The organism is Pseudomonas sp. PDM27 (assembly GCF_019219205.1).
Classification (GTDB): Bacteria; Pseudomonadota; Gammaproteobacteria; order Pseudomonadales; family Pseudomonadaceae; genus Aquipseudomonas; species Aquipseudomonas laurylsulfatiphila.
Genome location: NZ_JAHUWF010000017.1, coordinates 57,672 through 166,466, shown reverse-complemented (window position 1 = coordinate 166,466; position 108,795 = coordinate 57,672). Strand labels below are relative to the sequence as shown.

Annotated in this window: 98 protein-coding genes and 1 pseudogene (1 of these 99 cut by a window edge); 46 read left to right on the top strand and 53 right to left on the bottom strand. The window is 61.0% G+C overall.

The features are described from left to right. Positions 1–269: 269 nt before the first annotated feature. Positions 270–989: a FadR/GntR family transcriptional regulator gene (locus KW838_RS27505; protein WP_156385876.1), complete on the top strand. Its 720-nt coding sequence runs from the start codon at positions 270–272 to the stop codon at positions 987–989. Between the two features lie 147 nt (positions 990–1,136). Here the strand turns inward: KW838_RS27505 and KW838_RS27500 are convergent, their stop codons facing one another. After that, entirely contained in the window at positions 1,137–3,521 is a 2,385-nt protein-coding gene (locus KW838_RS27500; RefSeq protein WP_102700610.1) for an RND family transporter, read from the bottom strand. A gap of 28 nt (positions 3,522–3,549) precedes the next feature. Next, positions 3,550–4,602, bottom strand: coding sequence for a YCF48-related protein (locus tag KW838_RS27495; protein ID WP_104447336.1), 1,053 nt, complete (start codon positions 4,600–4,602; stop codon positions 3,550–3,552). A gap of 374 nt (positions 4,603–4,976) precedes the next feature. Here KW838_RS27495 and KW838_RS27490 point away from each other — a divergent pair, with 374 nt between their 5' ends. Continuing rightward, positions 4,977–7,178 (top strand): hypothetical protein, encoded by a 2,202-nt coding sequence (locus KW838_RS27490; RefSeq protein ID WP_218504158.1) that lies wholly within the window; start codon positions 4,977–4,979, stop codon positions 7,176–7,178. Then, positions 7,179–7,310, top strand: coding sequence for a hypothetical protein (locus KW838_RS29665; protein ID WP_256358984.1), 132 nt, complete (start codon positions 7,179–7,181; stop codon positions 7,308–7,310). Between the two features lie 41 nt (positions 7,311–7,351). On the opposite strand, the gene pepN is transcribed toward KW838_RS29665, so the two are convergent. Genes pepN through KW838_RS27460 form a run of 6 tightly spaced genes read right to left on the bottom strand, consistent with a single transcriptional unit; the run spans position 7,352 to position 13,868 of the window. Continuing rightward, entirely contained in the window at positions 7,352–10,009 is a 2,658-nt protein-coding gene (gene pepN / locus KW838_RS27485) for an aminopeptidase N (RefSeq protein WP_218504157.1), read from the bottom strand. Positions 10,010–10,019: 10 nt separating this feature from the next. Beyond that, positions 10,020–10,850, bottom strand: a complete 831-nt coding sequence (locus KW838_RS27480) for a DUF2797 domain-containing protein (RefSeq protein ID WP_218504156.1) — start codon at positions 10,848–10,850, stop codon at positions 10,020–10,022. Next, positions 10,847–11,107, bottom strand: a complete 261-nt coding sequence (locus KW838_RS27475; protein WP_007979148.1) for a YeaC family protein — start codon at positions 11,105–11,107, stop codon at positions 10,847–10,849. The genes KW838_RS27480 and KW838_RS27475 overlap by 4 nt, the downstream gene beginning before the upstream one ends. Positions 11,108–11,140: 33 nt before the next feature. Further along, entirely contained in the window at positions 11,141–12,010 is an 870-nt protein-coding gene (locus tag KW838_RS27470; protein ID WP_218504155.1) for a rhomboid family intramembrane serine protease, read from the bottom strand. Then, positions 12,007–12,981 (bottom strand): metallophosphoesterase, encoded by a 975-nt coding sequence (locus KW838_RS27465; RefSeq protein ID WP_371317897.1) that lies wholly within the window; start codon positions 12,979–12,981, stop codon positions 12,007–12,009. The genes KW838_RS27470 and KW838_RS27465 overlap by 4 nt, the downstream gene beginning before the upstream one ends. After that, positions 12,978–13,868: an NAD(+) kinase gene (locus KW838_RS27460; RefSeq protein ID WP_007979142.1), complete on the bottom strand. Its 891-nt coding sequence runs from the start codon at positions 13,866–13,868 to the stop codon at positions 12,978–12,980. Before KW838_RS27460 ends, KW838_RS27465 begins: the two co-directional genes overlap by 4 nt. Before the next feature lie 117 nt (positions 13,869–13,985). On the opposite strand from KW838_RS27460, the gene KW838_RS27455 reads away from it, so the two are divergent. Next, positions 13,986–14,936, top strand: a complete 951-nt coding sequence (locus tag KW838_RS27455; RefSeq protein ID WP_218504153.1) for a DUF1853 family protein — start codon at positions 13,986–13,988, stop codon at positions 14,934–14,936. Between the two features lie 160 nt (positions 14,937–15,096). Here the strand turns inward: KW838_RS27455 and KW838_RS27450 are convergent, their stop codons facing one another. Continuing rightward, complete coding sequence (locus KW838_RS27450; RefSeq protein WP_218504152.1) at positions 15,097–16,200, bottom strand: DUF2855 family protein; 1,104 nt, start codon at positions 16,198–16,200, stop codon at positions 15,097–15,099. Positions 16,201–16,254: 54 nt separating this feature from the next. Between KW838_RS27450 and KW838_RS27445 the strand changes: the two genes are divergently transcribed. Further along, entirely contained in the window at positions 16,255–16,920 is a 666-nt protein-coding gene (locus KW838_RS27445; protein ID WP_218504151.1) for a TetR/AcrR family transcriptional regulator, read from the top strand. Between the two features lie 17 nt (positions 16,921–16,937). Here the strand turns inward: KW838_RS27445 and KW838_RS27440 are convergent, their stop codons facing one another. Next, the gene (locus tag KW838_RS27440; protein ID WP_218504150.1) at positions 16,938–17,498 is read right to left on the bottom strand and encodes an NADPH-dependent FMN reductase; all 561 of its coding nucleotides are present in this window, start codon (positions 17,496–17,498) and stop codon (positions 16,938–16,940) included. A 175-nt stretch (positions 17,499–17,673) separates the two neighbouring features. Between KW838_RS27440 and KW838_RS27435 the strand changes: the two genes are divergently transcribed. Both KW838_RS27435 and KW838_RS27430 read left to right on the top strand, forming a co-directional pair. Then, positions 17,674–17,901 (top strand): hypothetical protein, encoded by a 228-nt coding sequence (locus tag KW838_RS27435; RefSeq protein WP_102673602.1) that lies wholly within the window; start codon positions 17,674–17,676, stop codon positions 17,899–17,901. An 88-nt stretch (positions 17,902–17,989) separates the two neighbouring features. Beyond that, complete coding sequence (locus KW838_RS27430) at positions 17,990–18,883, top strand: LysR family transcriptional regulator (protein ID WP_218504149.1); 894 nt, start codon at positions 17,990–17,992, stop codon at positions 18,881–18,883. Here the strand turns inward: KW838_RS27430 and KW838_RS27425 are convergent. From KW838_RS27425 to KW838_RS27405, 5 genes are all read right to left on the bottom strand, one after another. Next, complete coding sequence (locus tag KW838_RS27425) at positions 18,849–19,463, bottom strand: GNAT family N-acetyltransferase (protein ID WP_102700599.1); 615 nt, start codon at positions 19,461–19,463, stop codon at positions 18,849–18,851. The genes KW838_RS27430 and KW838_RS27425 overlap by 35 nt on opposite strands. A 14-nt stretch (positions 19,464–19,477) precedes the next feature. Then, on the bottom strand, positions 19,478–21,733 hold the full coding sequence (locus tag KW838_RS27420; RefSeq protein ID WP_090455012.1) for an arginine/lysine/ornithine decarboxylase: 2,256 nt from the start codon (positions 21,731–21,733) through the stop codon (positions 19,478–19,480). A 183-nt stretch (positions 21,734–21,916) separates the two neighbouring features. After that, positions 21,917–22,678 (bottom strand): DNA polymerase III subunit epsilon, encoded by a 762-nt coding sequence (dnaQ, locus tag KW838_RS27415; RefSeq protein WP_116579241.1) that lies wholly within the window; start codon positions 22,676–22,678, stop codon positions 21,917–21,919. A 153-nt stretch (positions 22,679–22,831) separates the two neighbouring features. After that, a complete protein-coding gene (gene rnhA, locus KW838_RS27410; protein ID WP_007996378.1) occupies positions 22,832–23,284 on the bottom strand; it encodes a ribonuclease HI in 453 nt (150 codons plus the stop codon). Between the two features lie 92 nt (positions 23,285–23,376). Continuing rightward, positions 23,377–24,135, bottom strand: a complete 759-nt coding sequence (locus KW838_RS27405; protein ID WP_007979122.1) for a class I SAM-dependent methyltransferase — start codon at positions 24,133–24,135, stop codon at positions 23,377–23,379. A gap of 65 nt (positions 24,136–24,200) precedes the next feature. Between KW838_RS27405 and gloB the strand changes: the two genes are divergently transcribed. From gloB to fabI, 8 genes are all read left to right on the top strand, one after another. After that, on the top strand, positions 24,201–24,968 hold the full coding sequence (gene gloB, locus KW838_RS27400) for a hydroxyacylglutathione hydrolase (protein ID WP_218504148.1): 768 nt from the start codon (positions 24,201–24,203) through the stop codon (positions 24,966–24,968). Between the two features lie 99 nt (positions 24,969–25,067). After that, entirely contained in the window at positions 25,068–26,498 is a 1,431-nt protein-coding gene (locus tag KW838_RS27395; RefSeq protein ID WP_102700595.1) for a transglycosylase SLT domain-containing protein, read from the top strand. 277 nt (positions 26,499–26,775) lie between these two features. Continuing rightward, positions 26,776–28,596, top strand: coding sequence for an extracellular solute-binding protein (locus tag KW838_RS27390; RefSeq protein ID WP_371317896.1), 1,821 nt, complete (start codon positions 26,776–26,778; stop codon positions 28,594–28,596). Beyond that, a complete protein-coding gene (locus KW838_RS27385; protein ID WP_218504146.1) occupies positions 28,593–30,434 on the top strand; it encodes an extracellular solute-binding protein in 1,842 nt (613 codons plus the stop codon). The genes KW838_RS27390 and KW838_RS27385 overlap by 4 nt, the downstream gene beginning before the upstream one ends. A 4-nt stretch (positions 30,435–30,438) precedes the next feature. Further along, a complete protein-coding gene (locus KW838_RS27380) occupies positions 30,439–31,512 on the top strand; it encodes a microcin C ABC transporter permease YejB (RefSeq protein ID WP_007979116.1) in 1,074 nt (357 codons plus the stop codon). 1 nt (position 31,513) lies between these two features. Continuing rightward, entirely contained in the window at positions 31,514–32,533 is a 1,020-nt protein-coding gene (locus KW838_RS27375; protein WP_102700592.1) for an ABC transporter permease, read from the top strand. 1 nt (position 32,534) lies between these two features. Continuing rightward, entirely contained in the window at positions 32,535–34,145 is a 1,611-nt protein-coding gene (locus KW838_RS27370; protein WP_102700591.1) for an ABC transporter ATP-binding protein, read from the top strand. A 19-nt stretch (positions 34,146–34,164) separates the two neighbouring features. Beyond that, positions 34,165–34,959: an enoyl-ACP reductase FabI gene (gene fabI / locus KW838_RS27365; RefSeq protein WP_007979113.1), complete on the top strand. Its 795-nt coding sequence runs from the start codon at positions 34,165–34,167 to the stop codon at positions 34,957–34,959. 179 nt (positions 34,960–35,138) lie between these two features. Here fabI and KW838_RS27360 read toward each other — a convergent pair whose 3' ends face one another. Continuing rightward, positions 35,139–35,993: a LysR family transcriptional regulator gene (locus KW838_RS27360; RefSeq protein WP_218504145.1), complete on the bottom strand. Its 855-nt coding sequence runs from the start codon at positions 35,991–35,993 to the stop codon at positions 35,139–35,141. A gap of 113 nt (positions 35,994–36,106) precedes the next feature. Here KW838_RS27360 and KW838_RS27355 point away from each other — a divergent pair, with 113 nt between their 5' ends. Further along, positions 36,107–36,532 carry a VOC family protein gene (locus KW838_RS27355; protein WP_015095381.1) on the top strand — a complete coding sequence of 142 codons (426 nt, stop codon included), beginning with the start codon at positions 36,107–36,109 and terminating at the stop codon, positions 36,530–36,532. A gap of 538 nt (positions 36,533–37,070) precedes the next feature. On the opposite strand, the gene KW838_RS27350 is transcribed toward KW838_RS27355, so the two are convergent. The 6 genes from KW838_RS27350 to KW838_RS27325 all read right to left on the bottom strand — a co-directional run bounded on the left by KW838_RS27350 (position 37,071) and on the right by KW838_RS27325 (position 42,516). Next, a complete protein-coding gene (locus KW838_RS27350; RefSeq protein WP_218504144.1) occupies positions 37,071–37,652 on the bottom strand; it encodes a GGDEF domain-containing protein in 582 nt (193 codons plus the stop codon). Between the two features lie 74 nt (positions 37,653–37,726). Continuing rightward, on the bottom strand, positions 37,727–38,308 hold the full coding sequence (locus KW838_RS27345) for a hypothetical protein (RefSeq protein WP_102700587.1): 582 nt from the start codon (positions 38,306–38,308) through the stop codon (positions 37,727–37,729). A gap of 1 nt (position 38,309) precedes the next feature. Further along, entirely contained in the window at positions 38,310–40,478 is a 2,169-nt protein-coding gene (locus KW838_RS27340; protein WP_218504143.1) for a xanthine dehydrogenase family protein molybdopterin-binding subunit, read from the bottom strand. Positions 40,479–40,485: 7 nt separating this feature from the next. Continuing rightward, entirely contained in the window at positions 40,486–40,941 is a 456-nt protein-coding gene (locus KW838_RS27335; RefSeq protein ID WP_007976259.1) for a (2Fe-2S)-binding protein, read from the bottom strand. A 172-nt stretch (positions 40,942–41,113) separates the two neighbouring features. Beyond that, positions 41,114–42,268, bottom strand: coding sequence for an NnrS family protein (locus KW838_RS27330; RefSeq protein ID WP_218504142.1), 1,155 nt, complete (start codon positions 42,266–42,268; stop codon positions 41,114–41,116). Continuing rightward, a complete protein-coding gene (locus tag KW838_RS27325; protein WP_218504141.1) occupies positions 42,268–42,516 on the bottom strand; it encodes a transmembrane sensor/regulator PpyR in 249 nt (82 codons plus the stop codon). The genes KW838_RS27330 and KW838_RS27325 overlap by 1 nt, the downstream gene beginning before the upstream one ends. Positions 42,517–42,808: 292 nt before the next feature. On the opposite strand from KW838_RS27325, the gene KW838_RS27320 reads away from it, so the two are divergent. The 5 genes from KW838_RS27320 to KW838_RS27300 all read left to right on the top strand — a co-directional run bounded on the left by KW838_RS27320 (position 42,809) and on the right by KW838_RS27300 (position 48,376). Further along, positions 42,809–43,333 carry a sigma-70 family RNA polymerase sigma factor gene (locus tag KW838_RS27320; protein WP_041474885.1) on the top strand — a complete coding sequence of 175 codons (525 nt, stop codon included), beginning with the start codon at positions 42,809–42,811 and terminating at the stop codon, positions 43,331–43,333. Beyond that, positions 43,330–44,313, top strand: coding sequence for a FecR domain-containing protein (locus tag KW838_RS27315; RefSeq protein WP_218504140.1), 984 nt, complete (start codon positions 43,330–43,332; stop codon positions 44,311–44,313). Before KW838_RS27320 ends, KW838_RS27315 begins: the two co-directional genes overlap by 4 nt. A 99-nt stretch (positions 44,314–44,412) precedes the next feature. Then, positions 44,413–46,902 carry a TonB-dependent siderophore receptor gene (locus tag KW838_RS27310; RefSeq protein WP_218504139.1) on the top strand — a complete coding sequence of 830 codons (2,490 nt, stop codon included), beginning with the start codon at positions 44,413–44,415 and terminating at the stop codon, positions 46,900–46,902. A gap of 103 nt (positions 46,903–47,005) precedes the next feature. Beyond that, entirely contained in the window at positions 47,006–47,509 is a 504-nt protein-coding gene (locus tag KW838_RS27305; protein WP_218504138.1) for a VOC family protein, read from the top strand. Positions 47,510–47,542: 33 nt separating this feature from the next. Beyond that, the gene (locus KW838_RS27300; protein WP_218504137.1) at positions 47,543–48,376 is read left to right on the top strand and encodes an AraC family transcriptional regulator; all 834 of its coding nucleotides are present in this window, start codon (positions 47,543–47,545) and stop codon (positions 48,374–48,376) included. Positions 48,377–48,626: 250 nt separating this feature from the next. Here KW838_RS27300 and KW838_RS27295 read toward each other — a convergent pair whose 3' ends face one another. Further along, positions 48,627–49,214: a LysE family translocator gene (locus tag KW838_RS27295; RefSeq protein ID WP_218504136.1), complete on the bottom strand. Its 588-nt coding sequence runs from the start codon at positions 49,212–49,214 to the stop codon at positions 48,627–48,629. An 86-nt stretch (positions 49,215–49,300) separates the two neighbouring features. After that, positions 49,301–50,632, bottom strand: coding sequence for a PLP-dependent aminotransferase family protein (locus KW838_RS27290; RefSeq protein ID WP_218504135.1), 1,332 nt, complete (start codon positions 50,630–50,632; stop codon positions 49,301–49,303). Positions 50,633–50,721: 89 nt separating this feature from the next. On the opposite strand from KW838_RS27290, the gene KW838_RS27285 reads away from it, so the two are divergent. The 6 genes from KW838_RS27285 to KW838_RS27260 all read left to right on the top strand — a co-directional run bounded on the left by KW838_RS27285 (position 50,722) and on the right by KW838_RS27260 (position 55,942). Then, on the top strand, positions 50,722–51,618 hold the full coding sequence (locus tag KW838_RS27285; RefSeq protein ID WP_218504134.1) for a DMT family transporter: 897 nt from the start codon (positions 50,722–50,724) through the stop codon (positions 51,616–51,618). A gap of 91 nt (positions 51,619–51,709) precedes the next feature. Then, a complete protein-coding gene (locus KW838_RS27280; RefSeq protein WP_218504133.1) occupies positions 51,710–52,330 on the top strand; it encodes a LysE family translocator in 621 nt (206 codons plus the stop codon). A 33-nt stretch (positions 52,331–52,363) separates the two neighbouring features. After that, on the top strand, positions 52,364–53,320 hold the full coding sequence (locus KW838_RS27275; protein WP_371317895.1) for a Dyp-type peroxidase: 957 nt from the start codon (positions 52,364–52,366) through the stop codon (positions 53,318–53,320). 69 nt (positions 53,321–53,389) lie between these two features. Then, positions 53,390–54,472 (top strand): bifunctional transcriptional activator/DNA repair enzyme AdaA, encoded by a 1,083-nt coding sequence (locus tag KW838_RS27270; RefSeq protein ID WP_218504131.1) that lies wholly within the window; start codon positions 53,390–53,392, stop codon positions 54,470–54,472. A gap of 35 nt (positions 54,473–54,507) precedes the next feature. Further along, positions 54,508–55,320 (top strand): isocitrate lyase/phosphoenolpyruvate mutase family protein, encoded by an 813-nt coding sequence (locus KW838_RS27265; protein ID WP_218504130.1) that lies wholly within the window; start codon positions 54,508–54,510, stop codon positions 55,318–55,320. A 4-nt stretch (positions 55,321–55,324) separates the two neighbouring features. Continuing rightward, the gene (locus tag KW838_RS27260) at positions 55,325–55,942 is read left to right on the top strand and encodes a DNA-3-methyladenine glycosylase (protein ID WP_218504129.1); all 618 of its coding nucleotides are present in this window, start codon (positions 55,325–55,327) and stop codon (positions 55,940–55,942) included. 131 nt (positions 55,943–56,073) lie between these two features. Here KW838_RS27260 and KW838_RS27255 read toward each other — a convergent pair whose 3' ends face one another. From KW838_RS27255 to KW838_RS27245, 3 genes are all read right to left on the bottom strand, one after another. After that, positions 56,074–57,171, bottom strand: coding sequence for an extracellular solute-binding protein (locus tag KW838_RS27255; RefSeq protein WP_218504128.1), 1,098 nt, complete (start codon positions 57,169–57,171; stop codon positions 56,074–56,076). Between the two features lie 2 nt (positions 57,172–57,173). Beyond that, positions 57,174–58,298 carry an agmatine deiminase gene (aguA, locus tag KW838_RS27250; protein WP_102700571.1) on the bottom strand — a complete coding sequence of 375 codons (1,125 nt, stop codon included), beginning with the start codon at positions 58,296–58,298 and terminating at the stop codon, positions 57,174–57,176. A 100-nt stretch (positions 58,299–58,398) separates the two neighbouring features. Beyond that, positions 58,399–59,283, bottom strand: a complete 885-nt coding sequence (locus tag KW838_RS27245) for a LysR substrate-binding domain-containing protein (RefSeq protein ID WP_102700570.1) — start codon at positions 59,281–59,283, stop codon at positions 58,399–58,401. A 341-nt stretch (positions 59,284–59,624) separates the two neighbouring features. Here KW838_RS27245 and KW838_RS27240 point away from each other — a divergent pair, with 341 nt between their 5' ends. Then, complete coding sequence (locus KW838_RS27240) at positions 59,625–60,113, top strand: GFA family protein (protein ID WP_218504127.1); 489 nt, start codon at positions 59,625–59,627, stop codon at positions 60,111–60,113. Positions 60,114–60,221: 108 nt separating this feature from the next. Next, on the top strand, positions 60,222–62,465 hold the full coding sequence (locus KW838_RS27235; RefSeq protein ID WP_218504126.1) for a TonB-dependent siderophore receptor: 2,244 nt from the start codon (positions 60,222–60,224) through the stop codon (positions 62,463–62,465). A 245-nt stretch (positions 62,466–62,710) separates the two neighbouring features. Here KW838_RS27235 and KW838_RS27230 read toward each other — a convergent pair whose 3' ends face one another. Further along, positions 62,711–63,319, bottom strand: a complete 609-nt coding sequence (locus KW838_RS27230; RefSeq protein ID WP_102700567.1) for a tRNA-(ms[2]io[6]A)-hydroxylase — start codon at positions 63,317–63,319, stop codon at positions 62,711–62,713. 163 nt (positions 63,320–63,482) lie between these two features. Between KW838_RS27230 and KW838_RS27225 the strand changes: the two genes are divergently transcribed. Then, positions 63,483–64,346 carry a universal stress protein gene (locus KW838_RS27225; protein ID WP_102700566.1) on the top strand — a complete coding sequence of 288 codons (864 nt, stop codon included), beginning with the start codon at positions 63,483–63,485 and terminating at the stop codon, positions 64,344–64,346. A gap of 83 nt (positions 64,347–64,429) precedes the next feature. On the opposite strand, the gene KW838_RS27220 is transcribed toward KW838_RS27225, so the two are convergent. Continuing rightward, entirely contained in the window at positions 64,430–64,900 is a 471-nt protein-coding gene (locus KW838_RS27220) for a DUF1289 domain-containing protein (RefSeq protein WP_218504125.1), read from the bottom strand. A gap of 454 nt (positions 64,901–65,354) precedes the next feature. Here KW838_RS27220 and acnB point away from each other — a divergent pair, with 454 nt between their 5' ends. Continuing rightward, positions 65,355–67,955, top strand: coding sequence for a bifunctional aconitate hydratase 2/2-methylisocitrate dehydratase (gene acnB / locus KW838_RS27215; protein WP_218474586.1), 2,601 nt, complete (start codon positions 65,355–65,357; stop codon positions 67,953–67,955). A gap of 172 nt (positions 67,956–68,127) precedes the next feature. On the opposite strand, the gene KW838_RS27210 is transcribed toward acnB, so the two are convergent. Beyond that, entirely contained in the window at positions 68,128–68,280 is a 153-nt protein-coding gene (locus KW838_RS27210; protein WP_173900820.1) for a hypothetical protein, read from the bottom strand. 94 nt (positions 68,281–68,374) lie between these two features. After that, positions 68,375–69,655, bottom strand: a complete 1,281-nt coding sequence (locus KW838_RS27205) for a serine/threonine transporter (RefSeq protein WP_102700564.1) — start codon at positions 69,653–69,655, stop codon at positions 68,375–68,377. A 363-nt stretch (positions 69,656–70,018) separates the two neighbouring features. Here KW838_RS27205 and KW838_RS27200 point away from each other — a divergent pair, with 363 nt between their 5' ends. From KW838_RS27200 to KW838_RS27180, 5 genes are all read left to right on the top strand, one after another. Continuing rightward, entirely contained in the window at positions 70,019–70,402 is a 384-nt protein-coding gene (locus tag KW838_RS27200) for a tautomerase family protein (protein WP_102700563.1), read from the top strand. 29 nt (positions 70,403–70,431) lie between these two features. Beyond that, a complete protein-coding gene (locus tag KW838_RS27195) occupies positions 70,432–71,019 on the top strand; it encodes a TetR/AcrR family transcriptional regulator (protein WP_218504124.1) in 588 nt (195 codons plus the stop codon). A gap of 312 nt (positions 71,020–71,331) precedes the next feature. Further along, on the top strand, positions 71,332–72,297 hold the full coding sequence (locus tag KW838_RS27190) for a 2-hydroxyacid dehydrogenase (protein ID WP_218504123.1): 966 nt from the start codon (positions 71,332–71,334) through the stop codon (positions 72,295–72,297). A gap of 144 nt (positions 72,298–72,441) precedes the next feature. After that, complete coding sequence (locus tag KW838_RS27185) at positions 72,442–73,509, top strand: phosphotransferase family protein (RefSeq protein ID WP_102700560.1); 1,068 nt, start codon at positions 72,442–72,444, stop codon at positions 73,507–73,509. A gap of 136 nt (positions 73,510–73,645) precedes the next feature. Further along, the gene (locus KW838_RS27180) at positions 73,646–74,413 is read left to right on the top strand and encodes an SDR family oxidoreductase (protein ID WP_007976320.1); all 768 of its coding nucleotides are present in this window, start codon (positions 73,646–73,648) and stop codon (positions 74,411–74,413) included. Between the two features lie 241 nt (positions 74,414–74,654). Here the strand turns inward: KW838_RS27180 and KW838_RS27175 are convergent, their stop codons facing one another. Next, entirely contained in the window at positions 74,655–75,641 is a 987-nt protein-coding gene (locus KW838_RS27175; RefSeq protein WP_218504122.1) for a hypothetical protein, read from the bottom strand. 145 nt (positions 75,642–75,786) lie between these two features. On the opposite strand from KW838_RS27175, the pseudogene KW838_RS30020 reads away from it, so the two are divergent. Then, positions 75,787–76,046 (top strand): annotated as a pseudogene (locus tag KW838_RS30020) (SDR family NAD(P)-dependent oxidoreductase); the annotation flags it as partial. Between the two features lie 122 nt (positions 76,047–76,168). On the opposite strand, the gene KW838_RS27165 reads toward KW838_RS30020, so the two are convergent. From KW838_RS27165 to KW838_RS27135, 7 genes are all read right to left on the bottom strand, one after another. Then, a complete protein-coding gene (locus KW838_RS27165; RefSeq protein WP_218504121.1) occupies positions 76,169–77,164 on the bottom strand; it encodes a hypothetical protein in 996 nt (331 codons plus the stop codon). A gap of 248 nt (positions 77,165–77,412) precedes the next feature. After that, positions 77,413–78,426 carry an Ig-like domain-containing protein gene (locus KW838_RS27160; RefSeq protein WP_218504120.1) on the bottom strand — a complete coding sequence of 338 codons (1,014 nt, stop codon included), beginning with the start codon at positions 78,424–78,426 and terminating at the stop codon, positions 77,413–77,415. A 139-nt stretch (positions 78,427–78,565) separates the two neighbouring features. Beyond that, positions 78,566–78,727: a TRIC cation channel family protein gene (locus KW838_RS27155; RefSeq protein WP_371317894.1), complete on the bottom strand. Its 162-nt coding sequence runs from the start codon at positions 78,725–78,727 to the stop codon at positions 78,566–78,568. A 412-nt stretch (positions 78,728–79,139) separates the two neighbouring features. After that, a complete protein-coding gene (locus KW838_RS27150; RefSeq protein ID WP_102702458.1) occupies positions 79,140–79,391 on the bottom strand; it encodes a DUF1652 domain-containing protein in 252 nt (83 codons plus the stop codon). A 178-nt stretch (positions 79,392–79,569) separates the two neighbouring features. Beyond that, positions 79,570–81,066, bottom strand: a complete 1,497-nt coding sequence (locus KW838_RS27145) for a helix-turn-helix transcriptional regulator (protein WP_218504119.1) — start codon at positions 81,064–81,066, stop codon at positions 79,570–79,572. Positions 81,067–81,245: 179 nt separating this feature from the next. Then, complete coding sequence (locus KW838_RS27140) at positions 81,246–82,529, bottom strand: Zn-dependent hydrolase (RefSeq protein ID WP_218504118.1); 1,284 nt, start codon at positions 82,527–82,529, stop codon at positions 81,246–81,248. 151 nt (positions 82,530–82,680) lie between these two features. Then, positions 82,681–84,165, bottom strand: coding sequence for an NCS1 family nucleobase:cation symporter-1 (locus tag KW838_RS27135; protein ID WP_102702461.1), 1,485 nt, complete (start codon positions 84,163–84,165; stop codon positions 82,681–82,683). Positions 84,166–84,708: 543 nt separating this feature from the next. On the opposite strand from KW838_RS27135, the gene hydA reads away from it, so the two are divergent. From hydA to preA, 3 genes are all read left to right on the top strand, one after another. Continuing rightward, positions 84,709–86,148, top strand: a complete 1,440-nt coding sequence (hydA, locus tag KW838_RS27130) for a dihydropyrimidinase (RefSeq protein ID WP_218504117.1) — start codon at positions 84,709–84,711, stop codon at positions 86,146–86,148. A gap of 164 nt (positions 86,149–86,312) precedes the next feature. Next, on the top strand, positions 86,313–87,680 hold the full coding sequence (locus KW838_RS27125) for an NAD(P)-dependent oxidoreductase (RefSeq protein ID WP_218504116.1): 1,368 nt from the start codon (positions 86,313–86,315) through the stop codon (positions 87,678–87,680). Next, the gene (gene preA, locus KW838_RS27120; protein WP_116582825.1) at positions 87,681–88,955 is read left to right on the top strand and encodes an NAD-dependent dihydropyrimidine dehydrogenase subunit PreA; all 1,275 of its coding nucleotides are present in this window, start codon (positions 87,681–87,683) and stop codon (positions 88,953–88,955) included. A gap of 124 nt (positions 88,956–89,079) precedes the next feature. On the opposite strand, the gene KW838_RS27115 is transcribed toward preA, so the two are convergent. Continuing rightward, positions 89,080–89,700, bottom strand: a complete 621-nt coding sequence (locus KW838_RS27115; protein ID WP_102702465.1) for a TetR/AcrR family transcriptional regulator — start codon at positions 89,698–89,700, stop codon at positions 89,080–89,082. A 135-nt stretch (positions 89,701–89,835) separates the two neighbouring features. On the opposite strand from KW838_RS27115, the gene copC reads away from it, so the two are divergent. The 6 genes from copC (at position 89,836) to KW838_RS27085 (ending at position 95,546) form a co-directional block, all read left to right on the top strand. Next, positions 89,836–90,201: a copper homeostasis periplasmic binding protein CopC gene (copC, locus tag KW838_RS27110; protein WP_102702466.1), complete on the top strand. Its 366-nt coding sequence runs from the start codon at positions 89,836–89,838 to the stop codon at positions 90,199–90,201. 3 nt (positions 90,202–90,204) lie between these two features. Beyond that, positions 90,205–91,062: a copper homeostasis membrane protein CopD gene (gene copD / locus KW838_RS27105; RefSeq protein WP_218504115.1), complete on the top strand. Its 858-nt coding sequence runs from the start codon at positions 90,205–90,207 to the stop codon at positions 91,060–91,062. 245 nt (positions 91,063–91,307) lie between these two features. Beyond that, positions 91,308–92,603: an OprD family porin gene (locus tag KW838_RS27100; RefSeq protein ID WP_218504114.1), complete on the top strand. Its 1,296-nt coding sequence runs from the start codon at positions 91,308–91,310 to the stop codon at positions 92,601–92,603. 259 nt (positions 92,604–92,862) lie between these two features. Then, complete coding sequence (locus tag KW838_RS27095; RefSeq protein WP_218504113.1) at positions 92,863–93,687, top strand: NAD(P)-dependent oxidoreductase; 825 nt, start codon at positions 92,863–92,865, stop codon at positions 93,685–93,687. A gap of 52 nt (positions 93,688–93,739) precedes the next feature. Then, on the top strand, positions 93,740–94,627 hold the full coding sequence (locus KW838_RS27090; RefSeq protein ID WP_218504112.1) for an SMP-30/gluconolactonase/LRE family protein: 888 nt from the start codon (positions 93,740–93,742) through the stop codon (positions 94,625–94,627). A gap of 34 nt (positions 94,628–94,661) precedes the next feature. Further along, positions 94,662–95,546 (top strand): aldose 1-epimerase, encoded by an 885-nt coding sequence (locus KW838_RS27085; RefSeq protein WP_218504111.1) that lies wholly within the window; start codon positions 94,662–94,664, stop codon positions 95,544–95,546. On the opposite strand, the gene KW838_RS27080 is transcribed toward KW838_RS27085, so the two are convergent. The 13 genes from KW838_RS27080 to pedF all read right to left on the bottom strand — a co-directional run. Continuing rightward, positions 95,522–97,258 carry a NahK/ErcS family hybrid sensor histidine kinase/response regulator gene (locus tag KW838_RS27080; RefSeq protein WP_218504110.1) on the bottom strand — a complete coding sequence of 579 codons (1,737 nt, stop codon included), beginning with the start codon at positions 97,256–97,258 and terminating at the stop codon, positions 95,522–95,524. The genes KW838_RS27085 and KW838_RS27080 overlap by 25 nt on opposite strands. Beyond that, the gene (ercA, locus tag KW838_RS27075; protein ID WP_007972176.1) at positions 97,242–98,405 is read right to left on the bottom strand and encodes an alcohol dehydrogenase-like regulatory protein ErcA; all 1,164 of its coding nucleotides are present in this window, start codon (positions 98,403–98,405) and stop codon (positions 97,242–97,244) included. Before ercA ends, KW838_RS27080 begins: the two co-directional genes overlap by 17 nt. A gap of 236 nt (positions 98,406–98,641) precedes the next feature. Then, entirely contained in the window at positions 98,642–99,784 is a 1,143-nt protein-coding gene (gene pqqE, locus KW838_RS27070) for a pyrroloquinoline quinone biosynthesis protein PqqE (RefSeq protein WP_218504109.1), read from the bottom strand. After that, positions 99,762–100,034: a pyrroloquinoline quinone biosynthesis peptide chaperone PqqD gene (gene pqqD / locus KW838_RS27065; RefSeq protein WP_218504108.1), complete on the bottom strand. Its 273-nt coding sequence runs from the start codon at positions 100,032–100,034 to the stop codon at positions 99,762–99,764. Before pqqD ends, pqqE begins: the two co-directional genes overlap by 23 nt. Beyond that, on the bottom strand, positions 100,031–100,783 hold the full coding sequence (gene pqqC, locus KW838_RS27060; protein WP_218504107.1) for a pyrroloquinoline-quinone synthase PqqC: 753 nt from the start codon (positions 100,781–100,783) through the stop codon (positions 100,031–100,033). The genes pqqD and pqqC overlap by 4 nt, the downstream gene beginning before the upstream one ends. Positions 100,784–100,906: 123 nt before the next feature. Further along, positions 100,907–101,821, bottom strand: coding sequence for a pyrroloquinoline quinone biosynthesis protein PqqB (pqqB, locus tag KW838_RS27055; protein WP_218504106.1), 915 nt, complete (start codon positions 101,819–101,821; stop codon positions 100,907–100,909). Positions 101,822–101,876: 55 nt separating this feature from the next. Beyond that, a complete protein-coding gene (gene pqqA / locus KW838_RS27050; RefSeq protein WP_003253598.1) occupies positions 101,877–101,948 on the bottom strand; it encodes a pyrroloquinoline quinone precursor peptide PqqA in 72 nt (23 codons plus the stop codon). A 244-nt stretch (positions 101,949–102,192) separates the two neighbouring features. Beyond that, positions 102,193–103,713: an aldehyde dehydrogenase family protein gene (locus KW838_RS27045; RefSeq protein WP_102701836.1), complete on the bottom strand. Its 1,521-nt coding sequence runs from the start codon at positions 103,711–103,713 to the stop codon at positions 102,193–102,195. Positions 103,714–103,943: 230 nt separating this feature from the next. Next, on the bottom strand, positions 103,944–105,719 hold the full coding sequence (locus KW838_RS27040) for a PQQ-dependent methanol/ethanol family dehydrogenase (RefSeq protein ID WP_102701835.1): 1,776 nt from the start codon (positions 105,717–105,719) through the stop codon (positions 103,944–103,946). Positions 105,720–105,994: 275 nt separating this feature from the next. Then, the gene (locus KW838_RS27035) at positions 105,995–106,930 is read right to left on the bottom strand and encodes a quinoprotein relay system zinc metallohydrolase 1 (protein ID WP_218504105.1); all 936 of its coding nucleotides are present in this window, start codon (positions 106,928–106,930) and stop codon (positions 105,995–105,997) included. A gap of 16 nt (positions 106,931–106,946) precedes the next feature. Then, on the bottom strand, positions 106,947–107,708 hold the full coding sequence (locus KW838_RS27030; protein ID WP_102701833.1) for a quinoprotein dehydrogenase-associated SoxYZ-like carrier: 762 nt from the start codon (positions 107,706–107,708) through the stop codon (positions 106,947–106,949). 10 nt (positions 107,709–107,718) lie between these two features. Next, positions 107,719–108,594: an ABC transporter substrate-binding protein gene (locus KW838_RS27025; protein WP_218504104.1), complete on the bottom strand. Its 876-nt coding sequence runs from the start codon at positions 108,592–108,594 to the stop codon at positions 107,719–107,721. Positions 108,595–108,597: 3 nt separating this feature from the next. Beyond that, a protein-coding gene (gene pedF / locus KW838_RS27020; RefSeq protein ID WP_102701831.1) for a cytochrome c-550 PedF crosses the window boundary here: on the bottom strand, positions 108,598–108,795 show its end. It continues 264 nt past the right edge of the window; only the last 198 of its 462 coding nucleotides appear in the window; the start codon falls outside the window, past its right edge; its stop codon occupies positions 108,598–108,600.

The following is a 108,795-nucleotide window of genomic DNA, read 5'->3' as shown; positions in this document are numbered from 1 at the left end:
ATTTGTGCAGTTACCTTTTAGGGCGTTTGAAAAGCGGTGAAAACCGCCTTTCAAACCCACAAAAACGTAAAGGATGTCCCCGGTTTCGTTTGTAAAGGATGTATCCGTTTCTACATCGCGAAAGCGGAGTGTCAGCCTACGCATATGTTGCCTGACCCACTGCTTTCGCGAGCAAGCCCGCTCCCACATTTGATCTACGCCCGCCTCAAGTTCGTGCCGCGCCTGCTATCATGCGCGACACCTATTCGCACAGGACCGCGTCGCTCCCCATGGATTACCGCAAACCCTCCGACCGCAAAAGCATGCACTCGCGCATCGTCCAGGAACTGGGCATGCAGATCGTCTCGGGACGTTTCCTGCCGGACGACAAACTGCCCGCCGAAGCGCTGTTGTGCGAAGAATATGCGGTCAGCCGGCCGGTGCTGCGCGAAGCCACCCGAGTATTGGTTGCCAAGGGCCTGGTGTATTCCCGCCCGCGCGTGGGGACCGTGGTCAAGCCGCGCAAGGACTGGCACATGCTCGATCCGGACGTGCTGCACTGGTTGATGCAGAGCAGTCCGCAGAACCAGTTTTTCGACCTGCTGACCAGTGTACGCAGCATCATCGAACCGGCCGCTGCCGCCCTCGCCGCGCAATTCGCCACCGAGGCGGACATCGCGTCCATCGGTGAGGCCTACCAGCGCATGGAAGCCGCGCCGACACCGGAGGCGTTGTTGCAGCCGGACCTGGACTTCCACAGCCGCATCGCCGACGCCACGCACAACGACTTGCTGGCCAACCTGTGCAACATGCTCTCGGTGGCCATCGCCGAAGCCTTGAAGCATTCGAACCAGCGACCGAACCTGCATGAACTGGCGCTGCCGCGGCACAAGGCGATTCTCACCGCCATCGAGAACCGTGATGCTCTGGGCGCCCGGCATGCAACGCTGGTGCAGCTGGATGATGCGCGTAGTGCGCTGAATGTGGTGCTGGGTAGCGATCCGTCGTAGAGCAACGTCAAAAGATCGCAGCCTGCGGCAGCTCCTACAGGTGTACACCATTCCCCTGTAGGAGCTGCCGAAGGCTGCGATCTTTTGATCTTCAACGCACACAAAAAAGCCGCAACCAAGGTTGCGGCTTTTTCATTTCAACATGGATCAGTGAGCAAACAACGAATTACCCTTCTGCCCCGCCAGTTTCTCCGGCTTGATCAGGAACCGCGCCAGTGCCGGCAACAGCCACAGCGCGCCGAACATGTTCCACAGCAGCATGAAGGTCAGCATCAGACCCATGTCGGCCTGGAACTTGATGGCCGAGAAGATCCAGGTGCACACGCCGATCGCCAGGCACAGACCAGTGAACAGCACGGCCTTGCCGGTGGACTTCAGCGTCTGGTAGTACGCCTCTTGCAGCGGCAGGCCGGCACGCAGGAAGCTTTCCAGGCGGCTGTAGATGTAGATGCCGTAGTCCACGCCAATCCCCACCCCGAGCGCCACGACCGGCAGGGTCGCCACTTTCACGCCGATGCCCATGAAGGCCATCAGCGCGTTGCCGAGTACCGAGGTCAGCACCAGCGGCAGCACGATGCACAAGGTCGCCGCCCACGAGCGGAAGGTGATCATGCACATGACCGCCACGCAGATGTACACCAGGATCAGGATGGTCAGCTCGGACTTCTTGATCACCTCGTTGGTGGCCGCCTCGATCCCGGCGTTACCGGCAGCGAGGATGAACTCCAGGCCGTCCTTGTTGTTTTCCTTGGCGAACTCCTGCACCGCATGCACCGCGCGATCCAGGGTCTCGGCCTTGTGATCGTTGAGGAACACCAGCACCGGCGCCAGGGAGCAGCTGTTGTTGTACAGGCCGTCGGCGCGGGCAATGGAGTTGTTCAGCACATCAGGGTTACGCGACAGGGTTTCCCATTTCAGGTTGCCTTCGTTCATGCCCTTGATCATTTGCTTGGATACGGTCACCAGGGAAATCGCCGACTGCACGCCCTCGGTGTTCTGCATCTTCCACATCAGCTCGTCGATCGGCGCCATGGCTTCGTAGCGCGAGCAACCTTCGGACTTGGTCTTGACCATCACCACCAGCACGTCGGAACTGGTGGAGTAGTTGTTGATGATGAAGTTGTTGTCCTTGTTGTAGCGCGAGTCCGGACGCAGCTCCGGGGCACCCTGGTCGAGGTCGCCGATTTTCAGGTTCTGGCTGTACCACAGGCCGCCGCCGAAGGCGATCAGCGCCAGCAGAATGGAAACCGGCGCGACTTTGGCGCTGGCGAAATTCGCCAGCAGGCGCCAGAACGGATGTTCGCGGGTGGCGTCTTTCTTGCTGCGGGCCACGGCACGCTTGCTGATGCCGACATAGGAAATCGCCACCGGCAACAGGATCAGGTTGGTGAACACGATCACCGCCACACCGATGGATGCGCCGATGGCCAGCTCGCGGATCACGCCGATATCGATGATCAGCAGCGTGATGAAACCCACGGCATCGGCGAGGATCGCGATCATCCCCGGCAGGAACAATTGACGGAAGGTGCGACGCGCCGCCGTCAGGGCGTTTTCCGCTTCACTCGATTGCAGGGCGATCCCGTTGATCTTCTGCACGCCGTGGGAAATACCGATGGCGAAGATCAGGAACGGCACCAGCATCGAATAGGGGTCGAGCCCGAAGCCGAAGAAGTGCATCAGGCCCAGCTGCCAGATCACGGCCACCAGCGTCGTGCTCAACACGGCGACGGTACTGCGCAGGCAGTTGGTGAACCACAGCAGGAGGATCAGGGTGATGACGAAGGCGATGCCGAAGAACATCACGACCATCACCAGGCCATCGATCAGGTCACCGACCTTCTTGGCGAAACCGACGATGTGGATCTTCACATTCGGGTTCTGCGCTTCGAACTTGGTGCGGATCTTGTCCTCAAGCTCGTGGGAGAACTTGCGGTAGTCCAGCGCCAGCAGCTTGCCCTGGTCCTGTGGGTCCGGGTAGGACTCCAGCAACGGAATGTCGACGATGCTCGATTTGAAATCGTTGGACACCAGGCGCCCGACCTGACCGGACTTGAGCACGTTGTTGCGCAGCAGATCAAGGCTGGCCTGGGAGCCGTTGTAGCTCTGCGGGATCACTTCCCCGCCGGCGAAGCCCTCTTCCGTCACTTCGGTCCAGCGAATGCTGGGACTCCACAGCGATTTCAGACCGGAACGGTCGACACCGGAGATGTAGAACACCTCGTCGTTGATCTGACGCAGGGTCTCCATGTACTCCTTGGAGAAGATGTCACCATCGGTGGCTTCCACCGAGATCCGCACGGTGTTGCCCAGGTTCGCCAGATCGTTGCGGTGCTCCATCATCTTCTGGATGAAGGGATGCTCCAGCGGGATCATCTTTTCGAAGCTGGTGGACGGACGGATCAGCGTCGCCTGCCAGAACAGGAAAATACTGACCAGCAGGCAGATCGTGATCACTGCCGGACGGTTGTTGAAGATCAGGCGCTCGAGGAACGTCGCCTTGTCCTGGTGATGTGTACTCAAGGAAGTCATAGCTCCGCCTTCTTATTATTAACCCGGCTCATTTGCCCGACTCGGTGCCGTTAGGCGAGGTGACGCGAACGCCGCCCTGCCCGGCCAGAACCAGATTGCCATTGCCTGCCGCCGTCACTGCCGAAACCGAAATACGGTCCGGACGGTTGACCACCTTGAAGGTTTCGCCATTGTCACTGCTGCGAATCACCGAACCGCCGTTGCCGACGATCACGATCGAACCATCGTCGAGCAGCGTGCCGCCGGACAGCCCGAACTCCAGGTCGCCGCGCTCAGCCTTGAGCTCGACTTGCTCCCAGGTGCTGCCGAAATCCGTGGAGCGGTAAAGGTTGCCGCGCAGTCCGTAGGCCAGCAGCGTATTGGCCTGCGCCGTGCCGATCACGCCAAACAGCGAACCTTCATACGGACCTTCGAGTTTCTCCCAGGTCTGGCCCCAATCAGCGGAGCGGAACATGCTGCCCTGTTCGCCAACGATGAACAGCCCGGCGTCCTTGACCGCGGCGATCGCGTTCAGGTGGTACTGGTCTTCGTTGTCCAGGCGGTCGCTGGCGTCTTCCCAATGCTTGCCACCGTCGGTGGTTTCCATCAGCGAGCCATAAGCGCCCACGGCAAAGCCGCTGTCGACGTCCTTGAACCAGACATCGAGCAGCGGCGATTCACGATTCAGGTCTTCGAATTGCTTGGTCCAGGTCGCGCCGCCGTCCTCGCTGGCGAGGATCTGCGCGTCATGGCCGACGGCCCAGCCGTGCTTGTCATCGACAAAGAACACCGACGTCAGCAGGGCCCGGGTCGGCACCTTGGCCTGGGTCCAGGTCGCGCCCTGGTCATCGGAATACAGGATGTGCCCACGATCCCCGACCGCCACCAGGCGCTTGCCGGCGTGGACGACATCGAGCATCAGGGTTTTGGCAGCCTTGGCCGATTCAATGGAATAAACAACATCGGATGCTGGCGCCGCCGCGGCCAACACAGGTGCCGACAGCATGGCAGAGCCCAACAGCGAGAGCGCTGTAGCCAGCAACGCTAATTTGCGCAGTGCCGGCGGGCGGCAGATACCCACACCCATGACAGGCTCACTCATAGACCTTCTCCCATTATTATTGTTAGGTCGTTCAACCTTTCTGGGCGCCGCAAGGGTGCGTGCCTGGACCGGCTGTTTCAGAGCATAGTCCTGAAACCCGCCATCCAGAGCCCCTTCGGAAGCTGGCCTATCCTATCGGTGTTTTTTCATGTCTGACAATCGACGCCACGTTATGTTTTGTTAACCGAGGGGGATGCGGCCCGGGTGACTGGTCGGGTATTGCCGAGGGTGATCGAGTTGTCCATGGACGGTCTATGTCGGTGTTTGGCTGATTCATGCAATCCAGCGAATTGTATCGATGAGCGTTTTTTGTCAGAAACCGACTTGCCACTTGCCTATGGTGGCGCGCATTGACTCCCCATGGACGGCAAGAAATGTTTTCATCCCCAAACGGTACAATCGGCGCAAGCGGCCCCTCATCCAGTCGCCGTCCTGTAAACGACAACCCTCCAAAAGACCAAACACCCCTTGCAACAGCGGTGAAACTCGTTACCCAGGGACCATCGGTATTAGTGTCGCCCGTGCAACCACTCAAGACGGGGCTGCCGGAAAATCTGGATGGCAAGAGCCCCAGATCGATTGCCAACGGCGACAAGCAAACAGCTGGCAGACATAGAACTGCTGCCTTGCGTACAAAAAAAGCCGAAAGATCTGCTGCGCTGGAGACCAAAAAACAACAGTACAACTCCCATGTCCCGACGCAAAAGGCAGCGTTCGCCAAAGTCGTTGCTGCCAGAAAAAATTTTGAGTTGAAAATGGAAAAACTTGTTTGCGCTTTCAATAGCCTGGAGGTCGCATCGCCTGCGGGCAAGGACCAGGCAGCACGGGAATATGAGGTGGAGCATAAAGATACCCGAGTAGCCCAAGTCGTATTCGAAGTCGCCATGCGCAGGTGGATATTGTGCATGGACAATGCCAAGCCGGTGCGACAGGAGTGGATTAATGCCCTGAATCATGTTCGAGAAATTGACACTGACACCGCTCACGAAAACGATCTGCGGAAAACATTGATCGATGCAGCCGCTGACCAGATGTTGCGCATGAGCTTGCTGTGCAAACAGGGTCGCGACCTGCAAGTTACCTCCCGAGGTGAAAGCGCGGACAAGCTGTTATCCCGGGCGAAGATCGAAATGGACCGTGGCGAATACGCTGCTTACGAAGAATTTATGGGCCAGCAGAAAAAAGAAATAGACAATTTAAAAGAGTTGTTAGTGGGGACGATCCAACTAGAAACGATGCTTGAAGAAATACCTCGGCTGACGAAGTCCCACGCCCATGATGAAATTCTGTGGATGGTGTCAAGTATGCCTGACTCCAGCAGTGTGAAGTTAGACATGCTGCATCGCTACAAAAACTTGATACCCAAACACCACAGCCCGATCGCTGATCTGACCGAGTTTAACTTCCTCAAGCAAATAGTTGGAAACGAACTGCATTCTGCGGTCGGGGCGCACATTGAGATGCGCAACAATCGGGACAACCCACCGGAAAACAAAATCTCGACGTACGAAAATGCGCTCAAACAGTATGAAACCTATACCCACGCCATTCGTTCACTCAAGGAAATGGGCTCAACTCAAATCCGCATGGAATATCAGGCCCCCTTTCAACAATGTCTCGAAGAGGCTCGCGTCATTGCCGAAAAAGATCTGGCCGCTGCGATCCGAGAGATCGAAGAAGTCATGGTATTGCCCCGGTCGTCACTGCCGTTGAAACACAAGCCGGAAGAAGCACGCAAATTAAAATTGCACAATAAAGGCACTTTGACCAAGAAAACTGAAGTTCGAAATTCCAAAGTGGAACACGAAGCCATCAAAACTCGTGCCCCTCAATCTGGCGAAATCATCAATATCCGGCAAGAGAGTCCACCGATACGTGACTACGCCGTAATTGAGCAAACACTAACTGCCGCGCCAAAACCGGTCAATCGGTCTACGACAACCATTATCGAGGCAGGTAACAAACTGCTAGTCGAGCGCACAAAACGCGAAGCAATGATTCAACGCGAAATTGGACAGCTGAAAGACCCTTCGCTGTGCGAAGAAAAGCGTCCTGCGGAATGGAACACCTTGCTGGAGCAGCTCGCCGAACAACTGGATTCAATCATTGACGAACTTGTTCTCGTCAAAAGCGAAGACCCGAAAACATCGGCAGTCATCGAAGCGTTTCGTACTGAAGCAAAAGATTTGAAGTCTGCAGGTCTGAAGCACCGCAATGCTGGATACAAAAGGCAAGCGCCGACGGCGGAGAAGGTTCTAGCCTTGTGGCATTGTGCTGAGCTGAGTATCGAACCGCTGAAAAACCGCCAAGCCACTAACGCAAGGGACTTTCTCACAGAATTTGCCATCAGGGATAAACACTCCGGCGAAGTCCTGTGGTATGCGCACTTTCACTATGCCAACGACGCCGATCCAGACTTGTCCTATACCGCTGCCCACTTGAAACGTGCGGGTCAACGTTTCATGGGGCTCAAGGCACAGCTCAAACAGGCGCGGGAAGACGCGGAAGTGGTGCGCATCTGGCGAAGCAAGGTGCCTACCGAAATAGCCAGGAAACTATTCTTTAAAACCGCTTGAATGTTTTCAAAACAGCGCTTCGAAACCAATGCCACGGCACTGGCCAAGGCACAAAACCCTGACCAGAAAATCGCCATCCATCGCGGCCACATCAACAAGGAGCTGGCCACGAAGTTTTTCTCCCTGCGCTAACCTGCACGCCGCGCAGTGCCTGGCACTGCGCGGCATCAGGATCAAGCCAGGCTTTTGCTGACCACCTCAAACACATCACTGGACAACTGCCCCGAAGCCCGAATCCGCTCCAGCTCTCCCTTCATCAAAGCCTGACGAGCACCGTCATACTTGCGCCAGCGAGTCAAAGGCGCCAACTGACGCGAAGCAATCTGCGGATTGAACCCGTTCAGCTCAATCACCAGATCCGCCAGGAAGCGATACCCGGAACCATCCGCCGCATGGAAGTTGATCAGGTTCTGCCCGGCAAACGCGCCGATCAACGCCCGCACCTTGTTCGGGTTCTTGATGTTGAACGCCGGGTGCTGCATCAACGCCTTGACCCGTGCCAGTCCGCCCGGCAACACGCTGCCGGCCTGGACACTGAACCACTGGTCCATGACCAGCGGGTTGTCCTTGAAGTGCTCGGCGAAGCTGGCCAGGGCCTTGGCCTTCTCGGCTTCGAACGGCGAGTTGACCAACACCGCCAGCGCGGTCAGGCGCTCGGTCATGTTGTCGCACGCGTCGAACTGCTCCAGCGTCGCCACCAGAACCTCCGGCTTGCCGCTGAGCATCAGGTACGACAGCGCGATGTTCTGCAAGGCGCGACGGGCGAAATGTTCCGCCTCGGCCACGTACGGTGTTTGCTTGGAAAGCTCGCGGTTGGCCTGGTAACGCAGCCACAAGCCCTCGAACAACGCGTTAGCCAGTTGCTTGCGGGCAAACTCGCGGGCAGTGTGAATCGCTTCGACATCCGCCACTTCACTGATTTCGGTCAGGTACGCTTCGCTTGGCAGCGAGAGCATTTCGGCGACCATGGCCTGATCCAGCGACGCGTCCGAGAGCACCGTGCGCAGCGCCGACACCAGACGCTGATCCAGCACCAGGGCTTCGCCCTTCTGCTGCTGGGCGATCAATTCCTGCAGCACCTGCACCGACAGTTGCTGGCCGGCATCCCAGCGGTTGAAGCCGTCGCTGTCGTGCTGCATCAGGAACATCAACTGGTCGCGGTTGTACGGGAAGCTGAGTTTCACCGGTGCCGAGAAACCACGCAGCAGCGAAGGCAGCGGCTGTTCGGCGATGTCGACGAAGGTGAAGGTCTGTTCGGCTTCGGTCACCGAGATCACTCGGGAAGTGCCTTGGGCCGACGCCTCACCGGCAAGACGCAGGGCAATCTCGCCACCCTGGCTATCGAGCAGCCCCAGCTCGACCGGGATCACGAACGGCAGTTTTTCAACCTTGTCCGGGGTTTGCGGGCAGCTCTGGCGGAAGGTCAGGCTGTAGGTTTTCGCCGCGGCATCAAAGGACTCGCTCACCGCCAGACGCGGTGTACCGGCCTGGCTGTACCAGCGCTTGAACTGGGTCAGGTTGACGCCATTGGCATCTTCCATGGCCTTGATGAAGTCATCGCAGGTCACGGCCTGGCCGTCGTGGCGTTCGAAGTACAGGTCGCTGCCTTTGCGGAAGCCTTCGGCGCCGAGCAGGGTGTGGATCATGCCGACCACTTCCGAGCCCTTTTCGTACACGGTCAGGGTGTAGAAGTTGGAAATCTCGATGAAGCTGTCCGGGCGCACGGCGTGAGCCATGGGGCCGGCGTCTTCGGCGAACTGGTGGGTGCGCAGGTACGCCACGTCCTGGATGCGCTTGACCGTGGCCGAGTTCATGTCCGAGGAGAACCCGGCATCGCGGAACACGGTGAAGCCTTCCTTGAGCGACAGCTGGAACCAGTCGCGGCAGGTCACGCGGTTGCCCGACCAGTTGTGGAAGTATTCGTGGGCGACGATCGCCTCGACCCGCTGGTGCGCGGCGTCGGTGGCGGTGTCGGCCTTGGCCAGCACGGCGCTGGAATTGAAGATGTTGAGGCCCTTGTTCTCCATGGCGCCCATGTTGAAGTCATTCACGGCAACGATCATGAAGATGTCCAGGTCGTACTCGCGACCATAGACCTCTTCGTCCCAACGCATGGATTTCTTCAGGCTGTTCATTGCGTGCTGGCACTTGTCGATGTTTTCCGGCTCGACGTAAATGCGCAGCGCCACGTTGCGCTCGCTCATGGTGGTGAAGCTGTCTTCGACGCACCACAGGTCACCGGCCACCAGCGCGAACAGGTACGCCGGTTTCTTGAACGGGTCTTCCCAGGTCGCCCAGTGCCGGCCGTCTTCGCCGGGGCCGGAAGCGATCGGGTTGCCGTTGGACAGCAACACCGGATAGCTGTGCTGCTCGGCGACGACCGTGGTGGTGAATGTGCTCATCACGTCCGGGCGGTCGAGGTAATAGGTGATCTTGCGGAAGCCTTCGGCCTCGCACTGGGTGCAGAACATCGTGCCGGACTTGTACAGGCCTTCCAGCGCGGTGTTGGTTTCCGGATGGATCCTGACGCTGGTATCGACCGTGAAGGTCGCGCTGGTCGGGTGCAGGGTCAGGTGATTCTCGGTCAGCTGATACTGTGCCTCGGAAAGCTCCTGGTCGGCCAGGGTGACCGACAGCAGTTCCAGCTGCTGGCCGTCCAGCACCAGCGGCGGCAGCCCCGGGCCACGCTCGGGGTTACGGCGCATCACCAGTTGCGCATGGACCAGGCTGTGGTCCTCGTACAACTCGAAGGTCAGGTGTGTTTCGTCGATCAGGTACTCGGGCGCCTGATAGTCCTTGAGGTAGATCATCTTCGGTTGTTCGGTGCGCATGCTGGAGTCCTTACTGATGCACGGCGAGCTGGTAAGCCGTGTATTTACGAATGTTGATCACGCCGGTGTCGAAGATCAGGTATTGGCCCTTGACCCCCATCAGCGTGCCTTCGGCAATCGGGTTCTTGTCCAGGTTGAAGCTGACAATCTTCGCCGGGTATTGCTCGACCGGGTAGCGGATTTCCAGCGGTTCGACGCCGGTAACCGTCTGGATCGCCTGCAAGCCGAATCGTTCCTGCAACCCTTGCAAGCCTTCGGCGCAGCTGTCGAACAGTTGATCGCGAACCTCGGCCAGGTTCACCGCCGCCGCATCGCCCTTGAGTAAAGCACGCCAGTTGGTCTTGTCCGCCACCTGGCTGCGAAACAGATCCTCGACGAAACCCGACTGCTGCCGGGTCGATACGCGCACGATCGGCAAGGCCTGGCTCGCCCCCTGGTCGAGCCAGCGGGTCGGCAACTGGGTGGCACGGGTAATCCCGACTTTCACCCCCGACGAGTTGGCCAGGTACACCACGTGATCGGTCATGCAGAACGTCTCGCCCCACTCCGGCTCCCGGCAGGTGCCGGCGTCGAAGTGGCAGCGCTCCGGGCTCATGATGCACAGGTCGCACTGGGCCAGCTTGGTCATGCACGGGTAGCAGTAACCCTGGCTGAAGCTGGTCTTGGTCTTGCGTCCGCAATGGGTGCAGTGGATCGCCCCCAGGTATTCCAGACGCACCCTGGTGCCGATCAACGGATTGACCGGAACCTCGGTGTCGCCCAGACGGAAAGCGTATTGCACGTTCGGCCCGTCAAGGCGTGCCGACATTTTGCTGATTGCACCGCGGCCAATCTCGATCAATGGATGGCATCCGACTTGAACAGGATGTTCGGCACTTCGATCGACTTCGAGGCGCATTCCTGCGGCCCCATGTAGCCGGTACGCTGGTCCTCGGGCAGGTTCTGGATTTCCCAGGCGATCATCGCCTGCAGCGACAGTTCGCGTTGTTCGGCGGTGAGCTTGCCACCGTCGGACCATTTGCCGATTTCCACGGCCAGTTTCAGGCTCTCGTAGATATCGGGGGTGATGTTCTGGATCATTTCGTTAAAAGAGGACATTGGGTCTCCGTCTCTTTATTGCATGTTCTTGAATTAGGCGGCCAGTTTACGGCGGTTATACAAACCGCCCAACAAACCGGTGAAGCATCCGATGAGTAACCCGCTGACGTGGGCCGCGTTGGCGATTTCGCCGAAGCCGATCATCGAGACCAGCCCGGACAGGCACAGCAGCAACCACACCAGCATCATCACCAGCACGCCGCGCGGCAGGCGATAGGCCGGGTTCGGCGCCAGCAACTGGAAGATCCAGCAATGCCCGAGCAGGCCGTACAGTACGCCGGACAATCCGCCGAACAAGGTCGGCCCGCTGAAGGCGTACTGGGCGTAGTTGGACACCAGACTGAACAGCAGGGTCAGGCCGATCAGGTTGATGCTGCCCTGGCGCGACTCGATGCGCCGCCCCAGCTCCCAGTACCACATGCCGTTCATCGCCAGGTGCAGGATGCCGAAGTGGATCAGCATCGGCGTGAACAGGCGCCACCACTGCCCCGCCGCCAGGCTGTCGGCCAGCGGTGTGAAGTGGATGTATTCGCCGACTACGCGAAATTCGAGGAAGGTCAGCCAGCGCATGGTTTCCAGGTTGTCACCGAGCAAGGTGATCGCACCGACGACGAGGCTCAGCAGCAATACCAATGCAGTGGCCCTGGCGTATTTCAGCTGTTCGACAAAGCCCGGGCGCTTGATGGTCTGCGCCACCGGTATGTCCAGTTGCTGGTCGGGATCGCCCGCCGGAAACCGTTCGTACAGTGCGCGCACGTCTTCACTGATGTTGTCCGGCACCCACAGCACTTGCTCGCCCGCTTCTTCGCTGACCCGATGGGGCACTTGCATGCGCTTGAGCAGGGTGACGAACCCGCTCAAGTCCACCGCCAGGGGCAGACGCAATACCGCTACAGCACTCATTGCAGCACCTCCGGCCGCTCGACATCGACCCAGACGAATTTATCCGGATCGAGGCGGGTTTCCTGATCCAGTCGATAGGCAACCAGTTTGCCGTAGAGCACTGCGCTGTAATCCAGGCAGGCCAGGTTCGGGCGGATCGGTGCCGGCTTGCCGCTGCGCCAGTAATGGCCGACGAACAACAACGGCTCATCGATGCCATAGCGCAGCAGGCTGTTCTTTTCAGTGGACGTCAGCGGCGTCCGCGCCACGGGCTCAGGCAGCGCGTCCGGCTGGAACACGATGTCGCCGTAGGTTTTCGGATCGTCTTCCCAGAACTTGGTGCGGAAGAACGAACGCACCAGGCCGTCGCCGCTGGTCATGGTCAGGCCATGGGGCAAGCGCATGTCGGTGCCGCGCAACAGGCGATCGAACACGGTGCAGGCAAACGAACCCGACTCCGCCGATGCCTGGAGAAAATGCTCGTCGACGCAACCGTTGGGGAACAACGCCCGCAGCGGCTCGATCAGCCCGGCATCCCAGCAGGCGTGGACCACGCGAAAACGCCCGGCATCGACGAACAGCGGCAGCTCATAGAACCATTGCTGGAAGTCGTGCCAGTCAGCCGGATGGCCTTCGAACTGGGTCAGGGTTTCGTGCAGCAGGCGGGCATGGCGCGGCGTGTGCTCGCGCACGAACTGCTTGCCGCTGCCGGGCAGCGCCGGTGTGCTCCAGCCCAGCGCATTGAACTCATGGTTGCCCATGATGCACAACGCCTGACCGGCCTCGACCATGTCGTGGACGATGTGCAGCGCCTCGCGAATCCGCGGGCCGCGGTCGATGATATCGCCGACGAACACCGCCATGCGCGACGCGTGCCGCCAGACGCCACCCTGTTTGTGATAGCCGAGTCGGTCGAGCAAGTGCTCCAGGGTCAGGGCGCAACCGTGCACGTCACCGATCAGGTCGTAGCTACGCGCGGGATCGAGCATCAGTCGCCTCCACCCCCCAGCTTGCTGCCCCAGCCGAGCTTGGTCCGGCAGACTTCGTAGTAGTTGTGGTCGAGCGGGTGAATCAGCCGCAGTTTCTGGGCTTTTTTGCTGACGGTAATGGTGTCGCCGGGCGCGCAGGTGAAGTGGTTCTGCCCGTCGCACGAGACTTGCGGGTAAATCTGCATATCCTTGGACACGACGATTTTCAGCTCGCTGTTGCCATCGACCACGATCGGTCTACCCGACAAGGTATGGGGGTACATCGGCACAATAACAATAGCGTCGAGCTTGGGGTGCATGATCGGCCCGCCGGCAGACAACGCGTAGGCGGTGGAACCGGTCGGCGTGGCGACGATCAGGCCGTCGGCCTTCTGGCTGCAGACGAACTGGCCGTCGATGTACAGCTCGAATTCGATCATTCGCGTGGATTTGCCGGGGTGTAGCACGACGTCGTTCAGGGCATCGCCCTGGCCGATCGCCTCACCGTGGCGGCGGACCTCGGCCTGCAGCAGGAAGCGGTTTTCCACCAGATAGTGGCCATCCAGCACTTCGGCGACCTTGGCCTCGAGCTCGTCGGGACGGATGTCGGTGAGGAACCCCAGGCTGCCCCGGTTGATGCCGAGCACCGGAATATTGTGTTTGGCCAGCGCCCGGGCAGCGCCGAGCAGGCTGCCGTCACCACCGACCACGATGACCATGTCGCAGACTTCGCCGAGCATCTTGCGCGACGAGGTTTGCAGGCCGTGCCCTGGCAGCACTTCGGCGATGGTGTCTTCGAGGATCACGTGCAGGTGACGATCGAGCAGAAACCGTTTCAGTCGGCGGACGGTATCCAGCACCTGGGAACTGCCCAGGCGACCGATGATGCCGATATTGCGAAATTGCTCCATGGGGCTCCTGCGGGGATCTGTGTGGCGGCGAAAACCACGATTATGGGCGAAAGCGGCCCGTAGACAAAATCCTTTCAGCTTCAAGGGTGTGCCCGTGTTTCGGGCTATGCTCGCAAGATGATGCTATTTCCGGATCTGCTCCACCTGCCCCATCAGTTACGCCATCCCGAAGTGCGTGACCTGGCGTGGGTCATCCTCGCCCCGCCCATGCTGGACGATACCCCGTGGCCGCAACGTCACCCGTTGGCCGGCAGCGACTGGGTGCAGGCACCGGACCGACTGGAGCAGTGGCTGCGGCAGCTGGATCGGGACAGTTATGGCTTGCTGCACTGGCTGGCCCAGGCCCGGACCCGCCGCCTGGGTCTGTACTACGAACGCCTCTGGCAATTTGCCGTGCAGCACGCGCCGGGCATTGAGCTGATTGCCGCCAACATGCCGATTCGCCGCGAAGGGCACACCCTGGGTGAACTGGACATGCTGCTGCGTGACCGCGACGGCGTGCATCACCTGGAACTGGCGATCAAGCTCTACCTCGGCCCGCAATCGGGCGACGGGCACGACACCGCCCAGTGGCTGGGCCCGGGCTGCCACGATCGGCTCGACCGCAAACTGGCGCACCTGAGCCAGCATCAGTTACCGATTTCCGCACGCCCCGAGAGCCGTGAAGTACTGGCGGCGCTGGATATCCAGGCCTTCAGCGCCCATTTGTGGCTGGGGGGTTATTTGCTCTACCCCTGGCCCGGACAGGCCGCCCCGCCGTCGGGTGCCCATCCGCAGCATTTGCGCGGTCGCTGGCTGCATCAAAAGGATTGGCCGGCGTTGGTTGCCCAGAGCGCGCCCGGTCGCTGGCAACCCCTGCCCCGCCATGCCTGGCTGGCACCGGCGCACTATTCGGCGGAGCACACCTGGACCCCTGAACAGATGCGGGCATGGCTCAAGGACCTGGACCCGCTGGCGCCGGCACAACTGCTGGTACGCCTGACGGAAAATGCCAATGGCGACTGGGAAGAGGCCGAGCGATTGTTTCTGGTGGCGGATCTTTGGCCGAATGTGCCGGGACAGGGTTGAGTTTTTGTATTGCCTGTGCCGGCCCCTTCGCGGGCAAGCCCGCTCCCACAGGGATTCTCAGCGGATACAAAATCTGTATTCGACCGAGATCAAATGTGGGAGCGGGCTTGCTCGCGAAGAAGTCACCACGGTCTATCCGGGATGCACGAAGACTGCCCGCCTACAACCGAATCACATGCCCCTCGACAGGTGGGACCTGGCCATGGAACAAGCGGAAAATGACGCTTTGCGCTGCCTCATAACCTCGACTTTCAATCACCTTCAACAACGGTTTCTCACTTTCCGTCACCTGCCGAATAAACCGCAGCAACCCCTCGCCGATATGCTGGCTGACCCCTTCCGGCCCCCATTCGGCATTGCGCTTGCGGATCTGGATCGGTGCAAAAAAGAACACCGGTTGTGGCCCTTCGATAGCCGTCAACCGTGCCTCATCGGTACTTTGCGCAGAGCCGGCGAAGCAGCTGTAGACCAGTTGTCCGGCACAGTGCTGGTGCACCTGATCCCGCAACGGGAGGTCACCCGAAAAATCCACATACAGCGCAGGACGATCATTCCCAAGACTCGTCAGCTCTTCATAGGACACTACCCGCTCGTAACAACCGAGGGTTTCGACAAAAGCTTTGTTGGCGGCCGAGGTCAGGGCAATCCGCTCCAGTTGCGGATGACTCTCCAGGCAGACCGCCGTGCCGTAGGCGGTTTTACTCGACGCACTGGAAAACACCAGCCGGGTTGCGCCAAAGAACTGGTTGTCCTGGAGGAAGTCCGCCAGCATTGAAGAGGTCAGGAACAGTGGCTTGAGCAGGATCTGCAGGTTCTCGGTTTCAGGGCTGTAGTACGCATCCCAACCGCAGCGCGTGTATTGGTTGTACGCCGAGGTCAGCCCCAAGCGATGCCCGACCCCGTCGTAGAAGCCTCGTTCGGTGACCCGTTCCGGGCGCATCCACAGGTGGCTGGCCAGCGGAAAGTAACCGTAGAAGCGCTCGCCCACCTCGATGCCGACCACGGTCGAAACAATGACATCCGCGAACCCCCAGGCCGGAATGTGGCCCCAGCCCTCCTCGCCTGCAGGAAAGAAACCCCAGTAGTTCATTGAATTGCCATACGCCGCGTACGTAATGTTGTTGGTGGTCAGTGCGCAACGATCAATCTTCAGGATCACCTCGCCGGCAGCCGGAACCAGGCTACGTCGCTCCTGCGCTATGCGGCTCTGGTCCAGGGCATTTTTACGGGTAATCAGGCGTGTTACCGTGGTGAAATCCTGCATGTTCGGTCTCCTGCTGCGACAAGGTGGCGGGTCACACAAGGGTAATGACTGCCGATGAAGAGTGGGTTCGGAAACACCAGGGGCGGCTCGCCCACCCTCAATTCCCGCGCCAAACCGCTGAAACGACCGAGTCAGGCTCGGGCGATCCTCACCGTCGAGGCGATTTACGAGGCTTTTGTTCGGATTTGGCAGCGCAACGGCTGGTCAAGACTGACCACCCGGGATGTGGCACTGGAAGCCGGGGTGGCGGTTGGCACGCTGTATGACTATTTCCCGAGCAAAAAAGCCCTGCTGTCGGGTTACATCCGGCATCGCCTGGATGTACTGCTGGCCCAACTGGATCAAGACGTCATCCAGGCAAACGACCTGGACTGGCTGGCGCGCATCAAGCGACTGATACGCCTGACCTGCGACCCTGACGATCCCCGACAACCCCTGTTCAACCATGCCGTGTCGCTCATCGAGCATCAGATCGCCGAACCCAAGCATCACCGAAGGGTGTACGAAGAACTGTCGCAAAAATGGCGGGAAGCCTTCGCGGCCTGCGGCGATATACCGATGCAGCCGTCAGCGCCGACCATAGAAGCCTGGGTCATCATGGCCTGGGGCGGTCGTCGCTACTGCGTCACGGCACAACCGGCGGCGGAACAAACCGCCGCCTGGCTGTCGGAAATGGAAGCTCTGGTTTGCAGCCGATTGGCCAACGGGTCGCAGGACTGAGCGCTGGCAAACGAGCATCAGACTTTTTTGTGCTGTTCGACCCATTGCCCATAGGCATTGATGAAACTTTGCAGAAACGGCTTGACCGACTCGGACAATTTGCCCGCCTCGTCGAACGCCGAACCGGCGTTCCCGAGATAGGCCTCCGGTTGCTGCATCAGCGGCACATTGAGAAACACCATGGATTGACGCAGGTTGTGATTGGCACCAAACCCGCCGACGGCCCCCGGCGAAACGCTGATAACCGCGCCCGGCTTGCCGCTCCAGGCACTTTTCCCGTAGGGGCGCGAGCCCACGTCAATCGCATTTTTCAACGGCGCCGGCACCGAGCGGTTGTATTCCGGGGTCACGAACAGCACCGCGTCGGATGTACTCACCTGTTGCCGGAAAGTGCTGTAGGCTGCCGGCGGTGAAGCACCATCGATATCTTCGTTGTAGAGCGGCAGATCGCCAATTTCGACGATGTTCAACTTCAGATTGGCCGGTGCCAGTTCAGCCAGGGCCCGTGCGACCTTGCGGTTGATCGATTCCTTTCTCAAGCTGCCGACCACGACGGCGACCGAATAGACGTTGCTCATGGGAATGTCTCGACTGTCCGATAGGAAGAGCTTGTAGTTATAGATGACGATTCAAGCAGCGGGCGACTGAAAACGCCGTCCCTGACTATTTTTTTCCTGTAGGAAAACTTACCTCACCCAGACACGGTCTACAGAGCCGCAAATTGAGTGATTTATCTCCAGAGGTTCTAAGCAGATGGCAGCAGTACTCGTCGGTCAGTTCCATGCAAGAGACGCGCAAGGCCGTATTTATTCGGTGCACGAGTTCCAGGAATCCACCCCGGCGGTAGACGGTTCCGGGCCTGTCACTACCTATAAGCTGGCCATTGGCGACCGTGTCAACAAGGTCGACGACAATGAATTCATGCTGGTGCAAACCGGCGTGACCATTACCCGCGAACCGCAAACCGTCAGCGCTTCATAACCCGTCGTTATGAGCAGAAGTCATATGCGCGGACTTGGGGTAGGATTCAGCCACTGACTCCTCCACCTGCTGAACATGGACTTCACGCATGCGCTTACGCCATATCGAAGTGATCCAGGCGCTCCTGCAGACCGGTCACCTGGGCACCGCCGCCGAATGGCTGCAGTTGCCAGTGGCCGAAGTCGAGCGCTTGCTGCGCGACGCCGAGGATCAGTTGGGGTTCATGCTGTTCGCCAGCGTTCGCGGACGATTGCAGGCCACCCGCGAAGCGCAGCAACTGCAGGTGGAAATCGCCCGGGTCTACGACGCGCTCGAACCGGTGCAGCGTCTGGCCAACAGCCTCAGGCAATACCTGGCGCCGCCGCTGCGCATCATCTGCACCCCGCCCCTGGCCAACCAATTGTTGCCACACAGTATCGCGGCCCTGCGCCGACGCCTGCCCGACGCGCCTTGCACACTGCTGAGCCAGCCGACCCGCGACATCGTCAGAAGCCTGCTGCTGCGTGAAAGCGATCTGGGCCTGAGCCTGCACGACCCCGATCACGCCGACCTCGATTGCCAGGTGATTGCCCAGGGCAAACTTCAGTTGCTCGCCCCCCATGGCTGGCTGCAACCGAAACAGAAATACATTTCACTGCAGGACCTGGCCGGCCAATCGATGATCGGCCTGGAGGGGCACGACCCGCTGAGCCCGGCACTGGAAAACAAACTGCACGGCTTGCGCCCGGCCCCGGTGATCCAGACCCGGGTGCAGACGCACCAGATGATGCGCAGCATGGTCGAGGCCGGCGAAGGCCTGGCCATCGTCGACCCCTTCACCGCCCTCGGTGCCAAAGCCTCGGGACTGGACAGCTGCCCGCTGGCACCCGCCATCCCGGTCAGCCTCTACGCCCTCTCCCTGAAAAACGCCGAACCCTCTCCGGCGGTTCAGACCCTGTTGGCCATCGTCACGGAACAAGCCGCGGCGATGCTGACGAACTGAGCGGGTTTTCCAGCGGGTTTTCGAACAGTCGATACCAGAACAGCGCCACTTCGGCGGTGTTCGGATCGATGCCGCGATAGCGCAGGTGATCGATCCCGCCGATCACGTAACCGCAGCGTTCATAGAGCCGGCAAGCCCCCAGGTTGTTGTTCTGGGTTTCGAGCATGATGCCCGGGAGTTTCTTCTTGCGACTCCAGAATTGCGCCACATCCAGCAGGGCCTTGGCCACGCCGTGCCGTCGGGCCGGTGCATGCACCGCCAGTTCGTCGATATGGGCAAAACCGTTCCAGTTGGTACTGACCACCAGGTGCCCCACGGGCTGGTCATCCAGGTAGGCCATGAAAATCGCGCTGTCGGCGGCATCGCGAAAGCTGCTGAACTCCTCCGGGTCGATGCCGTAGCACTTGCGATAAGGCGTGATCGGCGTCACCGGCCACTGTGCGACCGGTTTGCCGATTTCGGCGGCACCATAGGCCGCGACTTCAAAACTGAAATCACTGCCCCAGATGTAGGCGGCAAAACCTTCATCGGCAACCCGTACCGACAACCCTGGATAATTCGGATTTATAACCGGCTGCATACTGGGAAAGGTCCTCACTCCTTGATGCAATCGACGGTGTAGCACCGCCCACTGCCCTGATCTTCATGTTGCAATCCGTGCACATCAGCAACGAACCCCGGGAAACTGCTATCGAACGTGCGGGCAAACGCCAGGTAATCGATGATCGAGCGGGTCGACTCGGTAAAGCGCTCACCCGGCATGATCAACGGAATGCCGGGTGGATACGGCACCAGCATCACCGCGGCGATCCGTCCGTCCAGCGCATCGATCGACACCGCCTCGACTTCTCCGCGCACCAATTGATCATAGGCGTCCGCCGGCTTCATAGCGACTTCCGGCAGTACCGTGTACATGCGCTTGAGGTGCCTGGCGGTGGCATTGCTGCGATAACAGGCATGCAACTGATCGCACAGATCACGCAGGCCCATGCCCTGATACCGCGCGACGTTTTCCTGCGCCACGCAAGGCAGGCAACTGGCCAGACTGACGTTGGCGTCATAGCTGCGCTTGAACTCCAGCAATTCAGTGAGCAGCGTGCTCCACTTGCCCTTGGTGATACCCATGGAGAACAACACCAGGAACGAATACAGCCCGGTCTTCTCAACCACCAGGCCACGCTCCCAAAGGAACTTGCTGACCACCGCCGCCGGAATCCCGCGTTCGCTGAGGGCGCCACCGGCCGTCAGCCCCGGCATCACCAGCGTGACCTTGATCGGGTCGAGCAGCACATAGTCATCGGTCACGCCGCCAAAGCCGTGCCAGTCGGCATCGGGCTGCAGCAACCAGTCCTCGGTGACGACCCGCTCGATGCCTTCCGCCGACGGCGGTTGCCAGATCGAAAACCACCAGTCATCAGCGGCAATATGCTGGCGCAAGTTAGCCAGCGCCCGGCGAAAGCTCAGGGCTTCGTCGAACATTTCCTGCAGCAGCGAACGCCCGGCCGGCCCTTCCATCATGGCCGAAGCCACATCCAGCGAGGCGATGATGCCGTACTGCGGCGAGGTCGAGATGTGCATCATGAACGCTTCGTTGAAGCGATCCCGGTCCAGTTGCCGAGCGCCGCCATCGCGCACGTGAATCATCGATGCCTGACTGAAGGCCGCCAGCAACTTGTGGGTGGAGTGGGTGGTGAACACCAACGGACTGTCTTCATCGCGGGACGTGCCCATGCCGTAGCGCCCGGCAAAAAACTCATGGAACGCCGCATAGGCGTACCAGGCCTCGTCGAAGTGCAACACCTCGACGCTGTTGCCCAGTTGCTGCCTGATCAGCTCGGCGTTGTAGCAGAGGCCGTCATAGGTCGAATTGGTCACTACGGCGAGCTTGACCTTCGGTGAGCGCCCCTTGGTCAGCGGACTGGCGTCGATCTTGGCCTGGATCGATTCGCGGCTGAACTCGCTCAGGGGAATCGGGCCGATGATCCCCAGCTCATTACGCTCCGGGCACAAGTACAGCGGGATCGCGCCAGTCATGATGATCGAGTGCAGCACCGACTTGTGGCAATTGCGATCCACCAGCACCAGGTCATCGCGAGCGACCACTGAATGCCAGACAATCTTGTTGGCCGTGGATGTGCCATTGATCACGAAAAAGGTGTGATCGGCACCAAAGTTGCGGGCTGCGCGGGCCTCGGCTTCAGCCAGGGGGCCGGTGTGATCGAGCAAGGAACCGAGCTCCGGCACCGATACCGAAAGATCCGAGCGCAGGGTGTTTTCCCCGAAAAACTGGTGAAACGCCTGCCCGACCGGACTCTTGTGATACGCCACCCCTCCGCCGTGACCGGGGGTGTGCCACGAGTAATTGGAATCCGCGGTGTGCTGCACCAGGGCCTTGAAGAACGGCGGCAACAGGCCATCCAGGTATTTGCGCGCGGCGCGGGCCACCTGCCGGGCAAGAAAGGGCACGGTGTCTTCAAACAGGTAAAGAATGCCGCGCAACTGGTTGAGCTCGGCCATGGCATCGGCGGGCGCGTTTTCCAGGGTCACTTTTTCGCCCAGGGCGAAGATCGGCAGATCCGGCGCACGCACTCGCGCCAGACCGATCAGTTCGGCCATGTTTTGCAGCAAATGCGAATGGGTGCTGGCGTCCTCAGACGCTATCAACATGCAGGACAGGCCATGGTAGGTCGACGCCACCAGTCGTCCTTCGGTGTAGTCCACCGCCGAAACGACGCTGAACCCTTCCTGCTCCAGCTCCCGGGCAATCCCCCGCACGCGGTCGCCGGCGACGCTGTCGGCCTTGATGTCGCGATGGACAATCAGGACCGGGAATTTCAAATCTTTATACATGAGGCTCAGTGTCCTGAGGCGGCAGACCAGAGCCTGCCAATCACCTCAGGGTAGAGTGTTGCAGCGCAAGTGGCGAGCGGTGCGGTTATTCGAAGATCAAAAGATCGCAGCCTTCGGCAGCTCCTACAGGGAACGCGTTTCTCTGCAGGAACTGCCGAAGGCTGCGATCTTTTTTCAACGCCCCTACGCCTGCTGCGCTTCAGCCTCTGCCAACTGCACCCACAACGCCGGGGCACCAGCGGATTTGCCGATGATTTCCAGGCGCGCCGCGTGGCGGGCCAGGTCGTCTTCGCTGGCGCGGATGATGCGCGTCGGCTGGCGATCCGCCGGCAAACGACGGATCTCGGTGGCCGAATTGTCCGCCCCTTCACCGGAGCCATTGCCATCGGAGGCGTTACCGGCCAGGGACAGGCTGGTCTGCCCGCCGGTCATGGTCAGGTAGACGTCGGCGAGAATCTCGGAGTCGAGCAACGCGCCGTGCAGTTCACGGCCGGAGTTGTCGACGCCATAACGTTTGCACAAGGCGTCGAGGCTGTTGCGCTGCCCCGGGTGACGCTCCCGGGCCATCATCAGGGTGTCGAGGATCGAGCAGTGCTGCGTGATGTCCGCGCGGTCCTGCTGCCCCATCAGGGCGAATTCGTTGTTGATGAAGCCAACGTCGAACGCCGCGTTATGGATGATCAGCTGCGCGCCCTTGATGAACTCGAAGAACTCTTCGGCCACCTCGGCAAAACGCGGCTTGCCCACGAGGAATTCGTTGGTGATGCCGTGAACGCCGATGGCGCCCTCGTCACTTTCGCGATCGGGCTGCAGGTACACGTGAAAGTGCCGGCCCGTCAGGCGTCGGCCGATCAACTCGACACAACCGATTTCAATAATCCGGTGGCCGTCGGTCACCGGCATGCCGGTGGTTTCGGTGTCGAGTACAACGGATCTGGTGGCCATCAGTGCTCAGCTCTCAATCGGTATTCGGGCAAAAGCCGCGATATTAACACGGTCCCTGTAGGAGCTGCCGAAGGCTGCGATCTTTTGCTTTTGATCTTGAAAGTCAAAGTCAAAAGATCGCAGCCTTCGGCAGCTCCTACAGAGACATCGCGATCAGTCCTGCTTGTACCCGCGCACTTCATCGACGCCACGGTTGGCCAACTGGTCGGCGCGTTCGTTGCCGTGATGGCCAATATGCCCGCGCACCCATTTCCAGGTGACCTTGTGGCGGTTGACCTGCTCGTCGAGCAATTTCCACAGGTCGGCGTTTTTCACCGGCTCCTTCGCCGCGGTTTTCCAGCCGCGCTTCTTCCAGTTGTCCATCCACTCGTTGATGCCTTTCATCACGTACTGGGAGTCGGTCACCAGCAGCACCTCACAGGGACGCTTGAGCTCTTCCAGGCCACGGATCGCGCCCATCAGCTCCATACGGTTGTTGGTGGTATTGGCTTCGCCGCCCCAGAGTTCCTTTTCAACGCCCTTGCACACCAGCAGTGCGCCCCAGCCGCCAGGGCCAGGGTTGCCCTTGCAGGCGCCGTCGGTGAACAGTTCTACGCTATCGCTCATGCCAATCTATCCAGAAAATGCGCTGGCCCGCCGATCGCAGATCGACGACGCCCGAAGCCGGGACAGGCCCGGCCGCAAATGAAAAGTGTGTATTACGGTTCGATGTTGCGACGGTTGACCTTGGCCATCGGCAAAGGAATCAACTTGCCCATCGGCTCGCGCCGCTCCTGACGGACCGGTCGCAGGCCCACCACGATCTTGCGCGCCACCAATAAATAGAAGCCACCGCCCGACAGTTGCCAGTCACCGGCCTTGCGCTCCCAACCGGCCAGGCGGGCCTGCCACGCCGGTGACGCAAGCGGCGGACGATAGCACCCGAAGCGGCGTTTCTCCAGCGCGAAGCCCAGCAGGTTCAGCCAGTCCGCGACCCGTGACGGCGAAATGCAGCGCGCCTTGCGCAGCCCATCCTGGGCAAACACATGCCGCAGGCCCCAACTGCTCCAGGGATTGATGCCGATGATCAGCAAATGCCCACCGGGTCGCACGCTGCTTGCCGCCTCGCGCAGCAAACCGTGGGGCGACAGACAGAAATCCAGGCCATGTTGCAGCACCACCACATCGGCGGCGTGCTCGCTGAGCGGCCAGGCCTGCTCCTCACAGACAATCTCGACCCCCGGCAACGGCGCGCCAAGGCGTACGTTGCGCTGCACCTGCGGCGCTGACGGCGGGGTCTGGGCCGAGGGGCCGTAATGCACCAGATAGCCACCAAAGAACCGCCCGAGCTCGTCTTCGAGCATGCGCCGCTCTTCGTCCAGCAGGAATTGCCCGATCGGACCTTCCAGCCACTCGCGGGCGGCGCTGATCAACGCCAGCCAGTCAGGATCAGCCTGTGCGAACGCTTTATCAGTCATTGCATTCTCCAACGCGCCAGGAAGTTCTAAGATGCGCCATTGATTTCCGTTTGGCGAATCCGACGATGATACAGATCACTGCCCTGCCCGCCTTCACCGACAACTACATCTGGCTGTTACAAGACCACGGCAGCAAACGCTGCGCGGTGGTCGACCCGGGTGATGCCGCCCCGGTACACGCCTGGCTCACGGCAAATCCGGGCTGGGTACTGAGTGATATTTTGATCACTCACCACCATCATGACCACGTCGGCGGGGTCGAACAGCTGAAAAAAGCGACGGACGCGAAAGTCTATGGTCCGGCCAGCGAAACGATCCCGGCCCGGGAGGTTGCGCTCAAGGATAACGACCGTATCAGCGTGCTGGGGCTGGACTTCGATATCTTCGCGGTCCCCGGCCACACCCTGGGGCATATCGCCTATTACCATCACGGTTTGCTGTTCTGCGGCGACACCCTGTTTGCCGCCGGCTGCGGGCGGTTGTTCGAAGGCACGCCACAGCAAATGTACAGCTCGCTGACACGCCTCGCTGCGCTGCCGGAAGACACGCTGGTCTACTGCACCCACGAATACACCCTGAGCAATCTGAAGTTTGCCGCCGCCGTCGAACCGAACAATCCGGACACGGCCGAACGCCTGGCCAAAGTCACCCGCCAACGGGAATCCGGGATCATGACGCTGCCGTCGACACTGGCGCTGGAAAAGCTCACAAACCCGTTTTTGCGCGCCACTGAAACATCCGTTAAAGAAAAAGCGGACGAACGGACCGGCATCGATAACTCGGCGCCCGATATGGTTTTTGCTGCGCTGCGAGCGTGGAAAGACACGTTCTAAAGGGGTCCCCCAAGGCTGTAACAATTCTGAAAGGTTGACCGCGCAGGGTGCGCTTTCTAGAATCGCCCGACATTTTTGCCCGGAACTTACTTCCAGCCAATGTCGTCACCTATTCGCAAAGCCATCAGTTCCGACGCATTGACCCGCCTGGCTCAAGCCATTGCGGTGGCTGTGTCCGCCACCCTGGCGGGCTGTTCCAGCCATGCGCCGCAGACCGATGCGGCGCACACGCAGAACATCGCCGCGCGCGCCAAGCAGAAGCCGATCTGGCTCAGCGAAAAGCCCAGCCCGCAAATTCCACAGGACGTCTGGGAGCGTATGCGCCAGGGCTTCCAGTTGCAGGACGGGCTGGGTGTCAACCCGCGCATCGAGCAGCAGCGCCTGTGGTTCGCCAGCAATCCGTCTTTCCTCGAAAACGCCGGCGAACGTGGCAGCCTCTACATTCACTACATCGTCGAACGCCTTGAAGAGCGCAACATGCCGCTGGAACTGGCCCTGCTGCCAGTGATTGAAAGTGCCTACAACCCGATGGCCTACTCCCGGGCCAACGCGGTGGGTCTTTGGCAGTTCATCCCGTCCACCGGGCGTTACTTCAACCTGCGCCAGACCCGTTTCTATGATGGCCGCCGCGACATCACCGCGTCGACCACCGCCGCGCTGGATTACCTGACCCGCCTGCACGACATGTTCAACGGCGACTGGATGCTGGCCCTGGCGGCCTACAACGCCGGTGAAGGCACCGTCAGCCGGGCCATCGAGCGCAACGAGCGTCTCGGCCTGCCGACCGACTACTGGAACCTGCCGCTGCCCTCCGAAACCCAGGCCTACGTGCCGAAGCTGCTGGCGCTGTCGCAAGTGGTGATGGCGCCGGAAGCCTACGGCGTGAACCTCAACCCGATCGCCAACCAACCCTATTTCCAGGTCGTCGAAATCAATCAGCGCATGGACCTGTCCAAGGTCGCTGAAGTCGCCAACATCGACGAAGACGAACTGTTCCAGCTCAACCCGGCCTTCAAGCAGCGCACCACCATCGACGGCCCGCAGCACCTGCTGGTGCCGACCTCCAAGGCGCAACTGCTGACCAGCAGCCTGCAGACCATGCGCCCTGAAGAGCTGATCAGCAAGAAATCGCTCAAGCCGGTCTTCGAGGGCGCCGACGACACCCAGGTCGCCAGTGCCAGGCGGTCCTACCGGGTCAAACGGGGTGACAACCTCGGCTCCATCGCCAAGGCCAACAACGTTGACGTGAAGGACCTGCAACGCTGGAACAAATTGACCGGCAAGAATCTCAAGCCCGGCCAGACCCTGGTCATGCAGGACAACAGCAAACGCAGCTCCGGGCGCGTCAACACCGTGATTGCCGCCAACTCCAAAAAGCAGCAGACCAAGTACAAGGTCCAGCGAGGCGATTCGCTGGCCCTCGTGGCCAAGCGCTTCAACGTCGAGATGCAGCACCTCAAGCGCTGGAATCCTCGTGTCGGCCAGGCGCTGAAGCCCGGCCAGATGTTGACGGTGGCCAATCCGCATTAAAAAGAGCCCCTGATTTCAGGGGCTTTTTTATGCCTGCTCAGTTTTTGTGGGCAGTGCAAGAACCTGTGGGAGCGAGCTTGCTCGCGATGACGGTGTATCAGTTTGCATTGATGGCGACTGACACGCCGCCATCGCGAGCAAGCTCGCTCCCACAGGGATTGTCGCCCGACCGATATTGCGCATTAATCCCCCGTCTTTTTCCTGTCCATACAAGCTGTTACTGTACGGTCCACAAAGCCCAAGCCGCCTGGATCGGATCTCCTATTTGAAGCGTCCCCTGCCCCTGCTCCTGATCAGCCTGGCCTTGAGCTCCACCGCAAGCGCGACGATCAGCGAAAGCCATGGTTATGCGCAGTTCGGCACGCTCAAGTACCCGGCCCGATTTACCCATTTCGACTGGGTCAACCCGCAAGCGCCCAAAGGCGGTACGTTGCGGGTGATGGCGTTTGGCACCTTCGATACGCTCAACCCGTACACCTTCAAGGGCACCAGCCCGGTCACCACGCCGAACTTCCTGCAATACGGCATCAACGAACTCAACGAACCGCTGATGGTCGGCACCGGGCAGTACGCGCCGTCGGGTGACGAGCCCGCGTCCAGCTATGGCCTGATCGCCCAGTCGGTGGAGTACAGCGAGGACCGCAGTTGGGTGGTGTTCAACCTGCGTCCTGAAGCACGCTTCCATGACGGTACGCCGATTACCGCCTTCGACGTTGCGTTCTCCTATCGCACGCTGCTCAAGGAAGGGCATCCGCTGTACCGCACCAACCTTCAGGAGGTGCTGCGGGTCGACATCCTCAACCCGCAGCGCATCCGTTTCGTGTTCAAGCGCGCCGGCAATCCGCTGCTGATCCTGCGCCTGGGCGAAATGCCGGTGCTGCCACAGCACTACTGGAAGGGCCGTGACTTCAAGGCCACCACGTTCGAACCGCCGCTGGGCAGCGGGCCGTATCGCATCACGGCGGTCACGCCAGGACGCCAGATCGTCTTCGAACGGGTCAAGGATTACTGGGGCAAGGACCTGTCGGTCAATCGCGGCAAGTACAACGTCGACCGCATGGAAGTCGAGTTCTACCGCGACAGCGACGTCGCGTTCGAGGCGTTCAAGGCCGGTGAATTCGACATCTATATCGAACATCAGGCGAAGAACTGGGACACCGGCTACAACTTTCCCGCCCTACGCCGCGGTGACGTGATCAAGGCACAGATCCCCCACCAGATCCCGACCCAGACCCAGGGCCTGTTCATGAACGGCCGCCGGGCGACTTTCTCGGACGCCAGGGTCCGTGAAGCGCTGGGGCTGATGTTCAACTTTGAATGGACCAACCGCGCGCTATTCAGCGGTGCCTACAAGCGCGCCATGAGCTATTACCCCAACAGCGAGTTCTCGGCCAGCGGCTTGCCGGTCGGACATGAATGGCTGTTGCTCAAGCCCTACCGTGAACAGCTGCCGGCCAGGCTCTTTACCGAGCCGTTCAGCCTGCCGCAGACCGATGGCCGCGGCATCCCCCGGGAGACCTTGCGCAAAGCCCTCGGCCTGCTCGCCGAAGCCGGCTGGAAGCTCAATGGCCAGCACCTGCAAAACGCCGCAGGCCAACCCTTGCGCCTGGAGCTGTTGCTGGTCAACCCGAACCTGGAACGCATCCTCCAACCCTATGTCGAGAACCTCGCCAGCATCGGCATCGATGCGCGGCTGCGCACGGTCGATCGCGCGCAATACAAGCAGCGCCTCGACCAGTTCGATTTCGACATGATCCTGATGACCCTCAACCAGACCCTCAGCCCGGGCCTGGAACAATGGCAGTACTTTCACTCCAGCCAGGCCGGGGTCAAGGGCAGCAAGAACTACGCCGGCATTACCAACCCGGTGGTCGACCATCTGCTCGAACAGTTGCTGGCCGCCCAGACCAGAGACCAGCAAGTCGCCGCCGGCAAGGCCCTTGACCGCGTGCTGCTGTGGCAGCACTACATCGTTCCCAACTGGTACCTCAATTATCACCGTCTGGCGTACCGCAACCGGCTCGCCTTTGTCACCACGCCGCCCTACACCCTGGGCCTGAATGCGTGGTGGCTGAAATCTTCGGAGAAAGATCAATGAACCCCATCCGCACCCTGCTCCTGCAGGCCAGCGGCCTGTTGTTCGCCGGGCTGGCCTGCGCCGCCCCGCAACACGCCGTGACCCTGTACAACGAGCCGCCGAAATACCCGGCCGACTTCAAGTACTTCGACTACGTCAATCCCGACGCGCCCAAGGGCGGGATCTTCCGCCAGGCCGGGTTCGGTGGCTTCGACAGCCTCAACCCGTTCATCAGCAAAGGCGTGCCGGCGGATGATATCGGCATCATCTACGACACCCTGGCCAAGCAAGGCCTGGACGAGCCGTTCACCGAGTACGGCCTGATCGCCCGGCTGATCGAGAAAGCCCCGGACAACGGCTGGGTGCGCTTCTACCTGCGCCCCGAAGCTCGCTTCCATGACGGTCATCCGGTACGCGCCGAAGACGTGGTGTTCAGCTTCCAGATGCTGACCAAGGACGGCGCACCGATGTACCGCGGCTACTACAACGACGTGGCCGAAGTGATCGCCGAAGACCCGCTGACCGTGCTGTTCAAGTTCAAGCACACCAACAACCGCGAGCTGCCGCTGATCCTCGGCCAGTTGCCGGTGCTGCCCAAGCATTGGTGGGCCGACCGCGACTTCAACAAGGGCAACCTGGAGATCCCGTTGGGCAGCGGCCCGTACAAGGTCGGCGAAGTGAAGGCTGGGCGCTCGGTGCGCTACGAGCGGGTCAAGGATTACTGGGGCAAGGACCTGCCGGTCAATCGCGGTTTCTATAACTTCGACGTGATGACCACCGATTACTACCGCGACAACACCGTGGCCCTGGAAGCCCTCAAGGCCGGGCAGTTCGACTACTGGCTGGAAATGACCGCGAAGAACTGGGCCAATGCCTACAACATCCCGGCGGTCACCGAAGGCCGACTGGTCAAGGAGCAGATTCCCAACGGCAACCCGACCGGCATGCAAGGCTTCGTGTTCAATATGCGCCGCCCGGTGTTCCAGGATGTGCGCGTACGCCAGGCCTTGTCACTGTTGCTGGATTTCGAATGGACCAACAAGCAACTGTTCAACGGGGCCTATGTGCGTACCCGCAGTTACTTCGAGAACTCGGAAATGGCCGCCACCGGCCTGCCTGACGCCGAGCAGGTGGCGATCCTCGAGCCGTTCCGCGCCAAGCTGCCACCGCAAGTGTTCAGCGAAGCCTTCCAGAACCCGAGCACCGACGGCAGCGGCATGATCCGCGCCCAGCAACGGCAAGCCTATCAACTGCTGCAGGAAGCCGGCTGGCGCATCGTCGAAGACAAAATGGTCGACGCCACCGGCAAGCCGGTGGTCATCGAGTTCCTGTTGGCCCAGACCGAATTCGAACGGGTGCTGCTGCCGTTCAAGCGCAACCTCAGCGACCTGGGTATCGACCTGGTGATCCGCCGGGTCGACGTCTCGCAGTACATCAACCGCGTGCGCTCCCGGGACTTCGACATGATCGTCGGCAGCTTCCCGCAGTCCAACTCACCGGGTAACGAACAGCGGGAATTCTGGATGTCGGCCGCCGCCGACAAACCCGGCAGCCGCAATTCCATGGGGCTCAAAGATCCGGTGGTCGATCAACTGGTCGAGCGACTGATCAACGCCGATTCGCGCAAAAGCCTGGTCGCCCATGCCCGCGCGCTGGACCGCGTTCTGCAATGGGGCTATTACGTAATACCCAACTGGCACATCAAGACCTGGCGCGTGGCGTACTGGAACCACCTCGGCCACCCGAAGGTCTCGCCCAAATACGACATCGGCACGGCCACCTGGTGGGTCAAGCCCGACATCAAGCCGGCGATAGAAGTCGAAACCATACTGCAGGCCGATCCTGCGGGCACGGAGTAATCAGATGCTGGCGTACATTTTTCGTCGACTGTTGCTGATCATTCCGACCCTGTTCGGCATCCTGCTGATCAACTTCGTGATCATCCAGGCCGCCCCGGGCGGGCCGGTGGAGCAGATGATCGCCAAGCTCGAAGGCTTCGAAGGCGCCACCAGCCGCATCGCCGGCGGCGGTGCCGAAGTCTCGGTGGCAGGTTCCGCCTATCGCGGCGCCCAGGGCCTGGACCCGGCGCTGATCAAGGAAATCGAGCACATGTACGGCTTCGACAAATCCGCGCCGGAACGCTTGTGGATCATGGTCAAGAACTATGCGTCGCTGGATTTCGGCGACAGCTTCTTTCGCGACGCCAAGGTCATCGACCTGATCAAGGAAAAGATGCCGGTGTCGATCTCCCTCGGGCTGTGGAGCACCCTGATCATGTACCTGGTGTCGATCCCGCTGGGGATCGCCAAGGCCACGCGACACGGCAGCCATTTCGACGTCTGGACCAGTTCGGCGATCATCGTCGGCTACGCGATCCCGGCGTTCCTGTTCGCCATCCTGTTGATCGTGGTATTCGCCGGTGGCAGTTATCTGGACTGGTTCCCGTTGCGCGGGCTGACCTCGAACAATTTCGATGAACTGAGCATGGGCGGCAAGATCCTCGACTACTTCTGGCACCTGGCGCTGCCGGTGACCGCGCTGGTGATCGGCAACTTCGCGACCATGACCCTGCTGACCAAAAACAGCTTCCTCGACGAAATCAACAAGCAGTACGTGATCACCGCCAGGGCCAAGGGCCTGACCAACCACCGCGTGCTGTACGGCCACGTGTTCCGCAACGCCATGTTGCTGGTGATCGCCGGTTTCCCTTCAGCCTTCATCGGTATCTTCTTCACCGGCTCGCTGCTGGTGGAGGTGATCTTCTCCCTCGACGGCCTGGGCCTGATGAGTTTCGAAGCGGCGATCAACCGCGATTACCCGGTGGTGTTCGGCACGCTGTTCATCTTCACGTTGCTGGGACTGGTGGTGAAACTGATCGGCGACCTCACCTACACCTTTGTCGATCCGCGTATCGACTTCGAAAGCCGGGAGCATTGAGATGAACCTGTCCCCTCTCAATCGCCGACGCTTCGAACTGTTCAAGGCCAACAAGCGTGGCTGGTGGTCGCTGTGGCTGTTCCTGATCCTGTTCGGCGCCAGCCTGGGCGCCGAGCTGATCGCCAACGACAAGCCGCTGGCGGTGCATTACGACGACAACTGGTACTTCCCGGCGCTCAAGCGCTACCCGGAAACCACCTTCGGCGGCGAATTCCCGCTGGAAGCCAACTACAAGAGCCCGTACATCCGCGAACTGCTCAAGGCCAAGGACGCCTGGGTGCTGTGGGCGCCGATTCCCTACAGCTACCAGAGCATCAACTACGACCTGAAAGTCCCGGCCCCGGCCCCGCCCTCGACGGACAACCTGCTGGGCACCGACGACCAGGGCCGCGACGTGCTGGCCAGGGTGATCTACGGTTTCCGCATTTCGGTGCTGTTCGCCCTGACCCTGACCCTGTTCAGTTCGATCATCGGTGTGATCGCCGGGGCCTTGCAGGGTTTCTACGGCGGCTGGGTGGATCTGGCCGGGCAGCGCTTCCTGGAGATCTGGTCCGGGCTGCCGGTGCTGTACCTGCTGATCATCCTCGCCAGTTTCGTGCAGCCCAACTTCTGGTGGTTGCTGGGGATCATGCTGCTGTTCTCGTGGATGAGCCTGGTGGACGTGGTGCGCGCCGAATTCCTGCGCGGGCGCAACCTGGAATATGTGCGCGCCGCCCGTGCCCTGGGCATGCAGAACGGCGCGATCATGTTCCGCCATATCCTGCCCAACGCGATGGTCTCGACCATGACCTTCATGCCGTTCATCCTCACCGGCGCCATCGGCACATTGACCGCCCTGGACTTCCTCGGTTTCGGTCTACCAGCGGGCAGTCCGTCGCTGGGTGAACTGGTGGCCCAGGGCAAATCCAACCTGCAGGCGCCCTGGCTGGGCATCAGCGCCTTTGCGGTGCTGGCCCTGATGTTGAGCCTGCTGGTGTTCATCGGCGAATCCGCTCGCGATGCCTTCGACCCGAGGAAGTGAAATGAATCAGGACAATCTGATCGAAGTGCGCAACCTGTCCGTCGAGTTTGTCGTCGGCAATCGTTGTCAGCGGGCCGTCGAAGGCGTGAGCTTCGACATCAAGCGCGGCGAAACCCTGGCCCTGGTCGGCGAGAGCGGTTCCGGTAAATCGGTGACCGCACATTCGATCCTGCGCCTGTTGCCCTACCCGCTCGCCCGCCATCCCTCCGGCACCATCGAATATTCCGGGCAGAACCTGCTGGACCTGAAGGAAAAAACCATCCGCCACATTCGTGGCAACCGGATTGCGATGATCTTCCAGGAGCCGATGACCTCGCTCAACCCTCTGCACTCGATCGAAAAGCAGATCAACGAGGTGCTGGGCATCCACAAGGGCCTGACTGGCAAGGTCGCGACCAAACGCACCCTGGAGTTGCTGGAGATGGTCGGCATCCCCGAGCCACACAAGCGCCTCAAGGCCCTGCCCCACGAATTGTCCGGCGGCCAGCGTCAGCGGGTGATGATCGCCATGGCCCTGGCCAACGAACCGGAACTGCTGATCGCCGACGAGCCGACCACCGCGCTGGACGTGACCGTTCAGCTGAAAATCCTCGAATTGCTCAAGCAATTGCAGGCGCGACTGGGCATGGCGCTGCTGCTGATCAGCCACGATTTGAACCTTGTGCGAAGAATTGCGCATCGCGTATGTGTCATGCAGCAAGGTTGCATCGTCGAACAGGCATCGTGCGAAGAATTGTTCCGCGCGCCGCAGCATCCGTACACTCGGGAACTGCTGGCAGCGGAGCCCGGCGGCAAGCCTGCAAGCAACGTGATCGGCCCGCCCTTGCTGGCGGTCGAGGACCTGAAAGTCTGGTTTCCGATCAAGAAAGGCTTGCTCAAGCGCACGGTGGATTACGTCAAGGCGGTCGACGGCATCAACTTCAGCCTGCCCCAGGGCCAGACCCTGGGGATAGTCGGAGAAAGCGGTTCCGGGAAGTCGACCCTGGGCCTGGCGATTTTGCGGCTGATCGCCAGCAAAGGCGCCATTCGCTTTGAAGGCCAGCCGCTGGACAGCCTGACGCAGCAACAGGTCCGGCCGCTGCGGCGGCAGATGCAAGTGGTGTTTCAGGACCCGTACGGCAGCCTGAGCCCGCGGATGTGCGTGAACGACATCGTTGGCGAAGGCCTGCGGATCCACAAGATGGGCACCGAGGCGGAACAGGAACAAGCGATCATTGCAGCACTCAAGGAGGTAGGCCTGGATCCGGACACCCGGCACCGCTACCCCCACGAATTTTCCGGCGGGCAACGGCAGAGAATCGCCATTGCCCGGGCATTGGTGTTAAAACCGGCGTTGATTTTGCTGGACGAGCCGACTTCGGCCCTCGACCGCACGGTACAACGCCAGGTAGTGGAGCTTTTGCGTTCGCTGCAAACCAAGTACAACCTGACGTATCTGTTTATCAGCCATGACCTGGCTGTGGTGAAAGCGCTGAGCCACCAGTTGATGGTGGTCAAGCATGGCCAAGTGGTCGAACAGGGAGACGCGCAAAGCATTTTTGCCGCCCCCCAACATCCGTATACACAGCAGTTGCTGGAAGCCGCTTTTTTGGCTCCAGCCACTGCGCAATAACCTGAAAGAGGAGCAACACATGGGTTTTCTCGCCGGTAAGCGCGTACTGATCGTCGGTGTCGCCAGCAAGCTGTCCATCGCATCCGGCATTGCTGCCGCCATGCATCGCGAGGGCGCTGAGCTTGCCTTCACTTATCAGAACGACAAACTCAAGGGTCGTGTCGAAGAGTTCGCACAAAGCTGGGGTTCGAACCCTGAGCTGTGCTTCCCGTGCGACGTAGCCAGCGATGAAGAAATCGCCAAGGTCTTCGTTGAGCTGGGCAAGAAGTGGGACGGCCTGGACTGCATCGTGCACTCCGTCGGCTTCGCCCCGGGCGACCAACTGGACGGCGACTTCACCGAAGCCACCACCCGTGAAGGTTTCCGCATCGCTCACGACATCAGCGCCTACAGCTTCGTGGCCCTGGCCAAGGCCGGCCGCGAAATGATGAAAGGCCGCAACGGCAGCCTGCTGACCCTGTCGTACCTGGGCGCCGAGCGCACCATGCCGAACTACAACGTGATGGGCATGGCCAAGGCTTCCCTGGAAGCCGGCGTACGTTACCTGGCAGGCTCCCTGGGCCCGGACGGTACCCGCGTCAACTGCGTTTCGGCCGGCCCGATCCGCACCCTCGCCGCTTCCGGCATCAAGAACTTCCGCAAGATGCTGGCCGCCAACGAAGCGCAAACCCCGCTGCGCCGCAACGTCACCATCGAAGAAGTCGGCAACGCCGGCGCCTTCCTGTGCTCGGACCTGGCGTCCGGCATCAGCGGTGAAATCATGTACGTGGACGGTGGCTTCAACACCACGGCCATGGGCAGCCTCGAAGAGTAATCTTCGGTCAGCCAAGAAAAACCCGCCTCTATTGGCGGGTTTTTTATGCCTGTGATTTCCCCGGCCGATGCAGCCCCCCCTGTGGGAGCGAGCCTGCTCGCGAAGAGGCAATCACATTCAACATATCTTCTGGCTGATACACCGCTTTCGCGAGCAGGCTCGCTCCCACAAGGTCTGTGCTATGCCAGACATTTTGCGAACAACTGCTGAATCGGCTGCATTCGCTGGCTGTACCGCTGCAACAACACAATCTCCCGATAGAACGTCAACTCGCCCAAGGGGATGACTCGCACACCTGCCCCATGCTCAAGCCACAACCCCGCCTGCGGCAACAACGAAATCCCCAACCCACACTCGACCATTTTGACAATCGCCTCCAGTTCATCCAGCTCCAGTGCCCCGTGCACCTCGATCTGCTGTTCGCGCAAGAACCGCGTCACCAGTCGCCCGCCAAACGAATTGCGGTCGTAGCGCACATGCGGGTGCTCGGCGAGCAGTTGCAACGGATCATCGCCGTCCAGGTCCGCCGGTACGATCAGCACGAACGGCTCCCGGCGTATCACCTGCGCGGACAACTCCTTGGGCAACTCGAATGGCGGTTTGATCAGGATCGCCAGGTCCACTTCCCCGGTGTCCACCTGACTCAGCAGGTTCAGTGACACACCGGGCACCAGCCTGGGCTCCAGCAAGGGCGCCTGCTGGCGCAATCGCAGCAGCGCCTGAGGCAGCAGCCCGGTCTGGACGGTCGCCACCGCGCCGATTTTCAACTCGCCACGGTACTCGCTGACATCGTCACTGACCGCCATGCGGTTGAAGGTTTCGAGCATTTCCCTGGCCATCGGCAACGCACGCTGCCCCGCCGCATTGAGCAGCGCCTGGCGGCCGGTGCGGTCGAACAGACGAATGCCCAGGGCCTGCTCCAGGTTGCGAATCTGCGCGCTCACGGCCGACTGCGTCAGGCCGATGTGCATACCGGCCGCGGCAAACGTGCCGTGACGCGCCACAGTGACAAAGGTTTTGAGTTCTCGCAGCATGGCGGCCTCGATTGATCGAAATAATTTGAGCTCGACGCAAAAATTATCGTCTTTCAATCAAAAAGCACAGGACTAAACTCTACACACGCCCACCCACCACCGAGGTTCGCCCGATGCAACTCTCCCCTTTTCACCTGGCCATTCCGGTCTACGACTTGCCCGCCGCCCGGCACTTTTATGGCGCGGTGTTTGGCCTGGAAGAGGGTCGGTCGAGCGACCATTGGGTCGATTTCAATTTTTTCGGCCATCAACTGGTGATTCACCTGGCACCGAAAAACCCTTCGCAAGAAGCAGCCCACACCAATGCCGTCGATGGCCACGATGTGCCGGTGCCGCATTTTGGCGTGGTGCTCGGGATGGCGGAGTGGGAAGCGCTGGCCGAGCGGCTGAAGTCGCTGGGAACTCGCTTCGTGATTGAGCCGGGGATTCGCTTTCAGGGGCTGGTGGGCGAGCAGGCGACGATGTTTCTGTTCGATCCTTGCGGGAATGCGCTGGAATTCAAGGCGTTCAAGGATATTGGGCAGTTGTTTGCCAAGTAAGGATATGCGGTGCCTGTCAGGCCGCCTTCGCGGGCAAGCCAGTTCCAGCATTTGATTTTTGACACAGTTGAAAGGGCGGAAGATCAAGATCAAAAGATCGCAGCCTTCGGCAGCTCCTACAGGAGGAATGCGTTTAGCCGAAGAGCAGGTTCGCCCCCACAGTAGGTCCGCGTACACAAACGCTCTTCACCACTCATCAGGCCGAGCGTTAGCTCGCCTGCAGCTCTTGATCCACCCGCCCCCTCGGCAGGCTGAGCGGAGGTGTTCATCCGGGGATGGGCGCGCAGCGCCGTTCGACGCAGTCGAACTCATTGCATGTAGGTCGAAGCGAAGCCGACCGGAGGGCAATGCCCCCGGATGAATACCGCAGCGAAGGTACCCCGAGCCTAAGCGAGGGGCCGTACGTAAGGGGCGAGCGTTTTTTGCTTCCTTTTTTAGGCGCTTGTAAAAAAGGGAGTCGCCGTAAGGGCGAAACCATAAGCCGCCGTTACCGAAGAAACGGATATGTACACAGTCAACCCGCCAATAAATCACCGCCCTAACAGCTCATCAACCTTTCAGCCTCCCCCAGCAACTCCTCGATCGAACCATGAACAACCGGGTCATATTCGACCTGCACAACACTGAAGTGAATGTCATAACTGCGATGCGCCGCAGCGTTGCGCTCGTCGAGTATCTCATTGAGTCGGGCCTTGATCGCCGCAATCTCAACGCTGCCAGACCCGGTCAGCAGCGCCACGAAGCGGTCGCCTTCGAGCCGGCCGACCACATCGTTTTCACGAAAGCCGATACGCAGGACATCGGCGAAGGTCTTGAGCGCATCGTCACCTTTGGCCCGGCCATACAGATAGCTGATGCGTTTGAACTCATCGAGGGAGAAGTACAGCAGCGTCGCTGGCGTCTCCAGCGTCCGGCAAGCCTCCAGCCCGAGTCGGGCCAGCGCGGTGAAGCCATGGCGATTGGACAGCAGCGTCAGCTCATCCATGCTTGCCATTTGCACACCCGCCAACTCTCGTTCGGCCTGGCGCGCCATTTCACGCAGCCGCTCCCGTTCTTGCTGTGGCGTGAGCAACGGGCTCGCGGAACGGCCCGATTTGCCCGTTTTGCCTGAGATCAACATCGTTCACTCCCATTGCAGGTATGCACTTTAGAGTCGCCCATACCCGCATTGACTCCCTGCAAGCGTGCCGTTGGTCAGCTTCCCGCCACCGGGCACGGCCCTCCTGCGTCGGCCCAACGTTTGAATTGGCTGACGAAGATGTCGTGCGGTACCGGCACCGGCGCGCGATTGCCGCCCGGGTTCCAGCCCCACAGCACCAGCTTGTCGTCGCTGACGTGCTTGATCAGCGCGGCGAAATCCCGGTCGCCGTTGCTGGCGCGATCCTTGATCATCGTGCACAGCCGGTCGGCCGGCAGGCCGATCCAGGCCATCCGCTGCGCTGCCGGCGGCAGACTCCAGTGTGGCGCCCCGGGCGGCGCATGAGGACCATAACTGGCCGGTGGATTGCTTTGCGCATGGCAGGTTGCACAGGGCAATCCGGCCGAGCCCTTGCCGTCCATGCCACGCACGACATTCATCGCATGGGGCACGCCGGCATCGAATTGCAGCGGCGAATCCCCGGGAATGTGGCAGTTCTGGCAACGCGGGCTCTGGAAGACTTTCTGCACGGTGTCGAACGCCTGCAAGGCCTCGCGGTCATCGGCGAACACGTGCGATGCATAGGCGATGAGACAGACCAGGATCACCGCCCCAAGCAACCAGTGATGACGTTTCATCTCACACCCCCGACAGCTGCAAGGGCAGCTCGCGCAGGCGCTGCCCGGTCAGGGCAAACACCGCGTTGGCCACCGCCGGCGCCGTGGGTGGCACACCGGTTTCGCCGATACCGCCAGGTTTATCGCTGCTGGGCACGATATGCACTTCGACCACCGGCATTTCGTTGAGCCGCAGCACCTGATAGTCGTGATAGTTGGACTGCACCACCTGCCCGTCCTTGAGTGTCAGCTTGCTGTGCAAGGCGAAGCTCAGGCCAAAGGTGATGCACGACTCCATCTGCGCGGCGATGCTCTGCGGGTTGACCGCAATGCCGCAGTCCACCGCGCACACCACCCGGTGCACACGGATGGCGAGATTGTCCTGGGACACCTCGGCCACCTGGGCCACGTAGCTGCCGAAGGATTCATGCACCGCCACACCCAGGGCATGGCCATCGGGCAGCGGCGCCTTCCAGTTGGCCTTCTCCACCGCCAGGTTCAACACACCGAGGTGGCGCGGATGGTCCTTGAGCAAGGTGCGCCGGTACTCCACCGGATCCTTGCCGGCCGCCGTGGCCAGTTCATCGATCAGCGACTCCATGACAAACGCGGTGTGGGTGTGTCCCACCGAACGCAGCCACAACACGCTGATGCCGGTTTGTGGCGAGTGCAGTTCGATCTGGTGATTGGCCAGCCCTCCGATGTAGGGGCTGTCGGCCACGCCTTCGACCGAGGTCTTGTCGATCCCGTCCTTGACCATGCTCGCTTCAAGCGAGGTCCCGGCCATGATCGACTGCCCGACCATCACATGCTTCCAGGCCAGCGGCAGACCGTCAGTGCCCAGCCCGATACGCGCATGGTGCAGGAACGCCGAACGGTAATAGCCGCCGCGGATATCGTCCTCCCGCGCCCACACGGTTTTCACCGGCATACCGGCGGCCTTGGCGACATGCACCGCTTCGCTGACGAAGTCCGAGGTCGGATTGGCCCGGCGCCCGAAGCCGCCGCCGAGAAACTCGGTATGGATCTCGACCTGTTCGGGTTTGAGCCCGGTGATTTGCCCAGCGACCATCTGGTCCAGGGTCTGGAACTGGGTGCCGGTCCAGATTTCGCACTTGTCCTTGCTGATGCTCACGGTGCAGTTGAGCGGTTCCATCGGCGCATGGGCCAGGTAAGGCACACTGTATTCGGCGTCGATGGTCCTGGCCGCTTTCGCCAGCGCAGCCTGGGTATCGCCCGCCTTACCAGCGTTCAGGCCAGGGGTGGCGGCGAGTTTGCGGAAGCTTTCCAGCAGCGCCTGGCTATTGAGCCCCGCGTTCGGCCCCGGGTTCCACTCGACTTTCAGCGCATCGCGGCCCAGCTTCGCCGCCCAGTAATGATCGGCAATCACCGCAATCCCCGTCGGCACTTGCACCACTTTGTGCACGCCGGGAATCGCCAGCGCCTCGGCGCCTTCAAAGGATTTGACGCTGCCGCCGAAGGTGGGCGAACGGGCGACCATCGCCGTCATCAGCCCCTCGAACTGCACGTCCATGCCGAATTTCGCCCGGCCGGTGATTTTCTCCGGTGTGTCCAGACGCTGGGTGGGTTTACCGATCAGCCGCCAGTCTTTCGCGTCCTTTAGCTTGATCGAGGCCGGGTCCGGCGGTGGCAGCTGTCCGGCGTCATCGGCCAACTCGCCGTAGGTGGCGCGATGCTCACCGGCAACCACCACGCCCGACTCTGTATGAATCTGCGAAGGAGCGACGTTGAAACGCTTGGCCGCGGCATCGATCAACATCAAGCGCGCCGCCGCGCCGGCCTGACGATAGCGATCGAATTCCATCCAGGTCGAGGTCGAGCCGCCGGTGATCTGCATCCCGCCAAACCCGGGCATGCCGTAGTCGGCGGCCGATGCCGGGGAATGCTCGACGCGGATCTTCGACCAGTCGGCGTCCAGTTCCTCGGCAATCAGCATGGTCAGGCCGGTCCAGATGCCCTGGCCCATTTCCGAATGGCCGAGCAACACGGTGACGCTGTTGTCATTGCCAATGCGCAGGAAAGCGTTGGGCGCAAACACGTTGCCCTGATTCTCCGCGCCCATGGCGAACCGGTGGGCGCCGGGCATGACAAACGCCACCACCAGCCCGCCGCCCAGCACAGCACTGCCCTTGAGAAAACCCCGGCGCGATAACGCGTTGATGCTGTTCATGGCCACCTCAACCCAGCTCGGCGGCGCGCTTGACCGCTGCGCGAATCCGCGGGTAAGTGCCGCAGCGGCAGATGTTGCCGGACAGCGCCTGATCGATGTCGCTGTCGGTCGGCTTGGGAATTTTCGCCAGCAGCGCCGCCGCCGACATGATCTGCCCGGACTGGCAGTAACCGCACTGGACCACGTCGAGCTCCGCCCAGGCCTGTTGCACCGGATGCGAGCCGTCCGCCGACAGGCCCTCGATGGTGAGAATCTTTTGTCCATGGGCGACGGCGGTGGCCGGTGTGATGCAGGCGCGTAGCGGCGCGCCGTCGACGTGCACCGTGCAGGCTCCGCATTGGGCCATGCCGCAACCGAACTTGGTGCCGGTGAGGTGGGCGACATCGCGCAAGACCCAGAGCAACGGCATGTCGGCGGGGACATCCAGCTCCTGATCCTGGCCATTGATGTTCAGGGTGAGCATGGCGCGGTTCCTCAGACTCACGGTGATCTGAAGGGGCGTCGCTGCAGCTTTGTACAACCTGCGCGCGCCTCGGGTTATCCCTTCAGCTAAGCGCAGATTTGCCGCCAGACCTTGGCGCATCGACCACCGGTCATGCAAAGGCCGCCTCGATGGGCGGCCCTGGAACCCTTCGCTAGAGCCTTGGCCCCAATAGAATCCCGGTGTAGCGCCAGACAAACACCGCAAAAGCGCTACACCACAGCAACGCCGACAGCGCCAATCCGAGACTGGAAAAAGGCACCAGCCCTACCCGGCACGCCCCCGCCAGCAACACCAGGACAAACCCCGCCACGACCGCCCCGGACGGCTGCAGCAATCGCCCGGTATGCCCCAGGCTGACCCGCGCGATCATCGCCAGAATCAACCCACCGATACCGCCGACGGCCAGCGCGTGGGTGGCCAGGCTTTGTTGCGCCAGCCAGCCCAGGTGCCACAGTGCCATGGCCAGTGTCGCCACGGCGAGCCAGGCGTAAGCCAGGTACAGCGACCACAGCAGCGGCACGCGCCACAGGCCGCGGTCATGCCAGCGCCACAGGCGCAGCAGGTGCAAACCGCTGATCGACGCAAACAGCAGTGCCAGCCACACACGGGGGACGTCATTCAAACCGGCGGCAAAGGACAGCGCCGCCAGCATCGCGCTGACCAGCAGCACCTTGCCCGGCAACGGATGGGCCGCAACCGTTGCCGGGCGGTTCAAACCGCGCTGGATAAAGAACGGAATCACCCGCCCGCCAATCACACTCATCAGCGCACCGACCAGCCACAGGGCGGCCAGCACGCCATGCCGTTGCAGGTTGCCGTCATCAACGGCAAACCCCAGCAGCGTCAACGCCTGACACCCGGCCAGCAGCGACACCATCAACAGAATCGGATAATTCTCGCGTTTGCCCGCAGCCAACAGGTCGCGCCCCAACGCCCACGCCAGCAGCGGCAGAAAAGGCACCTGCAAGGCCAGAAGCAAGGATGCAGGCATCGGCAGGCACCAGGCCAGTCGCGCCAGCAGCCACACCAGCAGCAGGCCGATCAACGGCCAGCCCTTGAGCCCCGGTCGACCTGTCCAGTTCGGCACCGCAGTCAGGAGGAACCCGGCGATGATGGCCGCGGCAAATCCGAAGGGCATTTCATGTCGATGCCAGGCCAGCATGCCGCCCACGGGTTGCGCCTGGGGTAAACGGCCGTACAGCCACATTGCCCAGACCGCCACGGCAAGGGTGGCGAAACCGGCCCCGGCCAGAAAGAACGGCCGAAAACCAACACTGAAAAGCGCTGTGGCGCCAAGTTTACGCATCAAGCCACCACCTGGACCAAGCCTCGGCTCAGGCGATATTGGGAAAGCAGGCGCATGACATAACCGATTTTCAACAGGGTCGGGCCGAGAATGGTCATGGCGTGCAGGCTGACCAGCACGACGATCGGAAGCTGACCGTCGTAGAGATAGGCGCCGTAGATGCCGGCCAGCAGCATCGCCAGACCAGCGCCGAGCACACGGCTCGACAGTTGAAGAACGTTCTGAGGGTTGCTGAAGAAGTCGGACATTTTGCGTACTCCTGAAGGCGTTCAGTTGTACATGGCCTGCTTCATATTTCGTGCCAATGAGGTAACTCCCGGTAAATCAATGACCTCAGGGGGTCGCAGTCAATTTGACTCATAGCATCAGTAGTCCTTTTGACCCACACAGGCGTCATAAAGACTGCAAATCCATTCAAATCCGGATCGAACCCTGTAAAAGCAAACCAATATCATTTGCACAGTCATAGGCCTTTTGCTTTAATCGCGATCAATTCTTATTTACACAAGCATGCGGATCGCCCATGGACATGTGCTCACGATGACGGTTGCCGACTCCTCCTGCGTCCAGAACCTCTACGCCAGCCACCACCACTGGCTGCACGAGTTGCTGCGCCGACGCTTGAACAATGCGTTCGATGCCGCCGACCTGGCCCATGACACCTTCATTCGGGTGCTCAAGCGTCCGCAGGTGTTTGACGGGGAAACCCACGAACGCTCCTATCTGGCGACCATCGCCCGAGGCCTGTGCATTGACCACTGGCGTCGTCGCCAGCTCGAACAGGCCTGGCTCGAGACCCTGGCCGCGCAGCCCCAGGCCGTCCAGCCTTCGCCGGAGCAGCGGGCGATCATCGTCGAAACCCTGTACGAAGTGGATGCCATGCTGCAGCGCTTGCCCCAGCGGGTGCGCGATGCGTTCGTTCTGGCGCAGGTGCATGGGCTGCCCTACCGAAACATTGCCGAAGAAATCGGCGTGAGCGAGCGCATGGTGAAAAAGTACCTGGCCCAGGCGCTGATGCATTGCGCAATGCTCGAAGCCGAACTCGACGGCCTGCTGATTCAATGACCCGCGCCGCCACCCACGCCATCAGCCACGCCAGCCTCGAACAGGCGGCCAGCTGGTACGTGCAACTCAACGACCAGCACGCCAGCGAGCAGGAACGCGAGCATTGGCAAGCCTGGCTGGCGCAAAGCGGCGAGCATCAGGCCGCGTGGCACTATGTCGAGCGTGTGAGCCAGCGCTTTGCCGCGCTGCAGGACACTCATCAACAAGCGGCCGGCCACGTGTTACGCAACAGCGGCCGCGCTTCCATCAGCCGCCGCCAGACGGTCAAGAGCCTGCTGGTGCTGGTGTCGGGCAGTTGGCTCGGCTGGAGCGCATGGCGGCAAAGCGCCCTGCCGCTGACCCTGACCCGATGGACCGCCGACCTCTCCACCGGCACCGGCGAAACCCGGGAAGCCCGGCTCAGCGATGGCAGCCGGATCTGGCTCAACGCCCTCAGTGCACTGGATGTACGTTTCGACACCGCACAACGGTTATTGCTGTTGCAGGCCGGAGAGGTGTTGATCGACACCGCCAGCGACACGAGCCGCCCGCTGCGGGTGCAAACCGTCGAGGGCCGCCTGCGCGCGCTGGGCACGCGTTTCAGCGTGCGCCAGGAAGACCGGCAAACGCTGTTGAATGTCTACGAAGGCGCCGTTGAAGTCCGCACCACCCAGGGTCAGGTGCAGGTGGTCAAGGCCGGACAGCAGTTGTGTTTTACACAAGACCACACGCCGACACCGACCGCGGCGTCGGCCGGCCGCGAAGCCTGGCGCCGCGGCCTGTTGCTGGCGGACAACCTGCCGCTGGGGCAGTTGCTCGAAGAACTGAGCCGCTATCGCCCCGGGCATCTGGGATGTGACCCGGCGGTGGCCGGACTGCCGGTGATGGGTGCGTTCCCGCTCAAAGACACCGACCAGGCCTTGCGCCTGCTGGAAGCGGCATTGCCGGTCCGGGTGCAGAAGCCGCTGGAGTGGTGGGTCAACCTAGGCCCGAAAACCTGATGAGGTTTTTTTCCGGCGCGTCGGTTCCCTTTTGCCTTTTTCGCTCGGTTAATCCTTCAAGCACTACGAATGCAGATTGATCCGAATTCCGGGAACACCATGCCGCGCGCCACCCTTACTCGCCAGCGCTTCGCCTTGCATCCGCTGGTGCTGGCGCTGGCGGTGCTCCTGCCGGGTCTGGACGTGTCCCGCAGTCAAGCCGCCCCTCTGGTCGATAGCGAACAACCCGGCAGCCAGACACGCCATTACGCAATCGCCGGCGGAGCGCTGGTGAGCGTTCTCAACCGCTTTGCCGAACAGGCCGGGATTTTCCTCGCCGGACACAATGAACTCGCTGCCGGCAAACGCAGCCCTGGCCTCAACGGTGTCTACAGTCAGCAGCAAGCGTTGCAGCGACTGCTGCAAGGCAGCGGCCTGCAAGCGCAACGCCAGGGGAACGGCGGGTATGTGCTGCACGCCGCCCCCGTGGCACAAGATGCGCTGGAACTGGGGGCGACCAACATTTCCGGGCAGGCACCCGGGACGACCAGCGAAGACTCTCATTCCTACACCGTCGGCTCGACGTCTTCTGCCACCGGCCTGCCGCTGTCCCTGCGCGAGACGCCGCAATCGGTCACGGTCATCACCCGCCAACTCATGGACGACCAGGGCGCCACCAGCATCGTCGACGCCCTGCGCCGCGCGCCCGGCATCAGCGTGCAAAACTACGACAGCGAGCGCTGGGAGTTTTCCAGCCGTGGCCTGCCGATCACCAACTTCCAGTACGACGGCGTCAATACCGACTACGACGGTGTCTACGACTACGGCACCACCAGCACCGACATGGCCCCCTATGACCGCGTCGAAATCATCAAGGGCGCGACCGGCCTGATGACCGGCGCGGGTGATCCCTCGGCGACCGTCAACCTGATTCGCAAGCGCCCGACCCCGGCATTCAAAGCCTCAGTCAGCGGCACCGTCGGCTCCTGGGACACCTATCGCAGCGAAGGCGATATCTCCGGACCGCTGAGCGCCAGCGCCAATGTCCGCGGGCGCCTGGTCGGGGTCTATCAGGAGCGCAGCGCCTACATCGATCACTACCGCAACACCAGGGACATCGCCTACGGCATTGTCGAAGCCGACTTGACCCCGGACACCCTCGTCACCCTCGGTATCGACCAGCAAGACACCCGTTCCCGGGGCGCCAGCTGGACCGGTTTCCCGATGTACTACAACGACGGCTCGCGCACTGATTTCTCCCGTTCCTTCAACCCGGCCACCGACTGGAGCCGTCGCGATTTCACCAACCAGACGCTGTTCGCCAACGTGCAGCAACAACTGGCCAACGACTGGACACTCAAGGTCAGTTACGACCGCAAGCACCGCCAGCACGACACCTTCCTCGCCTCCGCCAGTGGCGGCAACCCGGACCCGGTCAGCGGTGACGGCATGTTCATGTACATGGGCAAGTTCAAGGGCGACCAGGTGCAGGACAACGTCGACGTCAACCTGAGCGGTCCGTTCACCCTGGCAGGTCGCGAGCACGAACTGATCGCCGGGTTCATGTCGATGAACACGCGCCAGGACATCCCGGTGTACGGTTCGGTGTACCCGCAGGTGGACGGCAGCATCTTCGATTGGCGCGGCGAGTTTGCCAAACCCGAGATCCCGCGGGTGGGCACCGACGACATCGTCCAGCGCCAGACCGGCACCTACCTGGCCGCCCGGCTCAAACCCGTCGACGACCTGGCGCTGATCCTCGGCGCGCGCGTCAGCAACTTCAGCGGACACGACGACCTGGACTACAGCGACCCGAACAGCGCCGACCTGCGCGACAGCTATCGCCAGAGCGGTGTCGTCACGCCTTACGCCGGGCTTGTCTATGATCTCGACGACACCTGGTCGGTGTACACCAGCTACACCAGCATCTATCAGCCGCAAATGAGCAAGGACGCCAACCGCCAACTGCTCGATCCGGTACAGGGCAAAAGTCTTGAAGCGGGCATCAAGGCCGAATACTTTGACGGGCGCCTGAACGCCAGCTTCGCCCTGTACCGCATCGAACAGGACAACATCGCCGAACATGTCAGCGGCGTTGATGCCGAGTCGGTGTATCGCGCCGTCCAGGGCGCCACCACCCAAGGCTTCGAGTTCGAACTGGCTGGCGAGTTGCGCGACGGCTGGAACCTGTCGGCCGGCTACACCTACAACCACACCCGCGATGCCCAGGGTGATTACGTCTACGGTTCGGTGCTGCAAACCACGGCACCGGAACAGCTGGTGCGGGTTTTCACCACCTACCGCCTGCCAGGCGCGTGGGACGGGCTCACCGTCGGCGCCGGCGTGAACTGGCAAAGCGAATTCTTCGGCAAGGTGTTCCGTCCCGACCCCACCGATACGGTGAACTTCGGTCAGTACACGACGATCACCCAACCGGGCTACGCCCTGGTGGACGCGATGGCGCGCTATCACTTCAACGAGCACCTGAGCACTACGCTGAACGTGAAGAACCTGTTCGATAAAACCTACTACACCGGGCTGGGCAACTTCGGCACCGGGTTTTATGGCGAACCGCGCACCGTGCAACTGACCACCCGCTGGGCTTTCTGATCGCGCCCTGAAACGGCTGTTTGGCGATCTACGGTACTGCCGACCCCACTCAGGCTGGCTACGCTGTATTCCTGCATGCATAACCTGCCGAGGAGTGCCCGCCATGCAACGCGTACAAAAACTCACGCCCTGCCTGTGGTTCGACGATCAGGCCGAAGCAGCGGCGAAATTCTATTGTTCGATCTTCGACCATTCGAAAATCACCGCCGTCACCCATTACGGCCACGCCGGTTTCGAGTTCCACGGCCGGCCCGAAGGCTCGGTCATGACCGTCAGCTTCGAGCTCGACGGCCAGAGTTTCACCGGCCTCAACGGCGGCCCCCTGTTCAAGTTCACTGAGGCGGTTTCGTTTCAGGTCAATTGCCTGAGCCAGGAAGAAGTCGACCATTACTGGGGCAACCTGTCGGCCGGTGGCGCGCCCGAGGCCCAGCAATGTGGCTGGCTCAGGGACAAGTTCGGGCTGTCGTGGCAGATCGTCCCCGTCGCGATGATGGACATGATCAAAGACCCCGACACGAAAAAATCCCAACGGGCCATGCAGGCGATGATGCAAATGAAAAAACTCGATATCGCCACACTGCAACGAGCCTTTGACGGCGAGAGCTAATACACTCGGGCGCTGACCTGCCGAGGAGTGAGCATGAAGCACGCCGTTGCCAAGAACGCCGACAAGGCCCCGCGCTTCTGGCGCGATGATGCCCTGCCCTTCATCGAAGCCCGCGCCATCGCCGACGGGCGCGAGGTCTGCTACACCCGGCACGCCCACGAACACTTTTCCATCGGGGCGATCACCGCCGGGCGCAGTACCTATCTCCATGAGCAGTCAGCCTTCGAGGTCAGCGCCGGCACGGTAGTGCTGATGAACCCCGGCGACGTCCACGCCTGCAACCCGATCGAAGACCAACCCTGGTCGTACCTGATGCTGTACGTCGATACGCCGTGGCTGACCGATTTGCAGCACCAGCTCGGGTTCAGTGATGACGCGGCGTTTCGCCGTTTTTCAGCGACCCATACGCGCGATGCCAACCTGTTTGCCGGCCTTGCGCAGTTGTATGAAGTGTTGGTCGATCCGCAGCAGGATGTCCTGCGCAAGCACAGCGTGGCCGTGGAGTTTTTCACTGACGTGCAGCTACGACTCAACCCGGTCGATCAGCCGCTGCGCGAACCCAATTTCAAGCTCGAGCGTGCCGCCGATTACATCCGCGAACACTGCACGCAAACCCTCAGTCTCGAAGACATTTGCGAGGCGGCGCAATTGTCGCCGTCCTACCTGATCCGCGCCTTCAAACAGCATTACGGCATGACGCCCCACGCGTTCCTGGTGAACCGGCGCATCCAGTTCGCCCGGGATCAATTGCGCAGCGGCAAGCTGATCGCGGACGTGGCACTGGAAGCGGGGTTCGCCGATCAGGCGCATTTTCAACGGGCGTTCAAACAGCATCTGGCGGCGACACCGGGGCAGTATCGGGGGTGAGCCCTGTGGCATTACCTGAATCTGTGGCCTGATTGAATCTGCGGCCCAGTTGAATTTATGGCTTGGTTAAATCTGTGGCGAGGGGGCTTGCCCCCGTTGGGCTGCGAAGCGGCCCCCGGCGTTCTTCCAGTCATACTCTGCATGCAGGTTTTACGACGGCTTCGCCGCCGAACGGGGGCAAGCCCCCTCGCCACAACAGGCCCCTTTTTCACGACAAGCTACCTCGCCACAAAAGCTGTAGTGACTGCAGTTACGGCAGCAACAGGTACACCGCGCTCACCACCAGCAGCAACGCCATGACCCGATTGAACAACCGCATCCCCACCGGGTTGTTCAGGAAGCCGCGCAAAAACGTCCCGGCATAGGCCCAGCAACCCACCGACACAAAACAGATCACCAGATAAATCGCGGCAAACTGCCAGACCAGGCGTGCCTCGCCATCGGCGACAAACGCGCCCATGCCGGCCACGCAGGCCAGCCAGGCCTTGGGGTTGAGCCATTGCATGATCGCGCCATACAGCATTGACGGAGCCTTTGCCGACTCACTGGCTTGCACCTGCCCATTGTCGGCCGCCAGCTTGAAGGCCATGTACAACAGAAAGGCCACGCCGGCCCATTGCACCCCCTGGGTCAACGCCGGCCACCGTTGCAACAGCTCATGCAGGCCCAGCCCCATCAGCACCAACAGCAGGACAAACCCCAGCGTGGCCCCGGCCACGTGACGCTGGCTGGCCCGGAAACCAAACCGCGCGCCGGCGCTCAACGCCACAATATTGACCGGCCCCGGCGTAATGGACGCGACCAGCGCAAACGCCGCCATGGACATCATCAGATTCATTGCACACCTTCTTCCATCGAGTTGAACAAGGCCCTCAAGGTAAAGAGCCAAGCGATTCGCGTATTGAACAAAACTGCCCTGCAGCGCTATGAGTAATAACCGACGACGCTTTTCACCTTGGTCAGGGCAATGCGCAGCGAGTCCATGTCCACCGAGCCCAACGCCAGGCGTATCGCGTGGGGCACATGGGCTGAAATCGCAAAGGGCTCGGCCGGCGACACCGACACTTGCTCGCGCATCAGCGCCATGGCGATCTGGTCGGCCCGGGCGTCTTCCGCCAACGGCAACCAGATGAAGTAGGAATTCGGGTGACTGACAGTCCTGAGTCCCGCCAGCACCTCCCGGGCCAGGGCTTGCCTGGCTCGGGCGTCCGCACGTTTTTGCGCCTCCAGCTGGACGACGGTGCCATCGTCGAGCCAGGCCGTGGCAATGGCGGTCATCACGCCGGGGGTGTTCCAGGTGGTCGCCATGATGGTGCGTTCGAAGGCGGCGATCCATTGCACGGGTGCCGCAATAAAGCCGACGCGCAAGCCGGTGGCGATATTCTTCGACAGACCGGACACGTACACCGTTCTTTCCGGCGCCAGCTCGGCCAGCGGCGGCGGCACGTTTTCGGCCAGGAACGCGTAGGCGGCGTCCTCGATGATCGTCAGGTCATGCTGGCGCGCTATCGCCACCAGTTGCTCGCGTTGATCGGCGTCCATCACCCAGCCCAGCGGGTTATGCAAGGTCGGCATCGAATAAACGGCGCGCACCGATCGGCTGCGGCAGAGTTTTGCCAGGGCCGGCAGATCAGGCCCGGTATCGGTGACCGGAATGGGCAAGACTTCCAGATGCAGGGTTTCGGCCAGCGTCTTGAAACCGGGGTAGGTCAGCGCATCAGCGGCGATGACATCGCCGGGCTTGAGCAGCGTCATCAGCGTCACCGCCAGGCCATGCTGGGCACCGCTGACGATCAACACCTGCTCGGCCGACACGTTCAGCCCGCGCTCGACCAGATGACGGGCGACCGAAGCCCGCTCATGCAGGCGCCCCGCGTGGGGCTGATAGCGCAGGAGCGCCTCCAGGTCACCGGACAACGCCAGTTGACGCAAGGCATGGCGCAGCAGCTCGGCCTGGCCGGGCAATGACGGGTAGTTGAAGTTCAGGTCAAGCATCCCCGCCGCCACCACGTGCTGCGAAATGCCCTGCCCCGGCGGCAGCGAAGTCTCCCTGACAAAGGTCCCGCGACCTGTTTCGCCACTGACCAGGCCCATGCCCTCCAGCTCGGCATAGACCCGGCTGGCGGTGACCAGCGCCAGGCCGTGCTCGGTTGCCAGTTGCCGGTGCGTCGGCAGGCGCGTGCCCGGCGGCAAACACCCGGAACGGATGTCGGCGGCAAAGGCATCCACCAGCGTTTTATAACGGGATCGAGGCATGTCGAGATGTATCCATGACAATTTTTTGATTGTATCGATACTCGCTCATACGATGGGTTTCGTGCAATCAGACAATGAGCGTGAGCCAAATGGAACGGACTTCGAACCTGCAACACCGGACGCTGGAAAACAACACCAGCGGCTGGATCAACGGACTGATCGGCGTGGTGATCTTCAGCGGCTCGCTGCCGGCGACCAGGGTGGCGGTGCTGGAATTCGATCCGGTGTTCCTGACGGTTGCGCGGGCGACCATCGCTGCGATCCTGGCGCTTTGCCTGCTGGGGTTATTCAAGGAAAAACGCCCGGCGCGCCAGCAACTGGTCCCGCTGATCATAGTCGCCCTTGGCGTGGTCATCGGTTTCCCCCTGCTGACGGCCCTGGCGCTGCAATACGTGACGTCCGCACACTCCATCGTCTTCGTCGGCCTGTTGCCCCTGGCGACGGCAGTGTTTGGCGTGCTGCGCGGTGGCGAACGACCACGGGCGGCGTTCTGGATTTTCTCGGTGCTGGGCAGCCTGTTGGTGGTCGGCTTTGCCCTGTCCCAGGGACTGAGCGCCTCCCCGCAAGGCGACATCCTGATGCTGCTGGCGATCCTTGCCTGTGGCCTGGGCTATGCCGAAGGCGCGAAGCTGTCGCGCACCCTCGGTGGCTGGCAGGTGATTTCCTGGGCGCTGGTGCTGTCGCTGCCGGTCGTGGCGCTGCTCAGCTGGATGCGCATGCCGGTTTCGTTCAGCGGCATCAGCACCCCAGCCTGGTTCAGCCTGGCGTACGTCTCGCTGTTCAGCATGCTGATCGGTTTCGTGTTCTGGTATCGCGGCCTGGCCCAAGGAGGCATCGCCGCGGTTGGACAATTGCAGCTGCTGCAGCCGTTTTTCGGGTTGACCCTGGCGGCGACCCTGCTGCATGAACAGGTCAGCCTCGGCATGCTGGGCGTGACCGTCGCGGTGATCCTGTGCGTCGCCGGGGCGAAAAAATTCGCCAAATGAGCCCTGATACGGTGGTTTACGCCCATCACTGTATGGGTCTGACCACCGCCGGGCTGTGATAAAAATAGCGCTCTTGCTACAGGAGCCGACCATGGACCTCGCCACCCTCACCCTGTTTCTGCCGGCCTGCTTTGCCCTCAACATGGCACCCGGCCCCAACAACCTGCTGTCGGTCAGCAATTCGACCCGCTATGGCTACCGCACCGCGTGCGTGGCCGGCATCGGCCGGTTGCTGGCGTTCGCCGGGATGATTGCCCTGGCCTCGGCGGGGTTGGCGGTGGTGCTGCAAACCTCCGAGCTGTTGTTCTACGCCATCAAGATCCTGGGTGCGGCGTATCTGTTCTACCTCGCCTGGCAACTGTGGCGTGCCGATCCCGGTGTCGAGAACCTGGTCACCAGTGCGCCCGTGGGCACGCTGGCACTGGCCCGGCAGGAGTTCCTGGTGGCGGCCGGCAACCCCAAGGCGATCCTGATCTTCACAGCTTTCCTGCCGCAATTCGTCGACTCGACCCAGGCCATTGCGCCGCAGTTCGTCGTATTGGGCGCGTTGTTCCTGGTGCTGGAATGGATCGCCATCGGCGCCTATGCCTACATGGGCCTGCACATGCGCCGCTGGTTCGCCAGGCCGTCCGGCAAGCGTCTGTTCAACCGCTGCTGCGCCGGGTTGCTGTCGGCGGCGGCTTCGGTGTTGCTGATGGCGCGACGCGCCTGAACATTCCCCCCTGCTCATGGAGTGCAAATGCCAATGGATCACCCAACACCAGAGCCTCAAGCTGTATGCAGCCCCATCACCGGCAGCGCGATGTTCATCGTCGCCACATTGGCACCCGGCGGGGATGCGGCCGCTAAAGTGCGGGCCTGGTGTGCAGACATCGCGGCCCTCACGCGCTCGGTCGGCAAACGTGTTCCCTCCGGCAATTTGTCGTGCATCTGTGGCTTTGGCTCCAGTGCCTGGAACACCTTGTTCGGCAGCCCGCGCCCGGCTTCGCTGCACGGGTTTCGCGAGTTCGGCGCCGAAGGACGTCGAGCGCTGGCAACACCGGGCGACATCTTGCTGCACATTCGTGCCGAGCAGATGGACCTGTGCTTCGAACTGGCCACGCAACTGCTCTCGTCCCTTGGAGACGCGGTCACGGTCGTCGATGAAGTTCAGGGCTTTCGCTATTTCGATATGCGCAGCATCATCGGCTTTGTCGATGGCACCGAAAACCCGGTCGGTCGCAAGGCTGCCCACTTCACGATGGTCGGCGATGAAGACCCGCTGTTTGCCGCGGGCAGCTATGTGCTGGTACAGAAATACCTGCACGACATGACGGCCTGGAACGCGCTCTCAGTCGAGGCCCAGGAACGGGTGATCGGGCGCACGAAATTGTCCGATATCGAACTGGATGACTCGGTCAAACCCAGTTGCTCCCACAGCGCCTTGACGACGATCACCAAGGACGGGCAGGAAGTGAAAATCCTGCGCGACAACATGCCGTTTGGCCGGCCCGGTGCCGGTGAGTTCGGCACGTATTTCATCGGCTATGCGCGTTCGCCCGAGCCTATGGAACAAATGCTCGAGAATATGTTTGTCGGCAAGCCGCCTGGCAATTATGACCGCCTGCTGGATTTCAGCACGGCAGTCACGGGGGGCTTGTTCTTTGTGCCTTCGGCCGATCTGCTGGAAGAACTGGCCGATCGCGAGCCATCCCACACCTGATTGGAACAACTGGAATTCGCTGTCGATTTTCCGGTGGAGGCCACCCATGACGCCCTCTATGCTGCGCCCATGAACCTACAAAAAACGCTGCTCCCGCCCCGCACCGAGATGGTTCGCGCCATGCTCGAACGAGACACCTCCTACGAGGGCGTGTTCTTCACGGCGGTCAAGACCACCGGCATCTTCTGCCGCCCCGGTTGCACCGCCCGCAGCCCGAAGCCTGAGAATGTCGAGTTCTTTGCCAACGCCGAGCAATGCCTGGCGGCGGGCTACCGCGCCTGCCTGCGCTGCAAACCGCTGGACACCGCCGCCAGCGCGCCGGACTGGGTGCAGAGCCTGTTCAAATCGGTAGACGCCGACCCGGAGCAGCGCTGGACCGACGCCCAGCTACTGGCCGTAGGCATCGAGCCGCTGAAACTGCGCCGCTGGTTCAAGCAGCATTTCGGCATGACCTTCCATGCGTGGCTGCGCGCCCGGCGCCTGGGCATGGCATTGGGCGGGATCAAACAGGGCGACTCCATCGACGCCGTCGCCTTCGATTCCGGCTACGAGTCCCTGAGCGGCTTTCGCGATGCCTTTCAAAAGTCGTTTCACATCACCCCGGGCCGCGCGGCCAACAGCGAGCCATTGCTGTTTACACGCCTGACCACGCCGCTGGGGCCGATGATCGCCATGGCCGAACGGCGCGGGCTGGTGTTGCTGGAATTTCTCGATCAGGCCTCACTGAGCCCTTCGGTCGAAGCGTTGCAAAACCGATTCGGTTACGCCGTGGCCCCGGGGCACAATACCCATTTGCAGCAGATCGAAGCGCAATTGTCGGCGTACTTTGCCGGGACGCTGACCGAGTTCAGCGTTGCCTTGCACATGCCCGGCAGCGAGTTCTCCCGCCGCGTCTGGGCTGAACTGGCGAAGATCCCCTACGGCCAGACCACCACCTACGGCACCATTGCGGCGACGCTGGGCAAGCCCGGTGCCAGCCGGGCGGTAGGCCTGGCCAACGGGCATAACCGCTTATCGATTGTTGTGCCGTGCCACCGCGTGATCGGCGCCGACGGCTCGCTGACCGGCTACGCTGGAGGCCAGCCACGCAAGGCGTTTCTGCTCAGGCTGGAAAACGCTGCGGTGCAGCTCACGGAGCAGTTGGCGCTCTGATCCCCCCACAGGCTTTTCATAAGGAAGGAAACTCGATGGACAGGCTCGACAATCTACTGCACCAACTGCATCACGAAGGTTTGCTGATCCTCACCAACGTCGCCGATGCCGCCGGGGCGCGACTGGTGGAGCAACTGGGCAACAAGGCGGTGGCCACCAGCAGCGCCGCGGTGGCCTGGGTGCATGGCTACCCGGACGGCAACACCCTGCCCCTTGAGCGCCTGGTCTCGACCGTCGAGTCGATTGCCCGGGTCATTTCGGTGCCGCTGACCGTGGACATCGAGGCCGGTTACTCCGATGACCTGGAACGGGTGGCACAGGTGGTTGACGCGGTGATCGCCGCCGGCGCGGTAGGGATCAATATCGAGGACGGTTCCTCGCCGCCGGAGTTGCTGGTACGCAAGATTGAAATCGCGCGCCAGGTGGCCGATCGACGTAACGTGAACCTGTTCATCAATGCGCGCACCGATGTCTACCTGCGCGGCCTGGTGCCTGCCGAAGACCGCGTCGCCGAAACCCTCAGGCGCGCCGCGCTGTATCAGGCGGCCGGTGCCAATGGCCTGTTTGCCGCGGGCGTTACCGCCGAGTACGAGATCAAGGCGCTGTGCCACGGCACCTCGTTGCCATTGAATGTGCTGGGGTTCCCGGGCCTGCCGTCGCCCGAAGCGCTTGAAGCGCTTGGCGTACGCCGTCTGAGCGCCGGTTCCGGCATCGCCGAATTCCTCTATGGCACCATGGCCGGCATCGCCCAAAGCTTTTTGCAAACAGGCAAATTCGATAGCCACAACCTGAAAGCTTTCACCTATGGCGAAATCAACGCCCTGTTGAAACCGTCCGGGAAAGCCTGAGCCCATGGTCGACGGCTATCACGCGGCCAGTGAATTCCTGGCCGCCATCGATGACGACTGGCGCCGCCACATCGACGCCATCGGCCCGTGCCTGCACCAGCCGCATGCGGCGCGTGATCCGTACGAGTCGCTGGTGCGGGCGATTGCCTATCAGCAACTGCACGCCAAGGCCGGCGATGCGATTGTCGGGCGGCTGCTGGCGCTGTTCGGTTCGGGCTCCTTTCCCCGGCCTGAACAGATCGTCGCCACGGACTTCGACCGATTGCGCAGTTGCGGATTCTCCGCGAGCAAGATCGCGACCATCCAGGGTATCGCCCAGGCATCGCTGGACGGTGTGGTACCGGATTACGCCACGGCGCTGTCCATGGACGATGAAGCATTGATCGAGCGGTTGATCACGTTGCGCGGCGTCGGGCGCTGGACCGTGGAGATGTTGCTGATCTACAGCCTGGAACGCCCGGACATCCTGCCGGCCGACGACTTTGGCGTGCGCGAGGGTTATCGCCGGCTCAAGGGGCTCCAGGTGCAGCCGACACGCAAGCAGATGATCGAGATCGGCTCGGCGTGGAGCCCTTACCGGACGGTGGCGGCCTGGTATTTGTGGCGGGTGCCCGGGCGGTAGACCGCGTTATCGTTCTTCGCGAGCAAGCCCGCTCCCACATTCGACCGCATTCCCATGTCAGAACTCGGTTAAATGTGGGAGCGAGCCTGCTCGCGAAGGCATCCTTACCAACAACACACAACCAGAGCCTGTCACAACCCCGACTTCAACCGGCTGAACGCCCGGATCAACGCCCGGTTGAACGCCTTGCCATTGTCATTCTTGCTGTACAACGAAGCCTTGACCGCGGCCGGTGGATACGTCCCCGGATCATTGCGGATCGCCGGGTCGATCAGGCCATCCGCCGCCGTGATCGCATTGGCGTAATGGATGGTGTCGGTGATCGGCGCAATCACTTGCGGGGTCATCAGGTAGTCCATCAATGCCAGGCCGGCCTTCGGATGCGGCGCATCCTTGGGAATGACCATGGCATCGAACCAGATCAACGTGCCCTCCTTCGGAATCCGGTACTTGAGCGAATAGGGTTTGCCCGCCGCCTCGGCCTGGCCCGCCGCGATGCCCACGTTGCCGTTCCACGACATCGCCACGCAGGTGTTGCCGTTGGCCAGGTCGCTGATGTTCAGGTCGTTGTCGAAGTAGCGAATGTACGGCCGAATCTTCGCCAGTTGCTGCTCGGCGAGTTTCAGGTCGTCGAGGTTCTGGCGGTTGATATCCAGCCCCATGTACTTCATGACCGCCGCGAACACTTCATTGGGATCGTTGAGCAGGCTGACCCCGCAATCGGCGAATTTCGAGACCACTGCCGGGTCGAACAGCATCGCCCAACTGTCGGTCGGCGCGTCGGGCAGGCGCTGTTTCACGGCCTGTTCCTGATAACCCACGCCCGTGGTGCCCCAGGCGTAGATCCCGGCATAGCGGTTGCCCGGATCGAACACCGCCATGTGCTGGCGGAACTCCTCGCCGACGCCGGCGAAATGCGGCAGTTGCTGCTTGTCGATCGTCTGCACCGCGCCACTCTCGATGGCGCGAGACAGGTGCTGCCCCGCCGTCAACACCAGGTCGTAGCCACTGCGGCCGGTGAGCAGCTTGGTCTCGACGGTTTCCAGGGAATCGAAATGATCGACCACCACATGGATGCCTGTTTTTTCCTCGAAATTCTTCAGGGTATCCGGGGCCAGGTACTCGCCCCAGATATACAGGTTGACCACCGGTTTGGCGGTATCGGCGGCCTGCACACACAGGGGTGCAAGCACCAGCAGTATTGCTTGAGTCAGTTTGTGCAGGCCCATGGTCACACTCCCTTTTTGTTGCAAGCAGTGCCGGCGTACTGCGGCATGGTGATGCATGCGACGTTGCCACCGCCGAGGAGGATTTCCCGGGAGTTTTCGATGCCGACGATGTTGTGTTTCGGAAACAGCTCGGCCAGGGTCGCCAGCGCCACCTTGTCGTTGCGATCACCAAACAGCGGCACCACGATGGCGCTGTTGCCGGCGTAGTAGTTGATGTACGACGCGCAGATCTTCGTCCCGGCCTGGCGGGTATGGGTGCTGTCCTGCTGGTCCAGCCCTTCGGCTTCTTCGGCCGTCCACTCCAGCACATCCGGCTGCGGCAGCTTGTGCACGATCAGCTCGCGGCCGCGACTGTCGCGGGTGCTGCGCAGGATGTCATAGGCTTCCTGATAGATTTCCCACTGCGGGTCGTCACGGTTGTCGGTCCATTGCAGCACCACTTCACCGGGACGCACGAAGCAGGCGAGGTCGTCGACGTGGCCATCGGTTTCGTCGAACTTGCAGCCCCGCGGCAACCAGATCACCTGCTCGGCGCCGAGGTAGTCGGTGAGGCGACGGGTGACTTCGTCCTTGCCCAGATGCTGGTTGCGGTTACGGTTGAGCAGGCATTGCTCGGTGGTGAGGATGCTGCCCTGGCCGTCGCTCTGGATGCCGCCCAGTTCGGCAATCAAGGGGGCGCGATAGCGGTCGAAGCGTTCGATTTCGAGGATCTTGCTCGCGATCTGGTCGTCCTTGTCCCACGGGTAGTACAGGCCGCCGTCGAGTCCGCCGTAGGCATTGAACTCGAAGTCGACGCCGCGCACTTCGCCGCTCTGGTCATTGACCACAAAGCACGGGCCGCTGTCGCGGAACCAGGTGTCGTTGCAGGTCATTTCCACCACACGCACCTGCGGCGGCAACTGGCGGCGCGCGGTGGCGAACTGTGCCGCCGAGGCGCACACGGTGACCGGTTCGCTCATGGAAATGGCGGTGACGATCTGCACCCAGACTTTCTGCGCAGGCTTGGCACCGTTGCGCCAGACGTCGGTGCGCTCCGGCCAGCCGAGCCAGCAACCGGACTTGGCTTCGAATTCGCCGGGCAGACGGAAACCGTCCTGTTTGGGAGTGGTGTCGAGCAAACGGGCCATGGTCAAACCTCTTCAGCAGGGATTGGAATGACCACAGGCTAAGGGTGTTGGCGACTGGCTCGCCAACGATGATTATTTCGGAATACTTGAATTCAACTCATCAATCGAGCAACTGATCGTTGAACCATTCCAGCATCTGCGCCACGGCCGGACGTTCCAGCCGCACCCGTTCGCACACCAGCGCGTATTGGCCCAGGGCGGTCATGCTCGACGTGAACGGCCTTACCAGGCGGCCGCTGAGCAAATCTTCCTGGGCCGTCAGGTTGTCGCCCATGGCCACGCCCTGCCCTTGCGCCGCCGCCTCCAGCGCCAGCCCGGCATGGGCGAAATACAACTGGCGGTCGGGGCGCTGGTCACCGGCATGGCTGGTGAGCCACGCGGTCCAGGTCTTGCCGTCCTGGTCGTCGTGCAACAGGCAATGGCGGGCCAGGTCCTTCGGGGTTTTCAGCGAGCCCTGGTTGAACAGGCCGGGGCTGCACACCGGGAAGAACTGCAACGCCGGCAGCGGCCGGACGAAATACGCGCTGCTGTCCACCGGGCCGGTGCCGTAGGTGATCGCCAGGTCAATGTCTTCCCCCGGGGCCGTGGCGTCGATCGGTTGTTCGTACAGATGCAGGGTGATGTGCGGATAGCGCGCATAGAAGTCCGTGAGACGGCTCATCAGCCACTTTTGCGCCAGCTCGGCGGTCACCGCCAGACGCAGCACCGCGAGCGATGACGGATCGCGCAGTTCATCGCAGGCGTCGCCAATCAGTTCGAACGCCTGCTGCAAACTCTGCATCAGGCGCCCGGCGGCCAGGGTCGGGCGAATCTGCCGGCCTTCGCGCACGAACAGCGGCACACCGAGCTGCTCCTCGAGCTGGCGAATCTGGTGGCTGACCGCGCTGTCGGTGACACACAACTCGGCCGCCGCCCGGCCGAAATGGGCATGGCGAGCCGCGCATTCGAAGGTTCGCAGGGCTGCCAGGGAAGGTAATCGTCGCATCAGGTCGTGTCCCGGTTTCGAGGGGGACATGCTGACTTGGCCTTTGGCAGGCGTCCAGTGGGACCGCGTTATCGTTCTTCGCGAGCAAGCCCGCTCCCACAGGCGATCGCATTCAAAATGTGGGAGCGGGCTTGCTCGCGAATGGGCCGGCCCACTCACCACAAATCCACCCGCCCATCACCTTCCCTTATGGATCATGACATCCACCCGCACCCGGCACATGCTGGACGTGACCCGCGCACAAAGCGGCGATGCCGAACTCACCCTGGCTTTTCGCACCTGTCGAGTCACGCTAAGGGTCTAGGCTGTCCCGGGTACGCTCAAGACAGCCGGAGGCTCCCATGCAACTCGAAGGTTCCTGCCATTGCGGCGCGGTGTCGTTCAGCCTGACCTGCGCCCACCCCTACCCGTACCAGCGTTGCTACTGTTCGATCTGCCGCAAGACCCAGGGCGGTGGCGGCTATGCGATCAACCTCGGTGGCGATGCCGCCAGCCTCAAGGTGCGCGGGCGCAAGCACATCGCGATTTACCATGCGCGGCTCAAGGAAGAAGGCGACAAGCGCGCCCACAGCAGCAGCGCCGAGCGGCATTTCTGTGCGGTCTGCGGCTCGGGCCTGTGGTTGTTCAGCCCTCAGTGGCCGGAATTGATTCACCCGTTCGCCTCCGCCATCGACACACCGCTGCCGGTACCGCCGGAGCACACGCACCTGATGCTCGGCTCGAAAGCGCCGTGGGTGGAGGTCCAGGCGCAGCCCGTGGATCAGCAGTTCGATCTGTACCCTGAAGAATCCATCGCCCAGTGGCATCAGCGTCTCGGCCTGGCTGGCTGAGAATAATTATCAGTTTTTTTCAGGCGGCAGTTCCCCTTTGCATGTTTCGTTCGGTTAACCCCTCAGAAGCACTTCAACTACCGATCGATTCGATGCAAAGGGATCCCCATGTCGCACCCGCTTGTCACCCGTTTCCGTTTTGCCCTGTGCCCTCTGGCGCTGGCCCTGCCCGCCGCCCTGCTGAGCCTCACCGCCCACGCCGCTGAAACCGATGCCGATAAAAAGCCGGCGAAGGACGACGGTGTACTGCAACTGGGCGCAACGAATATTTCCGCCCAGGCGCTGGGCGCCACCACCGAAGGCACCCACTCCTACACCACCGGTTCAACGTCTTCGGCCACCGGCCTGCCCCTGTCGATCCGCGAAACGCCGCAATCGGTGACCGTCATCACCCGCCAGCAGATGGACGACCGCGGCGTGCAGACCATCGGCGACGCGCTACGCAACACCCCCGGCATTTCGACGCAGAAATACGACAGTGACCGCACCGAGTTTTCCGCCCGTGGCTTTGCCATCACCAACTTTCAGTACGATGGCATCAACATCCCGTATGACGGCGTCTACGGTGAAAACCCCAGCAACAGCGACGACGCCTCCAGCCTGGACCACATCGAAATCGTCAAGGGTGCGACCGGCCTGATGACCGGTTCGGGCGACCCGGCTGCCACCGTCAACCTGATCCGCAAGAAGCCGACCAAGGAATTCAAGGCGTCGATCAGCGGCACCGTCGGTTCGTGGGATGCCTATCGCAGCGTCGGCGACATTTCCGGTTCACTGAACGATTCCGGCAGCGTGCGTGGTCGCTTTGTCGGCGCGTATTCCGACAAGAACTCCTACCAGGATCACTACAGCCAGAAGAAGGACCTGTTCTACGGCGTCCTCGAAGCCGACCTGACGCCCGACACCCTGCTGACCTTCGGCGTCGACAAGTCCAGCGCCACTCCGCGAGGTTCGTCCTGGACCGGCAACCCGGTGTACTTCTCGGACGGCGGCCGTACCGACTTCCCGCGTCACTTCAACCCGGGCGCCGACTGGAGTCGTCGCGACTTCGACGACATCACCTACTTCGCCTCCCTGGAACAGGCCCTGGCCAACGACTGGACGTTCAAGGCCACTGTCGACCAGAAAACCACCGATCACGACACTCGCCTGGCCTCGGCCAGTGGCGGCAACCCGGACCGTGCCACCGGTGAAGGCATGTTCCTGTACTGGGGGCGCTGGGAAGGTCATCGGGTGCAAAACACCGCTGACGTGAACGTCACCGGCCCCTTCTCCCTGGGTGGCCGCGAGCATGAACTGGTGGCCGGCTTCATGGCCTCCCACTCGCGCCAGACCGGCGCGACCTTCGACACCAGTGCCTTCGCCATGGTCCCGGGGAGCATTTACGACTGGAATGGCGATCTGCCGGAACAGGACTTCCCGAAGAACGGCAAGTACGAACGCACTCAAAGCCAGAACGGCCTGTACCTGGCCACGCGCCTGCACGCGACCGATGACCTGTCGATCATCCTCGGCAGCCGCTTGAGCACCTTCAAGTACAACGAAGACTATTCGTACTATCCGGGTGCGGGACTCGATGACACCCATGCCAGCTACAAGGAACATGGCGTGGTCACGCCTTATGCCGGTGTGGTCTATGACCTGGATGACACCTACTCGGTCTACGCCAGCTACACCAGCATCTACCAGCCGCAAACCTACAAGGACATCAACGGTTCGACCCTGGCGCCGGTCGAAGGCGACAGCTACGAAGCCGGCCTGAAAGCCGCCTACTTCGACGGGCGACTGAATGCCAGCCTGGCCTTCTTCCGCATCGAGCAAGACAACCTCGCTGAATCGATCGGCACCAACCCGGTGACCAACGAAGGCATCTACAAAGCCGTTGACGGCGCGACCACCAAAGGCGTCGAGCTGGAATTGGCCGGTGAATTGGCCGAAGGCTGGAACCTGTCGGCCGGCTACACCTACGCCCGCACCCGTGACGCCGATGAACAGCGCATCTTCGGCTTCCCGCTGTCCACCAGCAAACCGGAACACGTCGTACGTACGTTCACCACCTACCGCCTGCCCGGCGCACTGGACAAGGTGACCATCGGAGGCGGCATCAGCTGGCAGAGCGCGTTCTACGGCAAGATCTACAGCCCGACCGTGGGCGACTACACCCGCATCAAGCAAGGCGGATACACCCTCGTCGACCTGATGAGCCGCTACCAGTTCAACGAGAACCTGAGCTTCACCGTCAACGCCAACAACGTCTTCGACAAACGCTACCTGACGGGCCTGGGCAACTTCGACACCACGTACTACGGCGAACCGCGTAACGTGATGTTGACCACCACGTGGGATTTCTGAAGCTGGGGACCTGAAAAAACCGGCCAGAAAGGCCTAATGTCGATCAGTCAAGGATGACACGAACCTGTGGCGAGGGAGCTTGCTCCCGCTGGACTGCGCAGCAGGCCCATTTTTTAGGGCCGCTTCGCTGCCCAGCGGGAGCAAGCTCCCTCGCCACAGGTTCAGGGTCTCGGCTTAACTGATCGGCATTTGCCAAAAAGGCCGGTTTTTTTGTGTTGAAAGCCCCACGGGTTGTCCTGCGAGAGTTATGCCGCGACCGGTACGCCGCTATGGAAACGGAATTCCACATCCGGGGATTCGATCAGTTCCTGTTCGGCGGCGCGGACCTTGTCGATCACCTGGGCGATGTCCCTGGCGTCGCCATACTGGTAGGCCAGTTTCAGGTAACCCTGGAAATGCCGCGCCTCGCTCTTGAGCAAACCGAAATAGAACTTGCCCAACTCTTCGTCCAGATGCGGCACCAGCGCTTCGAAACGCTCGCAACTGCGGGCCTCGATGAAGGCGCCCACCACCAAGGTGTCCACCAGCTTCACCGGCTCGTGACTGCGCACCACCTTGCGCAGGCCCGACGCATAACGCCCGGCAGACAGCTGGCGCAGGCCAATCTTGCGGCGCTTCATCAGGCGCATGACCTGCTCGTGGTGCACCAGTTCTTCCCGGGCCAGGCGCGACATCATGTTGATCAGGTCGACGTGGGAATGGTACTTGGCGATCAGGCTCAACGCGGTGCTGGCGGCCTTGAATTCGCAGTTCTTGTGGTCGATCAGCAAGGTTTCCTGATCGGCCAGCGCGGCTTGAACCCAGCCGTCGGGGGTGCGGCAGCCAAGGAACTCGTGAATTTCGGGAAGGATCATGGGGCTCACGGACAAATAGGTTCAAAACGAAGGGCGCCGATTATACCGGCCTGCCCGCAGACCACCAGTCGCCAACCGTTGATATGCATCAAGTCCCCGAATCGCAGGCAGCAACTATAGTTGTGCAACGCCGTGCCTTTTTTATTTTCAGGAGATCGCGCTCATGCAAGCCGTACGCAGCATTCTGGTGGTCATTGACCCCGAACACTCCGAAAGCCTCGCGCTCAAGCGGGCGAAGCTGATCGCCGGCGTGACCCAGGCGCAGTTGCATCTGCTGGTGTGCGACCCCAAGCATGATCACAGTGCCATGTTGAGTGTGCTCAAGGCCGCTTTGACGGAGGACGGCTACAGCGTCACCACCGAGCAGGCCTGGAACCATAGCCTGCATCAAACCATCGTCGAGGTTCAGCAAGCCGAAGGCTGCGGTCTGGTGGTGAAGCAGCACTTTCCCGACAGTGCCCTGAAAAAGGCCCTGCTGACACCCGAAGACTGGAAATTGCTGCGCCAATGCCCTTCCCCGGTACTGCTGGTAAAAACCGCTGGCTCATGGAAAGACAAAGTGATCCTGGCCGCTGTCGACGTCGGCAACACCGACCTCGAACACCGCCACCTGCACGACACCATCATCAATCATGGCTATGACATCGCAACCCTGGCCAAGGCCCGTTTGCACGTGATCAGCGCCCACCCGTCACCGATGCTGTCGTCGGCCGACCCGACGTTTCAACTCAGCGAAACCATCCAGGCGCGCTACCGCGAGCAATGCAAGTCGTTCCAGGCCGAGTACGACATCGACGATGAACACCTGCACATCGAGGAAGGTCCGGCGGACGTGTTGATTCCGTTCATGGTGCACAAGCTGCAGGCGGCCGTGACCGTCATCGGCACCGTGGCGCGTAGCGGGTTGTCAGGCGCGTTGATCGGCAATACGGCGGAAGTGGTGCTCGATGCGGTCGAGAGCGATGTATTGGTGCTCAAGCCGACGGAGATCGAGGATCATCTTGAGGAGATTGCCGGCAAGCACTGAGGGCAGATCAAAAGATCGCAGCCTTCGGCAGCTCCTACATTGATCGTGTTTACCTGTAGGAGCTGCCGCAGGCTGCGATCTTTTCAGCCGCCAAAGGCGTCTTTCAAGAACCCCGGCGCGATGTAGCGCTGGTAATGCGCCTCGGAGAGCAGGAAAAATTCCCGATCAATGGCATCGCGCAATTCCGGCAGGTTCCAGTCGCGAAATTCCGGCAGCAACACCATCCCGTAGGCTTCCAGGTTGTTGATCACCCGCGCCCCCCGGGCGATCAACTGGTAGGCCCAGCAATATTCCGACTGATGGGGCACGAAACGGATCTTGCGTTGCTCCAGCTGCATCCGCAGCTGCGCCGGATCGAAAATCTCCACCTTGGCGGCCATCACTTGCGACAGCAATTGCTCAAGACGCAGCCATACAGCGCGCTTTTCCTCCTCGTTGTAACCGTTCCAGTGGATCACTTCGTGGTGGAAACGCTTGCAGCCACGGCACACCAGGTCACCGTAAACAGTGGAGCAAAGGCCGACGCACGGCGTCTTGATGGTCTGATTGGGCATAGGTAGGCAAAACGCGAAAAAGCAGAACAGGCCGGCATGTTAGACCTTTGTCCACCATTGATCACCCCTCAAAGTTCAGGGCCATGGCTAAATCGGCGTTTACCGCCCGCCACCAAAGTCCAATAAAACCTGACTTACCTTAAATTTTTTTTTGCCGTAGAATCAGCCTGCCTTTTTAGGCGCCAATGTCCGTTAGAAGCTGTTTTCAAAGCGTCACGAGCACAGTCGTTCCTTCAGAGCGGTGTTGGCGAGGGGTTTTTCCAGCGGGGAAAAGCCCAACGCCAACCCTCATCAGCTCCCGTTCTGCAGGCGTAAAACTTTGAAAGCAGCTTCTGTAAGGAATTGTCGGTAATTCTGGCTAAGTGGCTCACAACGCCATGCAGCGCATGAGTACGGCAATTTCGGGATGAGCGTCCCGGACACCCATTTGGGACCACTGATGAGGGTAATAACTGTGCTTGAAGCCTACCGCAAACATATCGAAGAGCGCGCAGCACTGGGTATCGTTCCCCAGCCGCTAAACGCCGAACAAACTGCAGGCCTGGTCGAGCTGCTGAAAAATCCCCCGGCTGGCGAAGAAGCATTCCTCGTTGACCTGATCACCAATCGCGTTCCGCCTGGAGTGGACGAAGCAGCCTATGTCAAGGCCGGCTTCCTGTCCGCCATCGCCAAAGGCGAAGCCAACTCCCCCCTGATCGACAAGAAGCGCGCTGTTGAACTGCTCGGCACCATGCAGGGCGGCTACAACATCGTGACCCTGGTGAACCTGCTGGACGACGCCGAACTGGCGCCAGTAGCCGCAGAAGAACTCAAGCACACCCTGCTGATGTTCGATGCCTTCCACGACGTCGCGGAAAAAGCCAAGAACGGCAACGTTCACGCCAAAGGCGTACTGCAGTCCTGGGCTGACGGCGAGTGGTTCGTCAAGCGCCCTACCCTGGCCGACAAGATCAGCCTGCGCGTGTTCAAGGTCTCCGGCGAAACCAACACCGACGACCTGTCCCCTGCTCCGGATGCCTGGTCCCGCCCGGACATCCCGCTGCACGCCCTGGCCATGCTGAAAATGGCGCGCGACGGCATCGTGCCGGACGCACAAGGCGTCACCGGTCCGATGAAGCAGATCGAAGAAATGCGCAACGCCGGCTTCCCGATCGCCTACGTCGGCGACGTGGTCGGTACCGGTTCTTCGCGTAAATCGGCGACCAACTCCGTACTGTGGTTCTTCGGCGACGACGTTCCTTACGTGCCGAACAAGCGTGCCGGCGGTTTCTGCTTCGGCAACAAGATCGCTCCGATCTTCTACAACACCATGGAAGATGCTGGCGCACTGCCAATCGAATTCGACGTTTCCAACATGAACATGGGCGACGTGATCGACCTGTACCCGCATGCTGGCAAAGTCTGCAAACACGGCACCGACGAAGTCCTGACCACCTTCGAAATGAAGACCCCGGTCCTGTTGGACGAAGTTCGTGCTGGCGGCCGTATTCCGCTGATCATCGGCCGTGGCCTGACCGAGAAGGCTCGCGCCGAGCTGGGCCTGCCACCTTCGACCCTGTTCAAGAAGCCTGAAGCACCGGCTGAAAGCACCAAGGGTTTCACCCTGGCGCAGAAAATGGTCGGCAAGGCTTGCGGCGTGACCGGCGTGCGTCCGGGCACCTACTGCGAACCGAAGATGACCACCGTGGGTTCCCAGGACACCACCGGTCCAATGACCCGTGACGAACTGAAAGACCTGGCGTGCCTGGGCTTCTCGACCGACCTGGTGATGCAGTCCTTCTGCCACACCGCGGCTTATCCAAAGCCGATCGACGTGACCACCCACCACACCCTGCCTGACTTCATCATGACCCGCGGCGGCGTTTCCCTGCGTCCGGGCGACGGCATCATCCACTCGTGGCTGAACCGCATGCTGCTGCCAGATACCGTCGGTACCGGTGGTGACTCCCACACCCGTTTCCCGATCGGCATCTCGTTCCCGGCCGGTTCCGGTCTGGTCGCGTTCGCCGCAGCCACTGGCGTCATGCCGCTGGACATGCCTGAGTCGGTCCTGGTTCGCTTCAAGGGCGAACTGCAGCCAGGCGTCACCCTGCGTGACCTGGTTCACGCCATTCCTTACTACGCGATCCAGGCTGGCCTGCTGACCGTAGAGAAGAAAGGCAAGAAGAACGCCTTCTCCGGTCGCATCCTGGAGATCGAAGGCCTGCCTAAGCTGACCGTCGAGCAAGCGTTCGAACTGTCCGACGCCTCGGCTGAACGTTCGGCTGCCGGTTGCACCATCCAGCTGTCCAAAGAGTCGATCGCTGAATACCTGCAGTCCAACATCACCCTGCTGCGCTGGATGATCGGCGAAGGCTACGGCGATGCCCGTACCCTGGAGCGTCGTGCCCAGGCGATGGAAGCCTGGCTGGCCAACCCTGAGCTGATGGAAGCGGACAAGGACGCCGAGTACGCCGAAATCATCGAGATCGACCTGGCCGACATCAAGGAGCCTGTACTGTGCGCTCCAAACGACCCGGACGACGCTCGCCTGCTCTCCAGCGTTGCTGGCGAGAAGATCGACGAAGTGTTCATCGGTTCGTGCATGACCAACATCGGTCACTTCCGCGCTGCCGGCAAGTTGCTGGAACAGGTCAAGGGTCAGCTGCCAACCCGTCTGTGGCTGTCGCCGCCGACCAAGATGGACGCTCACCAGCTGACCGAAGAAGGCTACTACGGCATCTACGGCAAGGCCGGCGCGCGCATGGAAATGCCGGGCTGCTCGCTGTGCATGGGTAACCAGGCACGTGTAGAGCCGAACTCGACCGTTGTGTCGACTTCGACCCGTAACTTCCCGAACCGTCTGGGTGACGGCGCGAACGTCTACCTGGCTTCGGCTGAGCTGGCGTCCGTGGCCTCCATCCTGGGTCGCCTGCCGACCGTCGAGGAGTACATGGAATACGCTGGCAAGATCGACAGCATGGCGGCCGATGTCTACCGCTACCTGTCCTTCGACCAGATCGCCGAGTTCCGTGAAGCTGCTGCGAACGCCAACATCCCGGTCGTTCAAGCCTAACGTTGCAACGCAATGAAAAACGCCGCCCATCGTGAGATGAGCGGCGTTTTTTTATGCCTTCTGCCTCAGCCCCCCTCCCCCTGTGGGAGCGAGCTTGCTCGCGATAGCGGCGGGTCAGTCGACATGGATGTAACAGACAGACCGCCATCGCGAGCAAGCTCGCTCCCACAGGTTATGCGCCAGCCTTCAAGGCTTGCTGCACCGCACCATCCACACTCAACCCACTCAGCACCACCCCGCTAATCTCCACCTGCGGCAACACCGCCAACAGGTCCTGCCAACGGTTGGGTTGCTCGGTGGGATCAGCCTTCGGTTCGCTCGACAATCCAGTGCCTCCAGGCGAAAAAAAACCTCTGCACGTATCACGTGCAGCGGCCACTGTAGCTGTCAACCCGGCACTGCGCGAGCAGGCCGGTGGATCACGCGCTCAACGAATAGATCAACGCCGAGATCGCCACCAGCCCCACCGCCGTCACGAAGACGTTGGACGCCTGACCGCGATAGCGTGCCATCGCCGGCACCTTACGAATGGCGTACATCGGCATCAGGAACAGTATCGCCGCGATCACCGGGCCACCGAGGGTTTCGATCATCCCGAGGATGCTCGGGTTCAGCGTGGCGACGATCCAGCACACCACCAGCATGAACGCGGCAGTCATGCGGTCCAGGGCCTTGGCGGACGGACGCTTGCCGCTCTTGACGATCAGCCCCTTGAGACCTTCGCTGGCGCCGATGTAGTGCCCCAGGAACGACTTGGAGATGGCCACGAAGGCAATCAACGGTGCCGCGAAGGCGATGGTCGGGTTGCTGAAGTGGTTGGCCAGGTACGACAGGATCGACAGGTTCTGCGCCTTGGCTTCAGCCAGTTGCGCTGGCGACAGGGTCAGCACGCAACTGAAGACGAAGAACAGCACCATCGCCACCATCAACAGGTGCGCCCGGGACAGGATCTGCGAGCTGCGCTCCTCGGCGTGATCGCCGTAGCGACGCTTCTGGTCCACGGCGAACGCCGAGATGATCGGCGAATGGTTGAACGAGAACACCATCACCGGAATCGCCAGCCACAGGGTGTGCAACAGCGCCGACGGTGCCGGCACGCTGCTGGCGGTGGTCAGGATGCCGCCGTTCCAGTGCGGAACCAGGTACACCGCCAGGAACAGCAAGGCGACGATGAACGGATAGACCATCAGGCTCATGGCCTTGACGATCAGTTGCTCGCCGCAACGCACCACCGCCAGCAGGCCGAGGATCAGCACCAGCGACAGCACCGCGCGCGGCGGCGGCGTGATGTGCAGTTGATGCTCGAGGAAACTGCCCACGGTGTTGGTCAGGGCCACGCTGTAGATCAGCAGGATCGGGAAAATGGCGAAAAAGTACAGCAAGGTGATCAGCGCACCGGCCTTGATGCCGAAATGTTCTTCCACCACTTCAGTGATGTCGGCGCCTTCGCGACCGGACAACACAAAACGGGTCAGCCCGCGGTGCGCGTAGAACGTCATCGGGAACGCCAGCAACGCCAGGATCAGCAGCGGCCAGAAACCGCCGAGGCCCGCATTGATCGGCAAAAACAGGGTGCCCGCACCAATCGCCGTGCCAAACAGGCCCAGCATCCACGTGGTGTCCTGGCGATTCCAGCTCGAAAGCGTTGCGGGTGTTGCTGCTACATAGCGTTTGTTGACGCTATTGGCCTGATCATTCATCCGGTGGGATCTCCACATTCCGGTCACTTGCCACCCGGTCAGAACGCGTCGGAATACCCGACAGGCAGCGCCCTGACTGGAACAGGGGCGCGATTCTGGAGGATTAGTGAACAGAAGCAAAGACTTAGGTGAGGAACGGTGGTACCAGATTGACGAAAAATCCCCTGTGGGAGCGGGCTTGCTCGCGAAGGCGGTGTGTCAGACACATCAATGCTGAATGTGCCGCCGTCTTCGCGAGCAAGCCCGCTCCCACAGGTTTTCTGTATGTTTTCGGGATCTCCATCGGCATTTCATCATCCACACTTGATAAAGGTCTACCATCATGTATTTTTAAACAACCTGCATTCCTCCTGGAGTCTTCCCATGCCACTGGTTCGCGTCGACATCAAAAAACATCAGGACCCCACCCACGCCAAACGCATCGGCCAACTGATCTACGCCGCGATGCACAGCACCATCGGCGTGCCGGAGAACGATAATTTCCAGATACTCGCCGAACACGATGAGCAGCATTTCATCTTTGATCCCGGTTACCTGGGTATCGACCGCACGGACCAGTTGGTGGTGATCCAGATCACCATGAGCGAGGGGCGAACCCTCGAGCAGAAAAAACGCCTCTACAAAACCATCGCCGAAAGTCTTCACACAGAGTTGGCCGTACGCCTGGAGGACGTTTTCATCAATCTGGTGGAAGTCAAAAAAGAGAATTGGTCGTTCGGCAACGGAATTGCCCAATACGCCCTCTGATGTTCAACCTCAAGACCTGAGAGTGACCCATGCCCCGCGTTTCCCGTAAACAAGCCGACCTCAACCGCGAGACCATCGTCGATGCCGCCACGCGGCTGTTCCGCGAACGCGGTTTGCACGGGATCAGCGTGGTCGATGTGATGGCCGCCGCGGGCCTGACCCACGGCGGCTTCTACGGGCACTTCGAATCCCGCGAAGCCCTGGCGCAAGAGGCCAGTGGCCGGGCCTTCGAGCAGGCCGCGCAACGCTGGCAAGCGCGGGTGGCCGATCAGGAGAGCAAGGACACCGCCCGCCGCGCCGTGGTCGGAACGTACCTGTCCAGCGAAAGCCGGGACAATCCGGGTGACAGCTGTCCGGTGGTGGCCTTTGCCGGGGACATGTGCCACGAGGCCGCCGAGAGCGGTTTGCGCCAAACCTATCTGCAGGGCCTGAACAACCTGCTCGACTCCCTGGGCTCGCTGCTCGACACCGAAGACGAGGCCGACAAACGGCAGCAGGCGCTGGTGCAGTATTCGCTGATGTTCGGCGCGTTGATGTTGTCCCGGGCGACCCGCGGCGATCCACTGTCGGATGAAATTCTCGAGGCTGCCCGAGCAGCACTCTCGGCGTCGAAATAAAAGGTTCTTCACGCAATCCCGGGAAACTGTAGGAGCCAGCCTGCTGGCGATGGACTCCAGTGCGCCGCGTTCATCCAGCTCATACGCGTTATCGTTGACGACCATCGCTGGCAAGCCAGCTCCTACAGGGGACCGCGCCCACGCTAAAACTGTAGGAGCCAGCCTGCTGGCGATGGACTCAAGAGCGCCGCGTTCATCCAGTTCACACGCGTTATCGTTAACGACCATCGCCGGCGGTTGCCAAGCTATCCTGAAATCAGCAATCTCAAGCGACGTTCGAGCCGATTTTCCGATGCCCACAGGGAGCCAAGCATGCCTGTAACCGTTCTGGTACTGGTTGAAACCATCAATGATTACCTGCCTATTCTCGAACATCAGGGCTTCCACCTGATACTGGCCCCGACGCCCGCCGAGCGTGCCGAAGCCATCGCCCGCCACGCCGGGCAGATCGACGCCGTCCTGACCCGCGGACCATTGGGGCTGTATGCCGATGAAATCGCCGCGCTGCCCAAACTTAAGATCATCTGTGTGATCGGCGCCGGCTATGAACACGTCGACCTGCAGGCCGCCGCCGACCGGGGCATCACCGTCACCAATGGTGCCGGGGTCAACGCCTCGTCCGTCGCCGACCATGCCATGGCGCTGCTGCTGTCGCTGGTACGCGACGTGCCCCGCTGTGATGCCGCCGTTCGGCGCGGCGAGTGGCCGAAGATTATGCGCCCTTCCCTAGCCGGCAAACGCCTGGGCATCCTCGGCCTCGGCGCGGTCGGCATGGCCATCGCCAAACGTGCCGGTGCCGGCTTCGACATGAGCATCTGCTACCACAATCGGCAACGTCGCAGCGATGTGCCCTACACGTTCTGCTCGACCCCGACCGAACTGGCGCGCGCCTCGGACTTCCTGATCGTCGCCACGCCCGGCGGCCTGGGCACCAAGCACCTGATCAATCGCCAGGTCCTCGACGCCTTGGGCCCCAAGGGTTTTATCGTCAACATCGCCCGGGCCAGCGTGATTGCCACCGCCGACCTGATCACCGCCCTGGAGCAACGCCGGATCGCCGGCGCCGCGCTGGATGTGTTCGACGCCGAACCGAAGGTGCCGGATGCGCTAAAGACCCTGAGCAACGTGATCCTCACGCCCCATGTCGCCGGGCTGTCCCCGGAAGCCACCCAGGGCACCGTCGAACTGGTGGGCAAGAACCTCGTGGCGTTTTTCTCCAGCCAACCGGTGCTGACGCCGATCGAATTGCCGCCGACCATGAGCCGGGTGGTTCATTGAGGGCAATTCAAACAGCTGTATCAAAAACAATGATTGGCCGGCAACACGCTCACCTATAAGAGCCGATCGCGGTTGTGGGTGCGGGGTATGCGCATTAGATTAGCCAATAGTTTCAGGCCTCCAGAATAAGCAGAAGGGATAAGCATGGCGCTTACTGACCAGTCCACCCGTATCCGCACCGGCGAAGAGCTCGATGCCAGCCTGATTGATCCATACCTCAAGGCCCATATTCCGGGGCTCAGCGGTTTGCCGAAAATCAGCCAGTTCCCGGGCGGCGCGTCGAACCTCACTTACTTGCTGGAATACCCCGAGCAGGAATTCGTCCTGCGTCGCCCGCCCTTCGGCCACAAGGCCAAGTCGGCTCACGACATGGGCCGTGAATTTCGCATCCTCAATCAACTGCGCGACGGATTTCCGTACTGCCCGAAAGCCTACGTGCACTGCACCGACGAATCGGTGATCGGTGCCGAGTTCTACGTGATGGAACGGGTCAACGGCATCATCCTGCGTTCCGACCTGCCGCCGGAGCTGGGGCTGGACTCGGCGAAAACCGAGGCCCTGTGCAAGAGCTTCATCGACAAGTTCGTCGAACTGCACCAGGTCGACTACAACGCCTACGGCCTGGGTGACCTCGGCAAGCCGCAAGGCTACGTGGCGCGGCAGATCAAAGGCTGGAGCGATCGCTACGAGAAGGCCCTGACCCCCGATGCGCCACAATGGCAAACGGTGAAAGCCTGGCTCAACGACAAGATGCCAGCCGACCATCCGACCTCCAGCATCGTGCACAACGACTACCGCTTCGACAATGTCATCCTCGACCCGGCCAACCCGATGCAGATCATCGGCGTGCTCGACTGGGAGCTGACCACCTTGGGCGATCCGCTGATGGACTTGGGCAACACCCTCGCCTACTGGATCGAGGCCGATGATCCGGCACCGGTGCAGATGATGCGCCGCCAGCCAAGCCACGCGCCGGGCATGTTGACCCGCCGCGAGTTCGTCGATTACTACGCCCAACGCTCGGGCATCCAGATCGACAATTTCGATTTCTACTACACCTACGGCCTGTTCCGCCTGGCCGGCATCGTGCAGCAGATCTACTACCGCTTCTACCACGGCCAGACCCAGGACAAACGCTTCGCGCAGTTCATTCACATGAACAAGCTGCTGGAGCAGATGAGCCTGCAGGTCATCCAGAAATCCAGCCTGTGACCGTACGCGATCCCTGTGGGAGCGAGCCTGCTCGCGATGATCGTGAACGAAAACGCGCACTGACCGGCTTCAACTGAACAGCATTGGCCGCACCCGGCATTTGACTCGATAACAAGACATTCTATAAGGGAATCCCATGTCCAAGACTCAGTTGTTCGACCTCGACGGCAAGATCGCTTTCGTCTCCGGCGCCAGCCGTGGCATCGGTGAAGCCATCGCCAAACTGCTGGCCCAGCAAGGCGCCCACGTGATCGTCTCCAGCCGCAAGCTTGAAGGCTGCCAACACGTCGCCGACGCCATCATCGCCGCCGGCGGCAAGGCCACCGCCATTGCCTGCCACATCGGCGAAATGGAACAGATCAGCCAGGTCTTCGCCGGCATCAAGGAACAGTTCGGCCGCCTCGACATCCTGGTCAACAACGCCGCGACCAACCCGCAGTTCTGCAACGTCCTGGACACCGACCTCAGCGCCTTCCAGAAAACCGTCGACGTGAACATCCGCGGCTACTTCTTCATGTCGGTCGAAGCCGGCAAGCTGATGCGCGAAAACGGTGGTGGCAGCATCATCAACGTCGCCTCGATCAACGGCGTTTCGCCGGGGATCTTCCAGGGCATCTACTCGGTGACCAAGGCGGCGGTGATCAACATGACCAAGGTGTTCGCCAAGGAATGCGCGCAGTTCGGGATTCGTTGCAATGCCCTGCTGCCGGGCCTGACCGACACCAAGTTTGCTTCGGCGCTGGTGAAGAATGAGGCGATCTTGAACACGGCGCTGCAGCAAATTCCGCTCAAGCGCGTGGCGGATCCGAGTGAAATGGCGGGGGCGGTGCTTTACCTCGCCAGCGATGCTTCAAGCTATACGACAGGGGTTTCGTTGAATGTGGATGGTGGTTTCCTGTCCTGATTCGGTGTCCGGATGAAAAAAGGCAGCCGTTTGGCTGCCTTTTTTGATTCAACTATCATCGCTGATCGTTTTGCGCCTTGAAAATCAAAAGAATCCAAACCCCATTCACCAGCCGTTAGGCCATCACCTGGCAAGTTTTCCCTAAAGCGTCATTTGGCGCCCTATCATGATCTGCGCAGCACAAACACCCTGAATATCATCACGCTTTAATAAGCACCATTGAACATCGCTTCATTTGATTTTACTGCAAAGCATTGAACCACGCTTCTGCCTGTATATCACTGCCTGTTATCTGCCCACGTACCACTACATTAATTTCTCCTTGCTGCACTCTGACTCTAAAGTCAGCTCTCCCTCTGGAGTCTGTCCAAACATTGTGACCCGCAGGAAACGTCAACCTCACATTTTCCGCCGGCAAACCATTTGAGTGCTTAACCTCCATTGCAAAAGGAACATCTGTATTAGCGGGGATCAAAATCACTTGCGGGGGAAGCGGCAAGGGATCTCCATTGTCCTGAATGACTCTAATAGTCTTGTCACGAACCAATAATCGGTTCGTCGGTGTAAGTAACGAAGTCGATTGTCCTTCGTTGAACAGTTTCAGTTTAAATGTACCCGACACAATCCCTGTACCTGTAAGTTCCCATACGTGCTGTGCGGAAAACTCACGAAGAGGTGGTCGGCAGGCAAGGTCACCCTCTACAAGACCAGCATCAGGCAGCCAGTCAAATGCCAAGGGAGTACCAGCTAGCAGATTTCCGCTTTTGTAGGCTAGAGAAACTGTTTTGGTTTGCCCTTCGATGAAATCCGCACCGGAAGACGGAAACGGAAAACCGCCCAGCAAAACCGTTACTTCCTCCGCCAGATCGCTCGAAATCACCAGACTTCGATGCGCCCATAACTCCGTCACTTCCCTACTGAAAAACACCAGGGTAATTCGACCGCTCTTGCCAGCGTCCGGCGTAATCGTCCAAGTGAATTTGCCATTGACGGGAGACACCCATTTATTAAAATCCGGTGATGCAACGATGTTCAAACCTCCATCCACAGGCAGCGCCAGATTGAGCTCTCTGGCGATCGCGGGTGGGGCCTCCACTGTCACAACGTTCCCCCGCCCACGGAGCAAAACGGGTTCTGCACCCCCTTCCACTTTATTGCCGTTGATCGACAACGTGGCTTGTTTCCAGGGGCTTGATGCAACGGTTGCGGCTTTTAGTTCGTCGGTCATGACGACATTTCCTTTTCAGCGTTGGACATAAAAAACAGTCCGTGAACTATCAGGAAAAATCGACAAGTTGAAAACCGCTATAAATGATAGGCTATTTAGAACAAAACGCGATAAATAGTCAAAATCCGGCGCCAGTCGTGGCATCGGTGAAGCTATCGCCTGCCACATCGGCGAAATGGAACAGATCAGCCAGGTCTTCGCCGGGATCAAGGAACAGTTCGGCCGCCTCGGCATTCTGGTCAACAACGCCGCGACCAACCCACAGTTCTGCAACGTCCTGGACACCGACCTCAGTGCCTTCCAGAAACTGTCGACGTGAACATTCGTGGCTATTTCTTCATGTCGGTCGAAGCCGGCAAGCTGATGCGCGAAAACGGTGGTGGCAGCATCATCAACGTCGCCAGCGATGCTTCCAGCTATACGACTGGGGTTTCGTTGAATGTGGATGGTGGGTTTCTGTCCTGATTCGATAGTTTGATGAAAAAAGGCAGCGATAGCTGCCTTTCTCACACAAAACAAGCTCACATCTATTTGACACTAATATTGACGACATCAATATAGTCGCCAACATTTGATAGCTTAAACATAACCCCATAGGTTCCGGAATGCATATTCTTTGCCACATTCATTCTTTTCACCACTGTACCGGGATCAACAATGTACTTAAAAGGAAGCTTCGGCTCAACTATTAACATCCCACCCCCTTCGACCTCAACAGTATCTCCGAACATTTCTGGAGATGCATGAATTAAAAAAACATTATAACCCCAAGACTGAATTTCTACCTGTCCAACACCATCAATTATTTCAATTTCCTTGCCAGCAACACTATAGCGGACATCAACTTGCTTACACTCAAGATAAATTGAACTATCAAGTTTCTGACAGTAAAACTCCAACCTGAGAAAGCCACTTCCAGCAGCAACACAACCAACATCCCACTCAAGATTAAATGTTTCATCACCAATAGCCGGAACACTTTCGACCGCACCAGGCAATAGTTTATCTAAAATCTCATACCGCATAATGAATGCAAGCCCAGCTACCGGACTATTTGGTTTTGCCAGCAACTTTATATTGCGACGATTCGTTCTAAGAAAAGCGGTATCAGCATGTGAAACGTCTTTATCATCAACCTTGACATCAACTTCATCAGCCAAGCTGCTCGAAATCACCAGACTTCGATGCCCCCATAACTCCGTCACTTCCCTACTGAAAAACACCAGGGTAATTCGACCGCTCTTGCCAGCGTCCGGTGTAATCGTCCAAGTGAATTTGCCATTGACGGGAGACACCCATTTATTAAAATCCGGTGATGCAACGATGTTCAAACCTCCATCCACAGGTAGCGCCAGATTGAGCTCTCTGGCGATCGCGGGTGGAGCCTCCACCGTCACAACGTTCCCCCGCCCACGGAGCAAAACGGGTTCTGCCCCCCCTTCCACTTTCTTGCCGTTGATCAACAAGGTGGCTTGTTCCCAGGGGCTTGATGCAACGGCTACGGCTTTTAGTTCGTCGGTCATGACGACATTTCCTTTTCAGCGTTGGACATAAAAAACAGTCCGTTAACTATCAGGAAAAATCGACAAGTGGAAAACTGTCATAAATGAGAGCTTGTTTTTAGTAAAACGCGATAAAAACTCTAAATTTGCGTTTCAACGTCATGTACGAAATGAAGAAAGGCAGTCGATTGACTGCCTTTCTTCATTCCGGTGATAAAAATTCACTTTTTTTAACTTATCAAGTGAGACGATTATTGTTTGATCCGCTTTTAACTCTGTGGCAGAACATCCAAAAGCAACTTTGCCACATACTCTCGGCCATCGCTTGTCATTACCGCAGAACATTCTCGTTTGCCCACTGTCGAAAAAGAAAATGCCGAAGTCGCGATCCCATTAGAACCGGTAGTGCCGGTTTTTTGGGCGTCGCCCTGGACATTGAATGTCACAAGGGCACCCTCTACCGGAGAATTATCAGGCCTTCTTACCCGAACAACCATGAAGTAGATACCTGTGACTACGCCCACCTCAACCGGCGGTTGAGGTAGCTCTACATACTCGCCCCCAATCAACGCCAGGTACCTTAGCCTGAAAGCAGGCACCAATCGGTTAGTCGGCGTAAGCAGCGCCGTCTGTTCTCCTTCATCGAAAAATTTCAGCCTGAATGTTCCCTCCTTCTCAGCACCGGTGATAGTCCACTCGTGCCCCCTGGAAAACTCTCGAAGAGGTGGCTCACTAACAAGATCCTCATGTTCAAGCCCTCGCCCAGGAGCCCAATCGAGAGCCAGGGGAATACCATCCAATAGATTTCCATTCTTGCAAGTCAAAGCGACTTTTTTTGTTTTGCCGCCGACAAGATTCACACCGCCTGAAGGTATTTCAATACCGTCGAAATAAACTGTGACTTCATCGGCGAGATTACTCGAAATCACCACACTTTGATGTCCCCACCCCACATCCATTTCCCGACTGTAAAACACCAGGGTGACAGGGCCGCTCTTGCCATCCTCCGGCTTAATCGTCCATTTGAACGTGCCTGAGTCGGGGTCGGGAAACACCCAATCGCCAACTTTCGGCAATGCAACGATGTTCAAATCGCCTCCGTTCACGAACTCCAGGTTCAGTTCCCTGGCGATCTCGAGAGAGGCCTCCACCGTCACAACGTTATCCTGCCCACGAAGCAAAACGACTTTGTCCCCCCTTTCCACCTTCTTGCCGTTGATCAACAACGCGGCTTGTTCCCACGAGCTTCGTGCAACGGTTGCAGCTTTCAGTTTGGCGGTCATGACGACGTTTCCTTTTCAGCGATGGACCTAAAGACAGTCCTTTAACTATCAGGAAAAACCGACACACCGGGAACTGTCATAAATGACAGATCAACTAGAACAAATTGCGATAAAAAACCGCTGATGATTTACAAATCATTCAAGTTTTTTGAGGACGCCGGTCAACAAGTGCCGGACCACCCCCGTCGCCCAAGGCGACGATGAAGGCAATCACCATCACCCCGAGCAGGTCGAGGTTGCTGCGCATCGCGCTGATCGCGCCTTCAATGGCGAATTCCGCCGTACCGGCAAGGTCGGCGATCAGTACGGTGCGCTCGACACGGGGGCTTCAACGAAGACAGCGCCGGGTTTATTGCGTAACGCAGCGAGTCGTGGTGGTGACTCGGGTCACCTCGCCGTTTTCAGCCCGGACATCGCCCAGTACGTCGGTTTTATCCATGGCCTGGCAGGTGCGTACAGGAGGAGGTGGCGTGACCGTTGGAGGGGGTGGCGGGCTGGAGCAGCCGCCGAGAATCGCTACGCACAATGCCAGCGACAAAGGTGAGATAACGCGTTTCCCAAGAGTTTTCATAGGTTGACCCGCGATAAGTGATCGACACATTTTTGTGACAACAAAACCGGCGCGCAAAATCCATACACCTGTCACAAAATTAAATATCTGCGAATCATTTATAGCCCAGCCGGTGGCCAATGCCAGTAAAAGCTGGCAGTTCTTACATCACCGGGTCAGGGCGTTGCAGGGAATTGCACTGCAGTTCATAGCGCAATTCTTCGATCAGCGAGGCGACCGACTCTGCTGTTTGCAGCGTACTCATGTTCAGGCCACTGACCACCAGGTCCACCTGACCCGACACCGGGTGATAGAGCTTCACGGTCAGCCAGTGGTCGCCGGTGATACTGCATTCACAGGCCAAGGGAGAAAAACTGCGTTCGATCAGCATCCTCAACTGTGCCAGCGTCATCATTGAGACGGGCCCTGGCGGCTTGATGCAGGGTGTAAGGCGCTCATGGGGCTACTCCTGTTGGCGGTTTACGCAGGGGGCGCGCAGGTGACTTCAAGTCGCCTGCTGCATCTCCAGCCTAAGAGCCACCACAGCGGGTCGACACATGAATTTGCACCCTGCGCCTTAGTGCAATTGCACCTTAACGCTGCCCCTTGGGCCGCCACTCGCTGGAGAACAGTCCCCGCTCCCGCGCCCAGACAATCGCCTCGCTGCGACTGTGTATAGCGAGCTTGGAATACACCGCCGCCACATGGTTGCGCACAGTGTTCGGCGCCAGCTTCAGGCGCGCGGCGATTTCCTTGTCGGCCAGGCCTTCGCAAATCAGGCCCAGCACATCGCGCTCACGGGCAGTCAGCTCGGTGAAGGACACACTGGGCAACTTCGGTGAATTTACGCTTTTTACGTTGGCCAGTTTTTCGATCAGCGTGCGGCTGAACCAGGAGGCGTCCTTCATCACTTCCTCGATGGCCGCCACCAGCTCCAGCTCGGTGCGCTTGCGCTCGGTGATGTCCATCAACACCAGCAGATAACAGGGTGTGTCCTGAATATTCACGGTGTCCGCCGACACCGTGCAATCAATCAGCCCGGCGTCTTTTCTACGCACACGCACATCGATGCGGTCCAGGCTACCGGCTTTCTCCAGGGCGGCGAACAGCTGGATGCGTGCGTGCCGATCTTCGAAGAAGTCGATCTGCGTTATGCCGATCCCACGCACTTCTTCAGCGGGATAACCCAGGGTATCCAGGAACGCTTCGTTGACATCCAGCACTATCTGGTCCGCCGCGCCGCATACCAGTATCGGCACCGGCGAAAGGCGAAAGGCCTTGGCGAAACGTTCTTCGCTTTGGCGCAGGGCGATTTCAGCCTTGTGCCGGGGCTCCATGTCGACAAAGGAAAACAGCATGCAGGCTTCGTCGTTGAGCTCCAGCGGCTGGCCGGCCACGATCACTTGCTTGCTGGCACCGTCGGCCAGGCGCAACTCGGCCTGCATCTGGGGAATGGTCGCCCCCTCGCACAGACGCTGCCTGGCCAGTTCCTTGTGCTCGGCCTGGTCCAGCACGTCCAGCTCATAGGTCGAAGTGCCGATCACCTGGTCACGGGCATAGCCGGTCATTTCGAGGAAGCCGGGATTGACCTTGATGTAGCGCAAGTCACTGAGGCGGCAGATCACCGCCGGCGCCGGGTTGGCGGCGAAGGTTTTCTCGAAGCGTTGCTCGGCACTGGCCCACTCGGTGACATCGTCCATGATCAACACCAGAGATTCCGGGTCGCCACGGCTGTCAGCCAATACCAGGCTGCGCACGCGATGGACCCAGGTACGCGCTTCGTCCGCCGCCGGCGTCACTTCCACCAGCACATCGCTGAACGTCTCGCCGCGTGCGACCCGGCTGATCGGGTAGCTGTCGACCGGCACCCCATGCTTGTTGCGATAGCGCAAGGCGAAGCGTTTGGCATAGGTCTTGGCGTTGGCACCCAGGTCGCTGACTTGCGCAACACCGTGCATGGCCAGCGCCGCCTCGTTGGCCCACAGGATGCTCTGGTCGGGATCGAGCAGAATCACCCCGTCGGACAGGCCGGCGATGATCTGCTGCAACTGGCGGCGATTGGTTTCCGTGCTCAGGACGTCCTGGCTCATTGCATCTCCACAAGAATGGCGACCCTGTGAGAATACGACCGCCCGGGATTGCAATAGTGCAAAGAAACCTTGTGGGAGCAGGCTTTGTGACATAAAAGCAAAGATCGCAGCCTGCGGCAGCTCCTACATGAGAACGCATTCCCCTGTAGGAGCTGCCGCAGGCTGCGATCTTTTAATCCTCAAGCCGCCAATTCACCGCTGGCCACCGCCGCCGAAGCCGCCAGCATCGCCCGCAACAACACCGCACACCCCGCCGCCAGGTCATCCGGCGCGGCGTTTTCGATTTCGTTGTGGCTGATACCGCCTTCGCACGGCACAAAGATCATCCCGGCCGGACCGAGTTCGGCGAGGAAGATCGCGTCGTGCCCTGCTCCGCTGACAATGTCCATGTGCGACAGGCCCAGGCCCTGGGCGGCACCGCGCACGGCTTCGACGCAGCCCTTGTCGAAGTACAGCGGCGGGAAGTCCGCGGTCGGGGTGAGGTCGTAGGTCAGGCCGTGTTCGTCGCAGGTGGTTTCGATGACTTCGCGCACTTCAGCGATCATCGAATCCAGCCGCGCCGGTTCCAGGTGGCGGAAGTCCAGGGTCATGCGCACTTCGCCGGGAATGACGTTGCGCGAGCCGGGATAGGCTTGCAGACAACCGACGGTGCCACAGGCATGGGGTTGATGGCTGAGGGCGGCGCGGTTGAGCGCACCGACGATCACCGCGGCGCCGACCAGGGCGTCCTTGCGCAGGTGCATCGGGGTCGGGCCGGCGTGGGCTTCGACGCCACGCAGTTTCAGGTCGAACCATTTCTGCCCGAGAGCGCCCATGACCACGCCAATGGTCTTGCGTTCGTCCTCCAGGATCGGGCCTTGCTCGATGTGGGCTTCGAAATAGGCACCGACTTTGTGACCGCTGACTTTACGCGGGCCGGCGTAGCCAATGGCATTCAACGCCTCACCCACGGTCACGCCATCGGCATCGACCTTGGCCAGGGTTTCCTCGAGGGTGAATTTTTCCGCGAACACGCCTGAGCCCATCATGCACGGGGCAAAGCGCGAGCCTTCTTCGTTGGTCCAGACCACCACCTCCAGCGGTGCTTCGGTTTCGATGTTCAGGTCATTGAGGGTACGCAGCACCTCGACGCCCGCCAACACACCGAAGCAGCCATCGAACTTGCCGCCGGTGGGCTGGGTGTCGATGTGGCTGCCGGTCATCACCGGTGGCAGGTCGGGATTGCGCCCGGGGCGACGGGCGAAGATGTTGCCGACGGCGTCGATGCTGACGGTGCAGCCGGCATCGACACACCATTTGACGAAGATGTCCCGGGCCTGGCGATCGAGATCGGTCAGGGCCAGGCGACACACGCCCCCCTTGACCGTGGCGCCGAGTTTGGCCAGTTCCATGAGCGACTGCCACAGGCGGTCGCGGTTGATGTGTTGATGGCTGGACTGCAGAACGTCGACGGCCGCGTTCATGATGATCTCCTCTGGCTGTTCTTATGGATTCCTTCAGGTGTTTCTTCGGTGGACTCAAAGCCCTCATCGCGAGCAAGCTCGCTCCCACATTGGATCTCCAGTGTTTACAGATCCCCTGTGGCAGCGAGCTTGCTCGCGATGGGGCCAGTGCTCACACCGCAGATTTCGCAACAGATGGGCTAGGCCACATCACACTCAACCCGTAATAAATCACCCCGCCCAGGATCGAACCGGTGAACCAGCCGTAGCTGTAGAACCAGCTGAAGGCATCGCTGCCCAGGGACGCCAGCGTCAACACCACCGGCACGCCGAAGGCCATGAAACCGCTCCAGTTCCACGCCGGATACACGTCATCGCGGTACAGGCCGGCAAGGTCCAGTTGCTGTTTCTTGATCAGGAAATAGTCCACCACCATGATCCCGGCGATCGGCCCGAGCAGGCTGGAATAGCCGAGCAACCAGTTGGAATAAACGGTTTCCAGGCTGAGGTCGGAAACGATCAGGCCGAGCTTTTTCAGCAGCTCATGGGCCATCAACGCCAAGCCGACGAAGCCGGTCAGCAGCACGGCGTTGGTGCGGTTGATCACCTTGGGGGCGATGTTCTGGAAGTCGTTGGTCGGCGACACGATATTGGCTGCGGTATTGGTCGACAGCGTGGCGATGATGATCAGCGCCATGGCCAGTGCGACCCACACCGGGCTCTGGATATGGCCGATCAGAGTCACCGGATCGGAAACCGTCACGCCCACCAGCTTCACCGAGGCCGCGGTCATCACCACACCCAGGGAAGCAAACAGGAACATGGTCAGCGGCAGGCCGATGATCTGCCCGACAATCTGATCCTTCTGGCTTTTCGCGTAGCGGCTGAAGTCCGGAATGTTCAGTGACAGCGTGGCCCAGAAGCCGACCATCGCGGTCAGCCCGGCGGCGAAATAACTGGCCACCCCGGCGCCTTCGGGACGCTTGGCCGGAATCGCCAGCAACTCGGTCATCGACACGTTCGGCATGGCCCAGACCAGCAGCCCTACACCCACCAGTACCAGCAGCGGTGCAGACAGGGTTTCCAGCCATTTGATCGACTCGGCGCCGCGTATCACCACCCACAGGTTCAGCGCCCAGAACACCATGAAGCCGATGACCTCGCCGGTACCACCCAGGGATTTCCAGCCCTCGAACACCGAGCCGAGGAACAGGTGAATCGCCAACCCGCCGAACATGGTCTGGATACCGAACCAGCCACACGCCACCAGGGCGCGGATCAGGCACGGAATGTTGGAACCGAGTACGCCGAAGGACGAGCGCAGCAACACCGGAAAGGGAATGCCGTACTTGGTGCCGGGAAAGGCGTTCAGGGTCAGGGGAATCAGCACGATGATGTTGGCAAACAGAATCGCCAGCAGCGCTTCACCGACGGTCAGGCCGAAGTACGCGGTCAGCACGCCACCGAGGGTGTAGGTCGGCACGCAGATCGCCATGCCCACCCATAACGCGGTGATGTGCCATTTGTTCCAGGTGCGTTCGCGCACCTTGGTCGGTGCAATGTCGTGGTTGTAACGGGGACTGTCGAGGACATCGCTGCCGGCTTCCAGCTCAAACAAGCCGTCGCGCTCGGTCACTTGCGATCTGATCTGTTGCATGGCCGCTCCACTGTTCTTTGAATTATTTTTTTGCTCATCGGGGGCTGGCGGCATCAATAAACGTGCCGGGTGCCCCGATTACGCATCGGGCAGTTCCATAAACACATTGCAACCCACTGATGTTTATCGGTTTTATTCGCTGACTCGACTAGTTGTCAGGCCACTCAGGCCGAATGCCAGGCAAGTTGTCCGGACAGTCAGGACTCAAACTGGTGCGTTGATCTTTTTTTCAATGGCTGCGCATCAACCATAGACCATACTCAAACAGCTGATTTCACATAAGAAATCTTGACTATTTTTCGATCCTGTCAAGTGCGTCAAAATGGTGAGGTCACTCACCATTTTGGTGATTCTTGTATTTAATCGTTAAATATCAATCAGTTAATAACTGCATAAGCTTATAAAAAATATTCTTGCCGATTCGAATAACTGCAGCTAGCGTTTAATCCTGACAGTGCTGACAGGAATACACCTGTTGACGCTTGCGTCATATAAAACATCTAGAACCGGCACAAGCCGGTCATTGCCTGCGAGGAACTCGGAATGTCTCTGTTGATCCGTGGCGCCACCGTTATTACCCATGATGAAAGTTATCGCGCCGATGTGTATTGCGCAGACGGCGTGATCAAGGCCATCGGCGAAAACCTCGATATCCCCGCAGGCGCCGAAGTGCTCGACGGCAGCGGCCAATACCTGATGCCCGGCGGCATCGACCCGCACACCCACATGCAACTGCCCTTCATGGGCACGGTGGCCAGCGAAGACTTCTACAGTGGCACGGCGGCGGGACTGGCCGGCGGCACCACCTCGATCATCGACTTCGTGATTCCCAACCCGCAGCAATCCTTGCTTGAAGCCTTCCATCAGTGGCGCGGTTGGGCCGAAAAGTCGGCGTCGGACTACGGCTTTCACGTCGCCATCACCTGGTGGAGCGACCAGGTCCGCGAGGAAATGGCCGAACTGGTCAGCCAGCATGGCGTCAACAGTTTCAAGCACTTCATGGCCTACAAGAACGCGATCATGGCCGCCGATGACACCCTGGTGGCGAGCTTCGAACGCTGCCTGGAACTGGGTGCGGTACCGACCGTGCATGCGGAAAACGGCGAACTGGTCTATCACCTGCAACGCAAGCTGATGGCCCAGGGCATCACCGGGCCGGAAGCGCATCCGCTGTCGCGGCCGTCTCAGGTAGAAGGCGAGGCCGCGAGCCGGGCGATCCGCATCGCCGAAACCCTGGGTACGCCGCTGTACCTGGTGCACGTCTCGACCAAGGAAGCCCTCGACGAAATCACCTACGCCCGCGGCAAGGGCCAGCCGGTGTACGGCGAAGTACTGGCTGGGCACCTGCTGCTGGACGACAGTGTCTACCGCCACCCGGACTGGCAAACCGCCGCCGGTTACGTGATGAGCCCGCCGTTCCGCCCCCGCGGTCATCAAGAGGCGCTCTGGCATGGCCTGCAATCGGGCAACCTGCACACCACCGCCACCGACCACTGCTGCTTCTGCGCCGAGCAAAAAGCCGCCGGCCGCGACGACTTCAGCAAGATCCCCAACGGTACCGCTGGCATCGAAGACCGCATGGCGGTGTTGTGGGATGAAGGGGTGAACAGCGGACGCTTTTCGATGCAGCAATTCGTCGCGCTGACGTCCACCAACACGGCGAAGATCTTCAACCTCTACCCACGCAAAGGCGCGATTCGCGTGGGGGCCGATGCCGACCTGGTGCTGTGGGACCCGCAAGGCACGCGGACCATTTCCGCCAAGACCCACCATCAGCAGGTGGACTTCAACATCTTCGAAGGCAAGACCGTGCGCGGCGTGCCCAGCCACACCATCAGCCAGGGCCGCGTGGTTTGGGCCGATGGGGATTTACGGGCCGAGCGTGGGGCCGGGCGCTACGTCCAACGGCCGGCGTATCCGGCGGTGTTTGACTTGCTGAGCAAGCGAGCCGAGTTGAATCAGCCGGTTGCGGTGAAGCGCTGAGAGCGGCCTGCGGCCTATCGCGAGCAAGCTCGCTCCCACAGTGGATCTTCAGTGTTCACAAATCCCTGTGGGAGCGAGCTTGCTCGCGATGAGGCCCGCACAGACAACACAAAAAACAATGCCCATTCAGAGGCAGCACCTCAATTAACCGTGAGGCCAACACCGTGATCAAGACCCTGGACCACCTCCCGCATCCCGTCGAGAATGCGGCCGCCCTCGCCGGCCATTTCACCGATCTGGCGCCACCGCTCAACGAGCGCCAGGCGCACCTGGAAGCCTCGCGCTGCCTGTATTGCTACGACGCGCCCTGCGTGAATGCCTGCCCGAGCGAAATCGACATTCCCTCGTTCATCCGCAATATCCAGCAGGACAACGTGCAAGGCGCCGCGCAGAAGATCCTTTCGGCCAACATCCTCGGCGGCAGTTGCGCCCGGGTGTGCCCGACGGAAATCCTTTGCCAGCAAGCCTGCGTGCGCAACAACGCCCACGAATGCGCGCCGGTCATGATCGGCCTGTTGCAGCGCTACGCCGTGGACAACGCCCATTTCAGCACGCACCCCTTCCCGCGTGCTGCCGCCACCGGCAAACGCATCGCCGTGGTGGGCGCAGGTCCAGCCGGGTTGTCCTGCGCCCACCGCAGCGCCATGCACGGGCATGACGTGGTGATCTTCGAGGCGCGGGAAAAGGCTGGCGGCCTCAACGAGTACGGGATCGCCAAATACAAACTGGTGGACGACTACGCGCAACGGGAGCTTGAGTTCCTGCTGGAAATCGGCGGAATCGAAATCCGCCACGGGCAAAAACTCGGGGACAACCTGACCCTCAGCGAACTGCATCAACAGTTTGATGCGGTGTTCCTCGGCCTCGGGCTCAACGCCAGCAAACAACTGGGCCTGGCCCACGAAGACGCGCCCGGTCTGCTCGCCGCCACCGACTACATCCGCGAACTGCGCCAGGCCGATGACCTGAGCCAATTGCCCCTGGCCGAGCATTGCATCGTCCTCGGCGCGGGCAACACTGCCATCGACATGGCCGTGCAAATGGCCCGTCTCGGCGCCCGTGACGTGAACCTGGTGTACCGACGCGGCGTCGAAGACATGGGCGCCACCCATCACGAACAGGAGATTGCCAAGGCCAACCAGGTGCGGCTGATGACCTGGGCGCAACCTGAAGAAGTGCTGCTCGATGACCACGGCCGGGTGCGCGGCATGCGTTTCGCCCGCACCCATCTGGTCGAAGGGCGCCTGCAAACCACCGGTGAAACCTTCGAACTGGCCGCCGACGCGATCTTCAAGGCCATCGGCCAGGCCTTCGACAGCGACGCCCTCACCGATCCGCTGGCCCGCGAACTCAAGCGACAGGGTGAGCGCATCGCAGTCGACGAACAGCTGCGCACCAGCATCCCCGGCGTGTATGCCGGCGGCGACTGCACCAGCCTCGATCAAGACCTCACCGTGCAAGCGGTGCAGCATGGCAAGCGCGCCGCCGAGGCGATCAACACTCAACTGATGCTCAACGTGGAGGCTGCGTAAATGGCCGATCTGTCGATTGTCTTCGCCGGCATCAAGGCACCCAATCCGTTCTGGCTGGCCTCCGCGCCACCCACCGACAAAGCCTATAACGTGGTCCGCGCCTTCGAGGCCGGCTGGGGCGGCGTGGTCTGGAAAACCCTGGGGGAAGATCCGGCGGCGGTCAACGTGTCGTCGCGCTACTCGGCGCACTTCGGGGCAAACAGGGAGGTGCTTGGTTTTAACAACATCGAGCTGATCACCGACCGCTCGCTGGAGATCAACCTGCGGGAAATCACCCAGGTCAAAAAGGACTGGCCGGACCGCGCACTGATCGTGTCCTTGATGGTGCCCTGCGTCGAGGAATCCTGGAAACACATCCTGCCACTGGTCGAAGCCACTGGCGCCGACGGCATCGAACTGAACTTCGGTTGCCCCCACGGCATGCCGGAACGCGGCATGGGCGCCGCGGTCGGCCAGGTGCCGGAATACGTGGAACAGGTCACCCGCTGGTGCAAGACCTATTGCTCGCTGCCGGTGATCGTCAAGCTCACGCCGAACATCACCGACATCCGCGTCGCCGCCCGCGCGGCCCACCGTGGCGGTGCCGATGCGGTGTCGCTGATCAACACCATCAACTCGATCACCAGCGTCAACCTCGAACGCATGGTGGCCAATCCCATGGTCGGCAGCCAGAGCACCCACGGCGGTTACTGTGGCTCGGCCGTCAAGCCGATTGCCTTGAACATGGTCGCCGAAATCGCCCGTGACCCACAAACCCAAGGCCTGCCCATCAGCGGCATCGGCGGCATCGGCAACTGGCGCGACGCCGCGGAATTCATCGCCTTGGGCAGCGGCGCGGTGCAGGTGTGCACGGCGGCGATGCTGCATGGCTTCCGGATTGTCGAAGACATGAAGGACGGATTGTCACGCTGGATGGACAGTCAGGGCTACGCCAGCATCGCGGAATTTTCCGGGCGCGCGGTGGGCAACACCACGGACTGGAAGTACCTGGACATCAACTACCAGGTGATCGCGAAAATCGACCAGGAGGCGTGCATCGGCTGTGGTCGCTGCCACATTGCCTGTGAGGACACCTCGCACCAGGCCGTGGCCAGCCTCAAGCAAGCGGATGGCACGCACAAGTACCAGGTGATCGATGAGGAGTGCGTGGGCTGCAACCTGTGCCAGATCACCTGCCCGGTGCAGGACTGTATCGAGATGGTGCCGGTGGAGACTGGCAAGCCGTTCCTGGACTGGAATCATGATCCGAGGAATCCGTATCACGTCAGCCCTTGAGGCCAGCGGCGCCTGAGCTGACGCCATCGCGAGCAAGCTCGCTCCCACAGGGGATCTCAGTGTTAATACGATCCCTGTGGGAGCGAGCTTGCTCGCGATGGCGTCGGCAGCTACAACAAAAATCTCAAGGCTCCAACCCGATCCCCCGCAAAATCACACTGGTCACCGTCTGCACTGCTTTTTCAAACTGCATGTCCGACAGCGGCTGGTGGTCGTTGAGAATATTCACCTGGTGATCGAAGTCGGCATAGTGCTGGGTCGAGGCCCAGATCATGTACAGCAGGCTCGACGGCTCCACCGGCAGGATGCGTTTGTCGTCCACCCACTGGCGGATTTTCGCTTCCTTCATCTTGGCCCAGTCGTACAGGCTCGCATCCAGCGCTGCACCGAGGGTCGGTGCGCCGTGGATGATTTCGTTGGCCCAGACTTTCGAACCATGAGGCCGGCTGCGGGAATGGTTCATCTTGGCGCGGATGTAGCTGCTGAGCACCACGCGCGGGTCGTCGAACATCTCGAAGCACAGTGCGTCCTGCTTCCAGACTTCCAGCAAATCGAACAGCACCGCGCTGTACAGTTCGGTCTTGGTGCTGAAGTAGTAATGCAGGTTGGAACGCGGCAGTTGCACTTCAGCGGCGATGTCGGCCATGGCCGTGCTGCCGAAGCCCTTTTCAGCGAAGACCTTTTCCGCCCCCAGCAGGATTTTTTCGACGTTACTGCGACGAATCTCGATCTTGTGATTGCCCATGCGGGTCCCCGACTACAGCGTTGAGCAAGACTAGCATCCGCTCTGGACTGCGGCGACAGGGGAAAACGAATCTTCGTACTGCCGCTCTCGGAAAGCTAAACTCTGCGCACTTGGAAACTGCCTGAGGTACCCACGATGCTGCTCAAGAAAACCCTGACCATCGCTGCCCTGCTCGGCTCGCTGCTCGCCGCTTCTTCGGTGTCGGCCCACGCCCACCTGAAAAGCCAGACACCGGCCGCCGACAGCACCGTGACCGCGCCAACGCAATTGCGCCTGGAGTTCTCCGAGGGTATCGAGGCCAGTTTCACCAAAGTCACCCTGACCCGGGATGGCGCACCCGTGACGGTCAAAGCACTGACCACCGAAGGCAGCGACAAGAAGACCCTGGTCGTCACCCCCGCCGCGCCCCTGACCGCCGGTACCTACAAGGTCGAATGGCACGCGGTATCGGTCGACACCCACAAAAGCGAAGGTGCCTACGCCTTCAAGGTTGGCCAGTAACTCATGGCGAGTGCGCTGGTGCTGTGTCGCTTCCTGCATTTCATCGTGGTGCTGATGCTGTTCGGGGCCTGGCTGTTCAGGCCCTTGCTATCCAGTGACGAAAGCGCACTGGATCAGCGCCTGGCACGCACCTGCCGTTGGCTGGCCGTTGTGGCGCTGGCCAGCGGGGTCTGCTGGTTGTTGCTGATTACCGCGAGCATGGCCGGGACCTGGGACGCGGCCATCGATCCGTCGACCCTGGGCCTGGTGCTGGGCAATACTTTTTTCGGCCAGGTCTGGCGCTGGCACTTGCTGATTAACCTCGCGCTGGTGGCGTTGCTGCTGACACCCTTGGGCGCAAGCCTTGCACTGCGCCTGAGCCTCAGCGGCCTGCTGCTGGCCACCCTGGCCCCGGTCGGCCACGGCGCCATGCTCGATGGCAGCGCAGGCCAGTTGCTGATCCTCAATCAGCTGATTCACTTGCTCTGCGTGGGTGCCTGGCTCGGCGGCCTGTTGTTGCTGGTGATGATTCTGCGACAGCCTGCGGGGCATTCGATCCGCGTGATGTTGCAGCGCTTCAGCGGTGTCGGTTACGGCCTGGTCGCCGGGCTGCTGATCACCGGGCTGATCAATGTAAGGGTGCCCACCGGGGCGTTCTGGCCGACGCCATTGTTCAGCGGGTTTGCGCTGATCCTGTTGATCAAGGCAACGTTGGTGGCGACGATGCTGGGCCTGGCCTTGTTCAATCGCTTGCGGATCAATGATTGCGAACAGCGTCTGCAAGCATTGCGCGCCAGCGTGATGCTGGAGTGGATGCTGGGGCTTGGTGCAGTGGCGGCGGTTTCTTTACTCGGCACCCTGCCCCCCATGATTTCCAGCTGACAATCCATTCCCCTGTGGGAGCGAGCTTGCTCGCGATAGCGGCTTAACATTCAACAGAAATGTTGACTGACAGTCCGTCATCGCGAGCAAGCTCGCTCCCACAGGTTTCTCGGATATCCCTGAGTCCGCACCAAGTCATCGTATAACTTCCGATTGACAACCCCCAAAAATCCCGCAAATATCGCCCCCAATGTTGTACGACGACGTATGACAACAATAAAAACAAGAAACAAGGGAGCGTCACAGTGAGCAAGCTCGTCCGCAATTCGTCCGCCCGTTCTTCGCGTGCAAACCTTTCTCGTCGTCATACCCTGAGCCTGATCGGCTGCAGCGGGCTGGCCCTCGTCTTGCCCATCACCGGCCAGGCCGAAGGTTTCACCGACGACGCCAAGGCCACGCTGAACCTGCGCAACGCCTACTTCAACCGCAACTTCACCAACCCGGCCTACCCCCAGGGCAAGGCTGAAGAGTGGACGCAAAACTTCATACTCGATGCCAGGTCCGGGTTCACCCAGGGCACCGTTGGCTTTGGTGTAGACGTACTGGGCCTGTACTCGCAAAAGCTCGATGGCGGCAAGGGCACTGGCGGCACGCAACTGTTGCCGATCCACGACGACGGCCGCCCGGCCGACAATTTCGGCCGCCTGGGCGTGGCGCTCAAAGGCAAGATTTCGAAAACTGAATTGAAGGTCGGCGAATGGATGCCGGTGCTGCCGATCCTGCGTTCCGACGACGGTCGTTCGCTGCCGCAGACCTTCCAGGGCGCCCAGGTGACGTCCGCCGAAATCAGCGGCCTGACGCTGTATGGCGGTCAATTCCAGAAAAACAGCCCACGCAATGACGCGAGCATGGAAGACATGTTCATGAACGGAAAAACGGCGTTCACCTCCGACCGTTTCAACTTCGGCGGCGGTGAATACGCGTTCAATGAAAAGCGCACGCAGGTCGGCGTCTGGTACTCGGAACTCAGCGACATTTACCAACAGCAATACTTCAACCTGACCCACAGCCAGCCCGTCGGCGACTGGACCCTGGGTGCCAACCTGGGCTACTTCATCGGCAAGGAAGACGGCAGCGCCAAGGCCGGTGACCTCGACAACAAGACCGCGTTTGCCCTGCTCTCGGCCAAATATGGCGGCAACACCTTTTATGTCGGCCTGCAAAAACTCACCGGCGACGACGTGTGGATGCGGGTCAACGGCACCAGCGGCGGCACCCTGGCCAACGACAGCTACAACTCCAGCTATGACAACGCCCGGGAGAAATCCTGGCAAGTGCGCCACGACTACAACTTCGTCGCCCTCGGCATTCCCGGCCTGACCCTGATGAACCGCTACATCAGCGGTGACAACGTGCACACCGGCGCCATCACCGACGGCAAGGAATGGGGCCGCGAATCGGAACTGGCCTACACGGTGCAGAGCGGTGCGCTGAAAAACCTCAACGTGAAATGGCGTAACGCGAGTATCCGCAAGAGTTTCAGCACCAACGAATTCGATGAAAACCGCATTTTCATCAGCTACCCGATTTCGTTGTTGTAAATCATAGGCATCAACACCAGCCCCTGTAGGAGCGAGCTTGCTCGCGATGAACCCGAGAACGCCACGGGGTATCAGGTTTCCAGCGTTATCGTTGACGACCATCGCGAGCAAGCTCGCTCCCACAGAACAGAGCAGGACAGGACGACCCTCCGTCATTTTCAACCCATGCGCGTTGACAAGCAGCGGAGACCCTAACGATACTTCACCCAAGTCATACGACAACCTACAACAAACCAATAACAGCGCACCCAGGATTCCCATGACGACCACAGCAACCGCCCGCCCCCCTTTCAACCGCCTGCTGCTGACCGGCGCCGCCGGTGGCCTCGGCAAAGTCCTGCGCGAAAGCCTGCGCCCTTACGCCAACGTCATTCGCCTGTCGGACATCGCCGACATCGCGCCCGCCATCGATGATCGCGAAGAAGTGATGTCGTGCGACCTCGCCGACAAGCAAGCGGTGCATCAACTGGTCGAAGGCGTGGACGCGATCCTGCACTTCGGCGGCGTGTCGACCGAGCACTCGTTCGAAGAGATCCTCGGCGCCAACATCTGCGGCGTGTTCCACATCTACGAAGCCGCACGCCGCCACGGAGTGAAGCGGGTAATCTTCGCCAGTTCCAACCATGTGATCGGCTTCTACCGGCAGGACCAAGTCATCGATGCACACTCCCCTCGCCGCCCGGACAGCTACTACGGCCTGTCCAAGTCCTACGGCGAGGACATGGCCACGTTCTACTTCGACCGCTATGGCATCGAGACCGTCAGCGTGCGCATCGGCTCCTCGTTCCCCGAGCCGCACAACCGACGGATGATGAGCACCTGGCTGAGTTTCGGCGACCTGACGCAACTGCTCGAACGCGCCTTGTACACCCCGAACGTCGGCCACACCGTGGTCTACGGCGTGTCCGACAACAAGGACGTCTGGTGGGACAACCGCTACGCTACAGCCCTGGGTTTTGTCGCGCAGGACAGCTCCGAACAGTTCCGCGAAAAAATCGAAGCCCAGCCGATGCCTGCCGCCGATGACCCGGCGCGGCTGTACCAGGGCGGCGCCTTTTGCGTAGCCGGCCCGTTCGGTGACTGAACCTTCGCGCCCCGCTTGATCCCCACAACAAAAACCAAGGGAATGAGTTGCCATGCAAGCTGAATTGATTGTCGACGCCCGCAACGCAGTCGGCGAAAGCCCGGTCTGGGTGCCTGAGGAAAGCGCTCTGTACTGGGTCGATATTCCCGCCGGCGGTCTACAGCGCTGGCGTGCCGACACCGGGCAGGTAGATACCTGGAAAACCCCGGAGATGCTCGCTTGCATCGCGCGTCATGCCGACGGCGGCTGGGTCGCTGGCATGGAAAGCGGGTTCTTTCGCCTGCATCCGCGCAACGACGGCAGCCTCGACAGTGAACCCTTGGCCCACGTCGACCATGCCCGCGCCGACATGCGCCTGAACGACGGCCGCTGCGATCGGCAGGGACGTTTCTGGGCCGGCAGCATGGTGCTGAACATGGGCGCCAACGCCGCCGACGGCACGTTGTACCGCTACAGCGCCGGGCAACGCGGGCCACTCGATTCCCGGCTGAGCGGGTTCATCGTGCCCAACGGCCTGGGCTTCAGCCCGGACGGGCGCACGATGTACCTGTCCGACTCCCATCCGCAGGTCCAGCAGATCTGGGCCTTCGACTACGACATCGAAACCGGCACCCCTTCCAACCGCCGCGTGTTCGTTGACATGAACGAGCACGAAGGTCGACCCGACGGTGCGGCGGTCGACGCCGATGGCTGCTACTGGATTTGCGCCAACGACGCCGGCTTGATCCACCGTTTTACCCCCGACGGCCGGCTTGACCGTTCCCTGGCCGTACCTGTGAAAAAACCCACCATGTGCGCCTTCGGTGGCCCTCGACTGGACACGCTGTTCGTGACCTCGATTCGCCCCGGCGATGACCATGACGTTCAGTCGCTGGCCGGTGGCGTGTTTGCCCTTGATCCCGGGGTGAAGGGATTGCCTGAGCCTTTGTTCAAGTCCTGACAGATCGCAGCCTTCCAACGCAGAACGAAAAACAATGAATCTGCTCGAACTCGAAGACGACCTCACCCGCCTCACCCTCGCCCCCGACATTGGCGCCAGCATCGTCAACTGGAGCGTGCGCAACAGCGGACAGCCCTTGCTGCGCCGCGCCGATGAGCACGCCCTGAACACCGGCCTGCCCGGCAAGCTCGGCTGCTTTGCCTTGATCCCCTGGTCCAACCGCATCGCCGAAGGCGGTTTCGACTGCCCCGATGGCTGGCTGGCACTGACACCCAACAGCCTCACCGATCCCCTGCCGATTCACGGCAGCGCCTGGCAGCAGGCGTGGGATGTGGTTTCCCGGTCGGAAAATGAAGTGGTCCTGCAACTCGACAGCACAACCCCCTTCGCTTATCGCGCCCGGCAACGTTTTCATCTGAGCGAAGGCAAACTGAGCATCGAATTGAGCGTTACTCATCTGGGCGAACACGCGGCCTGGCATGGACTGGGACTGCATCCGTATCTGCCGCGCACCGCCAACACCCGACTGCAGGCCGCGGCTCGCGAGGTATGGTTGTGCAATGAGAAAAAACTACCGACGGAGCTCAGCGCATTGCCGGTGGAGTGGGATTTTCAGCAGCTCAAGCCATTGCCCGAATCGCTCGTGGACAACGGCTTCTGCAAATGGAACGGCCATTGCCTGATCCGCCAGCCTGACCTCGGATACGAACTGGACTGCCAGGCCACCGGCAGCGATTACTACCTGCTCTACTGCCCCGTGGGCCTGGAGTTTTTCTGCATCGAACCGGTGAGCCACCCGGTCAACGCGCACCACCTGCCCGGTCGGCCGGGGTTGCGTTTGCTGGAGCAAGGTCAAGCCATCGAACTGGGCTTGACCCTGCAGTATCGGCCGTTTCAGGCAGATGCCCCCAACAGTTGACTCAACACCGCTCGCAACTTGCCGGGCTTCACCGGTTTGTTCAACAAGGGCGCGTTGAGCCGCTGCAACGCACGCCGACAATGGTCGGTGCGGTCGGCAGTAATGATCACCGCGGGAATGTCCTGGTGGAAATGCTCGCGCAAATGTCGCACCACATCACAGCCAACCACCCCGTGATCGAGGTGATAGTCCGCGAGAATCAGTTCCGGCGCCTGGCCGCCTAACGCCGCCAGTGCAGCCGCCTCATCGGTGGCGACCAGAACGTCGCAGCCCCACTGCCCGAGCAACGCGCCCATGCTCTGGAGAATGCTCACTTCGTTGTCGATCACCAGTAAACGGCGTCCCGGCAACGGGTTGCCGGTGCCCGGCTGTGGCACCGCCTGGCTCACGGGCAATGGAACCTCATCGGATAACGGCACCTCGATGCTGAACATCGAACCCCGCCCCGGCAACGAGTGAACGCCAATCCTGTAGCCAAGGATCTTGGCGATGCGCTCGACAATCGCCAACCCCAGGCCTACGCCCTTGCGGTCGGCGGCGCGGCCGACGTCCAGTTGGTTGAACTCGAGGAAGATCGAATCGAGCCGGTCGGCGGCGATGCCACGCCCGGTGTCCCAGACCTCCAGGCGCAACATCTCGCCCCGACGTCTTGCCGCCAGCAGGATGCTGCCTTCATCGGTGTAGCGGCAGGCATTGCTGAGGAAGTTGCGCAGGATCCGCGTCATCAGGCGCAAGTCGGTGCTGATGGCGTAATCGGCCATGTGCACCCGCAGGTTCAAGCTGGCCGCCTGGGCGACGGACTGGAACTCCGACACCAGTGGCCCCAGCAGTTCGTCGAGGCGGTATGACGCAACGTCCGGCTTGACCGCAGCCTGATCGAGACGGGAAATGTCCAGCAGATCCGTCAGCAGGTCTTCGGCCCCTTCCAGGGCCTGGTGAGTGCGTTCCACCAGCACCTGTTCGGCTTCCGGCAATTGGCGTTCGCGCAAGGTCGAAATCAGCAACCGCGCGGCGTTGAGCGGTTGCAGCAGGTCGTGGCTGGCGGCAGCGAGGTATTTGTCCTTGCTGTGATTGGCGGCCTCGGCGGCATCGCGGGCATCGCGCAAGGCCTTGGCAATCTGTTTACGCTGGGTGATCTGCTGCTGAAGGTTACGGTTGGCTTCAAGCAATTCATCGGTGCGCGCGACGACGCGCTGCTCCAGTTCGTCATTGAGTTGCTGCAGGCGTCGCTGGGCCAGCTTGCGCTCGGTGATATCGGAGACGAACCCTTCCACCAGGCCTTCCTGGCCGGGCTTGAGCAGCAGGTTCATCAACACATCCAGGTGACTGCCGTCCTTGCGCCGCAAGCGGGTTTCATAACCGTGCAGGCTGCGCTGGTGCCTGAGGATTTCGCCGATGGCTTCCAGCTCCTGCGCGCCGTCGACGAACAGGGTGCTGCCCAGGTCAGTCAGGGAGAACAGCACCTCCTGCGGGTCCTGGTAGCCGAGCATGTGTGCCAGCGCCGGGTTGGCGGCGCGCATGCCATCGTGCAGGCTGGCCTGGAAGATCCCGTGCACCGCGTTTTCGAACAGCCACTTGTAGCGGTTGCGCTCGGCTTCCAGATCATCCAGGCGCGCGGCCAGTTCCGGATAATGACTCTTGCGCGCCGAATGGCTGCCCAGCCCCAGCAGCCCGGTCAGGGCCCGTTGTTGCTCGTCAGAGGGCTTCGCCATAGACGACCTCGACATCGCGCTGGCTGGATTCGCGCGGGTTGGTCAGGATGCACGGATCGTGCATCGCATGCTGCGACAGGAACGGAATGTCCGAGGTCCTGACGCCATGCAAACCGAGGGTTTCGTGAAAGCCGATGGCGTGCTTGAGGGCGATCAGGTGTTCGACCAGGCGCCCGCAGATCTGCCGGTGATTCAGGCCCCGGCAGTCGATGCCGAACGTCTCGGCGATTACCTTGAAGCGCTCCGGCGCCGAGTTGTAATTGAAGGCCACCACATGCTCGACCAGCACCGCGTTGCACAGGCCGTGGGGCAGATCGAGAAAGCCGCCGAGGCTGTGGGACATGGCATGCACGGCGCCCAGGATGGCGTTGGAGAACGCCAGCCCGGCCTGCATGCTGCCGAGCATGATCTTCTCGCGCAGGGCAATGTCGCTCGGGTTGGCGATCATCTGCACCAGGTTGCCATTGATCAGGCGCATCGCCTCCAGCGCATGAGGATCGGTCAACGGCCCGTGGCCGGTGGACACGAAGGCTTCGATGGCATGCACCAAGGCGTCGATGCCGGTGCAGGCCGACAGGAACGGATCCATGCTCAGGGTGGTTTCCGGGTCGATCAGCGAAACGTCCGGCACCACGGCCTTGCTGACGATGGAGAACTTCATGCGCTCCTGCTGGTTGGAAATGATCACGAATTGCGAGACATCGGCCGAGGTGCCGGCAGTGGTCGGAATCAGGATCAGCGGCGGGCTGGGCACGCGGATGGTGTCAACGCCCTCGAAATCGAGAATGCTGCGGCCATGGGCGACGACAATGCCGATGCCTTTGCCGCAGTCCATCGGGCTGCCGCCACCCACGGCGACGATCACGTCGCAGTGGTTTTCCCGGTACATCTCGGCACCGAGCATCACCTCTTCAACCCGAGGGTTGGGCGAGACATCGCTGTACAGACAGTATTCGATGCCCAGCGCCTGCAGGCTGGCCTCGACATCGGCGACCCAACCGGCGGCGATCACGCCGGGGTCACTGACCACCAGGACCTTGCGTGCACCAAAGGTCTTGGCGTAATTGCCGACACTGTGCCGGCTACCGGCACCGAAGATGATTTCAGGGGAAACGAACTTGCGCAGCTGGTTGAGACTCTGGCTCATTGGAAAGCCTGTTTTTATTGTTTTGGAAGGTAGAAACCACACTAAACCATCCTGCTGTGAATGCAATCAGACCAATGGGTAGCACTGCCAGGAGTGTACTCACATTCAAATTCACCGCAGCCCCCCCTGTGGGAGCGGGCTTGCTCGCGAAGAGGCCTTAACATTCAACATTTATATTGCCTGACCCACCGCTTTCGCGAGCAAGCCCGCTCCCACAGGGGATTTGTATCGCCAGACTAGCCGCGATAGATCAGCTGCGAAGCCTTCGCGTTGCGCAGCGTCAGGTGTTCGATCCCCAGCCCCGGCGCCTCGGCTTCCTCACGGGCCTTGAGGATCACCCCGTGGTGCGGCGACTTGCTGCACACCGGGTCGGCATTGGCGGCATCGCCGGTCAGCATGAAGGCCTGGCAGCGGCACCCGCCCAGGTCCTTGTGCTTTTCGTCGCAGGAGCGGCACGGCTCCTTCATCCAGTCGTCGCCGCGAAAACGATTGAAGCCGAACGAGTCGTTCCAGATATGCGAGAGACTGTGCTCGCGCACGTTGGGAAACGCTACCGGCAACTGCCGGGCGCTGTGACAAGGCAAGGCCGTGCCGTCGGGGGTGATGTCGAGAAACAGGTTGGCCCAGCCGTTCATGCAGGTCTTGGGACGTTCCTCGTAGTAGTCCGGGGTGACGAAGATCAACTTGCACGGGTGACCCTGGGCTTCAAGGCGTTCGCGGTATTGGTTGGTGATGCGCTCGGCACGCTGCAATTGTTCACGGGTGGGCAGCAGGCCGACGCGGTTGAGTTCAGCCCAGCCATAGAACTGGCAGGTGGCCAACTCGACAAAGTCCGCCTCCAGCTCCAGGCAGAGTTCGATGATCTGCGCGATCCGGTCGATGTTGTGCCGATGGGTGACGAAGTTCAGCACCATCGGATAGCCCTGGGCTTTCACCGCACGGGCCATGGCGAGTTTCTGGGCAAAGGCCTTGCGCGAACCGGCGAGCATGTTGTTCACCGCTTCGTCGGCAGCCTGGAAGCTGATCTGGATATGGTCCAGCCCGGCCACCTTGAAGTCGCGCACCTTCTGCTCGGTCAGGCCGATGCCGGAGGTGATCAGATTGGTGTAATAGCCCATGTCCCGGGCGGCCTTGATCAATTCGGCGAGGTCCTGGCGCACCAGCGGCTCACCGCCGGAAAAGCCCAACTGCGCGGCGCCCATGTCCCGCGCCTCGCGGAATACGCGAATCCATTCTTGCGTGTTCAGTTCCTCGCCGTGCCGGGCAAAGTCCAACGGATTGGAGCAATAGGGGCACTGCAACGGACAGCGGTAAGTCAGCTCGGCGAGCAGCCACAACGGCGGTCCGGGCAGCGTCTCAATCGATCCAGAATTGCGCATGGGCCACCTCCAGAAACGCCAGCACGTCTTCGTCGATCCCGGGTACGCCGGGGAAATTCGCACTCAATCGCTCAATGATCGCCGCCACACTGCGCTGGCCATCCACCAGGTTGAGAATCTGCCCGGCACTGGCGTTGAGCTTGATCATGCCTTCGGGGTACAGCAGCACGTGGCAGTCCTGGCGAGGCTCCCATTGCAGACGAAAACCGCGACGCAAGGCCGGTGACCGCTGGCGATCGATCAGGCTCACAGGGCGATCCCCCGGTGCCAGACGTTGTCGCCGGTGACCGTGTGATACGGCGGGCGCGCAAGTTCGTAGGCCATGCTCATGGCATCGAGCATGCTCCACAGCACGTCAAGCTTGAACTGCAGGATCTCCAGCATGCGTTGTTGCCCCTCGGCCGTCACGTAGTGCGCCAGGGTGATGCGCAACCCATGCTCGACATCGCGCCGCGCCTGGCTCAGGCGCGTGCGGAAATAGGCGTAGCCGGCAACGTCTATCCACGGGTAATGGGTCGGCCAGGCATCAAGTCGCGACTGATGGATCTGTGGGGCAAAGAGTTCGGTCAGCGAACTGCTGGCCGCTTCCTGCCAGCAGGCGCGACGGGCGAAATTGACGTAGGCGTCCACCGCGAAACGCACGCCGGGCAGCACCAGCTCCTGGGAGAGGATCTGCTCGCGATCCAGGCCCACGGCTTCGCCCAGGCGCAGCCAGGCTTCGATTCCGCCCTCGCTGCCGGGAGCGCCGTCGTGGTCGAGAATCCGTTGCAGCCACTCGCGGCGCACGTCGCGGTCCGGGCAGTTGGCGAGAATCGCGGCGTCCTTCAGGGGAATGTTGATCTGATAGTAGAAGCGATTGGCGACCCAGCCCTGGATCTGCTCGCGGCTGGCGCGGCCGGCGTACATGGCTTGATGGAAAGGATGATGGATGTGGTAGTAGGCGCCCTTGGCGCGCAGGGCAGCTTCGAATTCGCTGGGGGACATGGGTGTGTCGGTCATTGCGGGTCTCCGGGGAATCTTCGGTGTCTGATCCGGCCTCTTCGCGGGCAAGCCCGCTCCCACAGGGTTCGGCAGTGTCCACAAAACCTGTGGGAGCGGGCTCGCCCGCGAAGAGGCCGTCGGCTACAGCTCAATACTCAAGCCGTCATAAGCCACTTCGATCCCCCGCCGCTCCAGCAGCGCCCGCTCGGCCGAGTCTTCATCAAGGATCGGATTGGTGTTGTTGATGTGGATCAGCACCTTGCGCTGGCGGTTGAAACCCTCCAGCACTTCAAGCATCCCGCCGGGGCCGCTTTGTGGGAGGTGCCCCATTTGGCTGCCCAGGCTCTGGCCGACTTCGCAGATACGCATCTCGTCGTCGCGCCACAGGGTGCCGTCCAGCAGCAGGCAATCGGCACGCTGCATCCAGCCCAGCACTTCATCGTCGACTCGACCAAGGCCCGGCGCATAGAACAGCGACGCGCCGCTGCGCAGGTCTTCGATGAACAGGCCAATGGTGTCGCCCGGTTGCGGGTTGCCGCGATTGGGCGAATACGGCGGCGCGTTGCTCACCAGGGGAATGGCGCGAAACTGTAAATGCCCGCAGGCCGGGATGCTGAACGGTTGGCGATCGAGGCCGACCGGTTGCCAGCGCAATCCGCCGTTCCAGTGTCCGAGCATATTGAACAACGGGAAACCGCTGCTCAGGTCCTGATGCACACGCTCGGTGCACCAGACGTCATGGGGGCAGCCTTCGCGCAGGCTGAGCAAACCGGTGCAGTGGTCGATCTGGCTGTCCAGCAGCACGATGCCGGCGATGGCGCTGTCACGCAGGCGCCGCGCCGGTTGCAGTGGTGCAAAACTCTCGAGTTGCGCGCGAATGTCCGGTGACGCGTTGCACAGCACCCACTCCACACCGTTGTCACTCAAGGCAATCGACGACTGCGTACGACGCTGGGCCCGCAGGCTGCCATTGCGCACACCGGCGCACTGGCGGCAGTTGCAGTTCCACTGCGGAAAACCACCGCCAGCGGCGGAACCGAGAACGCGGATGTGCATGGCGGATGCTCCAGGAGGCAGGTCCGGCCAACCCATCGGCTGGCCGGGTGATCAATCAACGGTTGGCGAAATACATCGTCACTTCGAAGCCAATGCGCAGATCGGTAAACGCGGGTTTAGTCCACATGGGTCATTCCTCTTCTTGTGCCGGGTGATTCCGGTAGAGCCATTAATGCACGGTGGGCCGGGTGGGCGAATGCTACTTTCGAAGGAGGTTTGGGGGTGATTTGGTAGGGGGGTAACCGTATACATGAAACACACACAAACCCCTGTAGGAGCTGCCGAAGGCTGCGATCTTTTGATCTTGGAATTCACAATCAAAAGATCGCAGCCTTCGGCAGCTCCTACAGGGATTGTGTGCATTCAGTGGGTTAGAAGAACCCCAGCGGATTGATGTCGTAGCTCACCAGCAGGTTTTTCGTCTGCTGATAGTGATCAAGCATCATCTTGTGGTTTTCCCGGCCGACGCCGGACTTCTTGTAGCCGCCGAACGCGGCGTGCGCCGGGTACAGGTGGTAGCAATTGGTCCATACGCGCCCGGCCTTGATCGCCCGGCCCATGCGGTAGGCGCGGTTGATGTCGCGGGTCCACAGGCCGGCGCCGAGGCCGAACTCGCTGTCGTTGGCAATCGCCAGGGCTTCGGCTTCGTCCTTGAAGGTGGTGACACCCACCACAGGACCGAAGATTTCTTCCTGGAACACGCGCATCTTGTTGTGGCCCTTGAGCAGGGTCGGCTGGATGTAGTAACCGCTGGACAGGTCCCCCTCCAGGCGTTCGGCCGCGCCGCCGGTGAGCAGCTCGGCGCCCTCCTCCTGGGCAATGGTCAGGTACGAGAGGATCTTGTCGTATTGCTGCTCGGACGCCTGGGCGCCGACCATGGTGTCGGTGTCCAGCGGGTTGCCGCGCTTGATCCTGGCGATCTTCTTCATCACCTCGGCCATGAACGGCTCGTAGATCGACTCCTGCACCAGCGCCCGGGACGGACAGGTGCAGACTTCACCCTGGTTGAAGAACGCCAGCACCAGGCCTTCGGCGGCTTTTTCGATGAACGCCGGTTCCGCGTTCATGATGTCCTCGAAGAAGATGTTCGGCGACTTGCCGCCCAGCTCGACGGTGCTCGGGATGATGTTCTCGGCGGCGCAATGCATGATGTGCGCGCCCACCGGGGTCGAACCGGTGAAGGCGATCTTGGCGATGCGCTTGCTGGTGGCCAGGGCCTCGCCGGCTTCGCGACCGAAGCCCTGGACGATGTTGAGTACGCCCGCCGGCAGCAGGTCAGCGATCAGCTCGGCGAACACCATGATCGACAGCGGCGTTTGCTCGGCAGGCTTGAGCACGATGCAGTTGCCGGCGGCGAGCGCCGGTGCGAGTTTCCAGGCGGCCATCAGCAGCGGGAAGTTCCACGGAATGATCTGCCCGACCACGCCCAGGGGCTCATGGAAGTGATAGGCCGTGGTCAGCTCGTTGATCTCGGCAGCCCCGCCTTCCTGGGCACGGATGCAGCCGGCGAAGTAACGGAAGTGGTCGGCCGCCAGCGGTACGTCGGCGTTCAGGGTTTCGCGCACGGCCTTGCCGTTGTCCCAGGTTTCGGTGACGGCCAGGACCTCAAGGTTCTGCTCGATGCGGTCGGCGATCTTCAGCAGCACCAGGGAGCGGTCCTGGGCCGAGGTCTTGCCCCAGGCGTCGGCAGCGGCATGGGCGGCGTCGAGGGCCTTGTCGATGTCGGCGGCGCTGGAACGCGGGAATTCGGCGATCACTTCACCGTTGACCGGCGAGGTGTTGGTGAAGTACTCGCCATTGATCGGGGCAACGAACTCGCCACCGATGAAGTTGCCGTAGCGCGGCTTGAAGGTAATGACGGCGCCTGGGGTTCCGGGTTGTGCGTAGATCATGGTGGGCCTCTGTCTGGGTCGATGCCTGTCGTACTGACAGGCGATGAGCCGATACTAGAGAGCCCCGCGTGCCAGACGAATGCGTCGTTGGCAGGAGGGTCTCTCGTTATTTGGTCGTAGGTTTCACACGAATTAATGTGGGAGCGGGCTTGCTCGCGAAGGCGTCGTGTCAGCCACAAAGTTGCTGAATGACACACCGCATTCGCGAGCAAGCCCGCTCCCACAAGGGATCAGTGTTTGGCGACAAGATCCTTGGGCAGCTTGAAGGTCCAGAGCATGCCACCCTGGTTGAAGTCCTTCACCCGCTTGGCCACTTCGCCGCCCCACAGCGGTACCGCGCCGCCCCAGCCGGAGAGCACCGAGACGTACTGTTCGCCGTCCATTTCCCAGGTCACGGGCGAGCCGAGCACGCCGGAGCCGGTCTGGAATTCCCAGACCTTTTCGCCGGTCTTGGCGTTGAACGCCTGCAGGAAGCCTTCAGGCGTGCCGGTGAACACCAGGTTGCCCTTGGTGGTCAGCACCCCGCCCCACAGCGGCGCGTAGTTCTTGTGGCGCCAGACTTCCTTGCCGGTTTTCGGATCGATGGCCCGCAGCACGCCGATGTAGTCTTCGTTCAACGGCTTGATGGTGAAGCCGGCGCCGAGGAACGCCGCGCCTTTCTTGTAGGCGATGCCTTCGTTCCAGATGTCCATGCCCCATTCGTTGGACGGCACATAGAACAACCCGGTGTCCCGGTTGTAGGCCATCGGCATCCAGTTTTTCGCACCGAGGAACGCCGGCGCCACGAACACCGAGCTGCCCTTGACTTCCGAACCCGGGGCGCCGGGACGGCTGGCTTCGTTGTAGATCGGCCGGCCGTCCTTATCCAGGCCGGTGGCCCAGGTGATCTTGTCCACGAACGGGAAGCCACGGATGAATTTGCCGTTGGTGCGATCCAGCACGTAGAAGAAACCGTTACGGTCAGCCGTGGCCGCTGCCTTGATCTCCTTGCCGCCTTCGTTGTAGTTGAACGACACCAGCTCGTTCACGCCGTCGTAGTCCCAACCGTCGTGGGGCGTGCTCTGGAAGTGCCATTTGATGGTGCCGTCGTCCGGGTTGAGCGCCAGGCGCGACGAGGAGTAGAGGTTGTCGCCAGGGCGCAGGTGCGAGTTCCAAGGCGCCGGGTTGCCGGTACCGAACAGCAGCAGGTTGGTTTCCGGGTCGTAATACCCGCCAAGCCAGGGGGCTGCACCGCCGGTTTTCCACAGATCGCCCGGCCAGGTCTTGCCCGCCTCGCCGCCGGAGATGCCGTTCTCCACGGCTTTGCCGTCCTTGTAGACATAGCCCATATGGCCTTCGACCGTCGGCCGGGTCCACAGCAGATCACCGTTTTTCGGATCGTAGGCCTCGATCTTGCCCACCACCCCGAACTCGCCACCGGCCACGCCGGTAATCAGCTTGCCATTGATCACCAGCGGCGCGGCACTGATCGAGTAGCCTTCCTTGTGGTCGGCGACTTTCTTGCTCCACACCACCTTGCCGGTGTCCTTGTTCAGCGCCACGAGCTTGGCGTCGAGGGTGCCGAAGATCACCAGGTCGCCATACAGCGCGACGCCACGGTTGATCACGTCGCAGCAAGGGCGGATGTCATCGGGCAGACGCGCATCGTATTGCCAGAGCTTCTTGCCGGTACGCGCATCCACGGCGAAGACCCGGGAGTAGGAACCGGTCATGTACATCACGCCGTCCTTGACCATCGGCTGCGCTTGCTGGCCACGCTGTTTTTCACCGCCGAAGGAAAACGCCCAGGCCGGGCGCAGCTCCTTGACGTTGTCGACGTTGAGAATATCCAGCGGGCTGTAGCGCTGCCCTTGAACGCCGAGGCCGTTGGTCACGACCTGTTCCGGGTTCTTCGGGTCCTGGAGAATGTCCTGGTCGGAAACCCCGGCCAATGCCTGGCCGGACAACAGCATGGCACTGAGCAGCAGGCTCAGGACGAAGGGCTGGCGACGTGCGGGTTGAGTCATGACGGCTTCCTCTGCGGATTTTTGTTATGTCCGGAAATTTTCCCGGTCTGGTGCAGATTCTTGGGCGCCACCGCCCTGACAACAATTGCCCGCAATGAGGAGATTGCTAGTTCCTTGGTACAGGGTGGGAGGAGATGAGCAGCGGATTCTGTACCTGACACAGCCCCCCTTGTGGGAGCGAGCCTGCTCGCGAAGGGGCCGGCACATCCGACATCGATGTTGCCTGACACTCCGCCTTCGCGAGCAGGCTCGCTCCCACAGGGGATTTGGGTCGGCTATTTGCTGGCGGAATCCACCCGCGTCATCCGCTCGCGCTCATAGCGCGGATACAGATGACTGACGCTGCGGATCAGTTCATAACGGCTCAGGTTGATCCCGGCGAAGCGTTCGGGGATGGGGCTGCGGATCATCTCCGCCATATCACTGCCATTGGTCGCGCCGTCGCGCATGAGCTGATCGAGCCAGGTCAGGTAATCGCGCATCTGCTCGAAGGGTTGTGGGTCGCTCGACACCGGCCCATGGCCCGGCACGACCTGCGTCCAGGGCAAATCTTGCAGGGTCGCGATGTCCGCCAGCCACACTGACAGCCCCGGACTGTTGGGCGTGGTCAGCGCCCGCTGATAAAACACCAGGTCCCCGGCATACAGCACGCCGGTTTGCTGGTCGAGAATAGCCAGATCCGCGCCCGTATGCCCACCCAGGCTCAGCAGACGCAGATCGTGATTCCCAAAACTTTTCACGCCGGATGTCAGCGTCCGCGTCGGCAACACCACTTCGGTGCCACGCATCCAGTCGCCGACCATCCGGTACATATTCTCGGCCATGGCATCGCCTTGCCGGTGCAACAGCTCGGTGGTGCCGGCCAGGGCGCCGATCGGCACGTCGGTGAAGGCCTGATTGCCCAGCACATGGTCCGGGTGGTGATGGGTCAGCAGGACCTCGATCACCGGTTTGTCGGTGGTGGCGGCAATGGCCTTGCGCATCGCTTCGCCGTAACGCCGGGACGGCCCGGTGTCGATCACCACCACACCGAGTTCAGTGACGATAAACGCGGTGTTGACGATGTTGCCGCCATTGGCCTTGGCGAAATTATCGGGGCTGCCTTCCAGCAGCCAGGTGTCCCGGGCGATCTGCCGGGGCTTGAGTGAGTAGTCGAGATCGGCCAGGGCCGGCAGACTGACGCTTAACACCATCAACAGGATCCAGCGCATGCCACGCTCCTTGGGGTCAGGGGATCGATGCATCGAACTCATTGCCGCTGTTGTCCCGTAGCAACAGACGCGTTTGCCCTGCCCCCTCGATGTCAAAGGCCAGGTTGGGGTTTTCGCTGACCGCCGGAAACAGCTCCAGCCGGGCCAGCACGTGTTGGTTGTGGTCACGCAGCTCGGCATGGTTGATGAAGAATTCCGGAATGCCGCTGACCATGCCGTTGTCCATGGGATGGGCCACCTGCATACGCAAACGGCTGAATCCGTCCCGGGGATAGCGCCCGCCGAGCACTTCGCCGATGTGTTCCTCCCAGCCCGGCTGGGTGCGCACCACACTCGGCGCGGTGCAACCGCCACCTGCGGCGTCAATCAGGGTCGAGCCGACATGCCACAGCCCGTCGCGGGTCAACACCGCCGCGCGCAGGGGCGTGGCCTGTTCGATGCGAATGCGCAACGACAGCCAGGGCAAAACCGAATCCAGCGGCTGGAAGTCGACGATTTTCGGCAACGGATTCAGTTCTGCCCAGGCGAGGATTCTCACCACCTCGCCCTTGAACGCCCGGGCGTCGATTTCCAGCGGCACCTGCCGGGCGTCTTCGGCAAACGGCGGCGCCAGCAGCTTGACCCGTTCATCGAAAACGAACGGCGCATTGCCCAGAAACTGCTGGTGATAGAAAGCCCACATCACCGATGGCACCGGGTCTTTGCCGGGATCGATCGCGCCAGCCTGTGCCGCCAGGCTCAACCAGCAGGCCAACAGACAACTCCCTCGCCATTTCATCGCCTGCTCCTTATTGATACATCTCAGGCGCGTCGTAACGCAGGCCGTAATGGCCGTAGATGGTCTTCACCGTACCCTCGCGGATCAGGCCTTCGAGCGCCTCTTCCACGGCATAGGCCAGTTGCCGGTTGCTTTCGTGCACCGCCATGCCGATTTCCCAGAGCTGCTTGCCCATGTTCGGGTAGGCGTTTTCTGCCAGCGCCAGCTGCGGGTCGGCCGCTTCGTGCACTTGCCAGTCGATTTCGCCGCGCATGGCCATCACCGCGTCGACCTCACCGGCCTTCATCGCGGCAAACGCCTGGGGCACGCCCGGATAGTGATGGGTCTTGCCGGCGAGCATGCCGTTGAACACCGAGGTCAGGTAGAACGACGGCACGCTGTCGACTTCGACACCAATCGGGTGCTGCTCGAACACCGCGACGCTGGCGACCTTGTCCAGCCTTCGGCGGTCATAGGCCACCTGCCATTGTTCGTTCTGGTACGGACCGAACATCACCACATGGCCGTTGACCAGTTCACCGAGCTCGTTGCGCTTCTGCGCGTAGTCGTGGTCGTAGGGCACGCGCATCATCAGGTCGGCCAGTTGCTGGTTGTGCAAGGCACTGGCACGCCAGATGTAATCGCGCAGGTCGTCGTCGAGCTTTTCCCCCGCCGGCGCCCAGATCAGCGTCAGGCGCACGCCGAGCGCCTTGGCCAGGGCTTCGGCCAGCTCGACATCGACACCCAGGGGTTTGCCGGCGCGTTCAAAACTGTATGGGGCGAAGTCCTTGTAGACCGCCACCTTCAACTCCCCGGCGGCGATCATTTCGTCGTAGTTGCGAACCTGCGCCTGCGCCGCCTGGCAGCACAGCCACAGCGCGCTGATCAACACCGCGAACAGGCGCATGGGTCACTCCTCGACGTGCACAGTGTCCAGATAAGTGCGCACCGCCCACAGGGCTTCCTGGCTCAGGTAGTCGGCCATCTTCGGCATGTACACGCGACCGTCGCGCACCGCGCCATGGCGCACCCGTTCGACGAACCATTCATCGCCCGCCTCTGCGACATCGAGCATGCGCAGGTCGGGGGCGATACCGCCGGACTTGGC

Bases quoted from the DNA above. Each gene is read 5' to 3' on its own strand.
- KW838_RS27505 (WP_156385876.1), top strand. From the start codon at position 270: ATGGATTACCGCAAACCCTCCGACCGCAAAAGCATGCACTCGCGCATC.
- KW838_RS27500 (WP_102700610.1), bottom strand. From the start codon at position 3,521: ATGACTTCCTTGAGTACACATCACCAGGACAAGGCGACGTTCCTCGAG.
- KW838_RS27495 (WP_104447336.1), bottom strand. From the start codon at position 4,602: ATGAGTGAGCCTGTCATGGGTGTGGGTATCTGCCGCCCGCCGGCACTG.
- KW838_RS27490 (WP_218504158.1), top strand. From the start codon at position 4,977: ATGTTTTCATCCCCAAACGGTACAATCGGCGCAAGCGGCCCCTCATCC.
- KW838_RS29665 (WP_256358984.1), top strand. From the start codon at position 7,179: ATGTTTTCAAAACAGCGCTTCGAAACCAATGCCACGGCACTGGCCAAG.
- pepN (WP_218504157.1), bottom strand. From the start codon at position 10,009: ATGCGCACCGAACAACCGAAGATGATCTACCTCAAGGACTATCAGGCG.
- KW838_RS27475 (WP_007979148.1), bottom strand. From the start codon at position 11,107: ATGTCCTCTTTTAACGAAATGATCCAGAACATCACCCCCGATATCTAC.
- KW838_RS27470 (WP_218504155.1), bottom strand. From the start codon at position 12,010: ATGAGTGCTGTAGCGGTATTGCGTCTGCCCCTGGCGGTGGACTTGAGC.
- KW838_RS27460 (WP_007979142.1), bottom strand. From the start codon at position 13,868: ATGGAGCAATTTCGCAATATCGGCATCATCGGTCGCCTGGGCAGTTCC.
- KW838_RS27455 (WP_218504153.1), top strand. From the start codon at position 13,986: ATGATGCTATTTCCGGATCTGCTCCACCTGCCCCATCAGTTACGCCAT.
- KW838_RS27450 (WP_218504152.1), bottom strand. From the start codon at position 16,200: ATGCAGGATTTCACCACGGTAACACGCCTGATTACCCGTAAAAATGCC.
- KW838_RS27445 (WP_218504151.1), top strand. From the start codon at position 16,255: ATGAAGAGTGGGTTCGGAAACACCAGGGGCGGCTCGCCCACCCTCAAT.
- KW838_RS27440 (WP_218504150.1), bottom strand. From the start codon at position 17,498: ATGAGCAACGTCTATTCGGTCGCCGTCGTGGTCGGCAGCTTGAGAAAG.
- KW838_RS27435 (WP_102673602.1), top strand. From the start codon at position 17,674: ATGGCAGCAGTACTCGTCGGTCAGTTCCATGCAAGAGACGCGCAAGGC.
- KW838_RS27430 (WP_218504149.1), top strand. From the start codon at position 17,990: ATGCGCTTACGCCATATCGAAGTGATCCAGGCGCTCCTGCAGACCGGT.
- KW838_RS27425 (WP_102700599.1), bottom strand. From the start codon at position 19,463: ATGCAGCCGGTTATAAATCCGAATTATCCAGGGTTGTCGGTACGGGTT.
- KW838_RS27420 (WP_090455012.1), bottom strand. From the start codon at position 21,733: ATGTATAAAGATTTGAAATTCCCGGTCCTGATTGTCCATCGCGACATC.
- dnaQ (WP_116579241.1), bottom strand. From the start codon at position 22,678: ATGGCCACCAGATCCGTTGTACTCGACACCGAAACCACCGGCATGCCG.
- rnhA (WP_007996378.1), bottom strand. From the start codon at position 23,284: ATGAGCGATAGCGTAGAACTGTTCACCGACGGCGCCTGCAAGGGCAAC.
- KW838_RS27405 (WP_007979122.1), bottom strand. From the start codon at position 24,135: ATGACTGATAAAGCGTTCGCACAGGCTGATCCTGACTGGCTGGCGTTG.
- gloB (WP_218504148.1), top strand. From the start codon at position 24,201: ATGATACAGATCACTGCCCTGCCCGCCTTCACCGACAACTACATCTGG.
- KW838_RS27395 (WP_102700595.1), top strand. From the start codon at position 25,068: ATGTCGTCACCTATTCGCAAAGCCATCAGTTCCGACGCATTGACCCGC.
- KW838_RS27385 (WP_218504146.1), top strand. From the start codon at position 28,593: ATGAACCCCATCCGCACCCTGCTCCTGCAGGCCAGCGGCCTGTTGTTC.
- KW838_RS27380 (WP_007979116.1), top strand. From the start codon at position 30,439: ATGCTGGCGTACATTTTTCGTCGACTGTTGCTGATCATTCCGACCCTG.
- KW838_RS27375 (WP_102700592.1), top strand. From the start codon at position 31,514: ATGAACCTGTCCCCTCTCAATCGCCGACGCTTCGAACTGTTCAAGGCC.
- KW838_RS27370 (WP_102700591.1), top strand. From the start codon at position 32,535: ATGAATCAGGACAATCTGATCGAAGTGCGCAACCTGTCCGTCGAGTTT.
- fabI (WP_007979113.1), top strand. From the start codon at position 34,165: ATGGGTTTTCTCGCCGGTAAGCGCGTACTGATCGTCGGTGTCGCCAGC.
- KW838_RS27360 (WP_218504145.1), bottom strand. From the start codon at position 35,993: ATGCTGCGAGAACTCAAAACCTTTGTCACTGTGGCGCGTCACGGCACG.
- KW838_RS27355 (WP_015095381.1), top strand. From the start codon at position 36,107: ATGCAACTCTCCCCTTTTCACCTGGCCATTCCGGTCTACGACTTGCCC.
- KW838_RS27350 (WP_218504144.1), bottom strand. From the start codon at position 37,652: ATGTTGATCTCAGGCAAAACGGGCAAATCGGGCCGTTCCGCGAGCCCG.
- KW838_RS27345 (WP_102700587.1), bottom strand. From the start codon at position 38,308: ATGAAACGTCATCACTGGTTGCTTGGGGCGGTGATCCTGGTCTGTCTC.
- KW838_RS27340 (WP_218504143.1), bottom strand. From the start codon at position 40,478: ATGAACAGCATCAACGCGTTATCGCGCCGGGGTTTTCTCAAGGGCAGT.
- KW838_RS27335 (WP_007976259.1), bottom strand. From the start codon at position 40,941: ATGCTCACCCTGAACATCAATGGCCAGGATCAGGAGCTGGATGTCCCC.
- KW838_RS27330 (WP_218504142.1), bottom strand. From the start codon at position 42,268: ATGCGTAAACTTGGCGCCACAGCGCTTTTCAGTGTTGGTTTTCGGCCG.
- KW838_RS27325 (WP_218504141.1), bottom strand. From the start codon at position 42,516: ATGTCCGACTTCTTCAGCAACCCTCAGAACGTTCTTCAACTGTCGAGC.
- KW838_RS27320 (WP_041474885.1), top strand. From the start codon at position 42,809: ATGACGGTTGCCGACTCCTCCTGCGTCCAGAACCTCTACGCCAGCCAC.
- KW838_RS27315 (WP_218504140.1), top strand. From the start codon at position 43,330: ATGACCCGCGCCGCCACCCACGCCATCAGCCACGCCAGCCTCGAACAG.
- KW838_RS27310 (WP_218504139.1), top strand. From the start codon at position 44,413: ATGCCGCGCGCCACCCTTACTCGCCAGCGCTTCGCCTTGCATCCGCTG.
- KW838_RS27305 (WP_218504138.1), top strand. From the start codon at position 47,006: ATGCAACGCGTACAAAAACTCACGCCCTGCCTGTGGTTCGACGATCAG.
- KW838_RS27300 (WP_218504137.1), top strand. From the start codon at position 47,543: ATGAAGCACGCCGTTGCCAAGAACGCCGACAAGGCCCCGCGCTTCTGG.
- KW838_RS27295 (WP_218504136.1), bottom strand. From the start codon at position 49,214: ATGAATCTGATGATGTCCATGGCGGCGTTTGCGCTGGTCGCGTCCATT.
- KW838_RS27290 (WP_218504135.1), bottom strand. From the start codon at position 50,632: ATGCCTCGATCCCGTTATAAAACGCTGGTGGATGCCTTTGCCGCCGAC.
- KW838_RS27285 (WP_218504134.1), top strand. From the start codon at position 50,722: ATGGAACGGACTTCGAACCTGCAACACCGGACGCTGGAAAACAACACC.
- KW838_RS27280 (WP_218504133.1), top strand. From the start codon at position 51,710: ATGGACCTCGCCACCCTCACCCTGTTTCTGCCGGCCTGCTTTGCCCTC.
- KW838_RS27275 (WP_371317895.1), top strand. From the start codon at position 52,364: ATGGATCACCCAACACCAGAGCCTCAAGCTGTATGCAGCCCCATCACC.
- KW838_RS27270 (WP_218504131.1), top strand. From the start codon at position 53,390: ATGAACCTACAAAAAACGCTGCTCCCGCCCCGCACCGAGATGGTTCGC.
- KW838_RS27265 (WP_218504130.1), top strand. From the start codon at position 54,508: ATGGACAGGCTCGACAATCTACTGCACCAACTGCATCACGAAGGTTTG.
- KW838_RS27260 (WP_218504129.1), top strand. From the start codon at position 55,325: ATGGTCGACGGCTATCACGCGGCCAGTGAATTCCTGGCCGCCATCGAT.
- KW838_RS27255 (WP_218504128.1), bottom strand. From the start codon at position 57,171: ATGGGCCTGCACAAACTGACTCAAGCAATACTGCTGGTGCTTGCACCC.
- aguA (WP_102700571.1), bottom strand. From the start codon at position 58,298: ATGGCCCGTTTGCTCGACACCACTCCCAAACAGGACGGTTTCCGTCTG.
- KW838_RS27245 (WP_102700570.1), bottom strand. From the start codon at position 59,283: ATGCGACGATTACCTTCCCTGGCAGCCCTGCGAACCTTCGAATGCGCG.
- KW838_RS27240 (WP_218504127.1), top strand. From the start codon at position 59,625: ATGCAACTCGAAGGTTCCTGCCATTGCGGCGCGGTGTCGTTCAGCCTG.
- KW838_RS27235 (WP_218504126.1), top strand. From the start codon at position 60,222: ATGTCGCACCCGCTTGTCACCCGTTTCCGTTTTGCCCTGTGCCCTCTG.
- KW838_RS27230 (WP_102700567.1), bottom strand. From the start codon at position 63,319: ATGATCCTTCCCGAAATTCACGAGTTCCTTGGCTGCCGCACCCCCGAC.
- KW838_RS27225 (WP_102700566.1), top strand. From the start codon at position 63,483: ATGCAAGCCGTACGCAGCATTCTGGTGGTCATTGACCCCGAACACTCC.
- KW838_RS27220 (WP_218504125.1), bottom strand. From the start codon at position 64,900: ATGCCCAATCAGACCATCAAGACGCCGTGCGTCGGCCTTTGCTCCACT.
- KW838_RS27205 (WP_102700564.1), bottom strand. From the start codon at position 69,655: ATGAATGATCAGGCCAATAGCGTCAACAAACGCTATGTAGCAGCAACA.
- KW838_RS27200 (WP_102700563.1), top strand. From the start codon at position 70,019: ATGCCACTGGTTCGCGTCGACATCAAAAAACATCAGGACCCCACCCAC.
- KW838_RS27195 (WP_218504124.1), top strand. From the start codon at position 70,432: ATGCCCCGCGTTTCCCGTAAACAAGCCGACCTCAACCGCGAGACCATC.
- KW838_RS27190 (WP_218504123.1), top strand. From the start codon at position 71,332: ATGCCTGTAACCGTTCTGGTACTGGTTGAAACCATCAATGATTACCTG.
- KW838_RS27185 (WP_102700560.1), top strand. From the start codon at position 72,442: ATGGCGCTTACTGACCAGTCCACCCGTATCCGCACCGGCGAAGAGCTC.
- KW838_RS27180 (WP_007976320.1), top strand. From the start codon at position 73,646: ATGTCCAAGACTCAGTTGTTCGACCTCGACGGCAAGATCGCTTTCGTC.
- KW838_RS27175 (WP_218504122.1), bottom strand. From the start codon at position 75,641: ATGACCGACGAACTAAAAGCCGCAACCGTTGCATCAAGCCCCTGGAAA.
- KW838_RS27165 (WP_218504121.1), bottom strand. From the start codon at position 77,164: ATGACCGACGAACTAAAAGCCGTAGCCGTTGCATCAAGCCCCTGGGAA.
- KW838_RS27160 (WP_218504120.1), bottom strand. From the start codon at position 78,426: ATGACCGCCAAACTGAAAGCTGCAACCGTTGCACGAAGCTCGTGGGAA.
- KW838_RS27150 (WP_102702458.1), bottom strand. From the start codon at position 79,391: ATGATGACGCTGGCACAGTTGAGGATGCTGATCGAACGCAGTTTTTCT.
- KW838_RS27145 (WP_218504119.1), bottom strand. From the start codon at position 81,066: ATGAGCCAGGACGTCCTGAGCACGGAAACCAATCGCCGCCAGTTGCAG.
- KW838_RS27140 (WP_218504118.1), bottom strand. From the start codon at position 82,529: ATGAACGCGGCCGTCGACGTTCTGCAGTCCAGCCATCAACACATCAAC.
- KW838_RS27135 (WP_102702461.1), bottom strand. From the start codon at position 84,165: ATGCAACAGATCAGATCGCAAGTGACCGAGCGCGACGGCTTGTTTGAG.
- hydA (WP_218504117.1), top strand. From the start codon at position 84,709: ATGTCTCTGTTGATCCGTGGCGCCACCGTTATTACCCATGATGAAAGT.
- preA (WP_116582825.1), top strand. From the start codon at position 87,681: ATGGCCGATCTGTCGATTGTCTTCGCCGGCATCAAGGCACCCAATCCG.
- KW838_RS27115 (WP_102702465.1), bottom strand. From the start codon at position 89,700: ATGGGCAATCACAAGATCGAGATTCGTCGCAGTAACGTCGAAAAAATC.
- copC (WP_102702466.1), top strand. From the start codon at position 89,836: ATGCTGCTCAAGAAAACCCTGACCATCGCTGCCCTGCTCGGCTCGCTG.
- copD (WP_218504115.1), top strand. From the start codon at position 90,205: ATGGCGAGTGCGCTGGTGCTGTGTCGCTTCCTGCATTTCATCGTGGTG.
- KW838_RS27095 (WP_218504113.1), top strand. From the start codon at position 92,863: ATGACGACCACAGCAACCGCCCGCCCCCCTTTCAACCGCCTGCTGCTG.
- KW838_RS27090 (WP_218504112.1), top strand. From the start codon at position 93,740: ATGCAAGCTGAATTGATTGTCGACGCCCGCAACGCAGTCGGCGAAAGC.
- KW838_RS27085 (WP_218504111.1), top strand. From the start codon at position 94,662: ATGAATCTGCTCGAACTCGAAGACGACCTCACCCGCCTCACCCTCGCC.
- KW838_RS27080 (WP_218504110.1), bottom strand. From the start codon at position 97,258: ATGGCGAAGCCCTCTGACGAGCAACAACGGGCCCTGACCGGGCTGCTG.
- ercA (WP_007972176.1), bottom strand. From the start codon at position 98,405: ATGAGCCAGAGTCTCAACCAGCTGCGCAAGTTCGTTTCCCCTGAAATC.
- pqqE (WP_218504109.1), bottom strand. From the start codon at position 99,784: ATGCGCAATTCTGGATCGATTGAGACGCTGCCCGGACCGCCGTTGTGG.
- pqqC (WP_218504107.1), bottom strand. From the start codon at position 100,783: ATGACCGACACACCCATGTCCCCCAGCGAATTCGAAGCTGCCCTGCGC.
- pqqB (WP_218504106.1), bottom strand. From the start codon at position 101,821: ATGCACATCCGCGTTCTCGGTTCCGCCGCTGGCGGTGGTTTTCCGCAG.
- KW838_RS27045 (WP_102701836.1), bottom strand. From the start codon at position 103,713: ATGATCTACGCACAACCCGGAACCCCAGGCGCCGTCATTACCTTCAAG.
- KW838_RS27040 (WP_102701835.1), bottom strand. From the start codon at position 105,719: ATGACTCAACCCGCACGTCGCCAGCCCTTCGTCCTGAGCCTGCTGCTC.
- KW838_RS27035 (WP_218504105.1), bottom strand. From the start codon at position 106,930: ATGCGCTGGATCCTGTTGATGGTGTTAAGCGTCAGTCTGCCGGCCCTG.
- KW838_RS27030 (WP_102701833.1), bottom strand. From the start codon at position 107,708: ATGAAATGGCGAGGGAGTTGTCTGTTGGCCTGCTGGTTGAGCCTGGCG.
- KW838_RS27025 (WP_218504104.1), bottom strand. From the start codon at position 108,594: ATGCGCCTGTTCGCGGTGTTGATCAGCGCGCTGTGGCTGTGCTGCCAG.